This is a genomic window from Pseudomonas sp. O230 (genome assembly GCF_045447035.1).
Lineage (GTDB): Bacteria > Pseudomonadota > Gammaproteobacteria > Pseudomonadales > Pseudomonadaceae > Aquipseudomonas.
Window position 1 is genome coordinate 1 of sequence record NZ_JBJGXN010000008.1, and the last position, 115,343, is coordinate 115,343.

94 protein-coding genes, 2 pseudogenes and 1 riboswitch (1 of these 97 running past the window's edge) are annotated in these 115,343 nt (G+C 60.3%); of the genes and pseudogenes, 44 read left to right on the forward strand and 52 right to left on the reverse strand.

Annotated features, from left to right (window positions below; translation table 11 throughout):
• Window positions 1-105 precede the first annotated feature (105 nt).
• The gene (serB, locus tag ACI77H_RS17985) at window positions 106-1,320 is read right to left on the reverse strand and encodes a phosphoserine phosphatase SerB (RefSeq protein WP_150632397.1); all 1,215 of its coding nucleotides are present in this window, start codon (window positions 1,318-1,320) and stop codon (window positions 106-108) included.
• A 135-nt stretch (window positions 1,321-1,455) separates the two neighbouring features.
• Between serB and ACI77H_RS17990 the strand changes: the two genes are divergently transcribed.
• Complete coding sequence (locus ACI77H_RS17990; RefSeq protein ID WP_407013088.1) at window positions 1,456-2,976, forward strand: AhpA/YtjB family protein; 1,521 nt, start codon at window positions 1,456-1,458, stop codon at window positions 2,974-2,976.
• 233 nt (window positions 2,977-3,209) lie between these two features.
• Here the strand turns inward: ACI77H_RS17990 and ACI77H_RS17995 are convergent, their stop codons facing one another.
• The 9 genes from ACI77H_RS17995 to ACI77H_RS18035 all read right to left on the reverse strand — a co-directional run bounded on the left by ACI77H_RS17995 (window position 3,210) and on the right by ACI77H_RS18035 (window position 12,614).
• Window positions 3,210-3,923, reverse strand: coding sequence for a membrane integrity-associated transporter subunit PqiC (locus ACI77H_RS17995; RefSeq protein WP_407013089.1), 714 nt, complete (start codon window positions 3,921-3,923; stop codon window positions 3,210-3,212).
• Between the two features lie 177 nt (window positions 3,924-4,100).
• Complete coding sequence (gene parC / locus ACI77H_RS18000; RefSeq protein WP_407013090.1) at window positions 4,101-6,368, reverse strand: DNA topoisomerase IV subunit A; 2,268 nt, start codon at window positions 6,366-6,368, stop codon at window positions 4,101-4,103.
• Window positions 6,369-6,375: 7 nt separating this feature from the next.
• A complete protein-coding gene (locus ACI77H_RS18005; protein ID WP_407013091.1) occupies window positions 6,376-6,900 on the reverse strand; it encodes a TIGR02281 family clan AA aspartic protease in 525 nt (174 codons plus the stop codon).
• A complete protein-coding gene (locus ACI77H_RS18010; protein WP_407013092.1) occupies window positions 6,897-7,886 on the reverse strand; it encodes an esterase-like activity of phytase family protein in 990 nt (329 codons plus the stop codon). The genes ACI77H_RS18005 and ACI77H_RS18010 overlap by 4 nt, the downstream gene beginning before the upstream one ends.
• Window positions 7,886-9,790: a DNA topoisomerase IV subunit B gene (parE, locus tag ACI77H_RS18015; protein ID WP_150639564.1), complete on the reverse strand. Its 1,905-nt coding sequence runs from the start codon at window positions 9,788-9,790 to the stop codon at window positions 7,886-7,888. The genes ACI77H_RS18010 and parE overlap by 1 nt, the downstream gene beginning before the upstream one ends.
• Before the next feature lie 42 nt (window positions 9,791-9,832).
• Window positions 9,833-10,441 (reverse strand): YqiA/YcfP family alpha/beta fold hydrolase, encoded by a 609-nt coding sequence (locus ACI77H_RS18020; RefSeq protein WP_407013093.1) that lies wholly within the window; start codon window positions 10,439-10,441, stop codon window positions 9,833-9,835.
• A 192-nt stretch (window positions 10,442-10,633) separates the two neighbouring features.
• The gene (cpdA, locus tag ACI77H_RS18025) at window positions 10,634-11,449 is read right to left on the reverse strand and encodes a 3',5'-cyclic-AMP phosphodiesterase (RefSeq protein ID WP_407013094.1); all 816 of its coding nucleotides are present in this window, start codon (window positions 11,447-11,449) and stop codon (window positions 10,634-10,636) included.
• 104 nt (window positions 11,450-11,553) lie between these two features.
• The gene (locus ACI77H_RS18030; protein ID WP_407013095.1) at window positions 11,554-12,006 is read right to left on the reverse strand and encodes a DUF1249 domain-containing protein; all 453 of its coding nucleotides are present in this window, start codon (window positions 12,004-12,006) and stop codon (window positions 11,554-11,556) included.
• Window positions 11,997-12,614, reverse strand: coding sequence for an NUDIX domain-containing protein (locus ACI77H_RS18035; RefSeq protein ID WP_407013096.1), 618 nt, complete (start codon window positions 12,612-12,614; stop codon window positions 11,997-11,999). The genes ACI77H_RS18030 and ACI77H_RS18035 overlap by 10 nt, the downstream gene beginning before the upstream one ends.
• A gap of 228 nt (window positions 12,615-12,842) precedes the next feature.
• Between ACI77H_RS18035 and ACI77H_RS18040 the strand changes: the two genes are divergently transcribed.
• Window positions 12,843-13,589 (forward strand): RsiV family protein, encoded by a 747-nt coding sequence (locus tag ACI77H_RS18040; protein ID WP_407013097.1) that lies wholly within the window; start codon window positions 12,843-12,845, stop codon window positions 13,587-13,589.
• On the opposite strand, the gene cytX is transcribed toward ACI77H_RS18040, so the two are convergent.
• Together cytX and thiC are read right to left on the reverse strand one after the other, a co-directional pair.
• Window positions 13,558-14,850, reverse strand: a complete 1,293-nt coding sequence (cytX, locus tag ACI77H_RS18045; RefSeq protein WP_407013098.1) for a putative hydroxymethylpyrimidine transporter CytX — start codon at window positions 14,848-14,850, stop codon at window positions 13,558-13,560. The two genes, ACI77H_RS18040 and cytX, sit on opposite strands and share 32 nt — an antisense overlap.
• A gap of 97 nt (window positions 14,851-14,947) precedes the next feature.
• Complete coding sequence (thiC, locus tag ACI77H_RS18050; RefSeq protein WP_407013099.1) at window positions 14,948-16,837, reverse strand: phosphomethylpyrimidine synthase ThiC; 1,890 nt, start codon at window positions 16,835-16,837, stop codon at window positions 14,948-14,950.
• A gap of 163 nt (window positions 16,838-17,000) precedes the next feature.
• Window positions 17,001-17,106: riboswitch (TPP riboswitch) on the reverse strand.
• A 192-nt stretch (window positions 17,107-17,298) separates the two neighbouring features.
• Here thiC and ACI77H_RS18055 point away from each other — a divergent pair.
• Complete coding sequence (locus ACI77H_RS18055) at window positions 17,299-18,738, forward strand: TolC family outer membrane protein (RefSeq protein ID WP_407013100.1); 1,440 nt, start codon at window positions 17,299-17,301, stop codon at window positions 18,736-18,738.
• 62 nt (window positions 18,739-18,800) lie between these two features.
• Here the strand turns inward: ACI77H_RS18055 and waaA are convergent, their stop codons facing one another.
• Together waaA and ACI77H_RS18065 are read right to left on the reverse strand one after the other, a co-directional pair.
• Window positions 18,801-20,078, reverse strand: coding sequence for a lipid IV(A) 3-deoxy-D-manno-octulosonic acid transferase (gene waaA, locus ACI77H_RS18060; protein WP_407013101.1), 1,278 nt, complete (start codon window positions 20,076-20,078; stop codon window positions 18,801-18,803).
• On the reverse strand, window positions 20,071-20,991 hold the full coding sequence (locus ACI77H_RS18065) for a LysR family transcriptional regulator (protein WP_407013102.1): 921 nt from the start codon (window positions 20,989-20,991) through the stop codon (window positions 20,071-20,073). The genes waaA and ACI77H_RS18065 overlap by 8 nt, the downstream gene beginning before the upstream one ends.
• Window positions 20,992-21,093: 102 nt before the next feature.
• On the opposite strand from ACI77H_RS18065, the gene ACI77H_RS18070 reads away from it, so the two are divergent.
• The 4 genes from ACI77H_RS18070 to ACI77H_RS18085 all read left to right on the forward strand — a co-directional run bounded on the left by ACI77H_RS18070 (window position 21,094) and on the right by ACI77H_RS18085 (window position 24,545).
• Window positions 21,094-21,426, forward strand: a complete 333-nt coding sequence (locus ACI77H_RS18070; RefSeq protein ID WP_008027887.1) for a multidrug efflux SMR transporter — start codon at window positions 21,094-21,096, stop codon at window positions 21,424-21,426.
• A gap of 133 nt (window positions 21,427-21,559) precedes the next feature.
• The gene (locus tag ACI77H_RS18075) at window positions 21,560-22,735 is read left to right on the forward strand and encodes an NAD(P)/FAD-dependent oxidoreductase (RefSeq protein WP_407013103.1); all 1,176 of its coding nucleotides are present in this window, start codon (window positions 21,560-21,562) and stop codon (window positions 22,733-22,735) included.
• Window positions 22,732-23,544 carry an aldo/keto reductase gene (locus ACI77H_RS18080; RefSeq protein WP_407013104.1) on the forward strand — a complete coding sequence of 271 codons (813 nt, stop codon included), beginning with the start codon at window positions 22,732-22,734 and terminating at the stop codon, window positions 23,542-23,544. The genes ACI77H_RS18075 and ACI77H_RS18080 overlap by 4 nt, the downstream gene beginning before the upstream one ends.
• A 32-nt stretch (window positions 23,545-23,576) precedes the next feature.
• A complete protein-coding gene (locus tag ACI77H_RS18085) occupies window positions 23,577-24,545 on the forward strand; it encodes a metal ABC transporter ATPase (RefSeq protein WP_407013105.1) in 969 nt (322 codons plus the stop codon).
• A 138-nt stretch (window positions 24,546-24,683) separates the two neighbouring features.
• On the opposite strand, the gene hldE is transcribed toward ACI77H_RS18085, so the two are convergent.
• The 4 genes from hldE to msbA form a co-directional block, all read right to left on the reverse strand.
• A complete protein-coding gene (gene hldE / locus ACI77H_RS18090) occupies window positions 24,684-26,108 on the reverse strand; it encodes a bifunctional D-glycero-beta-D-manno-heptose-7-phosphate kinase/D-glycero-beta-D-manno-heptose 1-phosphate adenylyltransferase HldE (RefSeq protein WP_407013106.1) in 1,425 nt (474 codons plus the stop codon).
• Window positions 26,109-26,210: 102 nt separating this feature from the next.
• Window positions 26,211-26,816 (reverse strand): adenylyl-sulfate kinase, encoded by a 606-nt coding sequence (gene cysC, locus ACI77H_RS18095; RefSeq protein WP_407013107.1) that lies wholly within the window; start codon window positions 26,814-26,816, stop codon window positions 26,211-26,213.
• On the reverse strand, window positions 26,809-27,513 hold the full coding sequence (locus tag ACI77H_RS18100) for a sulfotransferase family 2 domain-containing protein (protein WP_407013108.1): 705 nt from the start codon (window positions 27,511-27,513) through the stop codon (window positions 26,809-26,811). The genes cysC and ACI77H_RS18100 overlap by 8 nt, the downstream gene beginning before the upstream one ends.
• 185 nt (window positions 27,514-27,698) lie before the next feature.
• Window positions 27,699-29,498: a lipid A export permease/ATP-binding protein MsbA gene (msbA, locus tag ACI77H_RS18105; RefSeq protein ID WP_407013109.1), complete on the reverse strand. Its 1,800-nt coding sequence runs from the start codon at window positions 29,496-29,498 to the stop codon at window positions 27,699-27,701.
• 115 nt (window positions 29,499-29,613) lie between these two features.
• Between msbA and ACI77H_RS18110 the strand changes: the two genes are divergently transcribed.
• Entirely contained in the window at window positions 29,614-30,255 is a 642-nt protein-coding gene (locus ACI77H_RS18110) for a hypothetical protein (protein WP_008040384.1), read from the forward strand.
• 33 nt (window positions 30,256-30,288) lie between these two features.
• Here the strand turns inward: ACI77H_RS18110 and ACI77H_RS18115 are convergent, their stop codons facing one another.
• The 17 genes from ACI77H_RS18115 to ACI77H_RS18195 form a co-directional block, all read right to left on the reverse strand.
• Window positions 30,289-31,440 carry an O-antigen ligase domain-containing protein gene (locus tag ACI77H_RS18115; RefSeq protein ID WP_407013110.1) on the reverse strand — a complete coding sequence of 384 codons (1,152 nt, stop codon included), beginning with the start codon at window positions 31,438-31,440 and terminating at the stop codon, window positions 30,289-30,291.
• A 4-nt stretch (window positions 31,441-31,444) separates the two neighbouring features.
• Complete coding sequence (locus ACI77H_RS18120) at window positions 31,445-32,212, reverse strand: glycosyltransferase family 2 protein (RefSeq protein ID WP_407013111.1); 768 nt, start codon at window positions 32,210-32,212, stop codon at window positions 31,445-31,447.
• Window positions 32,213-32,250: 38 nt separating this feature from the next.
• Window positions 32,251-33,207, reverse strand: coding sequence for a glycosyltransferase (locus tag ACI77H_RS18125; protein ID WP_407013113.1), 957 nt, complete (start codon window positions 33,205-33,207; stop codon window positions 32,251-32,253).
• Window positions 33,204-34,634, reverse strand: coding sequence for a PIG-L deacetylase family protein (locus ACI77H_RS18130; RefSeq protein WP_407013115.1), 1,431 nt, complete (start codon window positions 34,632-34,634; stop codon window positions 33,204-33,206). The genes ACI77H_RS18125 and ACI77H_RS18130 overlap by 4 nt, the downstream gene beginning before the upstream one ends.
• Before the next feature lie 8 nt (window positions 34,635-34,642).
• Complete coding sequence (locus tag ACI77H_RS18135; protein WP_407013116.1) at window positions 34,643-35,539, reverse strand: antimicrobial resistance protein Mig-14; 897 nt, start codon at window positions 35,537-35,539, stop codon at window positions 34,643-34,645.
• Window positions 35,539-36,669 carry a glycosyltransferase gene (locus ACI77H_RS18140; RefSeq protein WP_407013118.1) on the reverse strand — a complete coding sequence of 377 codons (1,131 nt, stop codon included), beginning with the start codon at window positions 36,667-36,669 and terminating at the stop codon, window positions 35,539-35,541. Before ACI77H_RS18140 ends, ACI77H_RS18135 begins: the two co-directional genes overlap by 1 nt.
• Window positions 36,653-38,410, reverse strand: a complete 1,758-nt coding sequence (locus tag ACI77H_RS18145; protein ID WP_008146248.1) for a carbamoyltransferase — start codon at window positions 38,408-38,410, stop codon at window positions 36,653-36,655. The genes ACI77H_RS18140 and ACI77H_RS18145 overlap by 17 nt, the downstream gene beginning before the upstream one ends.
• Window positions 38,411-38,584: 174 nt before the next feature.
• Entirely contained in the window at window positions 38,585-38,920 is a 336-nt protein-coding gene (locus ACI77H_RS18150; RefSeq protein ID WP_407013119.1) for a YceK/YidQ family lipoprotein, read from the reverse strand.
• Between the two features lie 155 nt (window positions 38,921-39,075).
• A complete protein-coding gene (locus ACI77H_RS18155) occupies window positions 39,076-40,527 on the reverse strand; it encodes a lipopolysaccharide kinase InaA family protein (protein ID WP_407013121.1) in 1,452 nt (483 codons plus the stop codon).
• On the reverse strand, window positions 40,527-41,279 hold the full coding sequence (locus ACI77H_RS18160) for a lipopolysaccharide kinase InaA family protein (RefSeq protein ID WP_407013122.1): 753 nt from the start codon (window positions 41,277-41,279) through the stop codon (window positions 40,527-40,529). Before ACI77H_RS18160 ends, ACI77H_RS18155 begins: the two co-directional genes overlap by 1 nt.
• Window positions 41,276-42,010 (reverse strand): lipopolysaccharide kinase InaA family protein, encoded by a 735-nt coding sequence (locus ACI77H_RS18165; protein ID WP_407013123.1) that lies wholly within the window; start codon window positions 42,008-42,010, stop codon window positions 41,276-41,278. Before ACI77H_RS18165 ends, ACI77H_RS18160 begins: the two co-directional genes overlap by 4 nt.
• The gene (gene rfaP / locus ACI77H_RS18170) at window positions 42,010-42,816 is read right to left on the reverse strand and encodes a lipopolysaccharide core heptose(I) kinase RfaP (protein ID WP_407013124.1); all 807 of its coding nucleotides are present in this window, start codon (window positions 42,814-42,816) and stop codon (window positions 42,010-42,012) included. Before rfaP ends, ACI77H_RS18165 begins: the two co-directional genes overlap by 1 nt.
• On the reverse strand, window positions 42,816-43,937 hold the full coding sequence (locus tag ACI77H_RS18175) for a glycosyltransferase family 4 protein (protein WP_407013125.1): 1,122 nt from the start codon (window positions 43,935-43,937) through the stop codon (window positions 42,816-42,818). The genes rfaP and ACI77H_RS18175 overlap by 1 nt, the downstream gene beginning before the upstream one ends.
• Window positions 43,937-44,998, reverse strand: coding sequence for a lipopolysaccharide heptosyltransferase I (gene waaC / locus ACI77H_RS18180; RefSeq protein WP_407013126.1), 1,062 nt, complete (start codon window positions 44,996-44,998; stop codon window positions 43,937-43,939). The genes ACI77H_RS18175 and waaC overlap by 1 nt, the downstream gene beginning before the upstream one ends.
• A 1-nt stretch (window position 44,999) precedes the next feature.
• A complete protein-coding gene (waaF, locus tag ACI77H_RS18185; protein ID WP_407013127.1) occupies window positions 45,000-46,034 on the reverse strand; it encodes a lipopolysaccharide heptosyltransferase II in 1,035 nt (344 codons plus the stop codon).
• A gap of 307 nt (window positions 46,035-46,341) precedes the next feature.
• On the reverse strand, window positions 46,342-49,281 hold the full coding sequence (gene glnE, locus ACI77H_RS18190; RefSeq protein ID WP_407013128.1) for a bifunctional [glutamate--ammonia ligase]-adenylyl-L-tyrosine phosphorylase/[glutamate--ammonia-ligase] adenylyltransferase: 2,940 nt from the start codon (window positions 49,279-49,281) through the stop codon (window positions 46,342-46,344).
• Entirely contained in the window at window positions 49,278-49,670 is a 393-nt protein-coding gene (locus ACI77H_RS18195) for a hypothetical protein (RefSeq protein ID WP_407013129.1), read from the reverse strand. Before ACI77H_RS18195 ends, glnE begins: the two co-directional genes overlap by 4 nt.
• Between ACI77H_RS18195 and aceE the strand changes: the two genes are divergently transcribed.
• The 5 genes from aceE (at window position 49,665) to msrA (ending at window position 59,634) form a co-directional block, all read left to right on the forward strand.
• Window positions 49,665-52,310: a pyruvate dehydrogenase (acetyl-transferring), homodimeric type gene (aceE, locus tag ACI77H_RS18200; protein WP_407013130.1), complete on the forward strand. Its 2,646-nt coding sequence runs from the start codon at window positions 49,665-49,667 to the stop codon at window positions 52,308-52,310. The genes ACI77H_RS18195 and aceE overlap by 6 nt on opposite strands.
• Before the next feature lie 11 nt (window positions 52,311-52,321).
• Window positions 52,322-54,286 (forward strand): dihydrolipoyllysine-residue acetyltransferase, encoded by a 1,965-nt coding sequence (gene aceF, locus ACI77H_RS18205; protein ID WP_407013131.1) that lies wholly within the window; start codon window positions 52,322-52,324, stop codon window positions 54,284-54,286.
• A 270-nt stretch (window positions 54,287-54,556) separates the two neighbouring features.
• Entirely contained in the window at window positions 54,557-55,951 is a 1,395-nt protein-coding gene (locus tag ACI77H_RS18210) for an alkaline phosphatase D family protein (RefSeq protein ID WP_407013132.1), read from the forward strand.
• Between the two features lie 277 nt (window positions 55,952-56,228).
• Window positions 56,229-58,922: a putative bifunctional diguanylate cyclase/phosphodiesterase gene (locus ACI77H_RS18215; protein WP_407013133.1), complete on the forward strand. Its 2,694-nt coding sequence runs from the start codon at window positions 56,229-56,231 to the stop codon at window positions 58,920-58,922.
• 64 nt (window positions 58,923-58,986) lie between these two features.
• The gene (gene msrA / locus ACI77H_RS18220) at window positions 58,987-59,634 is read left to right on the forward strand and encodes a peptide-methionine (S)-S-oxide reductase MsrA (protein WP_407013134.1); all 648 of its coding nucleotides are present in this window, start codon (window positions 58,987-58,989) and stop codon (window positions 59,632-59,634) included.
• Between the two features lie 180 nt (window positions 59,635-59,814).
• Here the strand turns inward: msrA and ACI77H_RS18225 are convergent, their stop codons facing one another.
• The 7 genes from ACI77H_RS18225 to putP all read right to left on the reverse strand — a co-directional run bounded on the left by ACI77H_RS18225 (window position 59,815) and on the right by putP (window position 71,104).
• Window positions 59,815-60,654, reverse strand: a complete 840-nt coding sequence (locus tag ACI77H_RS18225; protein WP_259155676.1) for a 23S rRNA (adenine(2030)-N(6))-methyltransferase RlmJ — start codon at window positions 60,652-60,654, stop codon at window positions 59,815-59,817.
• A 117-nt stretch (window positions 60,655-60,771) separates the two neighbouring features.
• Window positions 60,772-61,095, reverse strand: coding sequence for a hypothetical protein (locus ACI77H_RS18230; RefSeq protein WP_407013135.1), 324 nt, complete (start codon window positions 61,093-61,095; stop codon window positions 60,772-60,774).
• 355 nt (window positions 61,096-61,450) lie between these two features.
• On the reverse strand, window positions 61,451-61,801 hold the full coding sequence (locus ACI77H_RS18235) for a hypothetical protein (protein ID WP_407013136.1): 351 nt from the start codon (window positions 61,799-61,801) through the stop codon (window positions 61,451-61,453).
• Window positions 61,798-66,582 carry an RHS repeat-associated core domain-containing protein gene (locus ACI77H_RS18240; RefSeq protein ID WP_407013137.1) on the reverse strand — a complete coding sequence of 1,595 codons (4,785 nt, stop codon included), beginning with the start codon at window positions 66,580-66,582 and terminating at the stop codon, window positions 61,798-61,800. The genes ACI77H_RS18235 and ACI77H_RS18240 overlap by 4 nt, the downstream gene beginning before the upstream one ends.
• Complete coding sequence (locus tag ACI77H_RS18245; RefSeq protein ID WP_407013138.1) at window positions 66,582-67,319, reverse strand: DUF4123 domain-containing protein; 738 nt, start codon at window positions 67,317-67,319, stop codon at window positions 66,582-66,584. Before ACI77H_RS18245 ends, ACI77H_RS18240 begins: the two co-directional genes overlap by 1 nt.
• The gene (locus tag ACI77H_RS18250) at window positions 67,309-69,330 is read right to left on the reverse strand and encodes a type VI secretion system tip protein VgrG (protein WP_407013139.1); all 2,022 of its coding nucleotides are present in this window, start codon (window positions 69,328-69,330) and stop codon (window positions 67,309-67,311) included. Before ACI77H_RS18250 ends, ACI77H_RS18245 begins: the two co-directional genes overlap by 11 nt.
• Window positions 69,331-69,619: 289 nt before the next feature.
• Entirely contained in the window at window positions 69,620-71,104 is a 1,485-nt protein-coding gene (gene putP, locus ACI77H_RS18255; RefSeq protein WP_407013140.1) for a sodium/proline symporter PutP, read from the reverse strand.
• Window positions 71,105-71,567: 463 nt separating this feature from the next.
• On the opposite strand from putP, the gene putA reads away from it, so the two are divergent.
• Both putA and ACI77H_RS18265 read left to right on the forward strand, forming a co-directional pair.
• Window positions 71,568-75,521, forward strand: a complete 3,954-nt coding sequence (gene putA, locus ACI77H_RS18260) for a trifunctional transcriptional regulator/proline dehydrogenase/L-glutamate gamma-semialdehyde dehydrogenase (RefSeq protein WP_407013141.1) — start codon at window positions 71,568-71,570, stop codon at window positions 75,519-75,521.
• A gap of 258 nt (window positions 75,522-75,779) precedes the next feature.
• Complete coding sequence (locus ACI77H_RS18265) at window positions 75,780-77,582, forward strand: acyl-CoA dehydrogenase (RefSeq protein ID WP_407013142.1); 1,803 nt, start codon at window positions 75,780-75,782, stop codon at window positions 77,580-77,582.
• Between the two features lie 146 nt (window positions 77,583-77,728).
• On the opposite strand, the gene ACI77H_RS18270 is transcribed toward ACI77H_RS18265, so the two are convergent.
• The 4 genes and pseudogenes from ACI77H_RS18270 to ACI77H_RS18285 form a co-directional block, all read right to left on the reverse strand.
• The gene (locus ACI77H_RS18270; RefSeq protein ID WP_407013413.1) at window positions 77,729-78,574 is read right to left on the reverse strand and encodes a methyl-accepting chemotaxis protein; all 846 of its coding nucleotides are present in this window, start codon (window positions 78,572-78,574) and stop codon (window positions 77,729-77,731) included.
• Window positions 78,575-78,592: 18 nt separating this feature from the next.
• Window positions 78,593-79,666, reverse strand: a pseudogene (locus tag ACI77H_RS18275) (cache domain-containing protein); the annotation flags it as partial.
• A 101-nt stretch (window positions 79,667-79,767) separates the two neighbouring features.
• Window positions 79,768-80,070, reverse strand: coding sequence for a cell division protein ZapA (locus ACI77H_RS18280; RefSeq protein ID WP_407013143.1), 303 nt, complete (start codon window positions 80,068-80,070; stop codon window positions 79,768-79,770).
• Window positions 80,067-80,297 carry a hypothetical protein gene (locus ACI77H_RS18285; RefSeq protein ID WP_407013144.1) on the reverse strand — a complete coding sequence of 77 codons (231 nt, stop codon included), beginning with the start codon at window positions 80,295-80,297 and terminating at the stop codon, window positions 80,067-80,069. The genes ACI77H_RS18280 and ACI77H_RS18285 overlap by 4 nt, the downstream gene beginning before the upstream one ends.
• A gap of 290 nt (window positions 80,298-80,587) precedes the next feature.
• On the opposite strand from ACI77H_RS18285, the pseudogene ACI77H_RS18290 reads away from it, so the two are divergent.
• The 5 genes and pseudogenes from ACI77H_RS18290 to selO form a co-directional block, all read left to right on the forward strand.
• Window positions 80,588-81,343: pseudogene (locus ACI77H_RS18290) on the forward strand (MCP four helix bundle domain-containing protein); the annotation flags it as partial.
• Window positions 81,335-82,198: a methyl-accepting chemotaxis protein gene (locus ACI77H_RS18295; RefSeq protein ID WP_407013414.1), complete on the forward strand. Its 864-nt coding sequence runs from the start codon at window positions 81,335-81,337 to the stop codon at window positions 82,196-82,198. The pseudogene ACI77H_RS18290 and the gene ACI77H_RS18295, both read left to right, overlap by 9 nt.
• 233 nt (window positions 82,199-82,431) lie before the next feature.
• Window positions 82,432-84,174, forward strand: coding sequence for a potassium/proton antiporter (locus tag ACI77H_RS18300; protein ID WP_150640022.1), 1,743 nt, complete (start codon window positions 82,432-82,434; stop codon window positions 84,172-84,174).
• A 34-nt stretch (window positions 84,175-84,208) separates the two neighbouring features.
• Window positions 84,209-87,559, forward strand: coding sequence for a mechanosensitive channel MscK (mscK, locus tag ACI77H_RS18305; protein WP_407013145.1), 3,351 nt, complete (start codon window positions 84,209-84,211; stop codon window positions 87,557-87,559).
• Between the two features lie 48 nt (window positions 87,560-87,607).
• A complete protein-coding gene (gene selO / locus ACI77H_RS18310; protein ID WP_407013146.1) occupies window positions 87,608-89,071 on the forward strand; it encodes a protein adenylyltransferase SelO in 1,464 nt (487 codons plus the stop codon).
• A 6-nt stretch (window positions 89,072-89,077) separates the two neighbouring features.
• Here selO and ACI77H_RS18315 read toward each other — a convergent pair whose 3' ends face one another.
• Window positions 89,078-89,479: a type II toxin-antitoxin system HigA family antitoxin gene (locus ACI77H_RS18315; RefSeq protein ID WP_150632675.1), complete on the reverse strand. Its 402-nt coding sequence runs from the start codon at window positions 89,477-89,479 to the stop codon at window positions 89,078-89,080.
• Entirely contained in the window at window positions 89,476-89,772 is a 297-nt protein-coding gene (locus ACI77H_RS18320) for a type II toxin-antitoxin system HigB family toxin (protein ID WP_150640024.1), read from the reverse strand. Before ACI77H_RS18320 ends, ACI77H_RS18315 begins: the two co-directional genes overlap by 4 nt.
• A gap of 192 nt (window positions 89,773-89,964) precedes the next feature.
• Between ACI77H_RS18320 and trxC the strand changes: the two genes are divergently transcribed.
• Window positions 89,965-90,399, forward strand: coding sequence for a thioredoxin TrxC (gene trxC, locus ACI77H_RS18325; RefSeq protein ID WP_407013147.1), 435 nt, complete (start codon window positions 89,965-89,967; stop codon window positions 90,397-90,399).
• A gap of 69 nt (window positions 90,400-90,468) precedes the next feature.
• Here trxC and ACI77H_RS18330 read toward each other — a convergent pair whose 3' ends face one another.
• Window positions 90,469-91,239 carry a ParA family protein gene (locus ACI77H_RS18330; protein ID WP_407013148.1) on the reverse strand — a complete coding sequence of 257 codons (771 nt, stop codon included), beginning with the start codon at window positions 91,237-91,239 and terminating at the stop codon, window positions 90,469-90,471.
• A gap of 354 nt (window positions 91,240-91,593) precedes the next feature.
• Here ACI77H_RS18330 and ACI77H_RS18335 point away from each other — a divergent pair, with 354 nt between their 5' ends.
• The 22 genes from ACI77H_RS18335 to ACI77H_RS18440 all read left to right on the forward strand — a co-directional run bounded on the left by ACI77H_RS18335 (window position 91,594) and on the right by ACI77H_RS18440 (window position 111,953).
• Window positions 91,594-92,319, forward strand: coding sequence for a beta-ketoacyl synthase chain length factor (locus tag ACI77H_RS18335; protein WP_407013149.1), 726 nt, complete (start codon window positions 91,594-91,596; stop codon window positions 92,317-92,319).
• Window positions 92,295-93,104, forward strand: a complete 810-nt coding sequence (locus ACI77H_RS18340) for a lysophospholipid acyltransferase family protein (RefSeq protein ID WP_407013150.1) — start codon at window positions 92,295-92,297, stop codon at window positions 93,102-93,104. The genes ACI77H_RS18335 and ACI77H_RS18340 overlap by 25 nt, the downstream gene beginning before the upstream one ends.
• Window positions 93,085-93,345, forward strand: a complete 261-nt coding sequence (locus ACI77H_RS18345; protein WP_407013151.1) for a phosphopantetheine-binding protein — start codon at window positions 93,085-93,087, stop codon at window positions 93,343-93,345. The genes ACI77H_RS18340 and ACI77H_RS18345 overlap by 20 nt, the downstream gene beginning before the upstream one ends.
• A 9-nt stretch (window positions 93,346-93,354) precedes the next feature.
• Complete coding sequence (locus tag ACI77H_RS18350) at window positions 93,355-93,609, forward strand: acyl carrier protein (protein WP_008025124.1); 255 nt, start codon at window positions 93,355-93,357, stop codon at window positions 93,607-93,609.
• Complete coding sequence (locus tag ACI77H_RS18355; protein ID WP_407013152.1) at window positions 93,606-94,151, forward strand: hypothetical protein; 546 nt, start codon at window positions 93,606-93,608, stop codon at window positions 94,149-94,151. The genes ACI77H_RS18350 and ACI77H_RS18355 overlap by 4 nt, the downstream gene beginning before the upstream one ends.
• Entirely contained in the window at window positions 94,148-95,830 is a 1,683-nt protein-coding gene (locus tag ACI77H_RS18360) for an AMP-binding protein (protein ID WP_407013153.1), read from the forward strand. The genes ACI77H_RS18355 and ACI77H_RS18360 overlap by 4 nt, the downstream gene beginning before the upstream one ends.
• Before the next feature lie 56 nt (window positions 95,831-95,886).
• The gene (locus tag ACI77H_RS18365; protein WP_407013154.1) at window positions 95,887-96,621 is read left to right on the forward strand and encodes a glycosyltransferase family 2 protein; all 735 of its coding nucleotides are present in this window, start codon (window positions 95,887-95,889) and stop codon (window positions 96,619-96,621) included.
• The gene (locus ACI77H_RS18370) at window positions 96,618-97,565 is read left to right on the forward strand and encodes a glycosyl transferase (protein WP_407013155.1); all 948 of its coding nucleotides are present in this window, start codon (window positions 96,618-96,620) and stop codon (window positions 97,563-97,565) included. Before ACI77H_RS18365 ends, ACI77H_RS18370 begins: the two co-directional genes overlap by 4 nt.
• Window positions 97,546-99,090, forward strand: a complete 1,545-nt coding sequence (hutH, locus tag ACI77H_RS18375) for a histidine ammonia-lyase (protein WP_407013156.1) — start codon at window positions 97,546-97,548, stop codon at window positions 99,088-99,090. Before ACI77H_RS18370 ends, hutH begins: the two co-directional genes overlap by 20 nt.
• Window positions 99,083-99,508, forward strand: coding sequence for an acyl-CoA thioesterase (locus tag ACI77H_RS18380; protein WP_407013157.1), 426 nt, complete (start codon window positions 99,083-99,085; stop codon window positions 99,506-99,508). Before hutH ends, ACI77H_RS18380 begins: the two co-directional genes overlap by 8 nt.
• Window positions 99,505-100,206, forward strand: coding sequence for an outer membrane lipoprotein carrier protein LolA (locus ACI77H_RS18385; RefSeq protein WP_407013158.1), 702 nt, complete (start codon window positions 99,505-99,507; stop codon window positions 100,204-100,206). The genes ACI77H_RS18380 and ACI77H_RS18385 overlap by 4 nt, the downstream gene beginning before the upstream one ends.
• Window positions 100,196-102,529, forward strand: coding sequence for an MMPL family transporter (locus ACI77H_RS18390; RefSeq protein ID WP_407013159.1), 2,334 nt, complete (start codon window positions 100,196-100,198; stop codon window positions 102,527-102,529). The genes ACI77H_RS18385 and ACI77H_RS18390 overlap by 11 nt, the downstream gene beginning before the upstream one ends.
• Window positions 102,529-103,686, forward strand: a complete 1,158-nt coding sequence (locus ACI77H_RS18395; RefSeq protein ID WP_407013415.1) for a sodium:proton antiporter — start codon at window positions 102,529-102,531, stop codon at window positions 103,684-103,686. Before ACI77H_RS18390 ends, ACI77H_RS18395 begins: the two co-directional genes overlap by 1 nt.
• Window positions 103,673-104,920 carry an NAD(P)/FAD-dependent oxidoreductase gene (locus tag ACI77H_RS18400; RefSeq protein WP_407013160.1) on the forward strand — a complete coding sequence of 416 codons (1,248 nt, stop codon included), beginning with the start codon at window positions 103,673-103,675 and terminating at the stop codon, window positions 104,918-104,920. The genes ACI77H_RS18395 and ACI77H_RS18400 overlap by 14 nt, the downstream gene beginning before the upstream one ends.
• Window positions 104,917-105,642 (forward strand): class I SAM-dependent methyltransferase, encoded by a 726-nt coding sequence (locus ACI77H_RS18405; protein ID WP_407013161.1) that lies wholly within the window; start codon window positions 104,917-104,919, stop codon window positions 105,640-105,642. Before ACI77H_RS18400 ends, ACI77H_RS18405 begins: the two co-directional genes overlap by 4 nt.
• Window positions 105,642-106,259: a hypothetical protein gene (locus tag ACI77H_RS18410; protein ID WP_407013162.1), complete on the forward strand. Its 618-nt coding sequence runs from the start codon at window positions 105,642-105,644 to the stop codon at window positions 106,257-106,259. Before ACI77H_RS18405 ends, ACI77H_RS18410 begins: the two co-directional genes overlap by 1 nt.
• Window positions 106,256-107,452, forward strand: coding sequence for a beta-ketoacyl-[acyl-carrier-protein] synthase family protein (locus tag ACI77H_RS18415; protein ID WP_407013163.1), 1,197 nt, complete (start codon window positions 106,256-106,258; stop codon window positions 107,450-107,452). The genes ACI77H_RS18410 and ACI77H_RS18415 overlap by 4 nt, the downstream gene beginning before the upstream one ends.
• A complete protein-coding gene (locus tag ACI77H_RS18420; RefSeq protein WP_407013164.1) occupies window positions 107,449-107,910 on the forward strand; it encodes a hotdog family protein in 462 nt (153 codons plus the stop codon). Before ACI77H_RS18415 ends, ACI77H_RS18420 begins: the two co-directional genes overlap by 4 nt.
• A complete protein-coding gene (fabG, locus tag ACI77H_RS18425) occupies window positions 107,907-108,635 on the forward strand; it encodes a 3-oxoacyl-ACP reductase FabG (RefSeq protein WP_407013165.1) in 729 nt (242 codons plus the stop codon). Before ACI77H_RS18420 ends, fabG begins: the two co-directional genes overlap by 4 nt.
• Window positions 108,635-109,861 (forward strand): beta-ketoacyl-ACP synthase, encoded by a 1,227-nt coding sequence (locus ACI77H_RS18430; RefSeq protein ID WP_407013166.1) that lies wholly within the window; start codon window positions 108,635-108,637, stop codon window positions 109,859-109,861. Before fabG ends, ACI77H_RS18430 begins: the two co-directional genes overlap by 1 nt.
• 233 nt (window positions 109,862-110,094) lie before the next feature.
• Window positions 110,095-111,243 carry a DUF2515 family protein gene (locus ACI77H_RS18435; protein WP_407013167.1) on the forward strand — a complete coding sequence of 383 codons (1,149 nt, stop codon included), beginning with the start codon at window positions 110,095-110,097 and terminating at the stop codon, window positions 111,241-111,243.
• Complete coding sequence (locus ACI77H_RS18440) at window positions 111,240-111,953, forward strand: hypothetical protein (RefSeq protein WP_407013168.1); 714 nt, start codon at window positions 111,240-111,242, stop codon at window positions 111,951-111,953. The genes ACI77H_RS18435 and ACI77H_RS18440 overlap by 4 nt, the downstream gene beginning before the upstream one ends.
• A gap of 77 nt (window positions 111,954-112,030) precedes the next feature.
• On the opposite strand, the gene ACI77H_RS18445 is transcribed toward ACI77H_RS18440, so the two are convergent.
• Window positions 112,031-112,297 carry a DUF6124 family protein gene (locus tag ACI77H_RS18445; RefSeq protein WP_407013169.1) on the reverse strand — a complete coding sequence of 89 codons (267 nt, stop codon included), beginning with the start codon at window positions 112,295-112,297 and terminating at the stop codon, window positions 112,031-112,033.
• 508 nt (window positions 112,298-112,805) lie between these two features.
• Window positions 112,806-113,708 carry a LysR substrate-binding domain-containing protein gene (locus ACI77H_RS18450; protein ID WP_407013170.1) on the reverse strand — a complete coding sequence of 301 codons (903 nt, stop codon included), beginning with the start codon at window positions 113,706-113,708 and terminating at the stop codon, window positions 112,806-112,808.
• Window positions 113,709-113,875: 167 nt separating this feature from the next.
• On the opposite strand from ACI77H_RS18450, the gene ACI77H_RS18455 reads away from it, so the two are divergent.
• On the forward strand, window positions 113,876-115,102 hold the full coding sequence (locus ACI77H_RS18455) for an MFS transporter (protein WP_407013416.1): 1,227 nt from the start codon (window positions 113,876-113,878) through the stop codon (window positions 115,100-115,102).
• Window positions 115,103-115,274: 172 nt separating this feature from the next.
• Here ACI77H_RS18455 and hemE read toward each other — a convergent pair whose 3' ends face one another.
• Window positions 115,275-115,343 carry the 3' end of a uroporphyrinogen decarboxylase gene (hemE, locus tag ACI77H_RS18460; protein ID WP_150632715.1) on the reverse strand. It continues 999 nt past the right edge of the window, so 69 of the gene's 1,068 nt are visible here — the last part of the coding sequence; its start codon lies off the right edge, out of view; it ends in the stop codon at window positions 115,275-115,277.

Genomic DNA, 115,343 nt, shown 5'->3' on the forward strand with positions numbered 1-115,343 from the left:
AGCCCGCTCCCACAGGGATCTCCGTCGTGTACAAATTTTGTATTCGCAGGGGTCACTGTGGGAGCGGGCTTGCCCGCGATAGGGCCCGATCAGGCAGCCGAGATTTCAGAGCTGCCCGTCACGATCCCGAAAGCCCAGCAGATACAGCACGCCATCCAGCCCCAGCGTGGAAATCGCCTGCTTCGCCGACTGCTTGACCAGCGGCTTGGCGCGGAACGCCACGCCCAACCCGGCAATCGCCAGCATCGGCAAATCGTTGGCGCCGTCGCCAACCGCAATGGTCTGTTCCAGACGCAAACCTTCCTTGTGCGCCAGTTCCTTCAACAGATCCGCCTTGCGCTGCGCATCGACAATCGGCTCGACCGCCACACCGGTGACCTTGCCATCGACCACTTCCAGTTCGTTGGCAAACACGTAGTCGATGCCCAGCTTGGCCTGCAATTGCTTGGCGAAGTAAGTGAAACCGCCCGACAGAATCGCGGTCTTGTAGCCCAGACGCTTGAGCTCGGCGAACAGGGTTTCGGCGCCTTCGGTCAGGCGCAGCGAGGCGCCGATCGAATCCAGCACGCTGACATCCAGCCCTTTGAGCAAGGCCAGCCGCTCCTTGAAGCTGGCGCGAAAATCCAGCTCGCCGGCCATGGCCCGTTCGGTAATCTCGGAAACCTGATCACCCACACCGGCCGCCTTGGCCAGTTCGTCGATGACTTCGGCTTCGATCAGCGTCGAGTCCATGTCGAACACCGCCAGACGACGGTTGCGACGGAACAGTGAATCTTCCTGGAAGGCGATGTCGACGTTCAATTCCTGCGCCACGCTAAGGAATTCGGCCCGCAGCGCCTGCGGATCAGCCGCTTCGCCGCGCACGGAAAACTCGATGCAGCCCTTGCCCTTATCGGCCGGGGTGTCCAGCGGCATGCGCCCGGACAAGCGATCGATGTGGTCGATGTTCAAGCCGTATTTGGCGGTGATCGAGCTCACAGCCTGCAATTGCCCGGCAGTCACTTTGCGGGTCAATAGCGTCACGATGTGGCGTTTTTTGCCCTGATTGCCGACCCACTGCTGGTAATCCTCTTCGGACACCGGCGTGAAACGCACCTGTTGGTCAAGTTCATAGCCCTTGAACAGAATGTCCTTGAGCACCGACTGGCCTTGCTCGGTGCCGGGAATTTCAACCAGGATGCCGAACGACAGGGTGTCGTGGATCACCGCCTGACCGATGTCGAGAATGTTCACACCACCCTGGGCCAGAACGCCGGTAATGGCCGCAGTCAGACCCGGACGGTCGACTCCCGTGATGTTTATCAGGACGATTTCGCGCAAGGCGCACCCCCGCAGGTGGAAAAAAACCGCATTCTACCCACTTTCAGTGACCATCGGGCACCGTCAGCGCTTTGCCGGTCTAGGGCCTGTCGCTATACTGCGCGTCAACTCCACGGACAAAAGAGCCGAGCTCAAGTGAACCGGCCCACGCCAGTAAAAACCGATAACTTCTTTCTGCTGATCTTCCGGGCACTGCGCCATCGCCGTGTACCGATTGCATTGCGCATTGCCAGCCATAACGTGATCCTGGTCGCTCTGGCCCTGGTGATCTATGCCTGTGTGATGGGTTTGCAGTTCAAGCAGGCCATGCACGAGCAGGCCGATGCGCTGGGCGAAAGCCTGACCACGCAGACCGCCACCTCCGCCACCGAGCTGTTGGTGTCCAACGACATCCTCAGCCTCAACGTGCTGCTCAACAACCTGACCAAGAACAAGCTGGTGGCCCACGCCGCCATCTACAGCGTGGATAACCGCATCCTCGCCGAAGCCGGTCAGCGCCCCAAGCACAGCCTGCTGGGCGAAGCCGAGGGCATGTACCAGAGCAAGATCACCTTCCAGGACGTGACCGCCGGGCAACTGCGCATCAGCCTGGACATGGATCAGTTCCAGCAACCGATGACCATCAGCCTGCAAAGCATGGGCATCTTGAGTGCGATTCTGTTGGCCTTGTCCCTGGCCTTGAGCCTGCGCCTGGGTCGACACATCTCCACGCCTCTGCTGCAATTGCGCGTGTGGCTGCGCAATATCGATGAATACACCCCGGCCACTGACCGCCAGGATGAAATCGGCGACCTCGCTCGCCAACTGCACGCCAACTTCGCGCCGGAACCGGCCGAGCCGGAGCCCGTACCGGAACCGGAGTTCGACGACGTCGATTACGATGAAGAAGCCGATCCGGCCTTCGAAGTGCGCAACCTGCGCGACCCGAGTTTCGACGAGACCAAGCCTGTCGCTGCCCTAAAACCTGCGCCACGGCACATCGTCAGCACCGTCGAAGACGAGGATGACGACGAGGCGTTTGCCGATTTGCGTGACGAATCGACAACAGCGAAAGCAGTCGTCAGAGCGCCGGTATCGAACGTACCGCAACACAGCGCAGTGCTGGCCGTGCAACTGGGCGCCCAGGATCAACTGCGTCGTCTGCCCCGGGCGCGCCTGGAAGAACTGCTCAAACGCTACCGCGATTGCCTCGACCAGGCTGCTTCGCTCTATGAGGGCGAACTGCATAGCCTGAACGATGGCAGTACGCTGATGGTGTTCCACACCGAAGACAGCGGCGACGATTACCTGACCAACGCTATCTGCTGCGGCGAATTGCTGCGTGCGCTGGGCCATCAGTTGCAGATCGAGGTCGCCGACAGCGGCATCACCCTGCAATTGCAGCTGGGCCTGACCCTGGGTGATGAGCTGTTCGGTCTGAGCCAGATCGACCTGTTGCTCACCGAAACCGCCCAGGACGCCCTGGCCCTGTCGCAACACAGCCGCAATCTGCTGCTGGTGGAGCGCAAGATCAGTGACGACGCACTGATTCGCCAACGTGCGCGAATCCGCCCGATTGCCAGTCCTGAGGGTGCGTGCTGCGTGGAGCGATTGATGGAGCCTTATCCGTCGATGCTGGAGCGGCAACTGGCGCGGATGCATGAGCGTCGCGCGTAAGCCTTAAGCCCAGATGTGAAGAAGCCCGCAGACGAGTGATCGTCTGCGGGCTTTTTTGTTGCCTGTCCCGACCCCATCGCGGACAAGACCGCTCCCACAGGGTTCTCGGTTGTACACGATCACTGTGGGAGCGGGCTTGCCCGCGATGGGGCCGGGGCAGGCGCTAGAGGTTCTCAGCCTGCAGAAACAACAAAGCCCGCACATGGCGGGCTTTGCTTGGGATCTGTCCAGGCTTAGAACCTGAACACTTCCATATCTGTGCGGATCGGCGAAGCCATCGGGATCTTCGGCTGCTTTTCCTGTTCCGTCGCTGGCGCCGCAGGCTTGGCAGCCGGTTTTTTTGGCGCTTCCGCAATCGGTGGCTGGTTAGCCAACGGCTTGAGCGCTACCGACAACTGCTCGGCGAGTTTCTGCAACAACACGCCCTGAGCCTGAACCTGCGCCGCTGTACCGCCCGCGTGTTGTTCCTGCAGATGAACGATGCGGTTATCACGAACCTGACCGCGACGGTCGATCAAACGCCATTGAGCATCGAGGATTGCTGGCTGCGATTCGCCCGAGTCCAGGCGCGTAATGGTCAGCAGTACCTGAACGTCCGGCGTGAAGCCGACCGTTGCCGGTGCCAGCACCACACGCTGACTGTCCAGATGCCCCGCCACCTGACGCAGCAACAGCTGATCAATGTCGGAAGAAAGGCTGCCAGCCCAACGACCATCGGTCGAGGCCTGAAGGCTGCCATCCGGCTGTCGCTGCAACAACGTTTCACGTTGCAGGTAGTCGGCAACCGTTACCGGGCCCAGCAATACCGCCATGCCCGCACTTTGCGCAGGCTGAGCCGGGCTTCCGCTGTCCAGCTGATACAGCGACACCGGTTGGTGAGTGCTGCAGCCCGCCAGGCCAAGAACGCCGGCGAGCATCAAAATAAAAGGAAGGCGCAGAGCAGTCATCGTCCCATCCAGGTGGTTGCCACAAGGCTCACCACAGTGAAAATACTCAATAAATATGAAGAACGCTCAGCCACGCCGGCGCTTGGAAAGGCCATATCATCCGTGAATATGCGTTCCGACTCCAGCGGCAAAGCGTCGATCTACGCGTTAAATCGTAGATCGAGCGCTCTAGGACGCTTAATTGAGATTTTCGACGAGCAGCGCATCCACTCTCTGGAAGCCACGTGGCAATTTGTTACCACGACGTCCACGCTCACCTTTGTAGTGTTCGAGGTCGTCTGCTTTCAGTGACAAGGTACGTTTTCCGGCCTGCAGCACCAAAGTGGCACCCTCCGGCAGTACAGCGATGTCCGTGACATATTCTTCGCGACTGGCCACACGCTCACCGGAAATCCCGATGATCTTGTTGCCTTTGCCCTTACCTAATTGTGGCAGATCGCTGATTTTGAAGATCAGCAGGCGACCTTCGGTGGTCACCGACGCCAGCCAGTTGTTCTCACGATCCGCCACCGGGCGCGGCAGAATGACCTTCGAATTGTTCGGCAAGCTCAACAGCGCTTTACCGGCCTTGTTCTTGGCCTGGAAGTCCTCACCTTTGACCACGAAACCGTAACCGGCATCGGAGGCGATTACGTACAGCGAATCGTCTTCCGGCATCAATACGCATTCAAACGTGGCACCAGGCGGCGGTGTCAGACGACCGGTCAACGGCTCACCCTGACCACGAGCCGACGGCAACGTGTGTGCAGCCACCGAATAGCTGCGACCGGTGGAGTCGATAAACACCGCAAACTGGTTGGAACGCCCGGACGCCAAGGCCTTGAAACCATCCCCGGCCTTGTAGGAAAGCCCGGTAGCGTCGATTTCGTGACCTTTGGCCGAGCGAACCCAGCCTTTTTCCGACAGCACTACAGACACTTTCTCGTTCGGTAGCAGATCGTGCTCGGTCAAGGCCTTGGCCTCGGCGCGCTCGACGATGGGCGAACGACGGTCGTCGCCGTAGGTTTCGGCGTCCTTGATCAGCTCGGTGCGCACCAGTTTTTTCAGCTTGGCTTCGCTGCCCAGCAGGGCTTGCAGCTTGGCTTGTTCCTTGAGCAGTTCATCCTGCTCGGCGCGCAGCTTCATTTCTTCCAGTCGCGCCAACTGACGCAAACGGGTGTCGAGGATGTAATCGGCCTGGATTTCGCTGAGGGCAAAACGCGCAATCAGGGCGGCTTTCGGGTGTTCCTCAGTGCGGATGATGTGGATCACTTCATCCAGGTTGAGGTAGGCAATCAACAAACCGTCCAACAGGTGCAGGCGACGCTCGACCTTGTCGAGGCGGAATTGCAGGCGACGACGCACGGTTTGAACGCGGAATTCCAGCCACTCGACCAGCAACGCCCGCAGGTTTTTCAGCTGTGGTTTGCCGTCCAGACCGATGATGTTGATGTTGACCCGGTAGCTCGACTCCAGCTCGGTGCTGGCGAACAGGTGGGTCATCAATGCATCGTGGTCAAAATTCTTGCGTGCGCCCGGAATGATCACGATCCGGCACGGGTTTTCGTGGTCGGATTCGTCACGCAGATCAGCGATCTGCGGGGCTTTGGACGGCTTGGCCTGCATCATCGCCGCGATCTGTTCCAGCACCTTGGCGCCGGACACCTGATGCGGCAGCGCGGTAACGATGATGTCGCCGTCTTCAATGTGGTACACGGCGCGCATGCGCACCGAGCCCTTGCCGGTTTCGTACATTTTCAGCAGGTCGGCACGCGGGGTGATGATTTCCGCTTCGGTCGGGTAATCCGGGCCCTGGATGTGTTCGCAGAGCTGTTCGACCGTGGCTTTCGGTTCATCGAGCAAACGCACGCACGCCGTCGCCACTTCGCGCAGGTTGTGCGGCGGTACGTCGGTGGCCATGCCTACGGCGATACCCGTAGTGCCGTTGAGCAGGATGTTCGGCAAACGTGCCGGCAACACCAGCGGCTCGTCGAGGGTGCCGTCGAAGTTCGGGCCCCAATCCGCGGTGCCCTGGCCCAGTTCGCTGAGCAGCACTTCGGAATAACGCGACAGCCGCGCTTCGGTGTAACGCATGGCGGCGAAGGACTTGGGATCATCCGGCGCACCCCAGTTACCCTGGCCGTCGACCAGCGTGTAGCGATAGCTGAACGGCTGGGCCATCAGGACCATGGCTTCGTAGCAAGCCGAATCGCCGTGCGGGTGGAATTTACCGAGCACGTCACCGACGGTACGCGCCGATTTCTTGTGCTTGGAGTCGGCGTCCAGCCCCAACTCGCTCATCGCGTAGATGATGCGCCGCTGTACCGGTTTCAGGCCGTCGCCGATATGCGGCAAAGCACGGTCCATGATCACGTACATGGAGTAGTTGAGGTAGGCATTTTCGGTGAAGTCAGCCAGTGACCGGCGTTCTACACCGTCCAGGCTGAGATCAAGGGAGTCGCTCATGCGGGCCTCATCGGTTCGTTGTCTGGCGCAGCAGCATGGTGCCACCGCGCTGGGTAAATTCAAGTTTGTTCAGCGCGCTCATACCGAGCAGCACTTGCTGGCCATCCAGGCCTGGCACGACGATGGCGCGCACGTCGCGCAGCACAATATCGCCCAGTTGCAGGCGGTCGACGCGGGTTCGATACCCTTCGGTGCGACCGTTGGCGGTGCTCAGGGTCACCCCAAAGCCTTGTTCAAGTTTCAGCCGTTCAGCCATTTCTGCCGGGATCGCCACATCGGTTGCCCCGGTATCCAGCATGAAATCCACCGGCTGACCGTTGATCTGGCCGCTGGCGACGAAGTGCCCCTGGCTGTTGCTCACCAGTTTCACCTCGATAAAACCTTCGCCCTGCTCCGAGCTGACGACGACATTGGGATTCTGTTGTCGCGCCTCCCATTGCCCGAAAAACCGTGTCGCCAGAAACAGCGCTGCGCACCAGGCCAACACCATGAGCACCCGACCGGCGCGCTTCCCGGGCGTTTGCGGCGTCACGGTTTGGCACTCCAGCCACCTTCAGGTGCGGCAAAGCGCCAGACGATCGGGCGATACTCGCCATCCGCACGGGCACCGTCGTTGTTATCAATGCCGACCCAGGCACCGTCGGCGTCAACGATCAGCGCTTCCGCCAGGCCATAGCCCTGTGGATAACGACGGTTCTCCTGCAACGCTTCGTCGGCAAACGACCAGCAACGCTCGACCTTGGCGGTCACCGCGTCACGGCGACAAATTTCGAACGCATTGCGCTCAAGGGTAAACAGCTTGCCGTTGAACAACGACAGATCGGCAAAATCCCGCGACACCGCTCTGGCCTTGGGAAATTTTGCCGGCTGCATTTCCATCCCGGCTTCACTCAGCAGCACACAGCCGCCGTCGCAATCCCAGACCGTTTGCTGGCGCTTGATCAACAGCAGACCACGGCGCTCACGCTCGGCGGCCAACCATAACTGGTCACCCGCCGGATTGATCGCCAGGCCCTCGAACAATGCATTGAAGTGCAACAACATGCCGCTGGCACGCGCCTCGCGAACCAGCATCGGCGAAATCTTCAGCCACGACGTTGGCCCAACGGGCGGCACTTGCAGCACCGCCGCATGGGCCTCGCTGACGATGTAGCGATTGCCGGCGCTGTCGCAGGTGATACCTTCGAAATCCAGGTCCCCGCCGCGCACAAACGACGCCGCCCAGGTCCGCGAACGCAAACCCCAGGGCAAACCGCTGTCCGGCACTGGCGGCACACCGATGCGCACGGTTTGCGCCTGCCAGACGGGGTCGCGGGTTTCCAGGCGGTAGATCTGATCGTCGTCGCGATCGGAAACCGTCCACAAGTCCTTGCCACACTGCGCCAGCCCCGACAGGTTGCCGCCGCGCATGCCCTCGACGGGTTGCTCGGACAACAGGCGCAACTCCGGAGCCGGTTCGGCAAACGCCGAAATGGAGGTCAGGAGCAACGCACACGCCAGGGCAAAGCCAACCCGCATCAGCCAAGAACCTCGGCCAGGTTGCCTTTGGATTCGAGCCAGGATTTACGATCACCGGCGCGCTTCTTCGCCAGCAACATGTCCATCATTTCCGAGGTCGCTTCGTAATCTTCCAGCGTCAACTGCACCAGGCGCCGGGTGTTCGGGTCCATGGTGGTTTCGCGCAGTTGCGGCGGGTTCATTTCACCCAGGCCTTTGAATCGGGTGACCTGCGGCTTGCCGCGTTTTTTCTCGGCCACCAGACGGTCGAGAATGCCGTCACGCTCGGCTTCGTCGAGGGCGTAGTAAATCTCTTTGCCGAGGTCGATACGGTACAGCGGCGGCATCGCGACGTAGACGTGACCGGCATCCACCAACGGGCGGAAATGCTGGACGAACAGCGCGCAGAGCAGCGTGGCGATGTGCAGACCGTCGGAGTCGGCGTCGGCGAGGATGCAAATCTTGCCGTAACGCAACTGGGCGATGTCCGCCGAGCCCGGATCGACACCGATGGCCACGGCGATGTTGTGCACTTCCTGGCTGGCCAGCACTTCGCTGCCGTCGACTTCCCAGGTGTTGAGGATCTTGCCGCGCAACGGCAGGATCGCTTGGAACTCTTTGTCCCGTGCTTGTTTGGCGGAACCACCGGCGGAGTCACCCTCGACCAGGAACAGCTCGGAACGCATCGGGTCCTGCCCGGCGCAATCGGCGAGCTTGCCCGGCAGTGCCGGCCCCGCCGTGATGCGCTTGCGTTCGACCTTCTTGCTCGCCTTCAGTCGACGGCCGGCGTTGTTGATCGCCAGTTCCGCCAGGAGCATGCCGGTTTCCGGGTTGGCGTTGAGCCACAGGCTGAACGCGTCTTTGACCACACCGGAGACAAACGCTGCCGCTTCACGGGACGACAGACGCTCTTTGGTCTGGCCAGAGAATTGCGGCTCCTGCATTTTCATCGACAGGACGAAGGCAATGCGTTCCCAGACGTCTTCCGGCGCCAATTTCACGCCGCGCGGCAGCAGGCTGCGGAATTCGCAAAACTCGCGCATCGCATCGAGCAAGCCCTGACGCAGACCGTTGACGTGCGTACCGCCCTGGGCCGTCGGGATCAGGTTGACATAGCTTTCCTGCACGCTGTCGCCACCTTCCGGCAACCACAGCAGCGCCCAGTCGACCGCTTCTTTGTTACCGGCCAGACTGCCGCAGAACGGCTCGTCCGGCAGGCGTTCGAATTCGCTGACCGCGTCCACCAGGTAGGAGCGCAGGCCATCTTCGTAATGCCATTCGACTTTCTCGCCGGTGGCCTTGTCTTCAAAACTGACCAGCAGACCCGGGCACAGAACGGCCTTGGCCTTGAGCACGTGCTTGAGGCGGCTGATGGAGAATTTCGGTGAGTCGAAGTATTTCGGGTCCGGCGCGAAGAACACGCTGGTGCCGGTGTTGCGCTTGCCGACGGTGCCGATCACTTCCAGATCGGTCTTCTTGTAACCGTCAGCGAAAGTCATCTGGTATTCGTTGCCGTCACGCTTTACGCGCACCCGGACTTCGGTCGACAAGGCGTTGACCACCGAAATACCCACCCCGTGCAGACCGCCGGAGAACTGGTAGTTCTTGTTGGAAAACTTGCCACCAGCATGAAGCTTGGTGAGGATCAGCTCGACGCCGGACACACCCTCTTCCGGGTGAATGTCCACCGGCATGCCACGCCCGTCATCGCTGACTTCCAGGGAGTGGTCGGCGTGCAGGATGACCTGCACCGAGGTCGCGTGCCCAGCCAAGGCTTCGTCGACGCTGTTGTCGATGACTTCCTGGGCGAGGTGGTTCGGCCGACTGGTGTCGGTGTACATGCCGGGGCGTTTGCGCACCGGGTCGAGGCCCGAGAGGACTTCGATGGCGTCTGCGTTATAAGAGCTAGCGCTGGGAGTGGCCATGGGGTCTCGTCGTCAAATGTTCTATGAAATAGAGGCGAAGGTTCACAGTGCTGTGAAATCGATCGTCTGATACAAATCTGCGCCGATACCGGCAAAACTCAGCATTGCCGGCAATTGCTCGGCAAAACCCTGGAAACTATGGTCGCCACCGGCCTGGATGCGCAAGGCACAGGCTCGGTAATACTGCTGGGCGAGGCGGTAGTCCAGCGTTTCGTCGCCAGTCTGCAACCACACCTGATACCGCTGCGGGTCTTGGGGCGCCGGCACTTCCAGCTCGGCCAGGGCCGTCACGTGGTCGTGGGTCAATTCCCAGGCCTCATCGGTATACAGGTTTTTCTGCGTCCCCAGATACCCGTCGAACATCCGGTGCGGACTGACGGCAGGGTTGATCAACAGGGCTTTCAAACCAAGGCGCTCGGCCAAGTGAGTCGCATAGTAGCCGCCGAGTGAGCTGCCGACCAGCAGTGGCCGTCCCAGCTCGGCAATCGCCTGTTCCAGCTGACCGATGGCCTCGCGCGGATGGTGATGCAAGGCCGGAACGCGCAGGTGATCGCCCAAGCCCAGACGCTCCATCACGTCGATCAACTGAGTGGCCTTTTTCGACGAAGGCGCGCTGTTGAAACCGTGGATGTAAAGGATCGAACCGGACATTTGAACTCCCTGTGCGTCGGGTAAAGAAAGCGGAGTTTACAGGGTGGGGGGGGGTGTTGGGTGCCGGAGCACTTCGAAATGAATGCAATATCTGTAGGGGCAGGCTTGCCGGCGATAGCGGATGGCCAAACAACATTAGTGTCGAATGTGACGGCCCTATCGCTGGCAAGCCTGCCCCTACGGTGGATAGTGTCAGTAGCCGTTGGAGCCGTAATCGACCTGAAAATCGAACCCGGTGACGCGTTCCACGCCAGTTTCCAGCTGGCCATCCGGCAACAACCGCAACCAGCGATAGCCCGGCGCCTGTTCGCCGACCTTGAAATCCTCACTGCCCGGCTCGAACTGAATGCAGGTCGATGGTGAGGCAATCAGGCGCACGTCGTTGCGCACTTGATCGATTTCCTGATGCACATGCCCCCACAGCACCGCGCGCACCTGCGGGAACCGGTCCAGCACGGCGAACAGTGCTTCGGGATTGCGCAAACCGATGGGCTCCATCCACGCACACCCGATCGACACCGGATGATGGTGGAAGCACACCAGATGATGGCGCTCCGGGGCCTCGCTCAACGAGCGCGCCAGCAATTGCAACTGCTCATCCTGCAAATACCCCGGCACCGACCCCGGCACCGCCGAGTCGAGCAAAGTGACGCGCCAATTGCCGATATCCACCACCGGCTCCAGCAGCGCGCTATGCACCGCGGCTTCGGCCATGATCTGCGGTTCGTCGTGATTGCCGGGAATCCAGCGCGCTGGCGCATTGAGTTGCCGGGTCAGGTCGCGAAACTGCTGGTACGACTCCAGCGTCCCGTCCTGGGAAAGATCGCCGCTGGCGATGATCAGATCGATCTGCGGCTGTTGCTGCTTGACCAGTTCGATGACCTTTTGCAGGCTGTCGCGCGTATTCATGCCCAACAACGTGCCGTCCGCTTCGGCGAACAGATGGCTGTCGGACAGTTGCACCAGCAACGCCGAATCGGCGGGGGTCAATGTGGATACGCTCGGCAAGGCGTTCTCCCAAGGCTGAATCACGGGATGTGTGGAGTGCCGCAATTATGCTGGGGGACGATCAAAAGAGGAAACGCGTGAACCTGACGCAGTTCACAACAACGTCAACGAACGACTTCGTACTCGTGCCCCAGCGCCAGGCAATGGCTCAGCCATTCCCCCAGAAACATGTTCAGCTGGGCCTTTTCGTCCGGCTGGTGCATCGAGGCGTTCGGGTAAGGATAGATGCTGCGAAAGCGTCGCGCATGTTCGGCGCTGACCACTTCGGCCATGCAGGCGTCGTGATAGACCTGCACTTCCAGTTGCGGCACCGGCAACCACGGCAAGCTATGTTCCTGGCGCACTTGCAGGGTCGTGGTGTACGGACAGACTTGCAGCACTTCGAGCGCCAGCACGCCGAGCATCTGCTCGCCATGGGTCACGGCAATGCGCCGTGCCGCCGGCTCGTTGCGCATGTCTGGCAACAGTCGCATCAGGCGCGCGTAGTTGGCCTCGCAAGAGGCTTGCAGCCCCACGAGGTCCACCCTGTAACGATCGCGCAACTTGTTTACGACCATAACCCCCTCACTTCAACGCGGTTCAATGCCAGCCATTGCAAGGCAATGATGCTGGCTGCGTTGGCAATTCGTCCGTCGCGTACGGCCTGCAAGGCATCTTCGAATGCCCAGACCGTAACGCGGATATCTTCTGCTTCTTCCTCCAGCCCATGCAGGCCGCCGACCCCGGTTGTCTCGCAACGCCCCAGGTACAAATGCACGAATTCATTGCTGCCGCCCGGCGATGGAAAATACTTGATCATCGGCCACAGCGCCCCGAATACAAGCCCAGCTTCCTCCTGCGCTTCGCGGTGAGCAACTTCTTCCGGTTGTTCATCCTTGTCGATCAGACCAGCGACCAGTTCGATCAGCCATGGGTTGTCGGTCTTGCCCATGGCGCCAACGCGAAACTGCTCGATCAACACCACTTCATCGCGTTGCGGATCATAGGGCAACACGCAGACCGCATCGTGGCGAACAAACACTTCACGATTGATTTCGCGGCTCATGCCACCGGCGAACAATTCGTGGCGCAAGTGCACGCGATCGAGCTTGTAAAAGCCCTCGTAGCATTTTTCGCGCCGAACGATCTCAACGGCTGTCGGAATGGCGTTGGCAAAATCAGTCATGACAATCCTCGTTTCTACAAATCCGTTACGAGGCCGCTTTTTGTTACTTGCAACCTCGACTTCGCGCCATCCTAACGCGCCCGCGCCGTTTGATGCAGCCCCTTTCCCGTCAGCGGGATAGACGGTGAGGGCGAAACCAACTCTAATTAGCTTAGTGGCGAACTGACTGCTTCGTTGAGAGTCGAAGCGGATAACTTTTCGCCTTTCCCTGTTTTATGAAGGACGCCCATGTCGCTTTTTAAAATCGCCTCCGTGGCCGCAATCGCCCTGACCCTGGGCGCTTGCCAAAGCCTGTTCCAGCCCAACTACCGGGCGCCGCTGGAAACCACCCGCGATGCCGCAGAAACGCTAAAACCGGGCTGCACAACCCCGGACTGCCCGCTGGTGAACATCGATACGCTGCGCTTCCCCGCTGAGCCGCAGCTTGACGGCATTGTCGAAAAACGCCTGCTGCAAATGACCCGCACCTCGCCCGATGCCCCGGCGGCACCGACGCTGGCGGCCTATCGCGATGAGTTTTTGCGCACCGCCGGCCCGCGCTACAGCAGTTACTTGCAAGCGAAGGTACGTGAGCAGCATGACGGCTTGGTGATCGTTGAATTTTCCAGCTACCTGGACACCGGCGGTGCGCATGGCACGCCGGGCCGCAGCTTCATCAACTATTCGCGCCAGCAGCATAAAGTGCTGACGCTGTCCGACATGTTGCTGCCGGGGCAGGAAGAGGCGTTCTGGAAAGCGGCGCAGGTCGCGCACAACAGCTGGCTGATCAGCACCAAGCTCGATCAGGAACCGGAGTTCGTGAAGCAGTGGCCGTTCCAGAAAACCCAGAATGTGGCGCTGACCTACGGCGGGGTGATCCTCAAGTACGAAGTGAGCGCCATCGCGCCTTACGCGCTGGGCCACGTCGAACTGAAGATCCCCTACCCGCGCTTGAACGGCATTCTCAAGCCCGAGCTGTTTCCCGGCCGTAACTGAAGGCCCGGCCCAGCACCAGCTGCAGCAGCCCTGCCAGAATCAACGACGGCAGGGTTGCGCCGATGTCCGGATACAGATTGGCCAGCAAGTGATAGGTGCTCACCCCGCCCAACCAGGCAAGCAACGCCGGCCAGCGCAATGCGGCTGACGCCACTTGAGCAGAGCGCTTGCGCAAGATGAAGTGATCCACCAGCACCACGCCGAACAGCGGCGCAAACACCGAACCGATCAACAACAGGAAGTTCTGGTACTGAGCCAACGGCGCCAACAAGGCGATCAGGGTGCAGACCACGCCGATGGCCAATGCCAGGTGCTCGACTTTCAAGCGCAACAGAATCCCGCTGGAGACGGCCGCCGAGTGAATGTCGGCAAACGCGTTTTCCGACTCATCCAATAGAATCAGCAGCAGCGGAATCCCCAGGCCAGCACCGGCCAATGCCAACAGCAAGGCATTCACTTCACCGCTCGGCGCGAACGCCAGGGTGTAGGCCACGCCCAGGCTCATCAGCCAGAAATTACCGATAAAGAAGCCAATCGCCGTCCCGCCAAACACGTTTTTCGCACGTTTGCCGAAACGCGAGTAATCGGCGATCAGCGGCAACCACGACAGCGGCATCGCGATAGCAATGTCGAAGCCCACGGCGAACGACATCGAACCGTCCCCGGCCTGCGCCCACAACGCCGCCAGATCGGCTTTGGCGAACAGGTTCCAGGTCAGCCAGATGCACGCGGCCAGCAGCAGCCAGATGCCCCATTTGCGCAGGATCTGCCGCACGAAGGTCAACGGCCCGCTGACAGCCAGCAAGGTCGCCAAGGCACCGAAGAACAATGTCCAGAGCAGCGGACTGGAAAACAGACTGCCTTCGCTGAACGCACGCGCGCCGAGCAGGCTGGCAGCGTCGCGCATCACAATGATTTCGAACGAGCCCCAACCGATCAGTTGCAGCAGGTTCAGCACCGCCGGCAGGCTCGCGCCTTTCGCTCCGAGGCTGAGTTTGAGCGCGGCCATCGACGACAGGCCGGTGTCACTGCCGATCACGCCGACAGCGGCCAGCAGCAGAACGCCGACCAGCGTGCCGAGGAAGATCGCCAGCAGCGAGCCGGACAGGCCCAGGCCTGGCGCGAGCAGAGCGCCGGTCTGCAAAACCATCAGGCCGATGCCGAGGGAGAACCACAGGGAAAACAGATCGCGGCCGCCGAACACACGTTTGTCGGTCGGCACCGCGATGTCGGGGGAATAAGTGCTGGGTTGAATGCTCAAGGGTGTTATCTCAGAGGGACATTTGTTGTTGTGTTGATCGCTATCGCCAGCCTGCTGGCGATGGGGCCTGTGCGGACCCCACCTTATTCAGGTCAGATCAAACCTTCTTGTACAGCTGACTGCCTTCCTGCTTGAACCGCTCGGCCTGTTCCGCCAGTCCCTTGGCGACTTCGGCGTCGATGGTTTCGATCCGTTGGTTGGCCGCGTATTCACGGACTTCCTGAGTGATTTTCATCGAGCAGAATTTCGGCCCGCACATGGAGCAGAAGTGCGCGACCTTGGCCGAATCCTTCGGCAGGGTCTCATCGTGATACGAACGGGCGGTGTCCGGATCAAGACCGAGGTTGAACTGGTCTTCCCAACGGAATTCGAAGCGCGCCTTGCTCAAGGCATTGTCGCGAATCTGCGCGCCCGGATGTCCCTTCGCCAGATCGGCGGCATGCGCGGCGATCTTATAGGTGATGATCCCGGTCTTCACGTCATCCTTGTTCGGCAGGCCCAAGTGTTCCTTAGGCGTCACGTAGCAAAGCATGGCGCAACCGAACCAGCCGATCATCGCCGCACCGATACCCGAAGTGATGTGGTCATAGCCCGGCGCAATGTCGGTGGTCAGCGGGCCGAGGGTATAGAACGGCGCTTCGTCGCAGCACTCGAGCTGCTTGTCCATGTTCTCTTTGATCAACTGCATCGGCACGTGGCCCGGACCTTCGATCATGGTTTGCACGTCGTGCTTCCAGGCGATTTTGGTCAGCTCGCCGAGGGTTTCCAGCTCACCGAATTGCGCGGCGTCGTTGGCGTCGGCAATCGAGCCCGGACGCAGGCCGTCGCCCAGCGAGAAGCTGACGTCGTAGGCCTTCATGATTTCGCAGATCTCTTCGAAGTGCGTGTAGGCGAAGTTCTCTTTGTGGTGCGCCAGGCACCACTTGGCCATGATCGAACCGCCTCGGGAAACGATACCGGTCACGCGTTTGGCGGTCAGCGGCACGTAGCGCAGCAGCACGCCGGCGTGGATGGTGAAGTAATCGACGCCCTGCTCGGCCTGTTCGATCAGCGTGTCGCGGAACAGCTCCCAGGTCAGGTCTTCGGCCGCACCGCCGACTTTTTCCAGGGCCTGATAGATCGGCACGGTGCCGATCGGCACCGGCGAGTTGCGGATGATCCACTCGCGGGTTTCATGAATGTGCTTGCCGGTGGACAAGTCCATGATGTTGTCCGCGCCCCAGCGAATGCCCCAGGTCAGTTTCGCCACTTCTTCTTCGATGGACGAACCCAGAGCACTGTTGCCGATGTTGCCGTTGATCTTCACCAGGAAGTTACGGCCGATGATCATCGGTTCCAGTTCGGTGTGGTTGATGTTGGCCGGGATGATCGCGCGGCCGCGGGCGATCTCGTCACGGACGAATTCGGGGGTGATGATTTTCGGCACGCTGGCACCGAAGCTGTAGCCGGCGTGTTGCTGGTCCAGCAGGCCGGCGGCGCGGGCGACTTCAAGTTTCATGTTTTCGCGGATGGCGACGAATTCCATCTCGGGCGTGATGATGCCCTGACGCGCGTAGTGCATCTGCGTGACGTTGCCACCGGCCTTGGCGCGGCGCGGGTTGTTGACGTGGGCGAAACGCAGCTTGGTCAGCTCCGGATCGGCAAGGCGTTCCTTGCCGAAGTTCGAGCTGAGGCCGGGCAGGCGCTCGGTGTCGCCACGGGCTTCGATCCACGGCGAACGCACGTCGGCCAGGCCTCTGCGCACGTCGATGATCACGTTGGGGTCGGTGTACGGACCCGAGGTGTCGTACACCACCACCGGCGCGTTGATCTCGCCGCCGAAATCGGTCGGGGTCACATCGAGGCTGATTTCGCGCATCGGCACGAGGATGTCCGGGCGAGAGCCCTGAACGTAGATTTTTTGCGAGCGGGTAAACGGCTGAACCGACTGTTGATCGACTTGGGCCGAGTCACTCAGGTTCGTATGGTCTTTTAGTTTTATCGTCATCACGGGCTCTCCGAACACATCCAGGCAGTGGATTTTTGTCGGAGCGAACCTGTAAACGAATGGACGCACGGGCGCTGGGAAAACCAGCTGTGCTGTGCTCAGTGCTCGAGGGGTGTTCGATTGTCGAACAACATCCCGGACGAAGCACAAGAGGACTCGCCGGGTGACGAGAAATCTTGTTCCCTACGCAGGCGCTAACCTGATCAGGTTCAACGGGATCCGAAATTATTCGATCTCAGCCTCATAGCAAGGCACCCCGACAAGAACCCGGCCAGTCTAGACACAACTGCCAAAGAACGCCAACACCGCAGTAAACACCATGATGAATGGCGCAATTAGACGATTGTTGCCGAACGTATGCGCAACTACACTCGCAACGGCCATGCCGCGCATTGACGCTGGGTGGTGTGCGCCTTACCTTTGGCGCTCAAATTATCAGCGTAATTTTTAGGGATGGCCTCATGCTGCGCAAACTCTCACTGGCCCTTGCCGTGTCTTGTGCTTCCAATGGAATGGCCTGGGCAGCAGAAGCACCCTTATCGACCAAAACCGATCTGGTCAGCGTTTACCAGGAAGCGGTGGACAACAACGCCGACCTGGCCGCCGCCCGCGCCCAATACGGCGCGCAAAAAGAAGTCGTGCCCCAGGCTCGCGCCGGGTTGTTGCCGAATATCTCCGGTGGCGCCCAAGTGGCCAACGTGCGCACCGATATCGATCAACCGGCAGCGGTCGCCAACCGCAGCGCCAACTCTTATCAGGCGACGTTGGCTCAGCCATTGTTTCGTGCCGATCGCTGGTTCCAGTATCAGGCCGCCAAGGACGTCAATGAGCAGGCAGCCCTGCAACTCTCGGCGACCGAGCAAAACCTGATTCTGCAAACCGCTGAAAACTACTTCAACGTGCTGCGCAGCCAGGACAACCTGGCCTCGACCAAGGCGGAAGAAGCGGCGTTCAAGCGCCAGCTCGACCAGTCCAACGAGCGCTTCGATGTCGGCCTGTCGGACAAGACCGACGTGCTGCAATCGCAGGCCAGCTACGACACGGCACGGGCCAACCGGATCGTTGCCCAGCGTCAGGTGGATGATGCGTTTGAAGCGTTGATCACGTTGACCAACCGTCAGTACAACTCGATTCAAGGCATCGTCCACACCTTGCCGATCCTGCCGCCGGCGCCGAACGACGCCAAGGCCTGGGTCGACACCGCCGCCAAACAGAACCTGAATCTGCTGGCCAGCAACTACGCGGTCAGCGCCGCTGAAGAAACCCTCAAGCAGCGCAAGGCTGGCCACGCGCCAACGGTGGATGCGGTTGCCAAATATGAGAAAGGCGACAACGACGCCTTTGGTTTCAGCAACCCGAATGCCTTCCGCCAGTCTTATGGTGGCCCTGTCGAGCAGCGCACCCTGGCCTTGCAACTGAACATCCCGATCTACAGCGGCGGGCTGACCAGTTCGCAGGTTCGCGAGTCTTACTCGCGTCTGGACCAGACTGAACAACAGCGTGAAGGCTTGCGTCGGCAAGTGGTGGAAAACACCCGCAACCTGCACCGCGCGGTGAACACCGATGTGGAACAGGTACAAGCGCGCAAGCAGTCAATCATCTCCAACCAGAGCGCGGTGGAAGCGACCGAAATCGGGTATCAGGTGGGCACGCGCAACATCGTCGATGTGCTCGATGCCCAGCGTCAGCTGTACACCTCGGTGCGCAATTACAACAACACCCGCTACGACTACATCCTCGACAACCTGCGCCTGAAGCAGGCCGCCGGTACGTTGAACCCGGGGGATTTGCAGGACCTCAAGCGCTACCTCAAGGCTGACTACAACCCGGACAAGGACTTCCTGCCACCGGACCTGGCCAAGGCTGCGGCCGAGCAGTTAAAGGCAAAACCGGGGCAGTAATGGGCGGGTGATGGCGATGGCGTTTTCGGAATCGCCATCGCCGGCAAGCCGGCTCCTACAGGTCAGCGGTTGATCAATCGATCCAACCCATCCAGCAATCGCTGCAACGCACCCTGATTGGTGCGCATCACGTTCAGCCCCGCGTCTGCCATTCGCTGCGCATCGCGTGGTAATTCGAACAGCCGCTGCACGGCCAGCGCCAACCCCTCGGCATCTTCCACTTCCTGCAACGCTCCGGCGCTGCGCAACTGCGCGGCGATTTCGAGGAAGTTGAACAGGTGCGGCCCACTGAGCACAGGTTTCGCCAGCGCCGCCGGTTCCAGCAAGTTATGGCCACCGTTCGGCACCAGGCTGCCGCCGACAAAAGCGCTATCGGCCAATGCGTACAAAAACAGCAACTCACCCATGGTGTCGCCGAGCAACACCGAAGTCTCAGCGGTGACCGGCTCGCCAGTGGAACGACGTATCGTGGCGAAGCCCTGCTGCCTGCACAGGTCGAACACCGAATTGAAACGCTCCGGATGACGCGGCACCAGGATCAGCAACGCATCGGGATGCCCGGCAAGCAACTGACGATGCGCCGCCAGCACCACTTCATCTTCACCGTCGTGAGTACTGGCGGCGATCCACACCGGGCGGTCCTGCGCCTGCCATTGATCGCGCAACTCAGTGGCACGCTGCAGCAGTTGCGGGTCGATGGTCAGGTCGAACTTGATCGAACCGGTCACTTCAACGGTTTCTGCACGGGCGCCCAAATCGCGGAAGCGTTGGGCCTCAGCTTCGGTCTGCACGGCGAACAGGCTCATTTCGGCGAGCATCGGTTGAGTCAATTTACCGAAGCGGCCATAGCCTTTGGCGGAACGCTCGGACAGTCGCGCGTTGGCCAGTGCCACAGGAATCCCGCGTTTGGCGCATTGGTGAATGTGGTTGGGCCAGAGCTCGGTTTCCATGATCACCGCCAGCGTTGGCCGGACTCGGTCAAGGAACCGCGCCGCCGCGCAGGGCAAGTCGTAGGGTAAATAGCAATGCTGAATGCGCGGCTCGTTGGCGAACAATGCGTGGATGCGCTCAGAGCCAGTCGGCGTCATGCAGGTCACGGTGATCGGCAACGCCGGATAACGTTGCAGCAACGCGCGAATCATCGGCGCCGCCGCAATGCTCTCGCCCACGGATACCGCGTGCACCCAAATGCCCCCCGGCTTCATCACCGGCAGCCCGAGCGAGAACCGCTCGCCGATGCGTTTGGCATACGCCGGTGCCTTGCGCGAGCGCAGCCACAGCCGAATCGCTACCAGTGGCAGCCCCAGGTAAAACAGCGCGGTGTAGAGAGTTCTATTCATGGCGGCGGAGTTTATCGGTTTTTTCGCCGATCGCCTGCAAGTGCACGGCAAAACGTTCCGCCAGCCAACGGGCCGCCGGGCCGAGCGGCTCATCGCGGCGCCAGACCAGCTCCACCACCAGCGCCGGCGGCGTCCATTCGCTGACCAGCTCGACCATCTGCCCCTGATACGCCGGATACTGCACCACGTGCCGTGGCAGCCAGGCCCAACCGAGGCCGCGCACCAGCCATTCGGCCATCACGTAGAAACTGTCGGCCCGCCAGACCTGCGGACTGGCCGGCTCGCTGCCGGGGTACACACTGGACTGGGTCGACATCAGCAACTGCCGATGCTGCGCCAGTTGCTGGCAATCGACCTGAGCCTGCGTCGCCAATGGATGCCCGACGCCGCACACCGTGACCATTTCCACGCTGCCCAGCACTCGGCGTTCGAGCGCCTCGGGGATCTGATCGTGATAAAACAGCAAACCGAGATCGGCCCGCCGCTCGACCAACTTGCGCGCCACATCGCCCTGGGCAGCGCTGGTCAATTGCACTTCAAGGCTGGGAAATTTTTCTGCCAGTGCTTCGAAGCTTTCAATGATCGGCTGATACGGCATCGCCTCATCCTGAGCCACGCGCAGGCGAGCCTCCTGCCCGCGCATCATTGCCAGCGCCCGGCCATTGAGGCGCTCGCATTGACGCAGCACTTCCCGCGCCTCATCCAGCAACGCATTGCCGGCCTCGGTGAGTTTCGGCTGCCGGCCACTGCTGCGGTCGAACAGGCTCACACCCAAGTCGTCTTCCAGCAGCGCTATCGAACTGCTGACCGCCGACTGCGCCTTGCGCTGGTCCCGCGCCACGGCGGAAAACGATCGCTGCTCGGCTACGCTGACGAACAACCGCAACTGCTCCAGATTCCATTGAATGTTCATGATCAACCCATCTCCCCAGCAGATAGGTAATGACTTTACCCCATCTGCATAAGCTCTAAAATGCCGACCTCATAAAGCAACACTTCACACGAGGATGCACCCATGACCGCTTACTACTACCTGGCCATTGCCATCTGCGCCGAAGTGATTGCCACTGTTTCGATGAAAGCGGTCAAAGGCTTCAGCACACCGTTGCCGCTGATCCTGGTGATCGTCGGTTACGGCATTGCCTTCTGGATGCTGACGCTGGTGGTGCGCAGTGTGCCGGTGGGTGTGGCGTACGCGGTGTGGGCCGGCATGGGGATCGTGATGGTCAGCGTTGCGGCGCTGTTTATCTACGGGCAGAAACTCGATGTGCCGGCGATGCTGGGGATGGCGTTGATTGTGCTCGGCGTTGTGGTCATCCAGCTCTTCTCCAAAACCGCCGGGCACTAAGACCTGGAACACAATCCATGTGGGAGCAAGCTCGCTCCCACAGGTTTTGCATGCACCCAGTTGATCACCTACAAATCCCCCACTTCTTCGAGTCTGTATACTGCGCCCTCGTCTTGAACACTGAGGTCGCTGCATGCCATCCGTTATTTCCACCGACGTTCTGATTGTCGGCGCTGGTGTCGCCGGCCTCTGGTTGAATGCGCGCCTGCGTCGCCAGGGTTTTTCGACGGTGCTGGTGGAAAGCGCCACCCTCGGTGGCGGGCAGAGCGTGAAGTCCCAGGGCATCATCCACGGCGGTGCCAAGTACGCGCTGCATGGCGCCCTGACCGGCGCCTCGGAAGCCATCGCCGACATGCCGCGCCGCTGGCGTGAAGCACTGGCCGGTGACGGCGAACTGGATTTGTCCGGCGTGCGCCTGCTGTCCGAAGCCCACTACCTCTGGTCTCCCGGCACCCTCGCCGGCAACCTCACCAGTTTCTTCGCCAGCAAAGCCGTGCGCGGTCGCGTCGATCAGGTCAAGGGCGACCAATTGCCGCTGGCCCTGCAAGACAAGCGCTTCAAGGGCAAGGTCTATCGCCTGGCAGAACTGGTGATCGACGTGCCGAGCCTGGTCCAGCGTCTCGCCGACCTGGCCGGTGACGGCTTGCTCGCCGGAAAGACGATCGAGCCGTTACTGGAGGCCGGCGTTCTGGTCGGCCTGAAGGTCGACGAGCGCGAAATCCGCGCCCAGCGCATCGTCTTGAGCGCGGGCGCCGGGACGGCCGCGCTGCTCGAAGCCCTGGGGCTGACCAAGCCCGCCATGCAGCGGCGGCCGCTGCACATGATCATCGCCAAAGGCCCGGGCCTCAAACCGCTGTACGCCCATTGCCTGGGTGGCGGCACCAAACCGCGCATCACCGTGACCACCCATCCGGCCGCCGATGGCCAATGGGTCTGGTACCTGGGCGGCGACATTGCCGAAGCCGAAGGGGTTGCCCGCGAACCGGCCGAGCAAATCGCCACCGCGCAGAAAGAACTCGGCCAGTTGCTGCCATGGATCGACTTGAGCACCGCGCAATGGGCGACCTTGCGCGTGGACCGCGCCGAGCCGCTGCAATCGGGCCTGACGCGGCCGGACAACGCATTTCTTGCCGAAGAAGGCCGCTTGCTGGTCGGCTGGCCGACCAAACTGGCGCTCGCGCCGGACTTCGCCGACCGCGTCATCAGCTCATTGCAACGCGACGGCATCCAGCCAAGCCATCCGGCGCCGCTGCCCGAGTTGCCGAAACCGCCGATGGGCGTGCCGGCCTGGGAGCAACTGCTGCCATGAGCCAACCGACCCTGCACGACGTGCATCGCCCGCTGGGCAGCACCGGCCTGATGGTTTCGCCGCTGGGTTTGGGCACGGTCAAACTCGGCCGCGATCAAGGCGTGAAGTACCCCAACGGCTTCCAGATCCCCGACGATGACGAAGCGCGCATGCTGCTCAAGCTGGCGCGCGACTTGGGCATCAACCTGATCGACACTGCGCCGGCCTATGGCCGCAGCGAAGAACGCCTCGGCCCGTTGTTGCGGGGGCAGCGCCAGGATTGGGTGATCGTCAGCAAGGTCGGCGAAGAATTTGCCGACGGTCAGTCCCGACACGATTTCAGCGCCGCGCATACCCGGCTCTCGGTGGAACGCAGCCTGCAACGCCTGGAAACGGATTTTATCGATCTGGTTCTGGTGCACTCCGACGGAAACGACTTGGCTATTCTCAACGACAGCGAGGTCTACGCGACCCTCGCCGCGCTCAAGGCCGAAGGCAAGATTCGCGGCTATGGTTTCTCCGGCAAAACCGTCGAAGGCGGTTTGAAGGCTCTGGAACAAGGTGATTGCGCGATGGTCACCTACAATCTGAACGAACGGAACGAGAAGCCTGTCATTGACTATGCTGCTGATCACGGCAAAGCCATCCTGGTCAAGAAAGCCCTCGCCAGCGGTCATGTTTGCCTGAGTCCAGGCGTGGACCCGGTGCGCGCCAGTTTCGAGTTGTTGTTTGAACATCCGGGTGTGGCCAGTGCTATTGTCGGGACCATCAATCCGCTGCACCTCGCCCACAACGTCGCGACCGTTGCCCAGGTCCTACGTAGAAACTGATGCCGCCCACGCGGCCTTAAGCAGGAGCCGACATGCCGCGTACGCTCATTAGAAAGAACCCGAGCAACTTCAAGACCCTGCCGTTATTCGTCGAAGCGACTCCCGAAGGCTTGAGTTATCAGAGCGTCGGGATGCCGCTGAATTTTTCCCAGACCTTGCAACGTCGTCGCCCGGTGGCGGTGGCTGACAGCGAACGGTTCGCCGTGGAGCTGGCCAATCTCGGGGTTTCAGTGCGCCTGACCCTGCATTGGCAGAATCGCGATTACTGGGTGTTGGTACGTCAGCGTCGGCAAGACCGTGGCGACGTGGTGCTCAAGCTGATCTCCGGTTACGTGCCGGCCCACGAACTGAACCTGCCGCTGCACACGGCGATTCAGGAGATTGCCGAAGAATGCCTGCTAGAGACGCCGGAAGGCTGGCTCGGCGGGCGTTTCAACGACACTTGGCTGCCGGCGCCCTACTCTTGCGCGCTGCATTATCGTGAGGCGTTGCCGTTTCGGCTGACGCCGTTATCCGGCTCGGCGCGGCCAGTGCGCTGCGCCAACATGCAACTGATCGAACGACCGCGCGCCTACGTGCATCTGCCGACAGCATCGCTGCAACTGATCTATGACTTGCGCCTGGACGTGCCCAAGGAAGCCAAATCCCTGAGCCTGTTTCATGTCGATGAGCGACTGGAGGGCGATCAACTGGTGGCCCGGCTCGACCGAAAACGCCCCGATTTGTACCTGATGCCGTTGCAGGACGGCCAGCCGATGGCCGAGTTGTATACCTTGAAAAAGGATCACCTGTATCCGGCGAGCACGCGCGGGTTGTATCTGGCAGAGAGTTTTGCCCAGCAGCAAGGCTGGCTGGTGCACGATGAACGGATTCGCTGGAAGGATTGGGTGCGCCAGCAAGGCCTGAGCCCGCCGGGGAAGGATTCCGGGTTGGCGCGCTTGCGCGGGAAGGCAAAGCAACTGCTGAAGAAAATCGTGCCGCGCAAGAAGGTCAGTTCATAACCTGATGGCGTGGGCGTACACGCAACCCTGCAGGAGCCGGCTTGCCGGCGATGAATTCAAGGACGCCGCATTGTTTCAGTAAACACGCGTTATCGTTGACGACCATCGCTGGCAAGCCAGCACCTACAGAGTGTGGTGTCACTCGGACTTGCGGATTTTTTCGACGATCGCGGTGGTGGAGCTGTTTTCTACCAGCCCCAGGACTTTCACCGTTCCGCCATACGACGTCACGATGTCCGCACCGACGACCTGGTCGATCCCGTAATCACCGCCCTTGACCAGCACGTCCGGCTTGACCTCGCGCAGCAGGTTTTCCGGGGTGCCTTCAGGGAAACTGATGACCCAATCCACCGCCCCCAGACCTGCGAGTACCGCCATGCGCCGGTCGACGCTGTTGATCGGACGACCCGGCCCTTTCAGGCGGCTGACCGAGGCATCGTCGTTGACCGCGACGATCAGACGATCGCCCTGAGCGCGCGCCTGCTCCAGATACGTCACGTGGCCGGCGTGCAGGATGTCGAAGCAGCCATTGGTGAAGACGATCTTCTCTTTATGCGCACGCGCATCGTCGACCGCCAGCAACAACTGCTCAAGACCCAGCACACCGCGTTCGGAACCTTCTTCACGCTGGATGGCGCGACGCAGTTCCGGAGCGCTGATGGCCGCGGTACCGAGCTTGCCGACAACGATGCCTGCCGCCAGATTGGCCAGGGCCACCGCGTGAGGCAATTCTTCGCCCGCGGCAATCGCCGCCGCCAGGGTGGAAATGACCGTGTCGCCGGCACCGGTCACGTCAAATACTTCGCGGGCACGAGCCGGCAGGTGCAACGCCGGATGATCCGGGCGCAACAGGGTCATGCCGTGTTCGCCGCGGGTCACCAGCAACGCGCCGAGGTCGAGGTCGTGCATCAGCTGCGCGCCCTTGCTCACGAGTTCATGCTCATCGGCGCAACCGCCGACGATGGTTTCGAATTCACTGAGGTTCGGGGTGATCAGGCTCGCCCCCCGGTAGATCGAGAAATCCTTGCCCTTGGGGTCGGCCAGCACCGGAATGCCACGGGCACGGGCGGCCTGGATCAGCACTTGATGGTTTTTCAACGCGCCTTTGCCGTAGTCGGACAACACCAGCACCTTGATGCCTTCGAGCAATTCATCGACTTGCTCGCCCAGCGCCAACGCGTCGGTGGCGAAGGGTTCTTCAAAGTCGATACGCAGCAATTGCTGGTGTCGGCTCATGACCCGCAGCTTGACGATGGTCGGCTGGTGCGCGATGCGCTGGAACAACGCCCGTACGCCAGCGCCCTTGAGGCTGTTGGCCAGGCTGTCGGCGGCTTCATCGTCGCCGGTCACGCCGACCAGCGAGGCCGGGGCGCCGAGGGCGGCAATGTTCAGGGCAACGTTCGCGGCACCGCCCGGGCGGTCCTCGATTTGCTCGACCTTGACGACGGGTACCGGCGCCTCAGGGGAAATCCGTGAGGTACCACCATGCCAGTAACGGTCGAGCATGACATCGCCGACCACCAAGACAGGGGCTTGATCGAATCGCGGCATGGACAACTTCATGGAGCAACCCACATACAGAATGAACAGGGGCGGGATATTAACACAGGGTTGCCGTGGGCTTGTGCGGCGGCTGCAACGGGATGATTTTGCGGGGTTTATTGCTCATTTATTGAGCAAAAATGCCGATAGCCGCTGGCAGGCGTCCGCCATTTCCAGCGTTTGCGTGTCGATTTCGCACTCGGCGCACAACGGAGCCTCGTAGGGGCTGTCGACCCCCGTGAAATCCTTGATCCGTCCTTGCCGGGCCGCCCGGTACAAGCCTTTGGGATCGCGTTGCGCGCACACTGCGAACGACGTGCTCACATATACCTCGATAAAATCACCCTCGGCGAACAGCCGCCGCGCCGCTTCACGCTCGGCCCGAAACGGTGAGATCGCCGCAACAATCACGATCAGCCCGGCATCGACCATCAGGCGCGCCACCTCGGCCATGCGCCGGATATTTTCCCGACGACACGCAGCCCCCATCCCCAGGTCACGGCACAGACCGGCGCGCAGATTGTCGCCATCCAGCACGAAGGTGTGCCGGCCGAGCTGGCTGAGTTGCAACTCCAAAGCATTGGCCAGCGTCGACTTGCCCGCGCCAGACAACCCCGTCAACCAGAGGCATCGAGGACGCTGGGATTTGATCGCGGCGCGGTCGTTGATTGACAGCGACAACGCATAAGGCCTGATCCCGGGGACTGACATCGACAGTGCCTCATTCATAACCGAGCATCTCGTAATCGCGTTGGTACACCCGCCGTACCAACCGCCGGGTGCGCACCGAGCAGAAGTCACGGGCAGGCGCCGAGCGCCGCTGCTGCGAGCTGTTGATATGCGGCAACGGCACCGCGCCTCCCACCTGCTCGCACACGCGCTGGAAGTCGCGCTCCAGATGTTCCTGATAACCGATGAAATCCAGTGCCAGGTGTCCGAGGGAATCGGTGAGAAAATCCGTTTGCGCAGCGAAATGCAGCTGCCGGTGGATCGTTTCCGGGTGCAGCCAGCGAGCGACGAAATCGTCGAAGTCGCGGTAGTGGCTGACCAGTTTTTGCGCGGGTTGATCACGCGGGCTCAGCTCGTTGCCCCGCAGAAAAGCGTAAGCCGAGTACGCTCTTTCCAGCGGATCACGGACAAAAGCAAACTTGAAGCTGGCGGCAAACTGCTCGGGAAATTGCTGTTCGTACCAGTACAACGGCAGGTGCCCCGGGCTCCAACCATCGAACAGCGCCGCGCAGACACTGCTCCCGGCGCATTTGGGCACGTGAATGAACAGACAAGAACGCTGGGTGAAAGGCTGGGGGTAGCGAAGGTTGGCCGACATCGACCGATTCACCACCTGACGGTCCACGACCGACAGACGCCCCAACAAGAATTGCCGTTGCGCCTTGGGCAACAGCTTCCAGAGATAACGTTGCAACATTGCAGCACCCGCGCGAAGGGGATGGCCCCCTCGATTGAAGTCAAAGTTCGTTCAGGAACCTTAACAAGCGCGTTGCCGAGATTTATTCAGGTTTGGTCAAGAAAGGTAAAGGTCTGGATACAATTCACCGGACGCATTGCACGTCAGTGAGCGCGAGGGTGAGCCAGGCTCACCCTCGCGTCGGGTCAGGCGATGTTTTCTGCCGGTGCGTCGAGCCCCATTGCATGCAGGCGCGAGTAGTAGCCGTTTTGCGCCAGTAGCTGGGCGTGGGTGCCGCGTTCGACAATTTCCCCATGGTCCATGACCAGAATCAGGTCGGCCTTCTCGATGGTCGACAAGCGGTGAGCAATCACCAGCGTGGTGCGACCTTTCATGACCTGATCCAGCGCCGCCTGAATGTGCCGCTCGGATTCGGTATCGAGCGCCGACGTCGCTTCGTCGAGAATCAGCAACGGTGCGTTCTTCAACAAGGCCCGGGCAATCGCCAGACGCTGACGCTGACCACCGGACAACAACACGCCGTTCTCCCCGACCTGGGTGTCCAGGCCTTGCGGCATTTGCGAGATGAAGTCCATCGCATAAGCGTCCGTGGCGGCCTTTTCGATGTCGGCACGCGGTGCGCCGGCGAGGTCGCCGTAGGCAATGTTGTTGGCGATGGAGTCGTTGAACAGGGTCACATGCTGCGTTACCTGTGCCACGTGTCGACGCAGATTACGCAGACGGTAGTCTTCGATTTCTACGTCATCGAGCAGGATTTCGCCGGTTTCATGGTGGTAGAACCGCGGAATCAGGCTGGCCAGGGTCGACTTGCCGCTGCCGGAGCGCCCTACCAGCGCGATCATTTGCCCCGGCGCAGCAGTGAAGCTGATGTTCTTCAGCACTTCACGATCGGTGCCAGGGTAAGTGAAGCTCAGGTTACGCACCTCAAGGTGACCGCTGATGCGATCGCGCTCGACAGTGCCGGTGTCGATCTCAGGCTCGACGTCCAGTTGCTCGAAAATGCTTTCGGCACCGGCGACGCCTTTCTGGATGGTGGAACTGACTTCCGACAGCTGCCGAATCGGTTTCGGCAAAAGACCCGCCGCCGTAATGTAGGCGACCAGATCACCGGCGGAGGCATCACCGCGCAGCCACAGCACCAGGAACATCAGCGCCGCCATGGCGGTGTAGATCACCAACTGCAACATTGGCGTGTAGACCGCACCGGTCTTGGTCATGCGCAATTGTTTGTCGGTGTTGCCCTGACTGGCTTCGGCAAAACGCCGCTCTTCATAACTTTCGCCGCCGAAGCTGCGCACCACGCGGTAGCCCTGGATGGTCTCGGAAGCCACATGCGTGACATCGCCCATCGCCACCTGGATCTTCTTGCTCTGCTTGCGAAATTTCTTGCTGGCGCTGCTGACCATGACCGCGATGATAGGCAGGATCGCCAGCATCACCAGGGTCAACTGCCAGTTCATCCACAACAGATAGGCAAACAGGAACACCACTGTCAGGCCTTCACGAATGACCACTTTGATGGCATCGGTGGCCGCACCGGTCACCATGGTCACGTTGAAGGTAATGCGCGAAATCAGGTGCCCGGAGTTATGGGTGTCGAAATAGCGGTTAGGCAACACCAGCAACTTGTTGAACAGCTCGACGCGCAGGTCATGAACAAGACCGAGGGAGACTTTGGCCAGGTAATAGTTGCCCAGGAACGACCCCAGGCCCTGCCATGCCGCGATCAGGATGATCAGCAGCGGCACGGCCATCAGCAACTGCAAGTCTTGCAGGTAGGGAACATTTGGGAACAGCACCGCTTCGGGGTTGCTCAAGCCGTCGACGAAGTATTTGAGAATCCCGGCCAGCATCGGCTGCGTCGAGGCAAAAATCACAAAGCCCACAATACTGATGGCAAACATGCCCCAGTAAGGGCGCACATACGACAGCAGGCGCAGGTAAATCTTCAAGCTCGACGGCGCAGGCGAATCAGGGCTAGTCATGAGAACCCGTTGTATGAGAAAAGAGCCCGCGAGTGTAACACAGGCCATTTTAGTCGCTGAGCTGCGGTAATATGGCCGGCTATCCATGCCTCACGGCGTCGACCCCGGAGTATTGATGCAAGCGCTTGACCACACCCGATACCTCGCCCTGCGCGAGGGTGCACAAGTCCTTGAAGCGGATGGTTCGGGGGACAAGGTGTTGCGGTTGACGGACGGCTCGATCCTCAAGCTGTTCCGCCGCAAGCGCCTGCTGACGTCGGCCGCCTGGTATCCGTATGCCAAACGTTTCGCCGACAATTGCGATGCATTGCGTGAACGGCACATTCCCTGCCCGTCGATTCGTCAGGTCTACCGCATCGCGAGTATCGAGCGCGATGCCGTGCACTACGATCCGTTACCGGGCCAGACCCTGCGCCAGTTGCTGGACGACGAAGGCGATGCTGATCCGCTGCGCGGCCAGTTGGGGGCTTTCATGGCGACCTTGCATGAGCGCGGGATCTATTTCCGTTCGGCGCACCTGGGCAACATCGTGCTGACGCCCGAGCATCAATTGGGTTTGATCGACATCGCCGATATGCGGGTCTATCGCCGTCCGCTGCGCAAGACCCTGCGGCTGCGCAACTTCAAGCATATGGTGCGTTACCCGCAGGATCGTCAGTGGTTACTCGACGATCGCGGTGAGGTGTTCATGCAGAATTATGGCCAGACCCAGAGCGTTTGCTCTGCGGAAGAACTGAGCATCGCCCTGCAAAAATGACTTCGCCTCCGGGGAGGAGGCGAAGGTCAGGCATTACGCCAGCGTCTGGCGCCGCGCTTTCAATGCACGCGAGAGAATCATCGCCGAAGGCAGCAACACCAGCGGCCATAACTCGTCAGGGTTGCCGATAAGCAGACTGCCATCAAAGTTCAGCATCAGCAACGCACACGCCAGGTACATGCCCCAGGCATCACGCAGGCGCCAGGCCTGCCAAAGTGAAGCCGCCATCAGGACGACAAACAACACTAGCGCCAACGCGCCGCTGTAGAGGCCCAGCGCCACGAAAATATTGTGCGGATGCTGAATCGGCGTCACGCCCGCGAGTAGCTGATCAGTGTGAAAGCCGATGCCGCAGCCCAGCGTCCAGCCGCAACGCTGCCACTCGCCGACCATGATGTGGAAGATTTCGACGCGAGACGAATCGCCTCGGCTCAAGAGCGATTCGAACCAGAGTTCGTTGTGTACCACCCCATACAGCCCCCCCAGAACCACCAGGACAATCGCAAGGATACTGCCAAACAGGCGCGGCTTCTGGCAAAGGCCGTAAAGCAACCAGCAGCCCATGAGGAACGCAGCCCCCACCACTGCCGTACGCACTTGCATGACGAAGAGCACCGCAAACAGCGACAGGACGATACCCAGGCCACCTTCAATCAGCTTTCGTTCTCTGATCCAGACGGGCATCACCAGGGCCAACGCGCATAATAGCCAGATGCTTGCATAAATGATGTTCTGCAATCGTGCCGGCAGCAATGCCAGACGGGCGCCGAACGGGAGCTCACCGCTGCTCCAGCCGTAGATCGCGCAAATGAAGATGTACAGCGTCAGGATCCAGAACTGCGCACGAGCAAAAGCAAGGCTACGAAAGAACTGCGGATCGGTGAACGCACCGACCACCATGATAAACATCAGCACATAAAAGATGTGCTTGAAGAACTGAGGCTCGCCGGCAATCGACGCAGGCACCAGAAACCATAAAAGGAACGCCACCCAGCCCCACGCCAACGGCTGCTTGAGCAGGCCCGCGCCTTTCTCCTTGATCAGGAATACCAGGCCTGGAAAAACCATCAACCCGTAGAACAGATTGTTGGTCCACTTCGATGACCAACCCACCACAAAGCTCAACAGAAAAAGACAGAGCGCCAATCCAAAATACGGCGAGAGGGTGATTTTTCCTGGCTTCATGCCGCTAAATTCCATTGACTGCCCAACCTATTGCCACTCCAAGTACAAGGGCCACGATCAGTTTGATCCGATCGAGACGTTTACGCCGCAACTTGTTTTTGCGTTCCTGAGGAACCACGACATGCTCACCGAAACCGGTGTGCAAGACCGCGTCGTTTTCCAGAATCAACGCATAGCGGTTTTCCCCGGCATACAGACGCGACAAGTCTTTTTCGCCGGAGAACGCAGAATACGGTGCATGAATCAGGTAATCCGTACGACGGCGCAGCCCCGGATTCAGGGAGAAACCCTGCCAGTCAGCCTTGTGCGAGCCCAGCACGTAGAAAGGAATGCCATGGCTGACCTTGCGCTCGTTCAAAAACACATAAGGGCTGTGAACCTTGAGGTCATGATTGAAGCTGCGCAGCCACACCTGCAATGCTTGCGGGTCTTCTTCCAGCAGGCATTGGGATTCTTCGATAAAACCTTCGCGGTAGAAGTCCCAGTCGTCTTCGCAGTGGAAAATCCACGAGGTCTGCACCTGGGCATAGGCCGCATCGATGGATCGCAACTGCCCCAGGCGCGGATTGTTGATAAAGAACTGGGTATGCGCCCGCCAGTGTTCAGGAATGCAGGCCTCTACGGCGCTGTCGCCGGAGTCCTCGGTGATGAACACCTTGCGGATGGGAGCCGTGTTGAACCGGTCGAACGTCTCGAGGGTTCGCTTCAACAGATCGAAGCGACCACAACTGGTGATGACGACCGATATGTCGCTAGTCTCACTGAACAGCATTTATTGACACCGCTCCATTGGTTGTTTGATCGCCGGCTTCATAGCCCCAGCGACAAGCGTAGTTTTTCTTTCCAGCCCAGCGGGGCATGTTCGCGCAGCGGCGCACGCAGGGCGTCGACAATCGCATGCCCAACGGCGCGGAAGGTGTAACGTTGCTCTACCAGAGCCTGTCCGGCCGATGAAATGGACTCGGTCAGTTGTGGGGACTCACGCAACACCGCGAGTTTTTCCCTCAGTTCGTCGCGCGTTCGATAGAGCACAATGTTGTGCATATCGACAAAGCCCAGTGCGCGATTCTCTTCTTCCCCCTGATCGTAAGCAAACAACACACAACCACAGGCCATGGCCTCGAAATTCTTGATCATGTATTCGCCCATGCCGACATCGGCACTCACGAAATAACGGATCCGGCTCAACGTCTCGCAGTATTCCTCACCCGACTTGGTGCGCGTGATCAGCAGGTTTTCGACTTCAGCCACGGACTCGAGCATCGCCCGGCGTCCGGCATAGGCAACGCTGTTCAGGCTGCCGACGAAACCCAGCTCGATATCCCGTTCGCGCTGACAGTTCTGCAACAGCGCCTGATCGTAGCCCTTGGGCACGAAATGCGCGTCAAAGCCTTCATCGCACAAGCGCTGGCTGACCATGTAACCCGAGCTGATCACCCGCGCCCACGACAGCTTGCGGTAATGCGCGCTGAACTTCCCAGTGTATTTGCACGGGATGTAATTCTGGTAAGCATCGTGTTCCAGAATAACCAGATTGGGCAGGCTCTGTATGAACCTCACCTGTCTGATTTCTTTTTTGAAGCGCAGGAAGAACACTATCCGGTCATAGCGGGTGACATCGACGTGCTTGCGAAAGTAGCCACGCAAGTCGTCCTGCTCCTCACTGGTCAATTCGCGCTTGTCGCAGTCGCACCGCTCGGCGATGCCGTCGTACAGTCGATCGAGGATCGCTCGCTGCTCTTTCTGCACCAGAAACAGAACTTTCAATTGGTCTCTCTCTTTCCCGACAGCTCATGGACCCAGAACAATTCATGGCGTCGCACCGCTTTACGGAAGAACTCGTTTTCGCCGAAAACCGGCCAGTGTCTGGCCGCCAGACAACGCTGTATCGCCCGGCGAAGTACACGTTTGAGGGGAAGTCGCGGTTGAAGGTCGTGCATCATGCCCAGCGACATGGCCTTGTGCCACTGTTTTTCAGTCGACAGACAGAGTGTCCAGGGGCGCAACGGCTCTTCGGCATTGATCTGCGGGGGCATCGCCACACCCGCGCCAGCATCGCCCATTGGCCAGCGATCGTTATCGTGCAGGTGATTGGCGTAATGCAACAAGGTCTCTGGCTGCCAGGCGGTTCCGCCCAGCGCCTGCATCACCGCTTGTTGCGAGCATAGATGGTCCGGGTGCGGGTCGAAGCGAGGATGCGGCAAGACAATGACCTGAGGCTGAATGCGCTCGATCAGTTCTTTCAGGTCGGCCAGCAAGTTATTCCAGGAGGGTATGCCATCAACGTCACTGCCCAGGGCGAACGGATTGAACCGTCGAAAATAGCGGGTATCGCCCAGTTGCGCCTCGCGGGACAACACGGCTTCGGCCGGCGCGTTTTGCATGGCAGGCAACTGAAGACAGAAGTAACCCAGTTGGACACAGCGTTCCTGAGGTACACCGCCCCACAATGGCACGCTGACACTATCCCAGGCACGAAGCGAACCTTTCAACCGGGACGCTTCGACGCCTTCGAGCCCCATCTGCTGATAGTGCTCAGCTTCGATTTCACCGGCGGTCAACGTCACGATCCAGCTTTCACTGGCACTGCTGTACAAGCCGAACGCGGCCAATTCGGCATCGTCGGCATGGGGCGCGATCACCATTACTCGACGATTGCTGTAATCCGGATGCTCGAACGCCCAGAGTACCGGTTCGCCGAGCAATCGGCAGAAACGTCCGCGCAGACGCAACTCGCCTTTGGACAGCACCTGCGCCTGACCACTCAGGTTGAGGTAACGCAGACCGTCCACGCCACGCTCGAAGACTTGCCGGTCCGGACTGTCGCCCCCCGACAACACAACCGCCGGGTCAAGAAAGCGCCCCAGCCAAGTGCTTTTGATCCGCAACGCCAGTATCAGGGTCGCGTCGTCCACCAGCATGACGCTGTCATCCAGCCGCAAATGCTCACCGTCCAGGTGAACCTTGGGTTGTTGGGTGTAGGGCGGGAAGCTGTACTCGTAATCGTCTTTGGGCGAGTAAAACAAATGGTCGGCAAACCAGGCTTCGTGAGCGACCCAGCCCAGGACCGCCAGAATCAGCGGCAACCACCATGCCACCAGCACGCCGATGGCAATCAACAGCACCAGCGCGACCAGCAGGCCGATGCGTTTCTGGCGCCGATGGCGCTTGAGCAATTGCTGTTTACGGCTCATGGGTTGGCTCATACGGTGAAGACTGGCACAGGATTGCACCAGCGATCCTTGTATTCACGATCGGCGCGACCGAAGGAGAAGCGCAGGGGCTTGTCCAACGCTCGCGCATGCTCCCAGGCACTTTGCGTGTTGAGAAAGCTCAGCACGCTGCCAGGGCTGAATTCGCGGGTTTGCGGATCCACGCCACCGTTGATGTACTCGACACTGATCCATTGTGGCGCTTCGACGCGGTAAACCAGTTGAATCGCGATCGGCGCATCGTTGAGGAAAATCACCGAACCGATCAACAAATCACGCAACAACTCGATCACTTCACCCATGCGCTCGGCGCCGGTGGCCGCAAAACCCCAGCGCCGATGGAACAGATCGCAGTAAATCGAAGCCAATTCGCGGCTGGAAAACTCGCTGACCGGCCGCACCACGCCACCCGCCTCCTCCAGCAAGCGCAACTCGCGGCGCTGGTTGTAGCGAAACTTCTTTGACAGCTCTTCCGGAGTACGAGCCATGGCCAGTTGTTCAGTCTGCAAGCGGATACCCGCGAACCGGCCTTCATTCAGTGCTGACAGATAACGAGCGCGATGGCGCAGAGGCGCTTGCGTATCAGCAGCTGCCGGCAGGATGAGCTCGGCATTGCCGAGATCGAACAGGCCTTTTTTACCGTTGCGCTTGAGCACATCCTTGGACAGGGCAAGGTCGCGCCCCCAGGTCGGGATTGCGGCCTGGACGTCACCGTTTTGCGCCCAGGCCAGATAGCGCACGGGGATGCCGGCCAACTCAGCCAGTCGCTCGATAACCATCGGATGCGTCGCGACACTGCCGCCATAACGGTGCCAGGCCTCGGCGTATGTCGAGGCATCTACCACCGCCCAGCCACGCTCGCGCCAGCCTTGTAGTCGGTTGAGCATCAGCCCCTCGGCGCCAGTTCGGTAACGTGTGGCAAACGCCAGAAAGCATCGCGTACAGCATGGTCGGAGAAGCGTTCACGCAAGCGGTCGAGCATCAGCTCTACGCACTGGTGACGTTGCTGCTGATCCATCGCGGCCAGATGGTGCAGTCCTTGAGCCAGGTGTTCGGCATCGCCCAACGGGAACAGAATGCCAACGCCTTCCACCACTTCCTTCGCCCCGCCACACGCCGTGGCCAGCAACGGCACGCCGGCGGCCATGGCCTCCAACAGCACCATGCCGAACGGTTCGTGATCGGAACTCAGGGCAAACACATCGAAGGCACGGAAATAACGCCGAGCCTCGGGCACCTGCCCGAGGAACAGTACGCGATCGCCAATGCCCAGTTCGCGGGCCTGGGCCTTGAGGTCTTGTTCCAGCCGACCGGTGCCCATAATGACCAGTTGGCTGTTAGCCGGCAAACCCGGCAGAGCGGTGGCAAAACCCTTCAGCAACGTGGCCTGATCCTTGTCCGGATGCAGGCGCCCCACATTGCCGACCACCCAGGCATCCATCGATAACCCCAGGGTTTCCCGGGCTTCACGAACGGACACCTGGCTGTCTTGCAAGGCTTGCACATCGATGCGGTTATAGAGTGTCTGAATCCGCGCGGCCGGCCATTTCGGCAAGCAACTGCGCATGTCGTCGCGCACGGCGTCGGAAACCCCGAGCAGGCTCAGGCGCTTGCGGAAAATACGGGCGAAGAGTTTGCGTGTGCAACGCTTGTAATCGTCAAACGCGTGATGCACGCCGATCACCGGCAACGAAGTGCCCAACAAGGTGATGTAGATCGGCTTGAAACGATGAGCGATGCAGAAGCTGAAGTTGCGCGAAGCGGCGATCTTGCGCAGATCGCCGATGGCACCCAGCTTCAGGCCACGAATGGCCTTGGAGCTGTATTCCATGAACAGCACTTCATCGGAAGCACAGCCCGCGGCAACCGCGCTGTCTGCAACTCCGGTCAGAAACACCGTGGTCACTCGATAACCGGTCCCGGCGAACAGGCTGGCGTACTGCCGGGCGCAGTCCAGAAACGGCCCGTCATAGCCGTGACAAAACTGCAGCACATGGCGTTCAGCCGAGCGTGTCATATGCGTCCGCGCCCTCTTTGACCACCAGAATGTCCTCCATGATCAGATACTGCAGGTCGGAGCCGAAGAACATGTTCAGGGCATCCGTCGGCGAGCAGATCATCGGTTCGCCACGGCGGTTGAGCGAGGTGTTCAGTGACACGCCGTTGCCGGTCAGCACTTCCAGCGCCTTCATCATGTCGTAGTAGCGCGGGTTGTACTCGCGCTTGAGCACCTGGGCCCGGGACGTGCCGTCTTCGTGGACGACTTCCGGCACGCGGGTCTTCCACTCTTCAGCCACTTCGAAGGTGAAGGTCATGAACGGCGCGGGGTGATCGATCTTGATCATCTGCGGTGCGACGGTGTCGAGCATCGACGGGCAGAAAGGCCTCCAGCGCTCGCGGAACTTGATCTGGTGGTTGATGCGGTCAGCCACGCCGGTCGCGCTCGGGCAACCGATGATCGAACGACCGCCCAAGGCACGCGGACCGAATTCCATACGCCCCTGGAACCACGCGACCGGGTTACCGTCGACCATGATTTTGGCGATGTTTTCCGGCATGTTCTCGAGCTTGCGCCATACCGGCTTGCTCGGGTGACGGGCGCACGCGGCCAGCACATCTTCGTTGGTGTACGACGGGCCGAGGTAGACGTGTTCCATCTTCTCGACCGGCACGCCACGGGCATGGGACACATAAGCTGCCGCGCCAACCGCGGTGCCGGCATCGCCGGATGCCGGTTGTACGAACAGCTCCTTGACGTCGTCACGGGCGATGATTTTCTGGTTGAGCTTGACGTTCAACGCGCAGCCGCCGGCGAAGGCCAGCTTGCCGGTTTCCTTGAGCACATCGCCCAGGTAGTGGTCGATCATCTGCAGCGAGATCTTCTCGAACAGCGCTTGCATGCTCGCGGCGTAGTGGATGTACGGCTCGTCGGCGATGTCGCCTTCGCGCTTCGGACCCAGCCACTCGATCAGCTTCGGCGAGAAGTAGAAACCTTTGCCCTTCTCTTTATAACGACGCAGGCCGATGACGTTGGCGTAGTCGGTGTTGATCACCAGCTCGCCGTTCTCGAACGAGGCCAGACGCGAGAAGTCGTATTTGCTGGCATCGCCGTACGGCGCCATGCCCATGACCTTGAACTCGCCGTCGAGCATCTCGAAACCGAGGAACTCGGTGATCGCGCCGTACAGGCCGCCAAGAGAGTCCGGATCGAAGAATTCCTTGATCTTGTGGATCTTGCCGTTTTCGCCGTAACCGAAGAAGGTCGTGGCGTACTCACCCTTGCCGTCGATGCCGAGGATCGCGGTTTTCTCTTTGAAACCAGAGCAGTGGTAAGCGCTGGAGGCGTGGGCCAGGTGATGCTCGACGGGCTCGATCTTGATTTTCTTCGGATCGAAGCCCAGTTGCTCGAGGCACCAGACGATCTTGTTGCGATAACGCTTGTAGCGACGGTTGCCCATCAGGATCGCATCGAGGGCGCGGTCCGGTGCATACCAGTAACGCTTGGCGTAGTGCCAGCGTGCCTTGCCGAACAGGCTGATCGGCGCGAAGGGAATCGCAACCACGTCAACGTCGGACGGCTTGATGCCCGCCTGCTCGAGGCAGAACTTCGCCGATTCGTAAGGCATGCGGTTCTTTGCATGTTTATCGCGCACAAAGCGCTCTTCTTCAGCCGCCGCGACCAGCTTGCCGTCGATGTACAAGGCTGCGGAAGGATCATGGCTAAGGGCGCCGGACAGGCCAAGAATCGTCAATGCCACAGGGGTCTAGCCTCTTTAGTCTGCATGCAGGCGCAACGCGCCTCAAAAATTAATGTGCCCTCGCAAGGGGCGAGAGACAGCTAAAGGGCGGGATTATAGCTTAAACATGCCGGGAATGACCCTACGGTTATTAGCCGCGTAAACATGGCCCGAGACCAGGACGCACGGCCAGGATCATCCGCGACTCGGCCGCCAGTAGATCCTGAGATTACCATCGACCCCCTGCCGGTAAATCGTGTACGGCAAGGCCACGGTGTCCAGCGCACCGGACAACGCCAGGTCCAGCAAGACCAGCGGCACCAGAAAGCCCGTGGGGTCCGGCGGCGCATTCAACACACAGAAATCGTAAGCCAGGCCACTGTAGATACGCGGGATGGACTGGCAGTAGGTTTTTTGTTTGCGCAAGTCACGCGCCGCGTCTTCATCATTTTGCAGGACCGTGACAACGGTGCCACAGCCAGCGAGGGCACATGAGATTGCGCCTGCGAAAATTGCTTTTTTTATAGTCAATGCCTGCCCTCCGAGAATGTCAGAGCAAGCTAACACCGCGGTTAATCAGGCCACAGGTCACGGGGTCTGGAGATTACGTAGGACAATTCATCAAAAATTGTCCCTAAATCTCGGGGCCTGTTCTGACCCCTCTTCGAAACGCCGCCCGGCAGGGTTCAGACAGCGCTGGAGATGTCTTGGGGAAGCCGCTGATCAATGACCTGATACAGCGCGCTGCTCTCCGGCCAGTTACGCATGAACCGCGCCCGATCCCGCGTATACGCTGGGGCGAAGCTGCTGGACGAGCCATGCTGGCACATCGAATCAAGGTCGATCAGCGCCCAGCGATCCTGGTGCCAGAACAGGTTGTGGCCCTTGAAGTCGCCGTGACTGATCCGCTCGCGAATCAGCTCTGCAAACAACTGATCCAGTGCCACCAGCTCTGACTCGGGCGCTTCACCGCTGTCAACGTACGGTGCAAACCGCTCGATGATGTCCGGCCCAGGCAAATGCTCGGTCACCAGATACGCCCGGCTGCGCAACCAGAGAAAACGCTTTTCCAGCAACGCCAGCGGTTTCGGCGTAGCAAAACCGAGGAACGCCAGCCGATTGCCTTCGCGCCATGAGTGCCAGGCACGACTCGGACGCCAGAAGCGTTTGAGCCAGTGCGCAAAGCCTTTGATGTTGTAGCGTTTGATTACCAGCGTCCGACCGTCAACCACGACTTTTCCGACACTCGCCGCGCCGCCGGTCTTGTACAGGTGACCCTGATCGAGCAACGCATCGGCCTGTTCCAGCACTGGCAGCATCGCCGCTTCTTCCTCGCGGCGAATCGCCCGCAGTCCGAAGGCCCCGCGCTGCACACTGAACAGCGTGCATTCGCGACCGACCTTGATCAGGAAGTCTTTGAGGCGCCAGCTGCGAACCTTGTCGATCTGCTTCTGCAACGCTTCCATGGGCAAGGCATGTTCGCCATTGCTCAGCAGGTAATACACCAGCAGTTCTTCAGTGAACGGCTCCAGCGACTTGGGCAACTGGGCGAAAAACACCCCGAGGTTTTCCAGGATTTTCTGCCGCGACAGTGGCTGGCCCGGAGTTTCGCTACAGATCCCGGCGCCGTCGATCAGGTACAGCCGACCACGCTGACGCAGCAGGTTGTCCAGGTGCAGGTCTTCCTGCCACAGGCCTTTGCGGTGCATTTGACCAATCGCGCCCAGCGCATCGGCCAATACCGCCGATTGCTGGTCCGCCAGCATCGGCAAGTGCTCGACCTGTTTCCAGGTATCCCCCAGGCTTTCGGCGCCTTCAAGGAAATCGAACAGCAACCAGCCACCTTCGCCATCCTTTAAGCCGTCGGCCAGCAACTGCGGCGTGGTCAGACCTTGAGCGGCGAGCAAACGCACACCGTCCAGTTCACGCTGGAAATGCCGGGCAGCCTTGTTGCCGACCAACAACTTGGCCAGCACCGGACGGCCGCGCCAGACACCGGCGCCGACATAGCGCTGGCCCGGCAACACCCGCAGCAGACTCAGCAACTGCAACTCGGCCGGCCCGGCAGCATCGGCCAGAGAAACACTCAGCGGCAGAGCCGGACTGCGGCCAACGTTTTTCAGTTCGGACAAACGCATCAGCGCGCCTCCTTATGGCTGCGCCGGGCGGTCAGTCGCGTCAGCCAGCCGTCGATCAGCGCACTGTCCAGCGATTGACCCAGGTAGGCGGCCAGCAACTCACGCAGCTGCGCATCGCCCCACTCAGGTGCCCGCCGTGTCAGCGGCTCCAGATCCTTGACCCGGTCACGTTGACCCAACAGCAACGGTCGGGTTTTTTCCAGGTCGATCAACTGAGCCTGGTAACCGTCACCGGTGGCCTGGAGAAAAATGTGTTTCGGGTAGAAGCAGCCATGAACCTGACGCGCAGCGTGCAGGCGTCGAGCCAATTTGCCACACGCCTGCAAAATCGCCGAATGCTGCGCCCCACTTAACTCCGACCAGCGCCGCAACAGCGAGTCCAGGTCATCCCAACCGTCCAGCGCACGGGTCAGCAGAATCGCCCGGACTTCGCCCTCGACCCTGCGTTGACCGAAGAACACCGCTTTCAGGGCCGGAATGCCGAGCTTTTCATAACGACTGATGTTGCGAAATTCCCGAGCAAAACTGGGCTCGCCAAACGGCGCATGCAACGTGCGCATCTGGTAGTTGCTTTGCCGCTTGAGATAGAAGCCGTGCCCTTCAAGGTCCAGCCGAAACACGCTGCTCCAGCCACCGCGCACGGTGTTGGGCTCATCCACGGCATCGAGTTGCCTGGCCCAAAGTGCATCGAAGGTGCCGAGGCCGTGACGCTCCAGTAGCGCACGGTCTTCAGCGGCCAGAAAATCAGTCATTCGCGTCCCTCGAAAAATCTAACCACGTGCCGGATCCGCTTCTTGTCAGCGGCATTGAGTCGTGTCCGTTGGCGGTATTGCAGGTAAAAGCGCAGGCGCTGAGTGGCCGACAACTGATACTTGGCGACCTTGTCCAGGCACGCCAGATCCTTGGTGATGCGGTACTTGAGCCAGAAACCGCGCCAGAAATCGCCGTTGGGGCAATCGATCAGGAACAGCCGCGCCTGATCGTCGATCAACAGGTTGCGCCACTTCAAATCGTTATGGGTGAAGCGGTGGTCGTGCATGATCCGGGTGTAATCGGCCAATTGCTGACTGACATGATCGACCCAGGCACGGTCCGCCAGTTTCGGATCATGCCGCTCAGCCAGGACGGACAGGTCTTCGGTATGCGGCAGTTCACGGGTAATCATCGCCCCGCGATCGTACGCCGCACCGCGCCGCTCCAGCCCCCAGGCCACCACTTCAGCGGTGGGAATGCCCCACTTGGCGAAGCGTTTGAGATTCTGCCATTCCATTTTCACTCGCGGCTTGCCGAGGTAGCGGCGCAAGCCCTTGCCCGCGCCGGTGTAGCGCTTGACGTAATAGTTGACGCCGTTGCGATTGACGCGGATGACTTCGGACAACAGGTCGCGAGTCAATCGCTCACCCTGCAAGGCAAACACCGCCTCGAGACTGCCGAAATCTTCGGCCAGATCGCCGTAGGCAGATTCCAGTTTCCAACCCGACATTAGAGCGCATCCCCGTATCGCTGTTTACGGTCGTAGAGTTTGTTGGCCTTGCCTTCCAGCCATGCGAGCAGCCCCGCTTCTTCCGCCAGAATCTGGCGCAGCGGTTGCTGGAAGTAGCCTTTGAGGAAACGCAATTTGTCGCGCCGGGTCAAGCCGATGTCGAGGGCCGAGAAGTACAGCGCCGCCAGATCCTTGTTGCGCCAGCGTTGGGTGATTGCCGGGCGGGTCTGGGCGCGGTGCAGGTCGATCACCGAGAGTTTGAAGTCGTCGGCAATCACCGGTTTGTCGGTGTGCAGCAGGAAGTGACAGATGTAGCAGTCGCGGTGATTGACCCCGGCACGGTGCATCATGCCGGTCATGCGCGCCACTTCGGCGATCAGCGCGTGCTTGAGTTTGGGCTCTGGCGGTTGCTTGACCCAGTCGATACTGAAGTCTTCGAGGCTGACGGTCGGCGCCAGTTCTTCGGTAACGATGAACGAATGCTGATCCGCCGGGTTGCTGCCCTTTTCACCGTATGCGACGGCGGTCATGGTCGGCACACCGACTTCCTGCAGGCGCTGAATGGCCTTCCACTCCTGGCCCGCACCGAGCACCGGCAGTTTGGCGGTCAGCAGGTTTTTGAAAATCTCGCCCCAGCCAATGCCACGGTGGATCTTCACGAAAAAACCATTGCCGTTCACTTCAGTGCGCAGGGTCCGGCGCGCTTCCAGCTCTCGGTAAACCTCGCCCTGCAGGCCTTCGACTTCGGCGAACGGGTCGCGTCCGGCCCAAAGGCTCTTGAACGGTTCAGCCAGCATCAACTTCATTAAGCGTGCTCCGCCAGAATCACATCGGCCGCGTGTTGCGGCATGCTGTAGAGGTCGGCCGTCTCGGCAAAAGCCAGACCGTTGCGGCTCCAGGCCGCCCGTGCTTGAGCGTCGTTCAACATGCCGGTCAGGTATTGCGTCAGTTGCGCCTGATCGAAGGGTTCGTCCAGCACCAGACCGGCGTCGGCCTCGGCGATGTAATGGGCGTAACCGCACACCGCGCTGACCAGCACCGGCAACCCGGCCACCAACGCTTCGAGCAACACGGTCCCGGTGTTTTCGTTGTACGCCGGGTGGATCAATAAATCGGCACCGAGCAGGAAACGCGGGATATCGCTGCGGCCCTTGAGGAACGTCACGTTGTCGCCGAGCCCCAAGGTGGCGCTCTGCACCTGGAACAATTTGGGGTCGTCCTGGCCAATTACAAACAGCCGGGTGCGCTTCTTCAGATCAGCGGGCAACGCGGCCAGCGATTTGAGGCTGCGATCCACGCCTTTGGTCTTGAACCCGGAGCCGATCTGTACCAGCAGCAACTCGTCATCCTTCAGGTTGAATTCACCACGGAACTCGGCACGAATTTCAGCCGCGTTCGGTGGCGCGCGCCGGTCCTGAGAGATGCCTGGCGGCAGCAAATGGAAGCGTTCCAGCGGCGTGTCGTAATGCTTGATGAACAGCGGCTGCTGGACTTCGGAAATCATCAGCACTTCAGTCTTGGCGTCCCTGGCGAACACCGCGCGCTCGTACTCGGCGAAGTGCCGGTAGCGGCCCCAACGCCGGTACAGCGAGTTGCGCAGGTTCTGCGCCTTGTCTTCGAAACAGCCGTCGGCGGCGTAGTAAACGTCCAGGCCCGGCATCTTGTTGAAACCGATCAGACGGTCCACCGGACGCTTGGCCAGATCAGCCTCCATCCACTCGCTGAGTTTCTCGTTGCGCCGATGGTTGAAGAACGCCTTGACTGGCGCCACCAACACTTCAAAACCCGGTGGAATATCGCCTTCCCAGATCAGCGTATAGACACGAATCTGATGACCACGCTGCTGACATTCCAGGGCAATGCGCATGAAATCGCGCTGCAAGCCGCCGAACGGAAAGTACTTGTACAAGACGAATGCCAATTGCATCAGCGCAGCTCCTCAGCCAGTAACAACGTGCTCAGTCGGGTCGCGACACGCTCGGGATTCAGACGCGTGAAGCACAACGGCCACTCGCGTTTCAGGTCAAACCGGCGGGCGTCGTCGGCCGTCGGTTGATAGGTGCATTTCTTTTGCAGGCACGGAGCGCAGGGGAAATCGCTGGCGATGTGGATCTGCGCCTTGCCGTAGGCACCGGTCAGGCCCGGGTTGGTCGGGCCGAACAGCGACAGCGTTGGCACATCGAGTGCGGCCGCGAGGTGGCCGAGGCCGGTGTCCACCGCGACGCAGGCTTGCGCGCCGGCCAGCACTTTGCCGACGCCCGCCAGGTTCAGCTTGGGCAGCACTTCGACATGGCGCATGTCCTTGGCGATGCGCTCGGCCCGGGCTTTCTCCGCTGGATTGCCCCACGCCAGCTTCACGCCGACACCCAGATAGCCGACGCGCTCGGCCAGCTCGCGCCAATAGGCTTCGGGCCAGTGTTTGGTGTCCCAGGTGGTGCCGTGCAGGAACAGCACGTAAGGGTTCTTGCGCGGCAATTCCACCAGCCGCTCGACGTTCAAGCCGTAATCGCCCAGACCTTTTGGCAAGTCGTAACCCAGGGCGATGGCGAACAGCTGACGCACTCGCTCCACCGCATGCTGGCCACGGGCGACCGCCAGGCGCCGATCATAGAAACGCGCAGCGATCGGCTCCCGCGCCGAACCTTTATCGAGGCCCGCCACCGGCGCCTTGACATAGCGGGTCAGCAAAGCGCTTTTCAACAGGCCCTGCGCGTCAATCACCAGATCATATTTCGTGGCGCGAACGCTTTGCTTAAAGCGCTTCCACTCACCACTCTTGATGGTTTGCCAGATGTTTTTGCGCCAGCGGCGGATCGCCACCGGAATCACTTTGCCCACGGCCGGGTGCCAGGTCGGGATTTCGGCGAAGCCTTCTTCCACCACCCAGTCGAACGTGATGCCGGGAATCGCCCGGGACGCGTCGGTCAGCGCCGGCAACGCATGAATCACGTCGCCCAGCGAAGAAGTCTTGATCAGCAGAACCCGCAAACTATTTGACCTCGACCACAGTGCCCTGCAACCGCTGCAAGGCTTCGTTCACCGCTTGCGGCATGAGCTGGCGCAGGCAGTTGTAATGACCAAAGCGGCACGTGCGATCGAAGCACGGGCTGCATTCGATGCCCAGGCGCACGATCTCGACGTGCTCGGCCAGCGGCGGTGTGAAGCCCGGCGATGTCGAGCCGTACACGGCGACCAACGGGCGATTCAGCGCCGCGGCGACGTGCATCAGACCGGAGTCGTTGGACACCACCGAGTCCGCGCAGGACAACAGATCGATGGCCTCGGCCAAGGACGTGCCGCCACTGAGGTTCACCGATTCTTCACGCAGACCGGGAATCAGCCGCGCACGAATGTCTTCGCCCACCGCGTGATCGTTTTTCGAACCGAACAACCAAACTTGCCAGCCTTCGCGAATCTTCGCTTCGGCGACCTTGGCGTAATGCTCGGACGGCCAGCGCTTGGACTCGCCAAACTCGGCACCAGGGCACAGCGCCAACACCGGACGATCGAGGCTCAGACCGAATTTGGCCAACGCCGCTTCGCGGGTGACCGGATCGATCTGCAAAGTCGGGCGCGGATACGGCTTCGGCAGTTCAAGGCCGGGCTCGTACGCCAACGCCATGAAGCGCTCGATCATCAGCGGGTAACGTTCTTTGTCCAGCGTGCGCACGTCATTGAGCAGACCGTAGCGAAATTCGCCACGCCAGCCGGTGCGTTTCGGGATGCCGGCGAAGAACGGCACCAGCGCCGACTTCAGGGAATTGGGCAACAGGATCGCCTGGTCGTACTGACCGGCCAGGGATTTGCCGATGCGCCGACGCGTCGCCAGCTCCAAAGCGCCGTGACCGAGCGGAAAGCTCAAGGCCTGACGAACTTCGGGCATGCGCTCAAGAATCGGCCGGCTCCACTCGGGGGCCAGCACGTCGATTTCGCATTGCGGGTGGCGCTGCTTGAGACACTGAAACAGTGTCTGCGCCATCACCATGTCACCGACCCAACTGGGCCCAACGATCAGAATTTTCATGTGGTTTCCAAAAACGAACCGGGGAGGCATACGCCTCCCCGCCTCGAGAATCACTGCGGGAGCAAGGCTGCTTGCGATGGGTCATCACCTTCAACATTGCTGTCGACTGTCACTCCGCTATCGCTAGCAGGCTCGCGCCCACATTGGGATTTGGTGTACATCGATCTGCGAAACAATGCAGATCTACTGCGGGAGCGGGCTTGCTCGCGAAGAGGCCATCACATCCGACATCAATGGTGACTGACACTCCGCCTTCGCGAGCAAGCCCGCTCCCACATTTGAATCTCGTCGCTGCAACTACCGGGTTTCAGCTTAGCCCCAGTTCGTGCCAGATCCGCACTACCTGCCGTCGTTCGTCCACGAACTGGTCGCCCGGTATCACCCCCGCGTCCTTCTGCAAGGCCTGCCGGTGCGCGGCGGAGCGGTAGGCTTTATAGGCCTCGCGCAACAGGCTGGCGTCTTCGGCGGGCATCAGCCCTTCGTGTTCCAGCTCTTCCAGAATGCGGATGTTGTCGGTCCAGCGCAGCAATGGCGGGTGTGTTTCGGACCACGCCAGGGCCGCGTATTGCACCATAAATTCAATATCGACGATACCTCCGGCGTCCTGCTTGAGATCGAACGGCGCCGTGGCTTCGAAGGCATTCGCCCCGGTGCCGGCCGCGGTGCTCTTGCTGCCGAGGTTATCGCGCATTTTTGCGCGCATCTCGCTGACTTCCTGGCGCAAGGTCGGCAAATCCCGGGCCTTGCCCAATATCGCTGCGCGAACCTTCTCGAACGCCTGGCCGACACCCTGACTGCCCACCAGCACCCGCGCCCGCACCAGCGCCTGATGTTCCCAGGTCCAGGCCTCGTTTTCCTGATAGCGGGCAAACGCGCCGAGCGAACTCACCAACAGGCCCGACGCACCGGACGGTCGCAGGCGCATATCCACTTCATACAGCTGACCGGAGTTGGTCTGGGCCGTGAGCAAGTGAATGATCCGCTGCCCGAGCCGGGTGAAGAATTGCGCACCATCAATCGGTTTCGGCCCGTCGGTTTCGGCCTGCGGGTCGCCGTCGTGAATGAACACCAGGTCCAGGTCCGAACCATGCCCCAATTCCAGGCCGCCGACTTTCCCGTAACCGACAATGATGAAGCCCGGATCGCACAGCGTGCCGTCGGTGCGCAGCGGCGTGCCGTACTTGGCCACGGTCTGGCGCCAGGCCAGGGCCAGCACTTGTTCGAGGATAGCTTCGGCGAGCCAGGTCAGGTAATCGCTGACTTTCATCAACGGCAGGCTGCCGGCGATTTCCGACGCGGCGACGCGCAAGCGGTGCGCCAGTTTGAAATGGCGCAAGGCTTCCATTTGTTGTTCGAGGTCGTCCTCGGGAATCCGCGTCAGACGCTCGCGCAACTCGGCGGCCAGTTCCGGCGCCAACGGCGGCTTGAACAACCGGCCTTCGTTGAGCAATTCGTCGAGCAACAGCGGGAAGCGAGTGATCTGTTCGGCGATCCACGGGCTCGCGGCGCACAAGGTCAGCAAACGTCGCAGCGCGCCAGGGTTTTCGGTCAGTAGCACCAGATACGCGGAGCGCCGGGCAACCGCCTCAACCAGCGGCAGTACACGCTCCAGCACCAGATCCGGGTTGGCGTGTTCGACCGCCTGCGCCAGCAACCGTGGAATAAAGGCATCAAGGCGTTCGCGGCCCAAACGCTGCATCGCGCGCAACTGCGGGCTGCTGCGCAGGCTGGCCAAGGCTTTCAACGCCTTAGTGGCATTGCCGAAGCCGCCCTCCTCCAACTGGCGACAAGCGGCCTCTTCGTCCTGCGCCTCTTCCCACAGCGGCAGCCATTCACCGCCAACCACCACTTCACTTTCAGCGCCTTCCTCTTCATCGGGATCGGCGATCACCTGGCCAAAGTGCCACGCCACACGACCGCGCCAATACATTAGTTGCTGATGAAAGGCTTCCCAGTCGGCGAAGCCCAACATAAAGGCAATGCGCGCCTGATCCTGCGCGCCCTCCGGCAACATCTGCGTCTGGCGGTCGGCAATCGCCTGAATGGCGTGCTCGGTGTAACGCAGGAATTCGTAGCCTTCGCGCAGTTCGCTGATCACCGCCGGCGGTAAATAACCCTGACCTTCCAGAGTGCTCAGTACTTTTAATAGAGGACGTTGTTGCAGGCTCAGGTCGCGACCACCGTGGATCAGCTGAAAAGCCTGGGCGATAAACTCGACTTCGCGAATACCGCCGGAACCGAGCTTGATGTTGTCGGCCATGCCCTTGCGCCGGACTTCCTGCTGGATCAGCTGCTTCATCGTGCGCAACGCTTCGATGGCGGAGAAGTCCAGATAACGCCGGTAAACGAACGGGCGCAGCATCTCTTGCAGTTGCGCGCCAGCGACCTGGTCGCCGGCCACCACCCGCGACTTGATCATCGCGTAGCGTTCCCAGTCGCGCCCCTGATCCTGGTAATACTGTTCCAGCGCATTGAAGCTCAGCACCAGCGCACCGGCCGAGCCGTAAGGGCGCAGGCGCATGTCCACGCGGAATACGAAGCCGTCGACGGTCATCGGGTCCAGTGCCTTGATCAGGCGCTGGCCGAGGCGGATGAAGAATTCCTGATTATCCAGCGAGCGTTTCACGCCGACGGTTTCGCCGCCTTCGGGGTAGGCGAAGATCAGGTCGATGTCCGACGACAGGTTGAGTTCCACCGCGCCGAGCTTGCCCATGCCGAGGATGACCATCTGCTGCGGCTCGCCGCTGCGACGGCCGGTCGGCACGCCGAACTGCTGGCAATGGCGCGAGTACAACCACTGATAAGCCTGATCGATGCTGGCATCGGCCATGTCCGAGAGGTCGCGGCAGGTCTGGATGAGGTCGGCCTGACGGGTCAGGTCACGCCAGATGATGCGCACTTGATGACGGGTGCGCTGGCGACGCAGGACGCGGCCGAGTTCGTCTTCGGTCTCGGCCGCATTCACCGCCGCCGCGATGTGCGCACACAGCTCGCCGGGCGCGAAGCTGCGGTCCAGCTCGCCGGACTGCACCAGCGCCAGCAACATCAAAGGGTCACGCACACTCTGTTCAGTCACGAAGTCGCTGGCGGCGGTGACGCGGGCGAATTGCGCCCAGCGTTCAGGCGTCCAGTCGGACAGGCCATGATCATCATCGAGCGCCTCGACGGCCGCACGGAACGACTGCTCGGCGCGGGTGACAAACGGCAGGAGAATGCCGGGCAGTTCGGCAAGCGAAGGGAGGCTCATGGTCTATCCTTGATCGGCGTATAGAGGGCTGCATGTAGTGAATTTTCAAATCGCACTACCTGATCGACTGTCGAACAAAGGTTAGAAATAGCTGAAATTTCTTTATTTTTGGCAGACAGCATCAAGCTTTCACCTTTTCTGGTTGGCAAAAGACCAACCTTAACGATTATTCTCACAACGCAGCCGGAGGCCACAAGCCGCTCATCTGTAGTTTTACTACTCGTATATACATTCGAAAGGCTGAAATGCCCGATGATTTGTAGTAAAACTACACGCCGCCGGAACAACCTCTCGGCAATCCAAGAATTTATATCGTCTGCCCACAAGGCCAGTCGCAAACTCAGGCAACCGATTCTGGAAGCCTTTCCGCCCTGGAGCAAGCCATGCAAGACCTCGATCCCGTCGAAACCCAGGAATGGCTGGACGCCCTGGAATCGGTTCTCGACAAAGAAGGCGAAGACCGCGCTCATTATCTGATGACCCGTATGGGCGAACTCGCAACCCGCAGCGGTTCGCAATTGCCTTACGCCATCACCACGCCATACCGCAACACCATTCCTGTTACCCACGAAGCACGCATGCCTGGCGACCTGTTCATGGAACGCCGCATTCGCTCGTTGGTACGCTGGAACGCGATGGCCATGGTGATGCGTACGAACCTGAAAGATTCTGACCTGGGCGGTCACATCTCCAGCTTCGCCTCCAGCGCCACCCTGTACGACATCGGCTTCAACTATTTCTTCCAGGCCCCGACCGACGAACACGGCGGCGACCTGATCTACTTCCAGGGCCACACCTCGCCAGGCGTTTATGCCCGTGCGTTCATGGAAGGCCGCATCACCGAAGACCAGATGAACAACTTCCGCCAGGAAGTCGACGGTCAGGGCCTGTCGTCCTACCCGCACCCTTGGCTGATGCCTGACTTCTGGCAGTTCCCGACCGTATCCATGGGTCTGGGCCCGATCCAGGCGATCTACCAGGCACGCTTCATGAAGTACCTGGAAGCCCGTGGTTTCATCCCGGAAGGCAAGCAAAAAGTCTGGTGCTTCCTGGGCGACGGCGAGTGTGACGAGCCGGAATCCCTGGGCGCGATCTCGCTGGCTGGCCGCGAAAAACTCGACAACCTGATCTTCGTCATCAACTGCAACCTGCAGCGCCTCGACGGCCCGGTTCGCGGCAACGGCAAGATCATCCAGGAACTCGAAGGCGTGTTCCGTGGCGCTCAGTGGAACGTGACCAAAGTCATCTGGGGCCGTTTCTGGGACCCACTGCTGGCCAAAGACGTCGACGGTATCCTGCAACGTCGCATGGACGAAGTCATCGACGGCGAGTACCAGAACTACAAAGCCAAAGACGGCGCGTTCGTGCGTGAACACTTCTTCAACTCGCCAGAACTCAAGGCGATGGTTGCTGATCTGTCCGACGACGAGATCTGGAAACTCAACCGTGGCGGCCACGACCCGTACAAGGTCTACGCGGCGTACCACGAAGCGGTCAACCACAAAGAACAACCGACCGTCATCCTGGCCAAGACCATCAAAGGTTATGGCACCGGTGCCGGCGAAGCGAAAAACACCGCGCACAACACCAAGAAAGTCGATGTCGAGAGCTTGAAGTTGTTCCGCGATCGTTTCGACATCCCGGTCAAAGACGACGAGCTGGAAAACCTGCCGTTCTTCAAGCCAGAGCCAAACAGCGCCGAAGCCCGCTACCTGAGCGAGCGCCGTACTGCACTGGGCGGTTTCGTGCCACAGCGCCGCGCACAGAGCTTCAGCGTGCCGACCCCGTCGCTGGACACCCTCAAGGCCATCCTTGACGGTTCGGGCGACCGTGAAATTTCCACCACCATGGCTTTCGTGCGGATCCTCGCGCAACTGGTCAAGGACAAGGAAATCGGCCCGCGCATCGTTCCGATCATCCCGGACGAAGCCCGTACCTTCGGTATGGAAGGCATGTTCCGTCAGTTGGGCATCTACTCCTCCGTCGGCCAGCTCTACGAGCCAGTCGATAAAGACCAGGTGATGTTCTACAAGGAAGACAAGAAGGGCCAGATCCTCGAAGAAGGCATCAACGAAGCGGGCGCCATGAGCTCCTTCATCGCTGCCGGTACTTCGTACTCCAGCCACAACCAGCCAATGCTGCCGTTCTACATCTTCTACTCGATGTTCGGCTTCCAGCGTATCGGCGACCTGGCCTGGGCTGCCGGCGACAGCCGTACCCGTGGCTTCCTGATCGGCGGCACCGCCGGCAGGACCACGCTGAACGGCGAAGGCCTGCAACACGAAGACGGTCACAGCCACATCCTGGCTGCCACCATCCCGAACTGCCGCACCTTTGATCCAACCTACGGCTACGAGCTGGCGGTGATCATTCAGGACGGCATGAAGAAGATGACCGAAGAGCAGCAGGACGTTTTCTACTACATCACCGTGATGAACGAGTCCTACCAGCAGCCAGCCATGCCGGCCGGTGTCGAGGAAGGCATCATCAAGGGCATGTACCTGCTCGAAGAAGACACCCGCGAAGCGGCGCACCACGTTCAGCTGATGGGCTCCGGCACCATCCTGCGTGAAGTCCGTGAAGCGGCGAAGATCCTGCGTGAACAGTTCAACGTTGGCGCTGACGTATGGAGCGTTACCAGCTTCAACGAACTGCGTCGCGATGGCCTGGCCGTCGAGCGCACCAACCGTCTGCACCCTGGCCAGAAGCCGAAACTGAGCTACGTCGAAGAGTGCCTGAACGGCCGTAAAGGTCCGGTCATCGCGTCTACCGACTACATGAAGCTGTTCGCTGAGCAAATTCGTCAGTGGGTCCCGTCCAAGGAATTCAAAGTCCTGGGCACCGACGGTTTCGGCCGCAGTGACAGCCGCAAGAAACTGCGTCACTTCTTCGAAGTCGATCGTCATTTCGTGGTGTTGGCAGCCCTGGAAGCACTGGCTGACCGTGGTGACATCGAACCTAAAGTGGTGGCTGAAGCCATCGCCAAGTTCGGTATCAACCCGGAAAAACGCAACCCACTGGACTGCTGAGGAGAGATTCTGTGAGCGAACTCATTCGCGTACCTGACATCGGCAGCGGTGAAGGTGAAGTAATTGAACTGTTTGTGAAGGTCGGCGACCGTATCGAAGCCGACCAGAGCATCCTGACGCTGGAATCGGACAAGGCGAGCATGGAAGTGCCTGCGCCGAAGGCCGGTATCATCAAGAGCCTGAAAGTGAAGCTGGGCGATCGCCTGAAAGAAGGCGACGAACTGCTGGAGCTGGAAGTCGAAGGTGCCACTGTTGCGGCCCCTGCGGCTGCCGCTGCGCCAGCGGCCAAAGCTGAAGAGAAACCGGCTGCTGCTCCTGCCGCCGCTGCTCCAGCGCCAACTGCCGCGCCTGCTGCCGCTTCGGTTCAGCAAGTGCACGTGCCGGACATCGGTTCGGCGGGCAAGGCCCAGATCATCGAGATCCAGGTCAAGGTCGGCGACACCGTCGAGGCTGATCAGTCGCTGATCACCCTGGAATCCGACAAGGCGAGCATGGAAATCCCATCGCCTGCCGCTGGTGTGGTCAAGAGCATCAGCGTCAAGCTCAACGACGAAGTCGGCACCGGCGACCTGATCCTCGACCTGGAAGTGGCGGGTGCTGTGGCGCCTGCTGCTGCCGCGCCAGCTCAGGCTGCTGCTCCGGCCGCCGCTGCGCCTGCCGCTGCCGCCCCGGCTGCACCGGTTGCCGACAGCGTTCAGGACATTCACGTCCCGGACATCGGCTCGTCGGGCAAGGCCAAGATCATCGAAGTGCTGGTCAAGGCAGGCGACACCGTCACCGCCGACCAGTCGCTGATCACCCTGGAATCCGACAAGGCGAGCATGGAAATTCCATCGCCTGCCGCTGGCGTGGTGGAAAGCGTTTCCATCAAGCTGGATGACGAAGTCGGTACCGGCGACCTGATCCTCAAGCTGAAAGTCAAAGGCGCTGCGCCTGCGGCTGCCCCGGCTCCGGCATCGGCATCGGCTCCAGCCGCTGCGGCACCGAGCGCGCCTGCGCCAGCCGCCGCTGCTCCTGCTGCTCCAGCACCTGCGGCGGCTCCGGCCAAACCGGGCGCCAAGGTGCACGCAGGTCCTGCAGTACGCCAACTGGCCCGCGAATTCGGCGTCGAGCTGAGCGCGGTCAACCCAAGCGGCCCGCACGGTCGTGTGCTGAAAGAAGACGTGCAGGTTTACGTCAAAGCCATGATGCAGAAGGCCAAGGAAGCACCGGCCGCTGCTGGCGGCGCAACCGGTGGCGCGGGCATCCCGCCGATTCCGGTGGTGGACTTCAGCCGCTTCGGTGAAACCGAAGAAGTGCCGATGACTCGCCTGATGCAGATCGGCGCGTCGAGCCTGCACCGCAGCTGGTTGAACATTCCGCACGTGACTCAGTTCGATTCGGCTGATATCACCGACCTGGAAGCGTTCCGCATTGCTCAGAAAGCCGTTGCAGAGAAGGCTGGCGTCAAGCTGACCATCCTGCCGCTGCTGCTCAAGTCGTGCGCGCACCTGCTCAAGGAACTGCCGGACTTCAACAGTTCGCTGGCACCAAGCGGCAAAGCGATCATCCGCAAGAAGTACGTGAACATCGGCTTCGCGGTCGACACCCCGGATGGCCTGCTGGTACCGGTCATCAAGAACGTCGACCAGAAAAGCCTGTTGCAACTGGCAGCCGAAGCCGCTGTGCTGGCCGCCAAAGCCCGCGACAAGAAGCTCACCGCTGACGACATGCAAGGCGCCTGCTTCACCATTTCCAGCCTCGGCCACATTGGCGGCACCGGCTTCACGCCGATCGTCAACGCGCCGGAAGTGGCGATCCTCGGTGTTTCCAAGGCAACCATCCAGCCAGTCTGGGACGGCAAAGCCTTCCAGCCGAAACTGATGCTGCCACTGTCGCTGTCCTACGATCACCGCGTGATCAACGGCGCCGCTGCTGCACGCTTCACCCAGCGTCTGAGCAGCCTGCTGGCGGACATCCGCACCATCTTGCTGTAACACCGACGGCCCTCCTTCACCGGAGGGCCTGTTGCGTTCCACGTTTTCCGAGCGCCACGCTCGTACCTCAACCCCGCCCATTTGGCGGGGCTTTTTTTGCCCTGCAGAAAGTTCTTTTCCTACGTTCTTGGTTGAGTTCGCCCACAACTCGAATCCACTACGGCACGATATTTTTTTCCGGCCGCCCACTAGGCTTAGTTATACAAATGACCAACTAAAAATTCAGTCTGGCTACTTATTTAGTTAATCCCCCTTCGAATGGATTCGAATATGTTTAAACCTACAGTCGGCCCGATCATCGGCCACACTACTACTCATCACACACGTATATTTTTCCGTGGCGAAGTACAAAAAAACACCTGGGTATTTGGTGGGATTCGTTATCGACGCAGCGGTGATACGCCGTGGTCCAAAGGCGTTTTCATTCAACTGACAAGCACGCGTGACATGTGCGACGTCTTTGCCCTCAACGACCTCGCCGCCGATACCGAGTACGAATACCAGGCAGGCTGGTTCAGCCCCATGAGCCCGGTGCACACCGTGGAGACGGTTCAGGAACTGCCGCTGCAATGGCCCAGGAATGTCTACCGTTTCAGCACCCAGTCCAACAATCCCGCAGCGCCACGGGCTTACATCGTCGGCTCATGCCGTTACCTGAGGATGACGGTCGGCGCGCCTTCGCTGCCGCATCTGGGCGACCGGATCTTTGCCTCCATCACGAACCTGGCGCAGCGCGCCGAAACGCCGATCAGCGCCCTGTTGATGACCGGCGACCAAGTGTATATCGATGACTTGAACATCATCGCCCCCGATCGCGAATACAAGGAAATACTCAACAAGTACCGCATGGCGTTTTCCCAGCCGCACATTGCCAAGTTAATGTCCGGTACGCCGACTTACATGATCCTCGACGACCATGAAATCGAAGACAACTGGCCAGCCAATAAAAACAAAAACGACGACCTTCTTTATAACAATGCCATCGCCGCTTATGAGTTATATCAAGCCAGTCACAGCCCGGCCCATGAGTTGCTTGAAGATGGAAACATCCATCGCCCCCTGAAGCGCTATTGGTATCAATTCAGCAACGCGGATATCGAATGGTTTGTCACTGACAGCCGAACCCGGCGCAACCTGTCGGCGAGCGACCGGCGCATTCTCGACGAAGAACAGGAACAAGCCCTGTGCAAATGGCTGATCCACAGCCCGGCCCGGGTCAAATTCGTGGTCACCAGCGTGATGTTCTACCCCGACCGCAAACGTCTGGGCGATGACGCCTGGAAAGCCTTTCCGGAGCAGCGACTACGGCTGCTGGAGACTATTCGTACACGTCGCATCAAGAACGTCTTCTTTGTCTCCGGCGATGTCCACGGCTCCCTGACCAGTCGATTGACCCACAGCAAAGACCCGGACTTTGAAGTGCACACCATCGTCTCCTCGCCGCTGTGCAACAGCAAACTGCTGCCCTACGCCAAGGCCTCCACCTTCATCCTTGATCAACCGCTGGCCCGGACAGCGGCGGGGGACTATCGGCATGAACTGACCAGCCAGGTCATCAGCCAGGACAATTTCGCGCACTTGATTGTTGAAGCCGAACAGATTCACGTCCGTTATCACGACCGCGACGGCAAACTTTTACAGTCCACGAGCATTACGTTGCGTTGATGCCGAAAGCATCGCCAGCAAGCCGGCGCCTACAGAATTTACGCAATCCCCTGTAGGAGCCGGCTTGCTGGCGATCAGCCGCAGCGCTTTTTCCAGTCAAATACGTTAGTTTTCAGCCATAACTGAAGAAATGCTCACGTCTGCCGACATATTCTTATAGCACTTGGCCTTCATGTCTCTTGTCAGTCGGTGTCGCAATGATGCAACCTTGCCGCAGGCAACAGTAAAGAGGGCGAGAGCCCGGCGCGATCAGCACATTCGAAGCGAGTTTCCCTCCATGAAAAGCCAACCCGATGCCGCCAGCCGTATGGTGGCCGAGGTAGTGACGCAGTTGCCCGTGCCTTCGCGGCTCGGCATGCTGCGTTTCGAACGGCTGAATGAACCCAGCTGGGCGCTGCTGTTTCTCGACCCCAATTGCGAGCGACAGTTCGGCCTGCCGGCAGTGGAACTCTGTGCGCTGATTGGCTCACCCTATGCCAGCCTGATGGAGCCCGAAGCGCGCTATCAGCTGCATGACGCGGTCCAGCAACAACTCAGCGAAAGCCCGCATTACCTGATCCGTTACACCTTGCACACCGCCGCAGGCACCTTGAGCCTGCTGGAACTGGGCGAAGCCTACAAACAACACAATCGACACCTGCTGCGCGGCTACCTGCTGGTCGTCGACGGCATGTTCGACGGCGAGCCCCTGCTACCGGCACTGGACCTCGAAACCCAGAACTCGCGCCTGCAGATCGCCCTGGAACTCAATCAGCGCGCCCAACAGGAACAGCTGTTGCACCTGGACCGCGTGCGCGCCCAGCAAGACTTGATCCTGCTGCTGACCCGCCAGCGCTACAGCACCGGCAATTCCCTGCAAGAAGCCGCCGAACTGATCACCCGCAGCGCCTGTGACATCTACCAAATCGACTGCGCCAGCCTGTGGAACCTCGACGGTTCGACGCTGGTGCCGATTTCGGCGTATCACCGCGCCACCCAGGAATACGCGCTGCCGGCACCCATCGACGTCAGCGCCTTCCCCGGCTACATGGACGCGCTGCACGGCAGCCGTGCAATCGACGCCCACAATGCGATTCGTGATCCGCGCACCCGGGAAATGGCCGAGAGCCTGCGCCCGCGCGATGTAAACGCGATGCTCGACGCCAGCATTCGCGTCGATGGCCAAGTGGTCGGCGTGCTCTGCCTCGAACAGACCGGTGCGACCCGTGCCTGGCAATCCGACGAAATCGCTTTCGCCGGCGAGTTGGCCGACCAGTTCGCCCAGGTCATCAACAACCACAACCGCCGCACCGCCACCAGCGCCCTGCACCTGTTTCAGCGTGCGGTCGAGCAAAGTGCCAACGCCTTCTTGCTGGTCAATTGCGATGGCGTGGTGGAATACGTCAACCCGAGCTTCACCGCGATCACCCAATACACCACCGAAGAAGTCCACGGCCAGCGGCTGTCGGAATTGCCGGCCCTGGAAAACCTCAGCGAGCTGCTGTTCGACGCGCCCTCGGCGTTGGCCAAGAGCAACAGTTGGCAGGGCGAATTCAAGAGCCGTCGCAAGAACCTCGAACCCTACTGGGGCCAGTTGTCGATTTCCAAGGTGTACGGCGATAACCGCGAGCTGACGCATTACATCGGCATCTACGAAGACATCACCCAGACCAAACTCGCCCAGCAGCGCATCGAGCGCCTGGCCTACACCGACAACCTGACCAACCTCGGTAACCGCCCGGCGTTTATCCGAAATCTCGATGAGCGCTTCGCCCGAGACAGCGATACTCCAATCAGCCTGCTGCTGGTGGACATCGACAACTTCAAGCGGATCAACGACAGCCTCGGCCACCAGACCGGCGACAAACTGCTGATCAGCCTGGCCCGACGCCTGCGCAACAGCCTGATCCCGAGCGGCAGCCTGGCGCGTTTTGCCAGTAACGAATTCGCCGTGCTGCTGGACAACACCGACCTCGCGATGGGCCAGCAAGTCGCCAATCAACTGCTGGCGACCCTCGACAAACCGATGTTCGTCGACAACCAGCTGATCAGCGTCACCGGCTCCGTGGGCCTCGCCTGCGCGCCGCTACACGGCCGCGATCCGCAAACCCTGATGCGTAACGCCGGGCTCGCGCTGCACAAGGCCAAGGCCAACGGCAAGCATCAGGTCCAGGTGTTCACCGAAGCGCTGAATGCCGAGGCCAGTTACAAACTGTTCGTCGAGAACAACCTGCGCCGCGCCCTGACGCAAAACGAGCTGGACGTGTTCTATCAGCCCAAGCTGTGCCTGCGCAGCGGTCGTCTGCTGGGCATGGAAGCACTGCTGCGCTGGAACCATCCGGAAAAAGGCATGATCCGCCCGGACCAGTTCATCAGCGTCGCTGAAGAAACCGGGTTGATCATTCCGATCGGCAAATGGATCGCCCGCCAAGCCTGCCGCATGAGTAAAGACCTGACCGCTGCCGGCCTGGGCAATCTGCAAGCGGCGATCAACCTGTCACCCAAGCAGTTCTCCGACCCGGACCTGGTGTCGTCGATCGCCAACATCCTCAAAGAAGAAGCGCTGCCGCCGAGTCTGCTGGAGCTGGAACTGACCGAAGGCCTGCTGCTGGAGGCCACCGAAGACACCCACTTGCAGCTTGATCAGCTCAAGCGCCTGGGCCTTACCCTGGCCATGGACGACTTCGGCACCGGTTACTCGTCGCTTAGTTACTTGAAAAAATTCCCCATCGACATCATTAAGATCGATCGAAGCTTCATTCACGAAATCCCGGACAACCAGGACGACATGGAAATCACCTCCGCGGTGATCGCCATGGCCCACAACCTGAAACTCAAGGTCGTGGCTGAGGGCATCGAGACGGCCGAGCAGTTGGCTTTCTTGCGCCGCCACCGCTGCGACGTCGGCCAGGGTTACCTGTTCGACCGACCAATCCCGGGCAGCGAGCTGATCGAAAAGCTCAAGCGCTACCCGCGTGGCCCAATCGCCTGACAGTGGCGCTGCACTCGGGCAAACTGCGTGTCTGACAATTTCAACCTGACTGAGAGGACTGATTATGGTTCTGCGCTCGGAAATTCTGGTGAACAAAAACGTGCTCCCGACTAAAGAACAAGCTCTGCCTGGCCGTGAAACGCCAATGAACCTGCCGGAAAAACACTTCGTCCACGACGCCCCGTTGCTGGGCCCGTTTGCCATGGACGTGGATTTCGCGATCTTCGGCCTGGGCTGCTTCTGGGGTGCGGAACGCAAGTTCTGGCAGCGCGAAGGTGTCGTCAGTACGGTGGTGGGTTACGCCGGCGGCTTCACGCCAAACCCGACGTATGAAGAAGTCTGCTCGGGCCTGACCGGCCACAGCGAAGTGGTGCTGGTGGTCTACGAGCCGGCCAAAGTCAGCTATGAAGCGCTGCTGAAGATGTTCTGGGAATTGCACAACCCGACTCAGGGCATGCGTCAGGGCAATGACATCGGCACGCAGTATCGTTCAGTAATCTACGCCACCAACCCGACCCAACTGGACGCGGCCAAGGCCAGCGAGAAAGTGTTCCAGGCTGAGTTGACCAAGGCTGGCAAAGGCACGATCACCACCGAAATCGAAGAAGCGCCGACGGTCTACTTCGCCGAGGCGTATCACCAGCAGTACCTGGCGAAAAACCCTGAAGGGTATTGCGGGATTGGCGGCACAGGCGTGACCTGCCCGATCTGATCTGAAAAAAATCCAAATGTAAGAGCTGGCTTGCCAGCGATGGCGGCGGAAGGTTCAGCACTGACCTCTCGGCCGCCATCGCCGGCAAGCCGGCTCCTACAGGGTTTGCGCATGACCTGTGGAAGCGGGCTTGCCCGCGAAGGCGTCCGATCAAACGCCATCAAAACGTCTGATCAGCCATCAACTCTCGGCAATCAACCAATCCATCTGCCACCCGCCCTGGGTCTGGCCAAGCTTCTTGGACAACCACGGCAGCAACTCACGCAATTCCTCTTCCAGCCCCCACGGCGGATTGGCAATCGCCAGCCCCGAACCGTTCAGACTATTCGGTGTATCCAACGGATGCACCAGCAACTCCACCCGCAACAACTTCGGTGCGCCCGTGCCGGCCAGGTCCTGATAAAAACGCCGCAACAGGCGCTGGTCCTTCACCGGGTACCAGATCGCCGCCACGGTTTGGCGCATCCGGCCAATCGCCTCTTTCAGCGACGCCGCACAACGCTGCATCTCATCGAGCTGCTCGAACGGCGGATCGATCAACATCACCGCCCGCTTCTCCTGCACCGGCAACATTGCACGCGGCACATGCCAGCCTTCGCCCAAGTGAACCTTCACCCGACGGTCACCGGCCATGTTGTCCTTGAGCAACACACCGTCTTCGGGGTGCTTCTCGTTGAGCATCACCCGATCCTGCGGCCGCGTCAGCCGCCGCGCCAGCTCCGGTGAACCCGGGTAATAGCGCAACTGGCCATCCGGGTTCATGTCGTGCAGCACCTTCATGTAATCGGCGGTCAACGCCGGCAGGTCCGGCTGATCCCACAACCGCGCGATGCCTTCCAGGTACTCACCGGTACGGCTCGCCTGATCACCCTGCAGGTCATACAGACCAATGCCGGCGTGAGTGTCGAGATAGGCAAACGGCTGCTCCTTGCGCGACATCAGGGCGATGAGGCGGGTCAAGGTCAGGTGTTTGAACACATCGGCGTGATTGCCGGCATGGAAGGCGTGACGATAATTCATGATTGCTCCTGCGAAGGCCGGGAAGTTTACCTTGTACCGAGGCGAACGTCAGGGCTTCGCGGCCGAGCGGGCAGTGATCGTTCCCACGCGGCGCATGGAAACGACCATGCAGTGGCGCTACGCGGAAGGCCGAGCCTTCAACCGCCGCCCCAACACATCCAGCACATCACACCCGTCCCGCAACGGAATGGCGCAGAGCAAGGCAAAGTCACTGAGGATGAAGGACTGGCATTCGATAGAGCCCCGCATCGACAGGTTTTCCATTACTTGGGTGACGGCGCGGATTCGATAGCTGGCTGCGTCGTATAAAACGTCGAGTGGTGCGAGGGTATCGACGAACAGCGTGGGCATGTCGTCGCAGTTGCTGGTGAGCGCCATGAAGCGGTTTTTGGGGGGTGGGGCTGGTTTTTCGTAGGGTGGGTCGGGGTGAAGATTTGTCATTTTTAAATCTCTGGTAAGAAGGGAAGCTACCATCGGCCTTCCTACAGGCTTGGGTGGCAGCTATACGCGGGGTAGGAATATCGAGACCAGAGAACTCGACCACGCCGAAGCATGCCCGCGCACAGCCGCCGCAACTGATCTTACGGACGCACGCGCCGCAAATACAGGTGTCGACGCCAAAGCGTCCTCTCTGGTCTTGAAGGGTTCCTACACCCCCATCACTGAATTTTCAGTGACCACCAGAGACTATCCATGGAACACGTTACGCACCAGTTCATGGAATCCGATAGAAATTGAAGGAAACTTCCGACGACCTTGCCCAGAAATTTCGCGATCGCTCACGAGAATCTAACCGTCAGCCTTCGTCCCGCTGATAACGCTTCAAACAAACCAGGAGCACCGCCATAAACTTCCTCTGATCCATGACCTCATCATCAAAGTAGGTCGTCATCTTGTTAAAGACCCGATCAAAAGAGTCACCGACATCGAGAAAGTGAGCGATTGTATTAATGAGAGACACCCTCTCTCTCTCCTTGTAAATAAGAAATTCAGGTCGCATCAAAACATCAAACAGTTCAACAAGTTCTTTCTCATCGTTCACGTTCTTGGAGGATATTATTTCCTCTCTTACGTCATCATTCGTGTTTTCAATATCAAAGACAAAAAGCAAACCACGTATATCTTCGATGCAGTAGGAGTTTTTCATAAGTCAAAGTCCGTATATGCGGTTTTAGGACGCCAAAAATCATCCAATATGACTACCGCCTTAGTTTGCTGGCCATACTCCAAGCTTCCACGCTTATATCCTTCGCCGACCTTTTTGCCCATTTCGATTGGTCTACGTGATGTCTGTAAGTCAGTTTGCCGGAAGATCAATTGCACTCTATGAATAGCATTCAGCTGATCCCTGTGGCTCAAGAAGTGAGTCGCCGCAGAAGGTATTTTAGGCTGCCCTCTTCTCCTTCCACTACTGTAGGTTTCTACTACCCCCGTTGTCGGATTTTTACCCGACGTCACGCGCTCCATCTGCGATTGCAACGTAGTTTGCGCGCCGTGCTTTTCTAAAAAATGCCCCCCTGGAGTCGCCTTCTCAATTTTTTCCAACTCCCGATAAGCATTCGCCTCAGCCAACTCATCAATTCTCGCCCGCCTCTGTTCAGGCGTCATCTTCGGCAGAGGCGGCTCACCCTCATCAACCCTAGCGCCAGTCGTATCATCCGGCGCCTTACACCCAGGCTTATCCGACTGCGGGCAATTCCCGCTCAACCCCAACGGATCAACCCACCCCGTCGGGTTCAGCGCGTACCGATACTGATTCAGCCCACCCGCCAGCTTCACCGGATCCGGCGTCAGGTACCGCCCCACCTCCGGATCATAGTACCGATGCCGGTTGTAGTGCAGACCGCTCTCGGCATCAAAATACTGCCCCTGAAACCGCAACGGTTGCTCAAGCTGCTCCCCCCCGCCGTACTCCAGATGCGTAACTTTGCCGTAGGCGTTGTACTTCGCCGACCAGACGATCTCGCCGCCGTAATCCGTCAGTTCCTGAGGCGTGCCGAGGTGGTCGAGTTGGTAGTAAAACGGGCAGGCCTTGCGTGGGCCTTTGCCGTCGAGCATGGCGAGGGGGCGGAAGGTGCCGGGTTCGTAGACGTAACTGCGGTAATGCTCGCGACTGCTTTCGGCGACGAGGTTGTCGCCCTGCCAGAAGAACTCGGTGGTGTGGTCGTCGACGGTTTTGGCGATGCGGCGGCCGAAGGCATCGTAGCGGTAGCTCGTGCTGCGGCCGTCCGGGGTGGTGACGCCGATCAAGCGGTGCTGGCAGTCGTAGCGGTATTCGGTGACGCGTTTTTGCCCGGTGCCGCGTCGTTCGCGGATCAGGTTGCCGAAGGCGTCGTAGTCGTAATGCCGGTCGCCTTGCATGAGCAGGCGATTACCTTTTACGCCAGCCACACCGGGGCGGTCCTGCATCAGCAAGTTGCCCGCCGGGTCGTGGGCGAAGCTTTCCGGTGGGTCGTCGCGGGTGTGGCGCACGCGGGTCAGGCGGTTGAGCGGGTCGTAGTAATAGCTGCGCTGGCCGTGACGACTGTCGGCGACGGTCGCCAGGTTGCCGTTGACCGCGTAGGTGTAGTGGCGCAGGTACAGCGGTCGAGTGTGTTGATTGATCGCGTGGGCTTGCAACCGGCCTTGTTCGTCGTAGTGATACTGGCTGGTGAGCTGGCCTTGTTGGCGTTGCTGCTCGCGACCCAACGTGAATTGGTGAGTGGTGAGCGGTGCGCCGTTGAGGTCAATGGCGCTCAGTGCGCCGCCCTTGGCGTGGTGATAATCGAGTTTACTGCCGTCCGGCAGGCGCATGCGGTTGAGCTGGCCGCAGGCGTCGTAGCCATACCGCAAGGTGCCCCAGCCTTGGTGCTCGGTGATCAGGCGATCCTGGTGGTCATACTCGAATTCCAGCGGGTGGTCATGGCCATCGTCGACGCTGATCAGTCGGCCGAGGCTGTCGTAGACGTACTCGACCTTGATGCCGTCGGGCAGGGTTTTGACCAACAAACGGCCGGCGGTATCGCGCTCGTATTGCGTGACGAGTTGCGAGCCGTCAGCGCCGAATTCGGTTTTCTCCAGCAGATTTCCGTTGAGGTCGTAGGCGTACGCGGTGCGCTGGCCGTCGAAGCCGGTTTCCTGTCGGATTAATCCGCCGGGCGTGTAGTCGAGGCGATATTGTTCGCCGGATTCGTTTTCGATCTCCGTGAGCAACAACTGCGCGTTGTCGTAGCGATAGTTGAGCTGCGTGCCATCGGGATTGATCCGGCGGGCGACCAAATGCAAATCATCGACGTATTCGTAGCGCGTGACATGACCCAGCTCATCGCGCTCGGCGGTGATTTTTCCGTAGGCGTTGTAGCTGAAGGCGCGCGTGGCACCGGTGGGAAGCGTCGTCTGGATCAGTCGACCGACGGCGTCCCACGCGTAGCGAGTGACCGCTCCGTGTTGGTCCTGAGCGGTAATCCGCCGCCCCAACGCGTCGTAGGAAAACCGCCGCTGACCAGCGTCCGGCAAGGTCTCTTCGATCAGTTGACCCAAGCCGTTCCAGACGAAGACATGGCGGCTGAGATCCGGGTAACGGATCGACAGCAACTGACCGTTTTTGTCGTAGTGATAGTGGGTGACCTGGCCGTCAGGATCGGTCGCTTCGGTGACGTCGCCCTGAGCATTGCGCTGATACTTCCACAGCGCTTTGCCGCGATAGCGCGCGTGCAGGAAACCGTTGCGGTATTCGTAGGACGTCGGTTCGTCCTGCGGCGGAATCAGCGCCACAAGCCGTCCGACTTCGTCGTAGTGATATTCGGTGACGGCGCCGAGCGGATCTTGCTCGGCAATCAGCCGCCCCTGGTCGTCATAGGCCTTGAGGTGTTCGCCGCCATCCAGCTCAACCTTGCGCACCAGGCGCGCCCGATCATCGTGCTGGTAAACCTCTTCGCTGCCATCAATGTTTTGAACGGTAACGCTGCCCTCGTCATCCCAGACATAGCGCGCGTCCATCTGCGAAAACGACGCCCAATGCCGAACGCATCGCGCCGCCTTGCCAGACCTTTCCCACTCCCAAAAGAAACTCGCCCCACCAGCCAGTTGCCGCTGGAGGATGACGTGTCGGTCGTCGTAGTCGTAGCGCTCGCTTTCCCCGGCGGCGTTGCTCGCCTCGATCAGGCGAGCGCGCTCGTCATAGCGGTAATGGACCAGCGTCTGTTCGGTGACCCAGGACTCGCCCAGCGTGTCGGCCGGGACAAAACGCTGATAGTCGACGGCGATCAAATGCGCGCGGTCATAACGCAACAGCAAGGCGCGGCCGGCACCGTTGTCGAGGCGCTGGAGGCGGTCGCGGCGGTCGTGCGTGATGCGCAAGCGGTTGTCATAACCGTCGCTGATCGCGGTCAGCCGACCGTTGCGGAAGTGATAAAACCGCGTGTCATCGCCCGCTTGGGCGAGGATCAATTCTTCGGGGTCATCCCCCAGAAAAATTGCCGCGCGCGAGAGGCTGTTGTGGATCGCCGGGCGTTCAAAACTCGGCAACGGAAAAGTGGTGCGACGGTTTTCGTGGTCGATCCAGGTGACGGTGTCGCCGTCGATTTCCAGCCGATGCGCAAGGCTGTGACTCCAGCCGAAACCGAGGCCGCAATCAATTTCGGCGGCGCTGGTTCGATAAAGCCGGGTGAAGTCGAACGGCAGGAGGCCGTCCAGTAAACCGTCGGTGAGGGTCAGCAGCTCTTCGCCGGTGACCATCGACACCGGGCATTTGTTGGTGGCGGTTTTATCGACGGAATCGGTGCTGTCACCGTTGGGGTTTTTCGCTTGTTCCGGAACGTTGTCGTGGTGTTCGTTTTGTTTGAGCGTGGTGTTGCGCTTGGCGTCCCAGCGCAGTTGCATGCGACCTTTTTTCAGGCCGGCAGCGGCACCGCGCGCGGCGACTTTTTTGTAGCGTTCAACATAAGTAATGAAGTTGTTGATGATGTTGAAGATCGCTTTGACGAAGCCCACCACGGCGTTGACGATCCGGGCGCCGAAGTGGGCAAGGCGCATGCCTAAATAGGCGACGCCCGCACCTGCACCGGCAAAGGTCAGAATGACCCCGATCAGAAGGTCGATGAGCAGTTGCACCACCACCGTTGAAATCGCTTCGGCGGTTTTGCCGGCGATTTCGCTGGGGGGCAGCATCTCCAGCCAAAGGCTGGCGGTGCGTAACAGCAAACACAGCGCCGCTTCGTCACTGGCCAGCAGCTGGACTTTTTCCATGGTGGCCGGAAATTGTTCTGCCAGGTCGGCCAGTTGGGCAGCACCACTTCCCAGGCGCTCAACGAACTTGCGGGGATCCTGAAGAATGTCCGAGAGCAGACTGATGCTGTCCCAAACGCCCATGACTGCGGCCCAACTTCCCGCCAGCAGTCCATTACCCGCCGCAGCAAAAGCCGACTGCGACCATTGTGGTTTGAAGCCTGCCCACTCGCTGCGCAGCCAGGTTTCCAGTTGTCCGGTCAGGCCGTCGTAGGACGTGAAAAGCTCATCAACCTGATCCGAAGTCACCCCACTATGGATATGTACGCGGTAGAACTTGCCGGGGATGCCCTCGAACTGTCCCTTACCGTTTTCATCGAGCGTGATCGCTGTTCTCTCGCCGCCCTCCTGCGCAATCACATCAACCTGAATGTTCCCCAACGGAATGTCATAAACCGATTCAAACTTGCTCTCGATCTCCAGAGTTCCGTTTGCAGGACACCGCGCAAAACCCGAGAAAAAATCATCGTCGCGACTGCTCACCGCGGTCGTCGAATCGCCAAGTTTTATCAGCCGCTCCATGTCCAACAGCGAAGGCATGTCCATCGCCCGACTGACCTTGTCCGCATTGCGGCTCAGGAATTCACCAAGCTGCTGGCGATACAAAACCAACGTGTCTTTAAAACCGTCGAGCTCCTGCTCGATGCGCATAATCTGATCCATCAGTTCAGCTCCGCCATGAGGTAATTCGCCAAGGCTTGTTTCGGTGCTTGAGGCAGGTCCGGCGCTTGCAGAAAGATCGCGACCTTGTGCCGCAACACACGCTGCGAAAACGCCTCAAAAAGATCAGGACGGTCCTCGCTCAACCACTTCATCAAGTTGTCGATGCGGGTTGTCGCGGACTGGGTGGCGAGGTCTTCGAGCAGTGATTCAGCAACTTCCCACCACGGAAAAACCCTGGAGGTTTTCAATGCATTGCCGCCGATATGGAGCGGCTGCCCATTGATCAAACAACGCTCAAGCACTGGCATTAAGTTGGCGGCGTTAACGTCGGCAGACCGAAGAATCGGCAACAGATAACGCCCATCCCAGAAGCGGAAAAACACCGCATTGCCGTTGGGCAAAAGCACTTGGGTCAGGCTGCGCAGATGCTCGACCAATGCTTCTTGAGACGCAGAAGAAACCGCCAGCCACCCCCAGTCACGGGACTCGGTCGTAGCGACCCACTGCAGAAACTCACTGCTTGCGGCGACGATTCCGACATAGGGCATCACCGATTCCCACTCGGCATAGGCGGTGTCGGCCCAGATCGGGCTCGGCGCTTGTGCCAAAGTCGTGTGTCGCCAGGCATTCAATGGCCGCGCAGCACTGGCACCGCTGAAAATCGCGAACAACTGCTCGCCAGGCTTGAGCGGTTGGCGTTCCAGCCAGGCGTGGGGTGACAAGCGATCAGGCGGCACAGACACCGTCCTTGCAGCGCTCGCATTCTTCGCAGAACGGCGCGTCGCTTTGCAGGCTCATGATCTGTGCGGCGCTCAGCAGCGCGACCGGGGCGGCGACACGTTTAAACGGCACATCCGGCGACACGGGTGCAGCGGCCATCGACGGCATCAACCCTCCACCGACCTGAATCGGCACGCTGCTGAAAATCCCGCCGGGACCGATGTTGATCCACTGCCCGCCCGCCTGAATCGTCGCGTTGGCACCGCCGTCGATGACCACTTGCTGACCGGCGCGGACGTGGAATTGCTGACTGGCGTTGAGCGCCTGACTGGACACGCGGATGTGCCGGTCGCCCATCACCACCAAGTGGTCGTCGAGCTTCACTTCGGTTTGGCGCTGGCCGTGGGTGATGCGTTGTTCGTCAGCTTTCAGCTCATGGCGGGCGGTCCCTGTGACGATGATGTTGCGCCGGTTGTCGACCTGCACCTGTTGATCATTCAACACGTGCTGGGTCCAGTTTCGCTGGGCGCGCAGGTAGATTTCCTCGGCGCCTTTGCGATCCTCGATGCGCAATTCGTTGTAACCGCCGCCCCCGGGACTGCTCTGGCTGCGGAAGATGCTGCGGGTCTTGTCGGCGGGCAGATCCAGCGGCACCGGTTTTGCGGCGTTGGGCAGGCACCCCATCACCAGCGGTTTGTCGGCATCGGCGTCAATGAAACCCACCAGCACTTCCATGCCGACTCGCGGAATCAGCACGCTGCCGTACTGGTCGTGGGCCCAGCCTGTGGCGACCCGCAACCAGCAACTGGAATGTTCATTGAGCTGACCGTCGCGATCCCAGGCGAGCTGGACCTTGACCCGACCAAACTCATCGCAATGGATTTCGCTGTCGACCGGACCGGTGACCACGGCAGGCTGGTAGCCGAGCATGCGTGTCTTATCTGGTCCTAGGGGTGGGCGAAACGAAACGTCCCACGGCGTCGCCAGAAAAGTATTGCAGTAGCCCTGGAAATCACCCGGGTCATCGCTGGTGGCCGACTCCTCCAGCACTTGCGGTTGGCGGCCATGGTGTTCGATTTCGGTGATCAGCCACAGGTCATTCCAGGCCCGACGTGGATGGTCGGCGAGGCATAGGAAATGCCCGCTGACCAAGGCAGGCTCATCGCCTCGACCTTCAGCCTGTCGGTAGTCGGCGTTGTGGCGCTCCAGCGTTCGTTGAGCGAGGCCCCTGCCATAATCGCGATCCGTGAACTGGCCAGGAAAGTGATAGGCCTCGAGCGCCGGTGATTGCTGACTGTCGCTACGGCTTTCAAGGTGCAGCCGAGGTTTGGTGAAGTCGTAATCACGGAGGGTCACGGCCGTCGTGCGGGTTTCCAGGCGCACGTTAAAGCGCTTGATGACAGGTGATTGCGCTGCCATGCCGTTGTCTGGAAGGTAGGGAATCGGCTCGGGCAAACGACGGAAAACCGTCTGGTCATCACCAAACACCAGCAAATGCCCGTCCGGGCTGTGCTGAAAGTGGTAGTGAATGCCGATCTCTGCACACAACCGCTCGATGAACGCCAGGTCGCTTTCAGCGTATTGCACGCAGTACTCGCGCTCGGGGTAATCGCTGCCGAGCTGAAAAGTGAAGCCAGTAGCCTTGAGAATGCCGTGATTTTTGAGGACTTCCTCGATGATCGCCGGCACGCTCTTGTGCTGAAAAATCCGCTGATTGATGCGATGGCTCAAATAGGCAAGATTCGGCACCAGACTGACCTGATAACGCGTCAGACGCTTGCCGGAATCGCCTTGCCCCACGCGAAAAATCTGACCATGAATGCCGGAGCCTTGTGCATCGAAACTCAGAAAGGCCTGACGATGCAGAAGGCTTTCGAGCTCGATGTCCGGCCGGTCGCTGACCAGTTCCAGGTCAAAGCGGTAAGGCTGGCTGATGGCTTCCTTGCCGGTGAACTCAAGCACCTTGAGTTCAATCTGGTCGTCGACGACGGTCAGCGTGAAGCGCGGTTGATTAGCAGGAGCGAACATCCGATGTGTCTCTGCAGAATGAAGGCGAGCGATTCTGCATGAGCGAAAACGGGTGTTAGCGGAGGGACAGGAAAAACAGATTTCCCCTGCTTTTTTAGGGAATCTTCCTTCAATAATCGGGATGTTTGGCTACAGACATTCCTTTTAGAACCACAACCGAACAACCGTAGGAGCTGGTTTGCTCGCTCCTACGGAGAGATTTTCTAACGCCCAATAAAAACGGCCCGCCTCCAAAGGAAGCGGGCCGTTTTCAGGTTCGGCGAAAGGTCGGAGCCTCAGCTCATCCCGATCACTTGTTCAGGCGGAAATCAGCCTCGGCAGCCGCGAAACGCTGCAGCATGCCTTGAGTCGGCGTGCCCAGTTTGCTGACGATGTAGATCGCCAGGCTGGCGAAGATGAAACCAGGGATGATTTCGTACAGACCCAGCAGTTCGAAATGCTTCCAGACGATCACGGTGATCGCGCCGACCAGGATGCCGGCCAGTGCGCCGTTGCGGGTCATATCTTTCCAGATCACGGAGATCAGGACCACCGGACCGAACGCAGCACCGAAACCGGCCCAGGCGTAGCTGACCAGACCCAGTACACGGTTGTTCGGGTTAGCCGCCAGAGCGATAGCGATCAGGGCAACCAACAGCACCATGGCGCGGCCAACCCAGACCAGTTCAACCTGGGACGCGGTTTTACGCAGGAAGGTTTTGTAGAAGTCTTCGGTCAGGGCGCTCGAGCACACCAGCAATTGGCAGCTCAGGGTGCTCATTACCGCCGCCAGAATGGCCGACAGCAGTACACCGGCAATCCATGGGTTGAAGAGGATTTTCGCCAGTTCGATGAACACGCGCTCGTGGTTCTCGGTCACAGGACCGGCCAGATCCGGGTTCGCCGAGAAGTAGGCGATACCGAAGAAACCAACAGCGACGGTGCCGCCCAGGCACAGGATCATCCAGGTCATGGAGATGCGGCGAGCGTTGGCGATCGACTTGACCGAATCCGCCGCCATGAAGCGCGCCAGGATGTGCGGCTGGCCGAAGTAGCCCAGGCCCCAGCCCATCAGCGAGATGATGCCGATGAAGGTGGTGTTTTTCAGCATGTCGAAGTTGCTGGCGTCTTGCGCTTCGATGGCCAGGAACGTGGTGTCAACGCCGCCGGTGGCCAGCAGCACGATGATCGGCGTCAGCAACAGGGCGAAGATCATCAGCGTGGCTTGTACGGTATCCGTCCAGCTCACGGCCAGGAAACCGCCGACGAAGGTGTAGGCAATCGTCGCCGCAGCACCGGCCCACAGCGCTGTCTCGTAGGACATGCCGAAGGTGCTTTCGAACAGACGGGCGCCGGCCACGATGCCGGAAGCGCAGTAGATGGTGAAGAACACCAGGATCACAATCGCAGAGATGATCCGCAGTAGACCGCTTTTGTCTTCGAACCGGCTGGAGAAGTAGTCCGGCAGGGTCAACGCATCGCCGTTGTGCTCGGTCTGCACGCGCAGACGGCCGGCGACGAACAGCCAGTTCAGGTAAGCACCGATGATCAGGCCGATGGCGATCCAGCTTTCGGACAGGCCGGACATGTAGATGGCGCCCGGCAGGCCCATCAACAACCAGCCGCTCATGTCGGAAGCGCCAGCGGACAATGCCGTCACGACGCTGCCCAGGCTGCGACCGCCCAGAATGTAGTCAGAAAGGTTGTTGGTGGAGCGATAGGCCATTAAGCCGATCAGCACCATTGCTGCGATGTAGATCACGAACGTGATCAGGGTTGGATTGCTTACGCTCATTAAGTTACGCCCTGGCTTTGTTTTTATGTAGCGGCGGCTGGTGAACCGCGCGCAAACGACGACGTTTGACAGACGATTTCAGATCCCACGCATTTATGACTGATGTTTCCCCAGGAAAGCCATCAGCCAGATACACCTGTCTTTTTTGACTGGTTGCACCTTGGCCGCGAATGCTATTCAACAATGCAAATAAGGTGCAACCCATTTCGAGAGAATAAGTTGCACCTAGTCGGATTTACCCGAAAAAAGCCGGTTTTTGCTTCCTTTTAGCGCAGTCAACGAGCGTTCCTAGAATTAAAAGCACCAAGCAAGTGCGGTACGTTCGTACCGGAATTTATTTCCTGACGAGCTGCTTATAATTCCGACAAAAAAAGGGTTGCACCCGGTTGCACCTCGAAGGTTGCGCAGCTAATCTTGCGCCCAGCTGATGCCACGCGGTCGTGGCAAACATGAGGATAAAAATATGGCTACCACCACCCTTGGGGTCAAACTTGACGACCCGACCCGCGAACGCCTGAAGGCGGCCGCGACCTCGATCGATCGCACGCCGCACTGGCTGATCAAGCAGGCAATTTTCAATTACCTGGAAAAACTCGAGGGTGGTGCAACCCTGACCGAGCTCAGCGGTTTGATCAGCAAAGACGCTGACGACGCCGGCGAAGTCCATGCCGACCACGCACACCAGTGCTTCCTGGAGTTCGCCGAGAGCATTCTCCCGCAGTCGGTTCTGCGCGCCTCGATCACTGCCGCTTACCGTCGCCCTGAGCCGGAAGTGGTACCGATGCTGATCGAACAGGCTCGCCTGCCGGTCGCCATGGCCGAAGCCACCAACAAGCTCGCCGCGTCGATTGCCGAAAAACTGCGCAATCAGAAGAGCGCCGGTGGCCGTGCCGGCATTGTCCAGGGCCTGCTGCAGGAATTTTCCCTGTCGTCCCAGGAAGGCGTTGCACTGATGTGCCTGGCCGAAGCGCTGTTGCGCATCCCGGACAAAGGCACCCGTGACGCGCTGATCCGCGACAAGATCAGCACCGGCAACTGGCACCCGCACCTGGGCAACAGCCCGTCGCTGTTCGTCAACGCCGCCACCTGGGGCTTGCTGCTGACCGGCAAACTGGTCGCTACCCATAATGAAGCCGGTTTGACGTCGTCGCTGAGCCGCATCATCGGCAAGAGCGGCGAGCCGATGATCCGCAAGGGCGTCGACATGGCCATGCGCCTGATGGGCGAGCAGTTCGTCACCGGCGAAACCATCGCCGAGGCCCTGGCCAACGCCAGCAAATTCGAAGCCAAGGGCTTCCGCTATTCCTACGACATGCTGGGTGAAGCCGCACTCACCGAGCACGACGCGCAGAAGTACCTCGCTTCGTACGAACAAGCCATCCACTCGATCGGCAAAGCGTCCCACGGCCGTGGGATTTATGAAGGCCCGGGCATTTCCATCAAGCTGTCGGCACTGCACCCGCGTTACAGCCGTGCGCAGTACGAGCGTGTGATGGACGAGTTGTACCCGCGCCTGCTGTCGCTGACCCTGCTGGCCAAGCAATACGACATCGGCCTGAACATCGACGCCGAAGAAGCCGACCGCCTCGAGCTGTCGCTGGATCTGCTCGAGCGCCTGTGCTTCGAGCCGCAACTGACCGGCTGGAACGGCATCGGTTTCGTGATCCAGGCCTATCAAAAGCGTTGCCCTTACGTGATCGATTATGTGATCGACCTGGCTCGCCGCAGCCGTCATCGCCTGATGATCCGCCTGGTGAAAGGCGCGTATTGGGACAGCGAAATCAAACGCGCCCAAGTTGAAGGCCTGGAGGGCTACCCGGTCTATACCCGCAAGGTCTACACCGACGTGTCCTACATCGCCTGCGCCCGCAAACTGCTGTCGGTGCCGGAAGTCATCTACCCGCAGTTCGCCACGCACAACGCCCACACCTTGTCGGCCATTTACCACATCGCCGGTCAGAACTATTACCCGGGTCAGTACGAGTTCCAGTGCCTGCACGGCATGGGCGAACCGCTGTACGAACAGGTTGTAGGCAAAGTTTCCGAAGGCAAGTTGAACCGTCCGTGCCGCGTGTATGCACCGGTCGGCACCCACGAAACCCTGCTGGCGTACCTGGTACGTCGTCTGCTGGAAAACGGCGCGAACACCTCGTTCGTCAACCGCATCGCCGACCAGTCCATTTCGATCCAGGAGCTGGTGGCCGATCCAGTGGCCAGCATCGAGCAGATGGCAACGCTGGAAGGCGGCTTCGGCCTGCCGCACCCGCGTATCCCGCTGCCGCGTGATCTTTATGGTGCCGAGCGCGCCAACTCCAGCGGCATCGACCTGGCCAACGAACATCGTCTGGCTTCGCTGTCCTGCGCCCTGCTGGCCACGGCTCACAACCACTGGAAAGCCACACCGATGCTCGGTTGCGTGTCCAGTACCGAAACGCCTCTGCCAGTCCTCAACCCGTCGGATCTGCGTGACGTGGTCGGTCACGTACAGGAAGCCACGGTCGAAGACGTCGACAACGCCATCCAGTGCGCCCTGAACGCTGCACCGATCTGGCAGGCCACTCCGCCCGCCGAACGCGCCGCGATTCTGGAACGTGCCGCTGACCTGATGGAAGGCGAGATCCAGCCGCTGATGGGCCTGTTGGCTCGCGAAGCCGGCAAGACCTTCGCCAACGCCATCGCCGAAGTGCGTGAAGCCGTGGACTTCCTGCGTTACTACGCCGTGCAGGCCCGCAACGATTTCACCAACGACGCCCACCGCCCATTGGGTCCGGTGGTCTGCATCAGCCCGTGGAACTTCCCACTGGCGATCTTCAGTGGCCAGGTCGCTGCTGCGCTGGCCGCTGGTAACCCGGTACTGGCCAAACCTGCGGAACAAACCCCGCTGGTCGCCGCTCAAGCCGTGCGTTTGCTGCTCGAAGCCGGGATTCCGGAAGGCGTGCTGCAACTGCTGCCGGGTCGTGGCGAAACTGTCGGCGCCCGTCTGGTCGGTGACGATCGGGTCAAAGGCGTGATGTTCACTGGCTCCACCGAAGTCGCTCGTTTGCTGCAACGCAACGTCGCCGGTCGCCTGGATGCGCAGGGTCGTCCGATTCCGCTGATCGCTGAGACTGGCGGCCAGAACGCGATGATCGTCGACTCCTCGGCACTGACCGAACAAGTTGTGATCGACGTGGTGTCGTCGGCCTTCGACAGTGCCGGTCAACGTTGCTCGGCCCTGCGTGTCCTTTGCTTGCAGGAAGACTCCGCTGACCGCGTCATCGAAATGCTCAAGGGCGCGATGGCTGAATGCCGTCTCGGCAACCCTGAGCGCCTGTCCGTGGACATCGGGCCGGTGATCGACGCCGAAGCCAAGGCGGGCATCGAGAAGCACATCCAGGCCATGCGCGACAAAGGTCGCAACGTGTACCAGGTAGCCATCGCCAACAGCGAAGAAGTTAAACGCGGCACCTTCGTGATGCCGACGCTGATCGAGCTGGAAAGCTTCGATGAGCTGCAACGCGAGATCTTCGGTCCGGTGCTGCACGTGGTGCGCTACAAGCGCAAGGACATCGACCAGTTGATCGCTCAGATCAACGCTTCCGGCTACGGTCTGACGCTGGGCGTGCATACGCGCATCGACGAGACCATCGCCAAGGTGATCGACAACGTCAACGCCGGTAACGTCTATGTGAACCGCAATATCGTCGGCGCTGTCGTTGGCGTGCAGCCGTTTGGTGGCGAAGGTCTGTCGGGCACCGGCCCGAAAGCCGGTGGTCCGCTGTACCTGTACCGCCTGCTGTCGACTCGTCCTACCGATGCAATCGAACAATCCTTCGCTCGTGGTGATGCCGTCACTGCGCCGGATGTTCGCTTGAGGGATGCCATGAGCAAACCGCTGACCGCGCTGCAAGCCTGGGCCGACAGCAACAAGTTTGCCGACCTGAGCACCCTGTGCGCGCAGTTTGCGGCGCAATCGCAGAGCGGGATCACCCGTGTTCTGGCGGGTCCGACTGGCGAGCGCAACAGCTACGCCATCCTGCCGCGCGAACACGTGCTGTGCCTGGCGGAAGTCGAGGGCGATCTGCTGGCTCAACTGGCCGCTGTTTTGGCCGTAGGTGGTTCGGCGGTGTGGCCGGAAGCTGACTTGACCAAGGCACTGTTCGCACGTCTGCCGAAGGAAGTTCAGGCACGCATCAAGCTGGTTTCCGACTGGAACAAGGACGAAGTGGTGTTTGATGCGGTTCTGCATCACGGCCATTCCGATCAACTGCGTGCGGTTTGCCAGCAAGTGGCCAAGCGTGCCGGGGCGATTGTCGGGGTTCATGGGTTGTCCCAGGGCGAGACCAACATTGCCTTGGAGCGTCTGGTGATTGAGCGGGCGTTGAGTGTTAACACTGCTGCGGCGGGTGGTAACGCGAGCCTGATGACGATCGGCTAAACCGCAACAAGACCGGGCACCTGCAATAGGTGTCAGGTTTGCAACAATCCCTGTGGGAGCGGGCTTGCCCGCGATGGCGTCAGACCAGTCAACCTCTACGGTGACTGAAAGATCGCCATCGCGGGCAAGCCCGCTCCCACAGTTACTTGTGTCGCTCGCTAAGTTGACACTCTGGCCCACCATCACGCTCATCAATCATCCTGTTCAGCCTCTATTCCCACGCCTAGACTCGGCCCATTCCAAAAAAGGTAGGCCGCCATGTCCGAGACGTTGCTCAGTTCCCGCAATCTGGCTTTCGAGCTGTATGAAGTCCTTGATGCCGAGGGCCTGACCCAGCGTGAGCGTTTCGCCGAGCACAATCGCGAGACCTTCGACGCCGCCATCGGCACCGCGCGCAATATCGCCGAGAAGTTTTTCGCTCCGCACAACCGCAAGGGTGACGAGAACGAGCCGCGCTATGAGGACGGTCAGGCGATTCTGATTCCGGAAGTGAAACCGGCGGTAGATGCCTTCCTCGAAGCCGGTTTCCTCAACGCCGCGCGCAGTTTCGACGCGGGTGGCATGCAACTTCCTACGCTGTTGTCCCAGGCCTGCTTCGCACACTTTCAATCAGCCAACGCGGCGTCAACGTCGTACCCGTTCCTGACCATGGGCGCGGCGAACCTGATCGAGAGCTTCGGCACCGAGGAACAGAAACAGCGCTTCCTGCAACCGATGATCGACGGTCGTTTCTTCGGCACCATGGCCCTGACCGAGCCGCATGCCGGTTCGTCGTTGTCGGATATTCGTACCCGAGCCGAGCCGGCGTCCGACGGTACTTATCGCCTGAAGGGCAACAAGATTTTCATCTCCGGCGGCGATCACCCGCTGTCGGAAAACATCGTGCACATGGTGCTGGCCAAGCTGCCGGACGCACCGGCCGGGGTGAAGGGCATCTCTCTGTTTATCGTGCCCAAGTTCCTGGTCAACGATGACGGCAGCCTGGGCAAGCGCAATGACGTGTTGCTGGCCGGGTTGTTCCACAAGATGGGCTGGCGCGGCACCACCTCCACCGCGCTGAACTTCGGCGATAACGGCGAGTGCGTTGGCTATCTGGTGGGCAAGCCGCACCACGGTTTGAGCTACATGTTCCAGATGATGAACGAGGCGCGGATCGGCGTCGGCATGGGCGCAGTGATGCTCGGCTACGCCGGTTACCTGTATTCGCTGGAGTACGCCCGTGAACGTCCGCAAGGCCGCGTGCCGGACAGCAAAGACCCGAACACCGCGCCGGTGGCGATCATTCAACACGCCGACGTCAAACGCATGTTGCTCACGCAAAAAGCCTACGTTGAAGGCTCGTTCGACCTCGGGCTGTATGCGGCGCGGCTGTTCGATGACACCACGACGCTGGAAACCGAAACCGAACGCAAACAGGCGCATGAACTGCTGGATTTGCTGACCCCGATCGTCAAATCCTGGCCGTCCGAGTTTTGCCTGAAGGCCAACGAACTGGCGATCCAGATTCTCGGCGGCCACGGTTACACCCGCGAGTATCCGGTGGAACAGTATTACCGCGACAACCGTTTGAACCCGATCCACGAGGGGACTCATGGCATTCAATCGCTGGACTTGCTGGGGCGCAAACTGGCGCAAAACGGTGGGGCGGGGCTCAAGCAATTGATCCGTCTGATCGCCAATACTGCCGAGCGCGCTCATGCATACGAATCGTTAACGCCGTTGCGTGAACCACTGGAGAAACTGGTGGCGCGCCTGCAAACCGTAACCATTGGCCTGCTGACCGATTTGGGCCAATGCAAGGTCAACAGCAGCCTGGCGAATTCGGCGCTGTACCTGAAAGTGTTCGGGCACACGGTGATCGGCTGGCGCTGGCTGGAACAGGCGATTCGTGCCGAGGAAGGGTTGGCCAAAGGGAATGTGGCGGATGTGAGCTTCTATAAAGGCAAGCTGCAGGCGGCGCGGTATTTCCTGACGTGGGAAGTGCCGGGTTGCCACCATGAGCTGGCGATTCTTGAGGCGCGGGATGATGTGTGCCTGACGATGCAGGATGAATGGTTCTGATCACAGCCAGGGAGTGCTGCTGAAATCCAATCGCGGGCAAGCCCGCTCCCACAGGGATTTGTGTTGTTCACAGATAATGTGTTCAACACACAGCCCCTGTGGGAGCGGGCTTGCCCGCGATGGCGTCGGCCCAGTCACCGCCTTATTCAACTCAACTTGAAACTGCCCATCTGCCGCGCCAGATCATCCGCCAACCGCTGCAACGTCTGGCAATCCTCTCGGCAAGCCCTGACCTCCCCCGCCGTTGCCCGGGCCAGATCGGAAATCCCCTGCACATTGCGGTTGATCTCTTCGGTCACCGCCGACTGCTCTTCGGTCGCCGTCGCGACTTGATGGTTCATGTCGCTGATATGCTCGATCTGCCCGGTAATCGCGGTCAACGACGCGCCGGTGCGCTGACTCGATTCAACCCCGGTGCCAGTCGCCGCTTGCCCGGTGTGCATCGACGACACTGCATTCTCCGCACCTTGCTTGAGGCTGCCGATCATCTGTTGAATTTCATCGGTGGACGACTGTGTGCGTTGAGCCAAAGTCCGGACTTCATCCGCCACCACCGCAAACCCGCGCCCCATATCCCCGGCGCGCGCCGCTTCGATGGCCGCGTTCAACGCCAGCAAGTTGGTTTGCTCGGAGATCCCGCGAATCACCGCCAACACCTGATCGATGGACGCGACTTGATTGGCCAACTCACCCACCGCACCGGCAGCGACACCGATTTCATCGGACATGCTTTCTATATGCCGAATCGAACCACCGACCACTTCCCGCGCCTGCATCGCCTCATCGCGAGCATTCTGCGAGGCAACCGCCGCGTTGCCGGCGTTCTGCGCGATTTCCTGCACGGTCAGGCCCATTTCGTGGACAGCGGTGGCGACCATGTCGGTCATTTCCTGCTGACGTCCGGAACGTTCGGCGGTGTTGTCCACCACCCGCGCCACCTGGCCGACGGCCGTGCGCAAACGCTCGCTGGTGGTCAGCACTTCGCCGATCATCTCGCGCTGACTGTCGAGGAATCGATTGAAGCCGCGCGCCAGGTCACCGAGTTCATCGGCGCGGCTGGAATCTAACCGGTGGGTCAAATCTCCACCACCGCTACCGATGGCTACCAGCGCTGCTGTTACCTGACGAATCGGCCGCACTAACCCACGGGCCAATAACACCACCAGCAACAGGCACACCAGCGCCACCGCCAAGCCAATGCCACTGCTCATCCACATGGCGCGACGCGCCTCGGCGTAGATCTGCGACTGTGGCACTTCGGCCACCAGGGTCCAGCCCAGATCCCGCAGTGGCAGGCTCAACGCCAGGAAGTCTTCGCCCTCGCGAGCGAAACCGTTGCTGGTGGCGGTTTTTTGGCCCATTACAGCCTGCGCCGCCGGCGCCCCGATTTGCTCGGCGAGCGTGCGTTTGCCGCTGAATTGCGCCTCGGGGTGAACCTGGATCAAACCGTCGGAACGTACGAGATAGACCTTGCCGCGCTCACCGAAGTTGAAGTTGTGGATCAGCTCCGACAGCTCTTTCATGCTCAGGCCAAGCCCGGCAACGCCCACGACTTTGCCGGCCTGTTCAACCTTGAGGTCGATGAACAGCGCCAATTCTCCGGTCGCAGCGTCATTGTCGATATTGAGGGTGCGCGGCTGATTGCTGTCGAGGAACGAGTAGAACCAGGCGTCTTTGGGGTTGGAACGGCTGAGGGTGCGGTCCAGGCCTTTTTCGTTGAAATAATGATTTGAAGCCGTGCCGACGATCAGCGCGGTAAAGGCTTTGTGCTCGGCGCGGATGCCTTCCAGATACTCCACGAACGCAGCAGTCTGGGCACTGTTTTCGCCCCCGGCGAGCCAGTCGCGCACCATGCTGTTGCTGGCGATGTCCTTGGCGGCGGTGAGCGGTTGAACAAGGATGCGCTCGATGTCGTTGCGCATCGCTTCGATGCTCGACGGCAGCGCTTGTTCGACCAGATAGCGCTGGGCGAGACGGTTGACCACGAGGGTATAAATGCCAACCACGAGCAGAATACTGACCAGCAGGGCGGTGCCCATACTGAGGATCAACTGCCATTGAATACTGCGTCGCCAGAACTGCATGGAGCACCCCCAAAGAATAAGAGGCTGAAACACTGCAACAGCCGTGCCGATTGTATACAACACAAACGACAATCTATTCTTTGGTTGTGCGCAAAAGCCGATCAGGCCTGATTGATCGTCTTGGAGATCACTTCAACCGTGGCGCTGACTTGCTCTTGGTAACGGTCGAGTTCGAGCTTGTGCTGCTTTTTTAATTCGATCTGCTGGGAACACAGATTCATCGCGGCCAGCACCAACAGGCGGTCACCGATCAGCGTCGGGTACTTTCGTTTGGTGTCGGCCAAAGCGGCCTTCAACATCATTGCGGCGTCCAGCAGGGTTTGCTCTTCCCCGGCCGGCGCCTTGATCGAATAGTCCTCCCCCAGGATCGAGACGACTTTTACCCCCGCGGCGCCGACACTCATGCGCTGACCGGACCAGCGCTGACGCGCTCAACCAGAGCCTGAATGCGGGCGGCGGTGGCGCCTTGTTTCTCTTCCTGTTCCATCAGGTTCAGTTGCAGGCTTTCGTTTTCATCCTTGGCCTGGGCCAGTTCGGCGCTCAGGGTTTGGTTAGTGCCGAGCAGGCTCTGGTTCTGTTGAACAAGGTCGCTGACCAGCTGTTCCAATTGGCTTAGGGATGCTTCCAACATTTTGATTTTCCAAGCATTTTCAAGGGGCACGTACGATAAAGAAAAGTCACCACGGATGCCAGGGTTATTGGGGCGCAAGGCCTTGATTTTACTGGCGGGCGACCTTTCTTGCGAACTTTAAAGACTGTGATTGGCGGATCTGGTTCCTGCATTTCGTCGCCGCGACTTGCCTGCGACAAATACGCGCAGCCCCTCAAGACTTTAGTCGTATGACCGATAAGTCATCCATACGTCAGTCTCAGCGCCGCACAGGTGCGCTCTTTTCGGTAAACACCATGTCTCTTCGTAATATGAATATCGCGCCACGTGCGTTCCTCGGTTTCGCTTTGATTGGCGGACTGATGCTGGTTCTGGGGGTGTTTGCCTTGCAGCAGATGAGCAAGATTCGCGGTGCTGCCGAGGAGATCACCTTGAACAGCGTGCCGAGTATCAAAAGCCTCGACGAGTTCACTCAACTCACCTTGCGCCTGCGGGTGCTGTCCTACCGTTTGCTGGTGAACCGCGAGCCCGACGTTCAGCAGAAAACCATGGAGCTGCTGGAAACGCGCAACCAACAAATTCGTACGGCTCAGGCCTCCTACGAAAAACTGATCGCCAGCCCGCAGGAACGTGCAGCCTACGATCAATACGTGCAGTTGCTGGGGCAATATCGCCAGATCGAAGACCGGATGAAAACCCTGGCGCGCAACAATCAGGTCGATGAGCTGCGCACGCTGCTCAACACTGATCTGCTGACCAACTCCGAAGCCGTCAACGCGGTGCTCAATCGCTTGCTGGAGCTCAACACCCAACAGACCCTCGACACCAATCAGCGCGCCGCCGATCAATACACTTCGGCCTTCAATCTGGTGATCGCCTTGCTGGTCATCGCCACCGGCCTGACCATGCTGTTTGCCTGGTTACTGACCAACAGCATCACCAAACCGATCGCCAATGCCTTGAGCGCTGCCGAAGAGATCGCCGAAGGTAACCTGACTCGCCCGATTACCGTTGATGGCGAAGACGAAGCCGGCCGCTTGCTGCTGGCCATGTCGAAGATGCAGGACAAGCTGCGCGACACCCTGCAACGGATTTCCGGCTCGGCCACGCAACTGGCTTCCGCCGCTGAAGAGCTCAACAGCGTCACCGACGAAAGCGCCCGTGGCCTGACCCAGCAGAACAACGAAATCGAACAGGCCGCCACCGCCGTCAACGAAATGACCAGCGCCGTGGAAGAAGTCGCGCGCAACGCGGTGAGCACCTCCGAAGCGTCGAAAAACGCCACCACGTCGGCCGGTGACGGTCGTGATCTGGTGCAGGAAACCGTCAGCGCCATCGAACGCATGAGCGCCGATGTGCAGAGTACGGCGACGTTGATCGGCGATCTGGCCAATGAATCCCGCGACATCGGCAAAGTACTGGACGTGATCCGGGGCCTGGCGGACCAGACCAATCTGCTGGCGCTGAACGCCGCCATTGAAGCCGCCCGTGCCGGTGAAGCCGGGCGCGGTTTTGCCGTGGTGGCGGACGAAGTGCGTGCACTGGCGCATCGCACTCAGCAATCGACCAGCGAAATCGAACGCATGATCGGCAGCATTCAGACCGGCACCGAACACGCGGTGGATTCGATGCGCAACAGCACCGAGCGCGCCGAGTCGACCTTGAACATCGCTCGCGGCGCGGGGATGTCGCTGGACACGATCAACAGCGCCATCGTCGAAATCAACGAACGCAACCTGGTGATCGCCAGCGCGGCCGAAGAACAGGCCCAAGTGGCCCGTGAAGTGGACCGCAACCTGGTGAACATTCGCGATCTGTCGGTGCAATCGGCCACCGGCGCCAATCAGACCAGCGCGGCGAGCAACGAGTTGTCGCGACTGGCAGTGGACCTGAACACGATGGTCGGACGGTTCAGCCTCTGACCCGCTAGCGCCACACCCCCTGTAAGAGCTGGCTTGCCAGCGATGGCGTCTGTGAAATCGCCATCGCCGGCAAGCCGGCTCCTACAGGGGGATCGCGTGTAGACGGATCATGCATCTGGCTTTTGATCTGCAAAAGCTTTTTGACAGCATCACATTTCAACAGGTTAGAATCGCTGGCACGCAGACTGCATGGTCAGTTTGCGCCCGCCTTTCAGCTTTCTGGAGTATTGCCTTTGAATGCGACGACCATCAACAGCCTGTTCTTGATCGGCGCGTTGCTGGTAGGTGCGAGCATTCTGGTGAGCTCACTGTCGTCCCGCCTGGGCATCCCGATTCTGGTGATCATCCTGGCCGTGGGCATGGCCGCCGGCGTCGATGGCGGCGGCATTATTTTCGATAACTACCCAACGGCGTATCTGGTCGGCAACCTCGCCTTGGCGGTGATCCTGCTCGATGGTGGCTTGCGAACCAGGGTCTCGAGTTTCCGCGTGGCGTTATGGCCAGCGCTGTCGCTGGCCACGGTCGGGGTGTTGATCACCACCGGGCTGACCGGCATGGCCGCGGCGTGGCTGTTCAATTTGAACCTGATTCAGGGCCTGCTGATCGGTGCCATCGTCGGCTCCACCGATGCCGCGGCGGTGTTCTCGCTGCTCGGCGGCAAAGGCCTGAACGAACGGGTCACGGCCAGCCTCGAGATCGAATCCGGCAGCAACGACCCGATGGCGGTGTTCCTCACCGTCACTCTGATCGACATGCTCGCCAGTGGCGAAACCGGCTTGCACTGGAGCCTGCTGGGGCATCTGGTGCGCGAGTTCGGCATCGGCGGCGTGATCGGGCTCGGCGGCGGCTGGCTGATGCTGCAACTGGTCAACCGGATCAACCTGGCCACCGGCCTCTATCCAATCCTGGTGATTGCCGGCGGCCTGGTGGTGTTCGCCCTGACCAACGCCCTGCACGGCAGCGGCTTCCTCGCGGTGTACCTGTGCGGTCTGGTGATCGGCAACCGTCCGGTGCGCAGCCGCCACGGCATTCTGCACATGCTCGACGGCATGGCCTGGCTGGCGCAGATCGGCATGTTCCTGGTGCTGGGCCTGCTGGTCACGCCCCATGATTTGCTGCCGATCGCCCTGCCTGCGCTGGGCCTGGCGCTGTGGATGATCCTGTTTGCCCGGCCGCTGTCGGTGATGGTCGGCCTGCTGCCGTTCAAGGCCTTCCACGGCCGAGAGAAAGCCTTCATTTCCTGGGTCGGCCTGCGCGGCGCGGTCCCGATCATTCTGGCGGTGTTCCCGTTGATGGCCGGCCTGCCCAACGCCCAGCTGTACTTCAACCTCGCGTTCTTTATCGTGCTGGTCTCGCTGCTGGTGCAAGGCACGAGCCTGCCGTGGGTGGCGAAGCTGTTGAAGGTGACCGTTCCACCGGAGCCGGCGCCGATTTCCCGCGCCGCGCTGGAAGTGCATGTCACCAGCGAATGGGAGCTGTTCGTTTATCGCCTCGGCGCCGAAAAATGGTGCATCGGTTCGCCCCTCCGCGAACTGAAAATGCCCGAAGGCACACGCATCGCGGCCCTGTTTCGTGGTCAGCAACTGCTCCATCCGTCGGGTAGCACGGTGCTCGAAGTCGACGATTTGCTCTGCGTAATCGGCCACGAACACAACCTTCCAGCCCTCGGAAAACTGTTTAGCCAGGCACCGCAACGAGGCCTCGATTTGCGCTTCTTCGGCGACTTCGTACTCGAGGGAGATGCCCAGTTGGCTGCGGTTGCTGCCCTGTACGGGTTGAAAGTCGAAGGCATCGATCCGGACATGACGCTGGCCAGTTTTATTGCCCACAAAGTGGGCGGTGCGCCAGTAGTCGGTGACCAGGTGGAGTGGAACAACACCATCTGGACCGTCGCGGTCATGGAAGGGAACAAGATCGGCAAAGTGGGCGTCAGATTCCCCGAAGGAAGTCGCCCAGGCCCGGGCTTGTTCCTCTAAACTCCATTCTTCGTCTCGTTTTCGATCGGTCTCTATGTCAACCCTGCGCACCTTTTTCATCATGGCCCTGCTGGGCTTGAGTCTTTCTGTCGGCACGTTGCAAGCGGCCGAACCGCCGTCCAGCGAAGCCGTGCAGGCGAGTCTGAACAAGATCGCCGACCGCAAACTGCCGGAAGCCGATCAGAAAGCCCTGCAGACGCTGCTGCAAAACACGCTGACCCAGCTCAACAACAAGCGTGATTACGAGCAGAAGCTCACCGATCTCAAGCAGCAACTCGCCACCGCGCCCAAGCAGAACATCGAGAACCAGCGCGAACTGACGCGCCTGAAAGCCACCAGCGCCGTCCCGGTGGCGCAACGCTACGGCAAAGAATCCGTGCAGCAGCTCGAGCAGATGCTGACCGAGCGCTCGACCCAGCAAAGCGATCTGCAAAAAGCCCTCGCCGACGCGAACAGCCTGGTCATTACTGCGCAAACCCGCCCAGAGCGCGCCCAGGCTGAAATTTCCACCAGCCAGACGCGCATCCAGCAAATCAATAACGTCCTCAAGAACGGCAAGGACAACGGCAAGACCTTGAGCGGCGAACAACGCGACCTGCTCAATGCTGAACTCGCGGCGCTGAATGCGCTGATCCCGCTGCGTCGCCAGGAACTGGCCGGCAACAGCCAGTTGCAAGACCTGGGCAACAGCCAGCATGACTTGCTCTCGGAAAAATCCGACCGCCTGGATCGCGAAATCCAGGAGCTGCAAAACCTGATCAACCAAAAACGCCTGGCCCAGTCCCAAGAGACCGTGACGCAGCAGTCCATCGAGGCGCAGAAGTCCGGCGGCAGCGCGCTGCTGGCCACCGAAAGCGCGGCGAATCTGAAGCTGTCCGACTACCTGCTCAAAAGCACCGACCGCCTGAACGTCGTCACTCAGCAAAACCTGCAGACCAAGCAGCAGCTCGACAACGTGACCCAGAGCGATTCGGCCCTCGACGAGCAAATCAACGTGCTCAAGGGCAGTCTGCTGCTGTCGAAAATCCTCTACAAACAGAAACAGGCCCTGCCGCGCCTCAAGCTCGACCGCGACCTGGCGGACCAGATCGCCGACATTCGCCTGTATCAGTTCGAAGTCAGCCAACAACGGGAATTGCTCAGCAACCCCGCGACCTACGTCGACAACCTGCTGTCGACTCAGCCTCCCGAGCAAGTCACCCCGCAACTGCGCAAGAACCTGCTGGAAATCGCGACCACCCGCACCGACCTGCTGGAGCGGCTGAACCGTGAACTGAGCGCGGTGCTCAACGAATCGATCACGCTGCAACTCAATCAGAAGCAACTGCTCAGCACCGCGCAAAGCCTGCGGGCGACCCTCGACGAACAGATGTTCTGGATTCCCAGCAACAAGCCGCTCGATCCGGAATGGATGCGCGGCGTGCCGGAGCGTCTGCAACGCCAGGTGGCGACCCTGCCGCTGGCGTCGAGCGTGAGCGAATTGATTGACGGTCTGACTCAGCGACCGCTGCTGTTTCTGCCGTTGGTACTGGTGATCGGCGCCCTGCTATGGCGGCGCAAAAGCCTGTATGCCCGACTGAACAAGGTTCACCAGGACATCGGCCACTTCAAGCGTGACAGCCAGTTGCATACGCCGCAGGCGATTCTGATCAATATTCTGCTGGCATTACCGGTTGCGCTGGGCCTGGCCTTGTGTGGCCTGGCCCTGCAAATCGATGCTCGAGGGCAGAACGCCAACATGGGCTCGGCCTTGTTGCAAATGGCTCAGGCCTGGCTGGTGTTCTACACCGCCTATCGGATCCTTGCGCCGGGTGGCGTCGCCGAACTGCATTTCCGCTGGGAAAAGCCTCAGGTCGAATTCCTTCAGGGCTGGGTCCGTCGTCTCGGGCTGGTGGTCATGGCGTTGGTCGCGGTGGTGGCGGTTGCCGAGCTGCAACCAGCGGCGCTGGCCGATGATGTGCTGGGCATGCCGGTCGTATTGATCTGCTACGCCTTGATGGCCTGGCTGCTCAGCCGACTGCTGATCAGTAGCCCGACGCACGAAAACGCCTCACTGTTCCGCAAAGCGGTCGGGATCCTGTTCACCGTCCTGCCTGTCGCGTTGTTCGTGGCGGTGTGCTTCGGCTACTACTACACCGCGCTGAAGCTCAGCGACCGCTTGATCAACACGCTTTACCTGCTGATGTTCTGGCTGGTGATCGAAGCCACGTTCGTCCGTGGCCTGAGCGTGGCGGCACGTCGTCTCGCGTACCAGCGCGCCCTGGCCAAACGGCAGGCGGCAAAAGAGGCCGGCGATGGCGAAGCGGTAATCGAAGAGCCGACCCTGGACATCGAGAAGGTCAACGAGCAGTCGCTGCGCCTGATTCGCCTGGCGCTGCTCGGCGGCTTCATCGCCGCACTGTACTGGGTCTGGTCCGATCTGATTTCGGTGTTCTCGTACCTCGACAACATCACCCTCTACGAATACACCAGTGGCACCGGCGCCAACATGAGCATGGTGCCGATCAGCATCGGCGACATGCTCGGCGCGCTGATCATCATCGGCATCACCTTTGCCCTCGCGCGAAACCTGCCGGGGCTGCTGGAAGTGTTGGTGTTGTCGAAGCTGAACCTGGCGCAGGGCAGCGCCTACGCCACGACGACGTTGCTGTCCTACGTGATCGCCGGTGTCGGTTTCGTCTCGACCCTGTCCACGCTCGGCGTGAGCTGGGACAAGTTGCAATGGCTGGTGGCGGCGCTCTCGGTGGGGCTTGGTTTCGGCATGCAGGAGATTTTTGCGAACTTCATCTCCGGGATCATGATCCTGTTCGAACGCCCGGTGCGGATCGGCGACACGATCACCATCGGCAACCTGTCGGGCACGGTCAGCAAGATCCGCATCCGCGCCACGACCATCACCGACTTCGACCGCAAGGACATCATTGTCCCGAACAAGACGTTCATCACCGGGCAACTGATCAACTGGTCGCTGACCGACACCATTACCCGCGTGACCTTGAAGCTCGGCGTCGATTACGGCTCGGACCTGGACCTGGTGAAAGAACTGTTGCTCAAAGCCGCCCGGGACAACCCGCGCGTGCTGAAGGATCCGGAACCGCACGTGTACTTCCTGAACTTCGGCGAAAGCACCCTCGACCACGAACTGCGCATGCATGTGCGCGATCTCGGTGACCGCAACCCGGTGCTCGATGAGGTCAACCGCTTCATCAATCGCGAGTTCAAGAAGCAGCACATCAACATTTCGTTCCGGCAGATGGAGGTTTACCTGAAGAACCTGCAAGGCCAGGAATACAAAATGGTGCCGATCGAACCGGAAACCAAAACCATCGTGCCGCTGGTCGATGGCAAACCCGCGCAAGAGCCGCCGCCCGCCAAACTCGACTAACCGCGCTATCCCTAGCAGAATGCTCGGACATTCTGCTGGAGATGGCCGGTGAAAGCCCTCGACGAACTGACCTTCGATAACCGTTTCGCTCGCCTGGGCGATACGTTTTCCGCCCACGTACTGCCTGAGCCGATCGACAACCCGCGTCTGGTCGTCGCGAGCCCCGCCGCCATGGCGTTGCTCGACCTTGATCCCGCCGTCGCTGAAACCCCGGAGTTTGCCGAGCTGTTCAGCGGGCACAAGCTCTGGGCCGACGCGGTGCCGCGGGCGATGGTCTATTCCGGTCATCAGTTCGGTTCGTACAACCCTCAGTTGGGCGATGGCCGCGGGCTGTTGCTGGGCGAGGTTTACAACGAGGCCGGCGAGCATTGGGACCTGCACCTCAAGGGTGCCGGCCAGACGCCTTTTTCGCGCATGGGCGATGGCCGCGCGGTGCTGCGTTCGTCAATCCGCGAGTTTCTTGCATCCGAAGCGCTGCACGCCCTGAACATCCCGACCACCCGCGCGTTGTGCGTAATCGGCTCCGACACCCCGGTGTGGCGCGAAAAACAGGAGCGCGCGGCCATGGTCCTGCGCCTGGCCCCGAGCCATGTGCGCTTCGGGCATTTCGAATATTTCTACTACACCAAACGCCCCGAAAAGCAGAAAGAACTCGGCGAGCACGTGCTGGCCATGCACTTCGCGGAATGCCTCGAACAGCCAGAACCGTACCTGGCGATGTTCCGCGAAATCGTCGAGCGCAATGCCGAGCTGATCGCCAAATGGCAGGCTTATGGCTTCTGCCACGGCGTGATGAACACCGACAACATGTCGATCCTCGGCATCACTTTCGACTTTGGCCCGTTCGCATTCCTCGATGACTTTGACGCCAACTTCATCTGCAACCACTCCGATGATCAGGGCCGTTATTCCTTCAGCAACCAGGTGCCGATCGGCCAATGGAACCTTAGCGCGCTGGCCCAGGCGCTGACGCCGTTCATCAGCGTCGAAGCCCTGCGCGAAACCCTCGGCCTGTACCTGCCGCTGTTCCAGGCTCACTACCTGGACCTGATGCGTCGTCGCCTCGGCTTCACCACCGCTGAAGACGAGGACCAGAAACTGCTGGAACAGCTGCTGCAACTGATGCAGAACAGCGGCGTCGATTACAGCCTGTTCTTTCGACGCCTCGGCGATGAATCGCAGGAGCTGGCCGTTGCCCGATTGCGCGACGACTTTGTCGACATCAAGGGCTTCGATGCCTGGGCCGAGCTGTATGTCGCCCGTGTTGCTCGCGAAGGTGAAGTTGATCAGGAACAGCGCCGCCAACGGATGCACGCGGTCAATCCGCTCTACATTCTGCGCAACTACCTCGCGCAAAAAGCCATCGATGCGGCGGAAAGCGGTGACTACTCAGAGGTTCGCCGCTTGCATGCGGTGTTGAGCAAGCCGTTTGAGGAGCAGCCGGGGATGGAGAGCTATGCCGAGCGGCCGCCGGAGTGGGGCAAGCATTTGGAGATTAGTTGCTCTTCCTGAACCCGGCTAGATAAAGGTTTCCACTGACGTACCGAAGCGCTCGGCCAACCAACGGATCTGCCGCAGGTTGAGCTGACGCTTGCCGCTCAGGATTTCGGACACCACCGATTGAGTGCCAACACCTGGCAGATCGCTCTGAGTCAAACCGTGCTCCCGCATCATGTAACCAAGAACATCAGCACCGCTTGCTTCGGGCATAGGGCGATGTTTGTGATCCCATTCCTCTATCCAGTCGCCAATGATGTCGACAAGACTCATCAGTGGATGCGACTCGTCATCACCGGTTATTTCGAGCAACTCATCAAGCGCAAGAACCAGCCTGTCGTAGTCGTCTTCGTTTTTCGGCTTGCGCAACAATGGCGAAACGAACGCCCAGTGCTCAGCCGCCTGTTTGATCAATGCACTCATTCTTTTCCCTCCTTCCATTTTCCTCGGTCATATTCGCGATGATCCAGCACGTGTTTGATGTACAGCTTCTGGCTCCGGTACCTGACATATGCAATCAAACGCAGCTTATTCCCCCCAATATCGAATACATGTAACTCACCAACTTTGTCCGTCGCAGAAAACAACGATTTCATGGCGGCAAAATCACAAGGACTATTGCGCTTGACCATTCGATACCAATGGTCAAGCGCAGTTGCTGCATTTGGCCATTTTTCCTTTGAGTCCCATATTCGTTTTTCAGAAAACACACGCATGCAATTTCCTTATCGCATTGGCTATGGATGAGTTAACCACAGGAGGCAAATATCGCAAGTTGCGATAATCATAGGCCGACCAGCGGCGCGCCAGCGTCTCCTAGCGTAGATTCGCTGCGCTTGTTCGAACGGTTGAAAATATGAGCAAACGTCTCCAAATCAGGAGGACGCCGCCTTAAAAGGACCACCCTCATGACCGAACCACTCCTCATCCCCTGCCCCCACTGCAACGGCCTCAACCGCATCCCTGCCGAGCGCCTCAGCGACCACCCGAAATGCGGTCGTTGCAAAGCCGAGGTCTTGCTGAGCAAGCCTTTCGAATTGAACCAAGGTGATTACGCCAGTCAGATCAAGGGTGATCTGCCGTTGCTGGTGGACGTGTGGGCGGACTGGTGCGGGCCGTGCAAGTCGTTTGCCCCGGTGTTCGAGCAGGCGGCCAGTCAGTTGGCGGGAAAATGCAGGCTGGCCAAGCTGGACAGCGAGGCTAATCAGCAGCTGTCCGCCCAGTTGGGGATTCGCTCGATTCCGAGCCTGATTCTGTTCAAGAACGGCCGGGAAGTGGCGCGCCAGAGCGGCGCCTTCCCGTTACCGCAGTTGATGAGCTGGTTGCGTAGCCAGGGAATCTAAAGCCACCACAAATCAAATGTGGGAGCGAGCAGGTTCGCTCCCACATGGTTTGAGTGTTGCCGGGAAAAATCAGGCGCTTTCGAGAAGGTGATGCAGCTCGACAAATTGCTGCGTCAACTTGTGCCGTGGATCGAGGTGGATCAGCGGCGTATTGGCCTGGTGCGATTCGCGCATGCGCACCGAACTGCCCAAATACACCGGCAACACCGGCAAGCCCTCGGCAATCAATTCGTCGAGGATTTGCTGCGGCAGGCTGGCGCGGGCCTGAAACTGGTTGACGACAATGCCCTCGACCTCCAGCCCTTCGTTGTGGTCTTCCTTCAGTTCTTCGATTTCTGCCAGCAAGCCGTACAGCGCTTGACGGGAGAAGCTGTCGCAGTCGAACGGGATCAGCACACGATCAGCGGCAATCAAGGCAGAAACCGCATAAAAATTTAACGCTGGCGGGGTATCGAGGTAGATCCGGTCGTAGTCCTCGGCCAGTTCGTCGAGCAGTTTGCGCAGCTTGTTGATCTTGTGTTTCGCCTCAAGCTTGGGCTGCAAGTCCGCCAGTTCGGCGGTGGCGGTAATGACGTGCAGGTTCTCGAATGGCGTTTCGTAGATATCGACCTGGCTTTTCTTTGAGAACGGCCCCGAAGACAGTGTTTGCTTGAAAAAGTCGGCGATCCCCATCGGGATGTCATTACCGGTTAGCCCGGTGAGGTACTGGGTGGAATTGGCCTGAGCGTCGAGGTCCACCAACAGGGTGCGATAGCCCTCGCTGGCACTGACCGCCGCCAGATTGCAGGCAATGCTGGATTTGCCTACGCCGCCTTTCTGATTGAAAACCACGCGCCGCATGTCAAAACCTCCGTGTATCAAAGAATGACCGAGTGTAGTAGTCCACGGCGTTGATTAGCTACCTCGCCGGCATAGGGACTACACAGTCAGGTGCAAACCCTCACTGGAAAAGCCGCCATCTCGTCCAGAAAAATGCGCCAGGGGCCGACAGACATTCGCCCTCCGATGTGGATAATGGCCAAACGACAGCCACTCACGGACCAATCGGTACATTTCGTTGAGCAAAATGTAACCAGCATTTGCTACGCGCTCACCGCACCGGGATAATGCGCGCCACTCGACGCTCTGCGTCACGTCAGGTGAGCCGCTGATTTGCGACTTGCCGCGTCAAGAAAGCCCGCAGGGGCGGGATGAATGCCTGTGATCAACTTCAACATCGCCCAATGGCGCGCGTGGGCCCCTGGGCTCGAAAGCGTGGACGATTGGCAGGCCTGGAGCCGCCAACCGGTCGCGCCGCCAGGTTGCGATGCCGCCCCCGACGTCTCGTTTCTGCCGGCCATGCAACGGCGGCGGCTCAGCCGTCTGGCGCGAATGGCATTCAGTGTCGGCTGGCCGTTGGCCGATGGTCGCCCTGACCTACCGCTGGTCTTTATTTCCCGCCACGGCGAGACCCCGCGCACCTTTGATATCCTCAGCGACCTGGCCGCCGATCAGCCACTGTCGCCGACCCAGTTCAGCCTGTCTGTGCATAACGCAGTCATCGGCCTGTGGTCGATCATGCGCGGCGAAACCAGCGAAATGACTGCCCTGGCTGCGGCTGGCGATGGCCTTGAGCACGGCATGCTAGAGGCTGCGGCACTGCTTGCCGAAGGGGCGCCTGCGGTCCTGCTGGTGGTCACCGAAGAACAGCCACCCGAAGCTTATTCGGACTGGATCGACGACGTGCCCTTCCCTTACGCGGTGGGTTTATTGCTGACGCCCGGCAATGACTGGCAGCTGTCCCTGAACAGCACCCCGGATGTGTTGTCCAAAGCCCACTGGCCCCATGCCCTGAATCTCTTGCGTACCCTGCTTGGCCAGCAGACCACCTGCCAACATGCCTGGAAAAATCGTGTATGGACCTGGCAACGCAACCTGTAACCGAAAAAAACCGCGACGCCTATTACTGGCGTTTGCTGGCCACCGCCGCAAGCTTCACCCTCTTCGGACTGGGCGGGCTGTGCCTGCGCCTGGTCGTTTTTCCGGTGCTGAGCTGCCTGCCCGGCAGTGCGCAGACGCATCGCTTGCGGGCGCGTCAAACCGTCAGCCGCTGTTTCTGGTTTTTTGTCCGGTTCATGGCCCGCACAGGCGTGCTGACCTACGACATCGAAGGCGCGGAAAAGCTGGGTCGACCAGGCCAGATGATCATCGCCAATCACCCGTCGCTGATCGACGTGGTGTTCCTGATTGGTCTGGTGCGCCATTCCAACTGCGTGGTCAAAAGCAGCCTCTGGGAAAACCCCTTCACCCGGGGCCCGCTGCGCCGTACCGAATACATCAGCAACGACGGCAGCATGGACATGCTCGACGCGGCGGCCGACGCGCTGAAAAGCGGCCAGACCCTGATCATTTTCCCCGAGGGCACGCGAACGCAGCCAGGCGAAGCGCCCTCCTTTCATCGGGGTGCGGCGTCGATCGCACTGCGCGGTGCGAAAATCCTCACCCCGGTGATCATCAAGGTCAGCCCGACCACACTGACCAAGGCCGAACCCTGGTATCGGATCCCCAAACGCCGCGTGCACTTCAGTTTCCGTGTCGGGGCCGATATAGACCCACAGGCCTTCGCCGCACAAGGCCCGGCACCGCAAGCCTCGCGCAAGCTCAATGATTACCTGCATCACTACTTTATTAAGGAGCTCGCCGAAGATGAGCGATCTGCACCGTGAAATCAAAGAACTGATCATCGAAGCCCTGGGCCTCGAAGACATCAGTGCGCAAGACATCGGCGACAACCAGACGCTGTTCGGCGAAGGCCTGGGCCTGGACTCGGTCGACGCCCTGGAACTCGGCCTGGCGATCCAGAAAAAGTACGGCATCAAAATCGACGCCGACGCCAAGGACACCCGTAATCACTTCAGCAACGTGGCGAGCCTTGCGGCGTTCGTCACTGCAAAACAGGCAGCTTGAGACCGGACCATGCAAACTCGTGACGACATTTTCAACACCCTGCGCGATGCCTTGGTCGAACTCTTCGAGCTGGATCCCGAACGTGTCAGCCTCGATTCCAACCTGTACCAGGACCTGGAAATCGACAGCATTGACGCGGTCGACCTGATCGATCACATCAAACGCCAGACCGGCAAGAAAATCGCCGCCGAAGAATTCAAATCGGTGCGTACCGTCAGCGACGTTGTCGAGGCGGTCTACCGTCTGGTTCAGCCGGCCGCATGAGTCGACTGATCGGCCTCGGCCTGTTGCTCGCGGGGCTGCTGTACCCTTTTGCGGTGTATTTCGGCATGGAGCATTTCGCCCCGTGGCAGTTCGGTCTGCTGCTGGGCAGCCTGTGGCTGGCGCGAGCGGTGACGGGGGCGCGTCGACCGGGAAGCCTGTGGATGGCCACCGTCGCCATCGTGTTTTGCCTGCTGCTCGCACTGTTTGACAGCCCCGCCATGCTGCGCTGGTACCCCGTGCTGATCAGCGGCTTCATGCTGGTGCTGTTCGGGTTGAGCCTCAAATTCGGTCCGCCGATGATCGAGCGTCTGGCCCGCCTGCGTGAGCCACGTTTGCCGGCCAAGGCGATTCGCTACACCCGCCAGGTCACCATTGCCTGGTGTTGGTTTTTTCTCTGCAACGGTTTGTGCGCCGCCGCCCTGACCCTTTGGGCGCCGCTGAGTTGGTGGATGTTGTACACCGGCCTGATCTCCTATGGATTGATCGGCCTGATGTTTGCCATTGAATGGCTTATACGACAACGGGTACGAGGCCACCCATGAATTGGATAAAACTTGAGCAATTGTTGCTCAAGGCTCAACCGGAACGCGCCGTAACGGCCGGGCCGGTGCTGAATCACGCGCAGTTGTGCGAACAGGCCCTGAGCCTGGCCGCTGGCCTGCAAGCCCTGGGTGCGCAGCGCATCGCCGTGCATCTGGAAGATGCCGCCGACCTGGCGATTGCTCTGCTCGGCGCCTGGCGTGCCGGGGTCAGCGTGCTGCTGCCTGCCGACCTGCAACCCCAGACGCGCCAGCGCTGGTCCGGCGAAGTCGATCTGTGGCTGACCGACCAGGCCGATGACGCACATCTGAGCGATTACCGACAGGCCCCCCTGGCCGCCGCGGCGCTGGACCTGGAGCGCTGCACACTGAGCCTGTGCACTTCCGGCTCCAGTGGCGAACCCAAGCGCATCGACAAAAACCTGCGCCAACTGGCCAATGAAGTCGAAGCACTGGAACAGCTCTGGGGCGCCAATTTGGGCGAAGCCTGCATCATCGGCAGCGTTGCCACCCAGCACATCTACGGTCTGCTGTTTCGGGTGTTGTGGCCGCTGTGCGCCGGGCGCGTGTTCTTGCGCAAGCAACTGGCCTTCCCGGAAGATTTACAGCGCGCCAGCCGCGAACACCCAGCCTTCGCCTGGGTGTGCAGCCCGGCGCTGCTCAAACGCATGGGCGACAACCTTGACTGGCCGAGTTTGAGCGCGGTTCGTCGGGTGTTCTCCTCGGGTGGCGCATTACCGGCCGAGGCCGCGCAAAGTCTGCAGCAACGCTTGCAACAGTGGCCGACGGAAATCCTCGGCAGTTCGGAAACCGGCGGCATTGCCTGGCGTCAGGGACTTGATCTGTGGCAGCCGTTTGCGGGCATCGAATTGAATCAGGACAGCGATGGCGCGCTGCTAATTGCCTCGCCGTACTTGCCACCCGGCCATATTGAACACACCGCAGATGCCGCGCGAATCGCTGCCGATGGCCGCTTCGAATTGCTGGGCCGGCTGGACCGAATCGTCAAACTGGAAGAAAAACGGATCTCGCTGCCGATGCTCGAACAGGCGCTGATGGCCCACGACTGGGTCGCCGACGCGCGCCTCGGCGTGGTCCAGGAAAATCGTGCGTCGCTGGGGGCGTTGCTGGTGCTCAGCGAATCGGGTTTGCAAGCCTTGCGCAAGCAAGGTCGACGTACCCTCACTCAGGAACTGCGCCAACACCTGAACCAGCATTGCGAAGCCCTTGCCTTGCCTCGTCGCTGGCGTTTACTGCGGCAGTTACCGCTGAACGCTCAGGGCAAACTGCCTCAGGCCGACGTCGAAGCCTTGTTGCTGGCGTCGCGTCCGAAGACGCCACAAGTGCTGGAGCAGGTCGAAGTCGATGGCGAATGGAGCCTGCAACTGGCGGTGCCACCGGACCTCGCGTACTTCAGCGGTCATTTCCCCCAGGCGCCGGTATTGCCCGGCGTGGTGCAAGTGGACTGGGCCCTGAGCCTCGGCCAACAGTTGATGAACCTGCCAGCAACATTCGCCGGCATGGAAGTGCTGAAATTCCAGCAACTGGTGCGCCCCGGCGATGAAATCCAGTTACACCTGCGCTTCGATCCGGTACGCAGCAAGTTGTATTTCGCCTATCGCAACGAGACCGCCACGTGCTCCAGCGGGCGGATTTTGCTGGAGGCTTCGGGTGATGAGTAAGTCGGGCGAGTGCTGCTCGCGATGCAGGCGCCTCGGTCTTACAGGCGAAACCCAAAATGCATAACCCTTGCGCAATTATCCCGGTCTACAACCACGAAACCGCGATCACTACCGTGGTCGACGCAGTGATCGCAAGCAACTTGCCATGCATTCTGGTAGACGATGCCAGCGACCCGTCCTGCGCGGCGGTGCTCGATCAACTGGCCCGGCGCGAGATGGTTTACCTGATCCGCCTCGCCGCGAATCAAGGCAAGGGCGGCGCGGTCATGACCGGTCTGCGCGAAGCGTCGCGCCTGGGCTTCAGCCACGCCTTGCAGGTCGACGCCGACGGACAGCACGACCTGCAAGACGTCGCGACCTTCATCGAACACTCGCGCGTCCACCCGCGCGCGGTGATCTGCGGCTATCCGCAATACGACGCCAGCGTGCCGAAAGGCCGGTTGTACGCCCGCTACCTGACGCACGTGATGGTCTGGATCAACACCCTGTCGTTGCAGATTCGCGACTCCATGTGCGGCTTCCGCGTCTATCCGTTGCCAGCAACCCTGGCAGTGATCGAGTCAGCGAAGATCGGCAAGCGCATGGACTTCGACTCAGACATTCTGGTGCGCCTGGCCTGGCGCAATCAGCCGATGCAGTGGTTGCCGACCAAGGTGCATTACCCGCTGGACGGCGTCTCGCATTTCCGCATGTTCCACGACAATGTGCTGATTTCGAGCATGCACACCCGGTTGTTCTTCGGCATGTTGCTGCGGGCACCGGTGATCCTCTGGCGACGGTGGCGGGCATGAGCAGCAACACAGATAAAGAACACTGGGCCGACCGCCAGGAGCGCGGCAGTTTCTGGCTGATGAAGCTCACCGCGTTCGGCGCCAAGGTACTCGGCCGCCGATTGTTGAGCCCGCTGTTGTACGGCATCGTCCTGTACTTTTTCCTGTTCGGTCGCAGTGCCCGCCACAGCGCCTGGCAATATCAGCAACGCCTGGCCGACTGGAGCGCTCGCACTGAATTGCGCCCGACCCATTTGCGGGTGTTCGGCCAATTCATGGCCTTCGCCGATTCGATGCTCGACAAACTCGACGTGTGGAACGGCAAGTTGAGCATCGAGCAGATCGAAATCATCGATCCGGCATTGCTGCGCAATCAGCTGCGCGGCAGCCGCGGGCAACTGCTGGTGGGCGCGCATTTGGGCAATCTCGAGGTGTGCCGGGCGCTGGCGGAAATCGGCGAAAAGGTCACGATGAACGTGCTGGTGCACACCAAGCACGCCGAGCAGTTCAACCGTTTGCTCGGCGAAGCCGGGGCGACCAATCTGCGGCTGATTCAGGTCAGCGAGCTCGACCCGGTGATCATGCTGCAACTGCACGAACGCCTGGAGCGCGGCGAGTGGCTGGCGATTGCCGGTGATCGCGTGCCGTTGCATGGCGGGCGCAGCGTGACCGTGGATTTCCTCGGGCATCCGGCAAAGTTTCCGCAAGGGCCGTGGTTGCTTGCGGGGCTGTTGAAATGCCCGGTCAACCTGCTCCTGTGCCTGAAGAAACCCGACGGTGATTACCGGCTGACCCTCGAACCGTTCGCCGATGCGATCACCTGGAAGCGCAGCGACCGCGAACAGGTCATTCATCAGTGGGCGACCCGCTACGCCGAGCGCCTGGGTCACTATTGCCTTGAAGCGCCTCAACAATGGTTCAACTTTTACCCTTTCTGGAAGACCGATGACGACGCCAACGCTTGAGCCGGTAACCTTCGGCGAACTCCCTTTGCGCATCGAAGACGTGCTGGCCCTGGCCAACCGTCAGGTGCCGACGCAGTTGCAGGCTGATCCTGCCTACCGCGAGCGCATCGCCAAGGGCGCGCGATTCCTCGATTCCCTGCTGGACAAGGAAGGCGTGATCTATGGCGTGACCACCGGTTACGGCGATTCCTGTGTGGTCGCGGTGCCGCTGCATCACGTCGAGGCGTTGCCCCGTCATCTGTACACGTTCCACGGCTGCGGCCTGGGCAAACTGCTCGACGCACAAGCCACTCGCGCGGTGCTCGCAGCGCGTTTGCAGTCGCTGTGTCACGGCGTGTCCGGGGTGCGCGTGGAACTGCTGGAACGCCTGCAAGCGTTCCTCGAACACGACATCCTGCCGCTGATTCCGGAAGAGGGCTCGGTGGGCGCCAGCGGTGATCTGACGCCCCTGTCCTATGTGGCCGCGACCTTGTCCGGCGAACGCGAAGTGATGTTCCGTGGCGAACGCCGCCAGGCCGCCGATGTGCACCGCGAACTCGGTTGGGAGCCGCTGGTTCTGCGCCCGAAAGAAGCCCTCGCGCTGATGAATGGCACCGCCGTGATGACCGGCCTCGCCTGCCTCGCCTACGCCCGCGCCGACTACCTGCTGCAACTGGCGACGCGTATCACCGCGCTGAACGTGGTCGCGCTGCAAGGCAACCCGGAGCACTTCGACGAACGCCTGTTCGCCGCCAAACCGCATCCGGGGCAGATGCAAGTCGCCGCGTGGCTGCGCAAGGATCTGGCGATCGACGCGCCCACCGCGCCGCTGCATCGCCTGCAAGACCGCTATTCGCTGCGTTGCGCACCACACGTGCTCGGCGTATTGGCCGACAGCCTGAACTGGCTGCGCTCGTTCATCGAGATCGAACTCAACAGCGCCAACGACAACCCGATCATCGACGCTGAAGCCGAACGCGTGTTGCACGGTGGGCACTTCTACGGCGGCCATATTGCGTTTGCCATGGACAGCCTGAAAAACCTGGTGGCCAACGTAGCCGACCTGCTCGACCGTCAACTCGCGTTGCTGGTGGACGAACGTTACAACCATGGTTTGCCGAGCAATCTGTCCGGCGCCACCGCGGATCGCGCGATGCTCAACCACGGCTTCAAAGCCGTGCAGATCGGCACCAGCGCCTGGACTGCCGAAGCGCTGAAAAACACCATGCCGGCCAGCGTGTTTTCACGTTCCACCGAATGCCACAACCAGGACAAAGTGAGCATGGGCACCATCGCTGCCCGTGATGCGATCCGCGTGCTGGAGCTGACCGAACAGGTCGCCGCCGCTACCCTGCTTGCCGCCAATCAGGGCGTGTGGCTGCGTAGCAAAGCTGAAGATGCCCGCCCGCTGCCACCGGCCCTCGCCGCCATGCATGAAGAGTTGGCCAAGGACTTCCCGCCGGTCATCGAAGACCGCGCGCTGGAAGGCGAATTGCGCCTGTGCCTGAAGCGGATTGCCGAGCAACACTGGAGGTTGCATGCGTAGCAAGGGAGTGCTTCACACCGATACGGAAATCCTCGTGCCGTTCTTTGACGTCGACACCATGAACGTCGTCTGGCACGGCCATTACGTCAAATACCTGGAAGTCGCTCGCTGCGCGCTACTGGACAGGATCGGCCACAACTACACGGCCATGGTCGAATCGGGTTACGCCTGGCCGGTGATCGACCTGCAGTTGCGCTATGTGCGCGGTGCGGTGTTTGGTCAGAAGCTGAACGTGCGGGCGAATCTGGTGGAGTGGGAAAACCGTCTGAAGATCAATTACCTGATCAGCGATCTGCAAACCGGTGAACGTTTGACCCGGGCCAGTTCCGTGCAGGTGGCCGTCGACATGAGCAGCCGAGAGATGCAGTTGGCCTCACCGAAGGTCTTCACCGATGCCGTCGCAAGGGCCCTGTCATGATTTTCTGCCCCCCCCATTCCCCTGTAAGAGCCGGCTTGCCGGCGATGGTCGTTAACGATGACGCTGGGCACCTGACACTCCGTGGCGCTCTCAGGCTTTTCGCGAGCAAGCTCGCTCCTACCGTGTTGTGCGTGTTGCTGGGCATTCCAGGGCTGGCTCACGCCTTCGACCTGCAACAGCTTAGCGATCAGTTGGCCAAGCCTGATGTGATCCACGGCCACTTCATCCAGGAAAAACACCTGCGTGCCCTGCCCCAACCGTTGACCAGCAAGGGCACCTTCGTCCTCGCGAAAAACCACGGCCTGCTGTGGTTGCTGAAAACCCCGCTGCAACAGGATTACCGCATCACCGCCAAAGGCATCGCGCGACGTGACGCCAGCGGTTGGCAGATGCTGCCGGGCAAGAGTGCCGGTGCCGAACAGAACCGCTTGTTCCTCGCCGTGCTGCAAGGCGACAGCAGCGGGCTGCAACGGGATTTCGAACTGTCGCTGAGCGGTGAGGCGCAGCACTGGAAACTGACGCTGACCCCGCGCTCGCTGCTGCTCAAGCAGGTGTTCAATCAGATCAACATCACCGGCGGCGAATTGGTGAGCACCATCGAGCTGCTGGAAACCCAGGGCGACAGCACCTTGCTGCGCATGCAAGACAGCAGCACCCAACCGTTGAGCGACGCGGAGCAACACGACTTTGCCGAGTGAACGCACGCTTCCACGTTTGTTTCTGATCCTGCTGCTGGCCGTACTCGCGCTCGCCGGTTGGCAATGGCGTGACGGCGCACCGCTGTCGGCCAACCTGATGGAACTGGTGCCGGGCACCGCGCCCGACGTACTGGAGCTGCTCGCCGAACAACGCATGCAAGAACCGCTGAACCGCGAAATGCTGGTGCTGGTCGGTCACACTGATCGCCAGCAGGCGGTGGCCATGGCGCAAAAACTGGGCGAGCAGTGGCAGGCCAGCGGCCTGTTCGAAAAGGTCAATTGGACCCTGCAAGCCGACTTGCCCGCGCTGCGCACGCAACTGTTGCAAGGCCGATTGGCGATGCTCTCGACAGCGGATCGCCAGCAATTGATCGAGCACCCCGACACCTTTATTCAGCAACGGGTGCAGGCGCTGTTCGACCCGTTCACCGGTTTCAGCCTGGTGCCGAGTCAGGATGACTGGCTGGGCCTGACCGGGCGTATCCAGAACAGCCAGCCGCAACACGGTTCAGTGCAACTGGACATCGGCAGCGGCGCACTGGTCGCCGATGCCGACGGCAAGAGCTGGGTGTTGCTGCGAGCGCGCACCACCGGCAATGCCTTTGACATGAACCTGCCGCTGCAAGTGGCCGATCTGCTCAAGCACAGCCGCGAAGAAGCGGCTCAGAGCGGCGTGCGACTGCTGGCTGCCAGCGGCTTGCTCTATGCAGCGGCTGGTCAACAACAAGCCACCCGGGAAATGACCTGGGTCGGTGGCGGCGCCACGGTCGGCATTCTGTTGCTGTTGTTGCTGGCCTTCCGCCGTTTGCGCGTGTTGCTGGCGTTCGTTCCGGTACTGGTGGGCATGCTGTTCGGCGCCGTGGCGTGCGTGGCGCTGTTCGGCCATATGCATGTGATGACACTGGTGCTCGGCTCCAGCCTGATCGGCGTCGCGGTCGATTACCCGTTACACTACTTGTCCAAGAGCTGGAGCCTGAAGCCCTGGCACAGCTGGCCGGCGCTGCGCCTGACGTTGCCGGGGCTGACGCTGAGCCTGATCACCAGTTGCATCGGTTACCTCGCGCTGGCCTGGACGCCGTTCCCGGCCCTGACCCAGATTGCGGTGTTCTCCGCTGCGGGCCTCCTTGGCGCGTACCTGTCGGCGGTGTGCCTGTTGCCCGCGCTGCTCAAGGGCTCGGATTTGCGTCCGGCACAATGGCCATTGCGTGTCGCCGACTATTTGCTGGCACTGCGCGAAAGGCTGCTGAGCTTCGCCCGTACGCCAGTGCTGCTGGCGCTGCTGATTGCCTTCTGCGTGGGCGGTCTGTTGCAGCTCGACAGCAAAAACGATATTCGCCAATGGGTCGGCGCACCGCAGCAATTGACGGACGAAGCCCAGACCATCGCGCGCATCACCGGCTACCAACCCACCAGCCAGTTCTTCCTGGTGCGAGCGGCCAATCAACAAGAATTGCTCGAACGCCAAACCGCGTTGAGCGAGCGGCTGGATCAGTTGATCAATCTGGAAAAACTTCAGGGCTATCTGTCGCTGAACCAACTGGTCAGCCAGCCAAACGTGCAACTGCAAGTGCGCGAAGCGCTGAGCAAGTTGCCGGCGTTCTGGCAACCGTTGCTCGACGTCGGCGTACCGCTCGAAGCACTGAAAACCGAGTTGGCGAAGCTACAAGCGTTGCCTGTTGAAGACATCGACAGCGCGCTGACCGGACCGTTGGCCGAACCCTATCGAACCCTATGGCTGGGCCCGACCGAGGATGGCGTGGCGGCGATGGTCAGCCTGCAAGGCCTGAACAACCCTGCGCTATTGCGCGTTCAGGCGCTGGATTTGCCGGGGGTGGAACTGGTGGATCGACTGGGTGAACTGAACAAAGTGTTTGCCCAGACGCAGATCAGCGCCGCTGAACTGAAACTCGCCTCCTGCGTGTTGATCGTGCTGGTGCTGATCCTGCCATTCGGCCTCGGCGGCGCGTTGCGCATTGTCGCCCTGCCGCTGCTGGCGGCGTTGTGCAGCCTTGCCAGTCTCGGCTGGCTCGGTCAGCCACTGACGTTGTTCAGCCTGTTCGGCCTGCTGCTGGTGACGGCGATCAGCGTCGACTATGCGATCCTCATGCGCGAACAGGTCGGCGGCGCCGCCGTCAGCCTGCTGGGCACCTTGCTGGCGGCGTTGACCACGTGGCTGTCGTTCGGATTGCTGGCCGTGTCCAGCACCCCCGCGGTGAGTAATTTCGGGTTGTCGGTGAGCCTTGGCCTGGCGTTCAGCTTCATCCTTGCGCCGTGGGCCGGACGGCAGATACATGCGACCACCGTCGCGGAGTCGGCAGCGTGATGGTCGTGCTGTTCTGGGCAATGGCCCTGGCGCTGTTCGCCGTGGCCACCCGCGTCGGGCGTCACTTCTGTTTGATCCCGATCGTCAGCCAGTTGTTGCTGGCCACCGTCGGTTTGCCGCTGCTGATGTACTTCTGGATCGAACCTCAGTGGCACTTGAGCGGCGCGACGCTGGTCGCGCCGATCTGGCTGAAAAACCTCTACAGCCTGAGTTTCGCGCTGCTGCTGGGCTACATCCTCAGCGACGTGATTGATCTGCGCCTTGATCGCCAGAGCCTGAAAATCGCTCTGCCGAGCTTCTGCGTTCCGTTTGCCTGCGGCCTGGCCACGGCGATCTGGCTGCTGCCGCCACAGCCGTGGATCAGCTCTTTGGCGGTTGGCCTGCTGTTCGCCATCACCGCGATCCCGGTGTTGTACCTGTACCTTCGGCATATCGATTACCCGGTCGCCGCCACCCGGCGATTGGTGCAAACCGCGATCCTCATCGACCTCACCTGCTGGACACTGTTCGCCATCGCCCAGGGCAGTCTGCACCTGAGCAGTCTGCTGCTGCCTCTGGCCGGCGCGTGCCTGCCCGTGCTGCTGCGAGTTCTCGGCTTGCGCCAGCCACGGTTGTACAGCGGCTGTTTCTTCGCGCTGCTGGTGGTGGCCGAGCACTACAAACTCAATGCGCTGATTTTCGGCATCGGTTACTTGTTGTGCATGGCCGCGCTGAAAGTGCCGCTGGTGCTGCCCATGCCGGCGGTGTGGATGAATCGCCTGCAGACCCACATCGCGATCCCGCTGATCCTGACGTTCGGCATCGTGCAGATCAATGTCCACAGCGCCATGGACAGCCTGAGCTGGGCGCAACTGGCCGCGCTGCTGCTGTTGCCGATTGCCAGCAAACTGCTGGGCAACTGGCTGGGACTTGGCTGGGCCGGCGCTTCGTTTGCGGGCGCCAGCCGCTGGCGTGAAAGTGTGCTGCTGAATATTCGCGGCTTGAGCGAGATCGTCTTTCTCAACCTGCTGCTGCAACAACACCTCATCAGCCCGCCGCTGTACTTTGCGCTGATGCTGATGGGCCTGATCGCGACACTGCTGCCGGCATTGGTCGGTATGCACCGAATCCCTTTGAAAGCTGCCGTCCCGGCAAGGAGCCCCCATGCCAATCGTTGAAATGGAACGTCGTCAGGTAGTGATCATCGGCGCCGGCCCATCGGGCGCCATTGCGGCCGCGCTGCTCAAGCGCAAGGGGCATGACGTTCTGGTGATCGAGCGCCAGCATTTCCCACGGTTCTCCATCGGCGAAAGCCTGCTGTCGCACTGCCTGGATTTCGTCGAAGAAGCCGGCATGCTGGAGGCCGTGAACGCAGCCGGTTTCCAACTGAAAACCGGTGCGGCGTTCGCCTGGGGCGAGCAGTACAGCGCCTTCGATTTCGGCGACACGTTCAGTAACGGCAAGCCGACCACGTTTCAAGTCCAGCGCGCCGATTTCGACAAGCTGCTGGCCGATCAGGCCGCCCTGCAAGGTGTGGAAATCCGCTACGGTGAAGCGATCGTCAGCGTCGATGTCGATCGGGCAAAACCTCTGCTCGGCGTGCAACGCGAGGACGGTAGCGAGTACCGCGTCGAGGCTGATTTCATGCTCGATGCCAGCGGCTACGGCCGCGTCCTGCCGCGCCTGCTGGACCTCGAGGCGCCGTCGAACTTCCCGGTGCGTCAGGCGGTGTTCACCCACGTCGAAGACCACATCGACCACCCGGGTTTCGACCGCACGAAAATCCTCGTCACCACCCATCCGACCCAACGCGATGTCTGGTTCTGGACCATCCCGTTCAGCAACGGCCGGTGCTCGGTGGGCGTGGTCGCGGCGGCGGAACATTTCGCCGGTCGCGGCGAGAATCTGGACGATTGCCTGCGCGGCTTCATTGCCGAAACGCCGAGCCTCAGCGGCGTGTTGAACAACGCGGTGTGGGACACGCCGGCACGCACCATCGGCGGCTACTCGGCCAACGTCAAAACCCTGCACGGCCCGGGCTTTGCGCTGTTGGGTAACGCGGCAGAGTTTCTCGACCCGGTGTTCTCCTCCGGCGTGACCATCGCCATGCGTTCGGCGAGCATGGCCGCCGCAGTGCTGCACCGCCAACTGCAAGGTGAACGTGTCGACTGGCAAACCGAGTTCGCCGCACCGCTCAAACGCGGCGTCGACACCTTCCGCTGCTACGTCGAAGGCTGGTACGCCGGGACGTTCCAGGATGTGATTTTCCATCCGGACAGCTCGCCGGACATCCGCCGCATGATCAGCTCGATCCTCGCCGGCTATGCCTGGGATGAGCGAAACCCATTCGTCGCCGAACCGAAACGCCGGCTGCGGATGCTGTCGGAACTCTGTGCAAGGGATGCCACATGAGCTACTTGAGCGACAACTACGTCGAGGAAACCCGCTTCGGGTTCTGGTTCCTGCGCAGCCATACCTGGCAGCACCATGTACTGCGCGTCGCGATCAATGACCTGCGCAGCCTGTTCAGCGAACCGTTGCCAAGCCATCCGGTGTTGCTGGATGCCGGTTGCGGTCAGGGCAAGTCGTTCCAGTATTTGCGCCAGACCTTTACCCCGCAGCGCCTGATCGGTGTGGACGCCGACCCGCACAGCCTCGACTTGAGCGGCGAAGAAGCCGCCCGTCAGGGCATGGACGTGGAGTTGATCGGCAGCGACTGCGCCACGCTGGCCGTGCCGGACGCCAGCGTCGATCTGCTGTTCTGTCACCAGACCTTCCATCATCTGGTGGAACAGGACAAAGCCCTCGCCGAGTTCTACCGCGTGCTCAAGCCGGGCGGTTATCTGCTGTTCGCCGAATCCACCGAGGCTTACATTGATACCTGGGTGATTCGCTGGTTGTTCCGCCATCCGATGCACGTGCAGAAGAGCGCCGCCGAGTACCTCGATATGATTCGTCGCCAGGGCTTCGAATTCGGCCCGCACAACGTGTCTTATCCGTATTTGTGGTGGAGCCGCGCCAAGGATTTCGGCCTGCTTGAGCGCTGGGGTCTGCGCCGGCCAAAACCCTTCGGCCAACGGGAAGAAACCCTGGTCAATGTGGTGGCGCGCAAACCGCTTGAAGGTGTTGTGTGATGTTCATTGTCAGTGGCTCGAAGTACACGCCTTGTGGGAGCGGGCTTGCTCGCGAAAGCGGTGGGTCAGCCAACATAATGGTTGAATGTAACGCCGCCTTCGCGAGCAAGCCCGCTCCCACAGGGGCGGCGGCGCTGCTGAGATTTATGTTGCTAGGCTGCGTGCTGTTGCTGAGCGCCTGCGCCAGCCAGGCGCCGCTACCCGAGCAAATCCCGAACCTGCCGTTGCCACAGCAATTGCACATTCAGCGTCTGCTGGACGGCCAGCGTCAGGACTGGGTGCTGGTGATTGTCCGCGAAGGCCCGGGCATTCGCTGGTCGATGATGGACTTGCTGGGCATTCCACAGGCCCGTCAGAAACTGATCGACGGGCAATGGCAGGCGGACGGCCTGCTGCCGCCCAACCCGGAAGCCCGACAACTCTTCGCCGCGCTGCTGTTCGCGCTGACGCCCAAGGATGAATTACACGGCAACTATCCTGGCGCCTGGCAGCATGGCGCACAGCGTTCATTGCCGGAACACTGGGAAGTCCGTTACTCACAACCGCTGAGCTTTGAATTGAAACTGCCCAAAGGTCCGACGTATCAAGTCACGCCCCTGAGCGGTGAGACGCCATGACCGCTTACCTAAACGCCCTCGGAGTGATCTGCGCCCTGGGTCGCGACAAACGCGAAGTCGCGCGCAACCTGTTTGCCGGCGATTGCACCGGCATGCGCAGCGAGTCCGGCTGGGTGCCGGAGCGCTCACTGCCGGTGGCCGCGGTACGTGGTGCACTGGCGCCAATCCCGGCGGAACTGGTGAAGCAAAGCAGTCGCAACAATCAGTTGTTGCTGGAAGCTGCACTGCAAATCCGCGACGACATCGATCAAGCGATCCAGACCTACGGCCGCGACCGCATCGGCGTAATCCTCGGCACCAGCACGTCCGGCATCGATGAAGCCAGTCGCGGCCTGGCCCATTACATCCGCGAGCACCAGTTCCCGGACGCTTACGACTATCAGCAACAGGAACTCGGTGCGCCGGCAAATTTCCTTGCCGACTGGCTGCAACTCAGCGGCCCGGCCTATGTGATTTCCACCGCCTGCACCTCCAGCGCCCGAGCATTGATGAGTGCCCAGCGCCTGTTGGATCTGGGCCTGTGCGACGCGGTGTTGTGTGGCGGTGTCGACAGTTTGTGCAAACTGACCCTTAACGGGTTCTCGGCGCTGGAAGCGCTATCCGAGCAACGCTGCAACCCGTTCTCGGTGAACCGCAACGGCATCAACATCGGCGAAGCGGCGGTGCTGTTTCTGATGACCAAAGTGGCTGGCGACAAACAATCGATCGCCCTGCTGGGCAGTGGCGCCAGCTCCGATGCGCACCACATTTCCGCACCGGAACCCTCCGGCCGTGGCGCTCAGCAAGCGATGCGCAAAGCCTTGAGCCGTGCGCATCTGCAACCCGAGCAGATTGCTTATCTGAACCTGCACGGCACCGCCACTCAACACAATGACGCCATGGAAAGCCTCGCGGTGTCGGCACTGTTCCCGGCTGGCGTCCCCTGCTCATCGACCAAACCGATGACCGGCCATACCCTCGGCGCGGCCGGTGCGCTGGAAGCGGCGTTCTGCTGGTTGAGCCTGAGCGCGGGCAATCACCAGCAGGCGCTGCCGCCGCACTGCTGGGATGGCCAGCCAGATCCCGAAATGCCGCCCCTGAACTGGGTGACCCCGGCCGCTCGCCTGGCGTCCATTGCACCTCGCTACCTGATGAGCAATTCCTTTGCCTTCGGTGGCAATAACGTCAGCCTGATTATCGGAGACGCCCCATGATTGACTGGCCGCTCGCCGAACTGCTGCCGCACGCTGGCGACATGATCCTCATCGATCAGATCCTCGCGTTCGATGATGAGCAGATCCACACCCGCCTCACCGTCAAGCCCGATGGCCTGTTCAACCGGCCCGACGGCAGCCTGCCGGCGTGGGTCGGCATCGAACTGATGGCCCAGAGTGTGGCCGCCTACGCCGGTTGCCATGCGCGCCAGCGCGGCAATGCGGTGGAGCTGGGTTTCCTGCTCGGCACCCGTAAATTCGAATGCAATGTCGAGCACTTTCCCGCCGGCACCGAGCTGACCATCCACGGCATTCGCTCGCTGGAAGACGACAACGGAATGGGTGTGTTCGAATGCCACATCAACGCCCCCGGCATTCACGCCACCGCCCGTCTGAACGTGTTTCGTCCACCGCAAGCCGCCCAATACCTTAATGAAACCCCAGGAGTCCGGTCATGACTGAATCCGTACTGGTCACCGGTTCCAGCCGTGGCATCGGCCGCGCCATCGCCTTGCGCCTGGCCCAGGCCGGGCATGACATCGTGCTGCATTGCCGCAGCGGGCTCGCGGACGCTGAGGCCGTGAAAATCGAAGTCGAAGCCTTGGGCCGCAAGGCACGCGTCCTGCAATTCGACGTGTCCGACCGCGCCAGCTGCAAAGCCATTCTGGAAGCCGACGTAGAACGCCACGGCGCCTATTACGGCGTGGTGCTGAATGCCGGCCTGACGCGCGACGGTGCTTTTCCAGCGCTGAGCGAGGATGATTGGGATGTGGTGATGCGCACCAACCTCGACGGTTTCTACAACGTGTTGCACCCGGTGATGATGCCGATGATCCGTCGTCGCGCCGCCGGGCGCATTGTTTGTATCACTTCGGTTTCTGGGTTGATCGGCAATCGCGGCCAGGTCAATTACAGCGCCTCCAAGGCCGGTTTGATCGGCGCGGCGAAAGCGTTGGCGATCGAACTGGGCAAGCGCAAAATCACCGTCAACTGTGTCGCACCCGGCCTGATCGACACCGCCATGCTCGACGAAAACGTGCCCGTGGAAGAACTGATGAAAATGATCCCCGCACAGCGCATGGGCACCCCGGAAGAGGTGGCCGGCGCGGTGAATTTCCTGATGTCGGCGGAAGCGTCGTACATCACCCGGCAGGTTCTGGCCGTCAACGGAGGCCTGTGCTGATGAAGCGCGTCGTCGTCACCGGCATGGCCGGCATCACCTCACTGGGTAGCGATTGGGCAACCATCGCCGCCAACTTCGCAGCCAACCGCAGCGGCATCCGCCGGATGGACGAGTGGGATCGCTTCACCGAGCTGAACACGCGTCTGGCAGGTCCCATTGATGATTTCAAAGTGCCGAGCCACTGGACCCGCAAGCAATTGCGCAGCATGGGCCGCGTCTCGCGCCTGGCGGTCGGCGCGGCGGAACAGGCATTGGCCGATGCGGGTTTGTTGGGGGACCCGTCGATCAAGGACGGACGCATGGGCGTCGCCTGCGGTTCCTCCACAGGCAGCACCGACGAGATCAAGGCATTCGGCAACATGCTGCTCAACTCGGTCGCCGAAGGCCTGAACGCCAACTCCTACGTGCGCATGATGCCGCACACCACGGCGGCGAACATCAGCATCTTCTTCGGCCTCACCGGCCGGCTGATCCCGACCTCCAGCGCCTGCACCAGCGGCAGTCAGGGCATCGGTTATGCCTATGAATCGATCAAGTTCGGCCGCTTGCCGCTGATGCTTGCCGGCGGCGCCGAAGAGCTGTGCCCCACCGAAGCCATGGTCTTCGACGCGCTGTACGCCACCAGCCTGAAAAACGATGCGCCGCAGACCTCCCCCCGCCCTTACGACAGCGGCCGCGATGGCCTGGTGATCGGTGAAGGCGGCGGCATGCTGGTGCTTGAAGAGCTCGAACATGCGCTGGCTCGCGGTGCGCACATTCATGCCGAACTCGTCGGCTTCGGCAGCAACGCCGACGGCCAGCACACCACACGTCCAGAGCAGACCACCATGCGCCGCGCCATGGAACTGGCCCTGGAAGACGCCGGTTTGCAGCCATCGGACATCGGGTATGTGAACGGTCACGGTACCGCGACTGAACAGGGCGACATCGCCGAGACACTGGCGACCAGTGCGCTGTTCGGTGAACACATGCCGATCAGTTCGCAGAAGAGCTTCCTCGGCCACACCCTCGGCGCCTGCGGTGCATTGGAATCCTGGTTCAGCATCGAAATGATGAACCGCGATTTGTATGCGCACACCTTCAACCTCGACGAGGTTGATCCGCACTGCGGCAAGCTTGATTACCTGCGCGGCGAGTTTCGGCAGATGAGTAATCAGTATGTGATGAACAATAATTTTGCGTTTGGTGGGGTTAATACGTCGTTGATCTTTCGGCGGTGGCTCTAAGCAAAATCACATGATCGCCGCCTGCGGCGATCATTTGATTCCCCACAGTAAGAAACATGGATTCTTCTACGGTGAACGAGGCGCTTAAGGATATTTCCTACCTGCCTCATCGTAATTTCCTCGTCCTTTGGGCATCTCGTCTGCCAGTGACTTCTGATTTTTGGTCCGCGTGATCTGGGCGGGATTTATGGCTGTTAGGGTTCAGGAATTTCCTGACAAGCGACCCTCCAGCCATGACCCAATGCTTCAAAGAACACCCCAGCGATAAACAGCGCCTGAACCACAACAGCACGCCCGTTGCTGACTGTGAATGCAAAGAAGAACTGCTTTACGGCGTCAAGACCATGGTGACCAAGGTCCCCATCCTCACGTGCGAATGCCTTTGGCGCATCTACCAACGCGAAGCCGAAGACATCGTTGCCCCTGGCGGCGTGCTGATTGCTGACCCGGTGGAACGCAACCGAGTGATCAACGCAGCCTATGCCCGGCTGTGGTTGCATGATTCGCGGTTTCAGTGGGCCGGGCTTGCTGCATTTGCTTCCAAGCAGGTTGGCTGCGGACTGCTGCATGCGGCGGACACCATTGGACATATTGGCGCGGAACATCAATCCCGACAGCGCGTGCGAGATAGCCGTAGTGAATTCGGGTTGTTTACACCTGACAGGATGGCCGAACAATCCGAAGCGCTGCGTGACTACAAAGAAGCCGATGCGCGTAACCCGGTTCCGTCCGTAGATCTGCGTTTCAAGGGAAATGACTTGTCGTTGGTGCAGCAACAGTTCCGGCATGTGTACGACATGATGGCACTGGGGAACACCACGCTGTTTCTGGATATTTTCCCGCTGCATGAGTTCTATGCGAAGCGAGGCTTGAAGGAGTTGAAGAAATGCCTGGAAGCACGAGCGGGAATTTACGGACATCCGAAGTGGCCAGTGCTTTGGCCAGCGGGGCAGAAAAAGCTCCGCTTTGGACAATTTCATCAGGAAATCATTCGTGCTTTCGAGTTGATTGATGAAGGGGATATTGCCCAAAGCGTGGAGTTTCTAGCATGGCATGAGCAGCGCAATATCCTCCAGCCAGCCATTTACGAGGACCAGCAATTGGTGGCCTTGCTGCGTACCAATCATGCTGCCTACGTGACTGGTTTTCCCTCTGGCGTGGCTCAGGCTATTGAGTTGACCCTCACGAGCCAATGCCAAAGCGTTAAGGACGAACGCACCATCGGTTTTAGTTCCAACCCGCTGGCAGACTTGTCGAGCATCAAGCAACGCATGCCTTTCGTACTCCGGGCGGCGGCGACGTTCGATGACATGCTAAACGACAGCAACCGAGGGGCATTAGAGCAGTCGATTCGAGAAATCGCCTCCGGTGGCGAGGCATGAACTTACGCAGCTGGCGCCGAGGAGCAGGCTGGTTGCTTCTGGCTGTTTTGGCGCTGGCCGCCATACACCAACTGAGACAGCCTTTGTGGGATGAACCGGAAGTCGCCGTGGAGATAGGCGGCACGTATGAAGAGATGCGTAATCGCTCTTCAGCCTCTTTTAGCCCGTTAATCCGTGGGCACCTGTGGCTCGGAGTTCCTATGGTGGATGCACGAATGCGATTCATCGACCCGCAGTTCGGTTTCGTCACGCCTCTTGCGCGCTTTTTCACGGTTGGATTCGACGACAACGTCATTGACGACATCCGCATGTCACCACAAATAGAACCGTTGCTGATTGATGATGCCCTCAAGGTCGTTCTCGACTTACAGGACCAATGGCGCGAGAAAGGCTGGGTGGCGAGGGGCCTGCGGAACAACCCCACCATTGCCGATACACCGGAATGGCGAGCCTGGCTTCGGGACAGTGAGCGATCAGGAAGATCCTTTTGGCAGGCAGGAGACAAGTATCAAGCAATGCTGCTTCTCGGACAGTTTAGTGATTCCAGAAATCCGACCGAAGAACGCTATCTCATTACTCTTTCGGTGGCCAAGCCATGGGTCCCCTTCGATGAAATTGAAGCAGACTGGGAGCAGGTGTACTCGCTGTGCCCTGGTAGTCCCAAGCCATCGCCGATCCCCGAGTGTGAAGTACTCAGTGAGCAACCTTGAGTTCTCGGCGATGGCTGGTTGCCCAGGATCTTTAGAGCCTCACAAGCCCCTTTCGGAACGATCAATCGAGTGCTGAGCTAGGGTGGGTCAAGGTTATCCAGCACCCGGTTCACCGCCAGTTCCCCGAGCATGATTGATTGTTGAATGCCCAGCAGTGTGTTGCTTTGCGATCCCTCCAGATACCTCGCGAAATCACTCGCCATGACGTTGGCAGATGCCAGGGATTCACAGGCGTATTCGAGCAGGGTCTGGTTGTCGATGTCGGGGGCGATGAGGAATATTTTGCTTGGTTGGCGTGGGGCGTCCGGATCGACGTCCGGTGGATTTGTCGTTGTATTAGTCATCTTTCGGCTTCCTAAAAAGTGGAGCCACCGAGTTGCTACTAATCAAAAGGGTGGCAGCTGTACGCAGGTTAGTAGACCGGGGAAGCGCGAAGCCGGCGCACCCGAAGGCGCCCTGCGCACTGCTGCCATCAAGCGCAGGTATCGAAATACCTGACTGTCTGGAACGCAAATACGCTTCGCAAAACCACGGGCTACTAAACCCGATCACTGGGAATCAGTGATGCGAACCAAGTTACCGATGCCCCCCAAAGCGCACAAGCCGGCGGATTCTGGAGTAGTTGTAGGCATTGCCGCAAGGCGCTGTGGTCTTTCCGAGACAGTTCAGAAATGTCCTACACCCTTCACCGAAGCGCCCGCTATTGCATCGGTAGCTGCACACCTTTTTGGTGAACTTGCGGACGCTTTCGCGGGCAAGCCCGCTCCCACAGGGTTCGGTAGTCTGCTGGAGATTGTGTTAACACCGCAGAAACTGTGGGAGCGGGCTTGCCCGCGATTGACTGCGAAGCAGTCACGCTTTCTGTGGTTCTACCTTACGCGTCAGCAGTTCCACAAACGCCTTGGCCATTGGCGATTTCTGATCCTTGCGCTGCACCAGCCACACCGCCGAAACGGCCTCAGGATCGAGCAGCGGCCGATAGACCACGCCATCAATCCGCATACGCTGATAAGACGCCGGCAACACCGACACGCCGAGCCCCGCCGCCACCAAGCCGATAATGGTCATCGCCTCCCCCGCCTCTTGCGCAAAGTGCGGGCTGAAACCGGCGTCCCGCGCCAGGCTGAGCAACTGCGCATACAGACCACTGCCATAACTGCGTGGGAAAAATACGAACGGTTCGAGCGCCAATGCCGACAGGAACAATCCCTCTTCGCTGTCCTGCACCAACGGATGCTTGGAACTGAGCACCGCCACCAGCGGTTCACGCATCAACTCCACCACGCTGAGCGAATCCGGCAAACCCAACGGGCGCATGATCCCGACCTCAATCGACTCATCCACCAGCGCATCGGCCACCTGGGTGCTGCTCATTTCCCGCAGGTTCAGGTGCACGGCCGGAAAACGCTGGCGAAACGAAAAGATCGCCTGAGGGATGGTCGAGTTGAACGGTGCCGACGAGGTGAAACCGATTTTGAGTTCGCCCAACTCACCGAGCTGCGCCCGTCGCGCCACATCCGCCGCTTTGTCGACCTGCGCCAGCACTAACCGCGCCTCTTCCAGAAACAATCGCCCGGCTTCACTCAGTTCCACCCGACGATTGGTTCGCTCGAACAATCGCGCGCCGACTTCCTGCTCCAGTGCCTGAATCTGCTGGCTCAGCGGCGGTTGCGAGATGCCCAGCACCTGGGCGGCGCGGCCGAAGTGCAATTCTTCGGCGACGGCAATGAAGTAGCGCAGGTGACGCAATTCCATGGAAACTCCATTAGGTCGTAAAACCTCTTAAACAGGTCGAACAATATATTGGATTGAATCATTAGGCAGCTATATGCTTTTTTCATTGCCTGACCGGCTGCGCTCCCCCGAGGTCCGAAGTGAAAACTGCTGTCGCCCCACTCGCCCATGAAGTTCCGCCCGCCGCGCTGGACGATGTCGTCTCTGAACTGAAAGAGATCTACATCGAAAAGGGCACGCCGATGTTCATGCGTACGGTGCTCGCGCTGTTCTCCGGCGGCTTCGCCACCTTCGCGCTGCTGTACTGCGTGCAACCGATGATGCCGCTGCTGTCCCACGAATATTCGATCAACGCGGCGCAGAGCAGCCTGATTCTGTCGGTGGCCACGGGCATGCTCGCCATCGGCCTGCTGATCACGGGGCCGATCTCCGACCGTGTCGGGCGCAAACCGGTGATGGTGGCGGCGCTGTTTGCCGCGGCGCTGTGCACCATTGCCAGTTCGATGATGCCGAGCTGGCATGGCGTGCTGGTGATGCGTGCGTTGATCGGGTTGTCGTTGAGCGGCCTGGCGGCGGTCGCGATGACGTACCTGAGCGAAGAGATCCATCCGCAACACATTGGCCTGGCGATGGGCCTGTACATCGGCGGCAACGCGATTGGCGGGATGTGCGGGCGCCTGATTACCGGGGTGTTGATCGACTTCGTCAGCTGGCACACGGCGATGCTGGTGATCGGTGGCCTGGCGCTGATCGCGGCAGCGGTGTTCTGGAAAATCCTCCCCGAATCGCGCAACTTCCGCGCCCGCTCGCTGCACCCGCGCAGTCTGCTCGACGGCTTCACCATGCACTTTCGCGACGCCGGTTTGCCGCTGCTGTTTCTTGAGGCGTTCGTGCTGATGGGCGCATTCGTCACGCTGTTCAACTACATCGGCTATCGTCTGCTCGCCGAGCCGTACCACATGGACCAAGCCTTCGTCGGACTGCTATCGGTGGTGTACCTGTCGGGCATCTACAGCTCGGCGAAAATCGGCTCACTGGCCGACAAACTCGGTCGGCGCAAAGTGCTCTGGTCAACCATCGTGCTGATGCTCGCCGGCCTCGCCCTGACCATGCTCACCGCGCTGCCCGTGGTGATCATCGGCATGCTGATTTTCACCTTCGGCTTCTTCGCCGCGCACTCGGTAGCCAGCAGCTGGATCGGCCGCCGCGCCACCAAGGCCAAAGGTCAGGCATCGTCGTTGTACTTGTTCAGTTACTACGCCGGATCGAGCATTGCCGGTACGGCGGGCGGTGTGTTCTGGCACCTCGGCGGATGGAACGGGATTGGCTTGTTTATCGGCGGGTTGCTGGTGATTGCGCTGTGGGTGGCGTTGAAACTGGCGAAGTTGCCGCCCCTAGGTGATGTAAAGGCCTGACACATAACCCTGTGGGAGCGGGCTTGCTCGCGAAAGCGGTGTGTCAGTCGACATCAACATTGACTGTTACACCGCCTTCGCGAGCAAGCCCGCTCCCACATTGACCGCATACGATCTGGTATCCCAAACAAAAACGCCCGGCATAAGCCGGGCGTTTTTTATTGGGCGACGATTACTCGTGATACTGCGCCGACAGCTCATGCACCGCGCGCAGGAATGCTCCCGCATGTTCCGGATCGAC

Excerpts from the sequence above, each read along its gene's own strand:
- ACI77H_RS17995 (WP_407013089.1), bottom strand. The coding sequence starts at position 3,923 with ATGACTGCTCTGCGCCTTCCTTTTATTTTGATGCTCGCCGGCGTTCTT.
- parC (WP_407013090.1), bottom strand. The coding sequence starts at position 6,368 with ATGAGCGACTCCCTTGATCTCAGCCTGGACGGTGTAGAACGCCGGTCA.
- ACI77H_RS18010 (WP_407013092.1), bottom strand. The coding sequence starts at position 7,886 with ATGCGGGTTGGCTTTGCCCTGGCGTGTGCGTTGCTCCTGACCTCCATT.
- parE (WP_150639564.1), bottom strand. The coding sequence starts at position 9,790 with ATGGCCACTCCCAGCGCTAGCTCTTATAACGCAGACGCCATCGAAGTC.
- ACI77H_RS18020 (WP_407013093.1), bottom strand. The coding sequence starts at position 10,441 with ATGTCCGGTTCGATCCTTTACATCCACGGTTTCAACAGCGCGCCTTCG.
- ACI77H_RS18030 (WP_407013095.1), bottom strand. The coding sequence starts at position 12,006 with ATGGTCGTAAACAAGTTGCGCGATCGTTACAGGGTGGACCTCGTGGGG.
- ACI77H_RS18035 (WP_407013096.1), bottom strand. The coding sequence starts at position 12,614 with ATGACTGATTTTGCCAACGCCATTCCGACAGCCGTTGAGATCGTTCGG.
- ACI77H_RS18040 (WP_407013097.1), top strand. The coding sequence starts at position 12,843 with ATGTCGCTTTTTAAAATCGCCTCCGTGGCCGCAATCGCCCTGACCCTG.
- thiC (WP_407013099.1), bottom strand. The coding sequence starts at position 16,837 with ATGACGATAAAACTAAAAGACCATACGAACCTGAGTGACTCGGCCCAA.
- ACI77H_RS18055 (WP_407013100.1), top strand. The coding sequence starts at position 17,299 with ATGCTGCGCAAACTCTCACTGGCCCTTGCCGTGTCTTGTGCTTCCAAT.
- waaA (WP_407013101.1), bottom strand. The coding sequence starts at position 20,078 with ATGAATAGAACTCTCTACACCGCGCTGTTTTACCTGGGGCTGCCACTG.
- ACI77H_RS18065 (WP_407013102.1), bottom strand. The coding sequence starts at position 20,991 with ATGAACATTCAATGGAATCTGGAGCAGTTGCGGTTGTTCGTCAGCGTA.
- ACI77H_RS18070 (WP_008027887.1), top strand. The coding sequence starts at position 21,094 with ATGACCGCTTACTACTACCTGGCCATTGCCATCTGCGCCGAAGTGATT.
- ACI77H_RS18075 (WP_407013103.1), top strand. The coding sequence starts at position 21,560 with ATGCCATCCGTTATTTCCACCGACGTTCTGATTGTCGGCGCTGGTGTC.
- ACI77H_RS18080 (WP_407013104.1), top strand. The coding sequence starts at position 22,732 with ATGAGCCAACCGACCCTGCACGACGTGCATCGCCCGCTGGGCAGCACC.
- ACI77H_RS18085 (WP_407013105.1), top strand. The coding sequence starts at position 23,577 with ATGCCGCGTACGCTCATTAGAAAGAACCCGAGCAACTTCAAGACCCTG.
- hldE (WP_407013106.1), bottom strand. The coding sequence starts at position 26,108 with ATGAAGTTGTCCATGCCGCGATTCGATCAAGCCCCTGTCTTGGTGGTC.
- cysC (WP_407013107.1), bottom strand. The coding sequence starts at position 26,816 with ATGAATGAGGCACTGTCGATGTCAGTCCCCGGGATCAGGCCTTATGCG.
- ACI77H_RS18100 (WP_407013108.1), bottom strand. The coding sequence starts at position 27,513 with ATGTTGCAACGTTATCTCTGGAAGCTGTTGCCCAAGGCGCAACGGCAA.
- msbA (WP_407013109.1), bottom strand. The coding sequence starts at position 29,498 with ATGACTAGCCCTGATTCGCCTGCGCCGTCGAGCTTGAAGATTTACCTG.
- ACI77H_RS18110 (WP_008040384.1), top strand. The coding sequence starts at position 29,614 with ATGCAAGCGCTTGACCACACCCGATACCTCGCCCTGCGCGAGGGTGCA.
- ACI77H_RS18115 (WP_407013110.1), bottom strand. The coding sequence starts at position 31,440 with ATGAAGCCAGGAAAAATCACCCTCTCGCCGTATTTTGGATTGGCGCTC.
- ACI77H_RS18120 (WP_407013111.1), bottom strand. The coding sequence starts at position 32,212 with ATGCTGTTCAGTGAGACTAGCGACATATCGGTCGTCATCACCAGTTGT.
- ACI77H_RS18130 (WP_407013115.1), bottom strand. The coding sequence starts at position 34,634 with ATGAGCCGTAAACAGCAATTGCTCAAGCGCCATCGGCGCCAGAAACGC.
- ACI77H_RS18135 (WP_407013116.1), bottom strand. The coding sequence starts at position 35,539 with ATGCTCAACCGACTACAAGGCTGGCGCGAGCGTGGCTGGGCGGTGGTA.
- ACI77H_RS18140 (WP_407013118.1), bottom strand. The coding sequence starts at position 36,669 with ATGACACGCTCGGCTGAACGCCATGTGCTGCAGTTTTGTCACGGCTAT.
- ACI77H_RS18155 (WP_407013121.1), bottom strand. The coding sequence starts at position 40,527 with ATGCGTTTGTCCGAACTGAAAAACGTTGGCCGCAGTCCGGCTCTGCCG.
- ACI77H_RS18160 (WP_407013122.1), bottom strand. The coding sequence starts at position 41,279 with ATGACTGATTTTCTGGCCGCTGAAGACCGTGCGCTACTGGAGCGTCAC.
- ACI77H_RS18165 (WP_407013123.1), bottom strand. The coding sequence starts at position 42,010 with ATGTCGGGTTGGAAACTGGAATCTGCCTACGGCGATCTGGCCGAAGAT.
- rfaP (WP_407013124.1), bottom strand. The coding sequence starts at position 42,816 with ATGAAGTTGATGCTGGCTGAACCGTTCAAGAGCCTTTGGGCCGGACGC.
- ACI77H_RS18175 (WP_407013125.1), bottom strand. The coding sequence starts at position 43,937 with ATGCAATTGGCATTCGTCTTGTACAAGTACTTTCCGTTCGGCGGCTTG.
- waaF (WP_407013127.1), bottom strand. The coding sequence starts at position 46,034 with ATGAAAATTCTGATCGTTGGGCCCAGTTGGGTCGGTGACATGGTGATG.
- glnE (WP_407013128.1), bottom strand. The coding sequence starts at position 49,281 with ATGAGCCTCCCTTCGCTTGCCGAACTGCCCGGCATTCTCCTGCCGTTT.
- aceE (WP_407013130.1), top strand. The coding sequence starts at position 49,665 with ATGCAAGACCTCGATCCCGTCGAAACCCAGGAATGGCTGGACGCCCTG.
- ACI77H_RS18210 (WP_407013132.1), top strand. The coding sequence starts at position 54,557 with ATGTTTAAACCTACAGTCGGCCCGATCATCGGCCACACTACTACTCAT.
- ACI77H_RS18215 (WP_407013133.1), top strand. The coding sequence starts at position 56,229 with ATGAAAAGCCAACCCGATGCCGCCAGCCGTATGGTGGCCGAGGTAGTG.
- msrA (WP_407013134.1), top strand. The coding sequence starts at position 58,987 with ATGGTTCTGCGCTCGGAAATTCTGGTGAACAAAAACGTGCTCCCGACT.
- ACI77H_RS18225 (WP_259155676.1), bottom strand. The coding sequence starts at position 60,654 with ATGAATTATCGTCACGCCTTCCATGCCGGCAATCACGCCGATGTGTTC.
- ACI77H_RS18230 (WP_407013135.1), bottom strand. The coding sequence starts at position 61,095 with ATGACAAATCTTCACCCCGACCCACCCTACGAAAAACCAGCCCCACCC.
- ACI77H_RS18235 (WP_407013136.1), bottom strand. The coding sequence starts at position 61,801 with ATGAAAAACTCCTACTGCATCGAAGATATACGTGGTTTGCTTTTTGTC.
- ACI77H_RS18240 (WP_407013137.1), bottom strand. The coding sequence starts at position 66,582 with ATGGATCAGATTATGCGCATCGAGCAGGAGCTCGACGGTTTTAAAGAC.
- ACI77H_RS18250 (WP_407013139.1), bottom strand. The coding sequence starts at position 69,330 with ATGTTCGCTCCTGCTAATCAACCGCGCTTCACGCTGACCGTCGTCGAC.
- putP (WP_407013140.1), bottom strand. The coding sequence starts at position 71,104 with ATGAGCGTAAGCAATCCAACCCTGATCACGTTCGTGATCTACATCGCA.
- putA (WP_407013141.1), top strand. The coding sequence starts at position 71,568 with ATGGCTACCACCACCCTTGGGGTCAAACTTGACGACCCGACCCGCGAA.
- ACI77H_RS18265 (WP_407013142.1), top strand. The coding sequence starts at position 75,780 with ATGTCCGAGACGTTGCTCAGTTCCCGCAATCTGGCTTTCGAGCTGTAT.
- ACI77H_RS18270 (WP_407013413.1), bottom strand. The coding sequence starts at position 78,574 with ATGATCGGCGAAGTGCTGACCACCAGCGAGCGTTTGCGCACGGCCGTC.
- ACI77H_RS18280 (WP_407013143.1), bottom strand. The coding sequence starts at position 80,070 with ATGAGTGTCGGCGCCGCGGGGGTAAAAGTCGTCTCGATCCTGGGGGAG.
- ACI77H_RS18285 (WP_407013144.1), bottom strand. The coding sequence starts at position 80,297 with ATGTTGGAAGCATCCCTAAGCCAATTGGAACAGCTGGTCAGCGACCTT.
- ACI77H_RS18295 (WP_407013414.1), top strand. The coding sequence starts at position 81,335 with ATGCAGGACAAGCTGCGCGACACCCTGCAACGGATTTCCGGCTCGGCC.
- mscK (WP_407013145.1), top strand. The coding sequence starts at position 84,209 with ATGTCAACCCTGCGCACCTTTTTCATCATGGCCCTGCTGGGCTTGAGT.
- ACI77H_RS18315 (WP_150632675.1), bottom strand. The coding sequence starts at position 89,479 with ATGAGTGCATTGATCAAACAGGCGGCTGAGCACTGGGCGTTCGTTTCG.
- ACI77H_RS18320 (WP_150640024.1), bottom strand. The coding sequence starts at position 89,772 with ATGCGTGTGTTTTCTGAAAAACGAATATGGGACTCAAAGGAAAAATGG.
- trxC (WP_407013147.1), top strand. The coding sequence starts at position 89,965 with ATGACCGAACCACTCCTCATCCCCTGCCCCCACTGCAACGGCCTCAAC.
- ACI77H_RS18330 (WP_407013148.1), bottom strand. The coding sequence starts at position 91,239 with ATGCGGCGCGTGGTTTTCAATCAGAAAGGCGGCGTAGGCAAATCCAGC.
- ACI77H_RS18335 (WP_407013149.1), top strand. The coding sequence starts at position 91,594 with ATGCCTGTGATCAACTTCAACATCGCCCAATGGCGCGCGTGGGCCCCT.
- ACI77H_RS18340 (WP_407013150.1), top strand. The coding sequence starts at position 92,295 with ATGGACCTGGCAACGCAACCTGTAACCGAAAAAAACCGCGACGCCTAT.
- ACI77H_RS18345 (WP_407013151.1), top strand. The coding sequence starts at position 93,085 with ATGAGCGATCTGCACCGTGAAATCAAAGAACTGATCATCGAAGCCCTG.
- ACI77H_RS18350 (WP_008025124.1), top strand. The coding sequence starts at position 93,355 with ATGCAAACTCGTGACGACATTTTCAACACCCTGCGCGATGCCTTGGTC.
- ACI77H_RS18355 (WP_407013152.1), top strand. The coding sequence starts at position 93,606 with ATGAGTCGACTGATCGGCCTCGGCCTGTTGCTCGCGGGGCTGCTGTAC.
- ACI77H_RS18360 (WP_407013153.1), top strand. The coding sequence starts at position 94,148 with ATGAATTGGATAAAACTTGAGCAATTGTTGCTCAAGGCTCAACCGGAA.
- ACI77H_RS18365 (WP_407013154.1), top strand. The coding sequence starts at position 95,887 with ATGCATAACCCTTGCGCAATTATCCCGGTCTACAACCACGAAACCGCG.
- ACI77H_RS18370 (WP_407013155.1), top strand. The coding sequence starts at position 96,618 with ATGAGCAGCAACACAGATAAAGAACACTGGGCCGACCGCCAGGAGCGC.
- hutH (WP_407013156.1), top strand. The coding sequence starts at position 97,546 with ATGACGACGCCAACGCTTGAGCCGGTAACCTTCGGCGAACTCCCTTTG.
- ACI77H_RS18380 (WP_407013157.1), top strand. The coding sequence starts at position 99,083 with ATGCGTAGCAAGGGAGTGCTTCACACCGATACGGAAATCCTCGTGCCG.
- ACI77H_RS18385 (WP_407013158.1), top strand. The coding sequence starts at position 99,505 with ATGATTTTCTGCCCCCCCCATTCCCCTGTAAGAGCCGGCTTGCCGGCG.
- ACI77H_RS18395 (WP_407013415.1), top strand. The coding sequence starts at position 102,529 with ATGGTCGTGCTGTTCTGGGCAATGGCCCTGGCGCTGTTCGCCGTGGCC.
- ACI77H_RS18400 (WP_407013160.1), top strand. The coding sequence starts at position 103,673 with ATGCCAATCGTTGAAATGGAACGTCGTCAGGTAGTGATCATCGGCGCC.
- ACI77H_RS18405 (WP_407013161.1), top strand. The coding sequence starts at position 104,917 with ATGAGCTACTTGAGCGACAACTACGTCGAGGAAACCCGCTTCGGGTTC.
- ACI77H_RS18410 (WP_407013162.1), top strand. The coding sequence starts at position 105,642 with ATGTTCATTGTCAGTGGCTCGAAGTACACGCCTTGTGGGAGCGGGCTT.
- ACI77H_RS18415 (WP_407013163.1), top strand. The coding sequence starts at position 106,256 with ATGACCGCTTACCTAAACGCCCTCGGAGTGATCTGCGCCCTGGGTCGC.
- ACI77H_RS18420 (WP_407013164.1), top strand. The coding sequence starts at position 107,449 with ATGATTGACTGGCCGCTCGCCGAACTGCTGCCGCACGCTGGCGACATG.
- fabG (WP_407013165.1), top strand. The coding sequence starts at position 107,907 with ATGACTGAATCCGTACTGGTCACCGGTTCCAGCCGTGGCATCGGCCGC.
- ACI77H_RS18430 (WP_407013166.1), top strand. The coding sequence starts at position 108,635 with ATGAAGCGCGTCGTCGTCACCGGCATGGCCGGCATCACCTCACTGGGT.
- ACI77H_RS18435 (WP_407013167.1), top strand. The coding sequence starts at position 110,095 with ATGACCCAATGCTTCAAAGAACACCCCAGCGATAAACAGCGCCTGAAC.
- ACI77H_RS18440 (WP_407013168.1), top strand. The coding sequence starts at position 111,240 with ATGAACTTACGCAGCTGGCGCCGAGGAGCAGGCTGGTTGCTTCTGGCT.
- ACI77H_RS18445 (WP_407013169.1), bottom strand. The coding sequence starts at position 112,297 with ATGACTAATACAACGACAAATCCACCGGACGTCGATCCGGACGCCCCA.
- ACI77H_RS18450 (WP_407013170.1), bottom strand. The coding sequence starts at position 113,708 with ATGGAATTGCGTCACCTGCGCTACTTCATTGCCGTCGCCGAAGAATTG.